This window comes from Streptomyces sp. NPDC048560, assembly GCF_040650955.1.
Lineage (GTDB): Bacteria > Actinomycetota > Actinomycetes > Streptomycetales > Streptomycetaceae > Streptomyces.
The window spans coordinates 115,343-225,273 of record NZ_JBEZIJ010000011.1; the positions used below are offsets into that span (position 1 = coordinate 115,343).

87 protein-coding genes, 2 tRNA genes and 1 riboswitch (1 of these 90 cut by a window edge) are annotated in these 109,931 nt (G+C 69.7%); of the genes, 52 read left to right on the forward strand and 37 right to left on the reverse strand.

The features are described from left to right. Both AB0C82_RS27545 and AB0C82_RS27550 read left to right on the forward strand, forming a co-directional pair. On the forward strand, window positions 1-660 hold the end of the coding sequence (locus AB0C82_RS27545) for an immune inhibitor A domain-containing protein (RefSeq protein WP_362846833.1). Its footprint begins 1,743 nt before the window's first position; the window shows 660 of its 2,403 coding nt (coding positions 1,744-2,403); its start codon lies beyond the left edge, outside the window; it ends in the stop codon at window positions 658-660. A gap of 123 nt (window positions 661-783) precedes the next feature. After that, window positions 784-1,131 carry a hypothetical protein gene (locus AB0C82_RS27550; protein ID WP_362846835.1) on the forward strand — a complete coding sequence of 116 codons (348 nt, stop codon included), beginning with the start codon at window positions 784-786 and terminating at the stop codon, window positions 1,129-1,131. A 17-nt stretch (window positions 1,132-1,148) separates the two neighbouring features. On the opposite strand, the gene AB0C82_RS27555 is transcribed toward AB0C82_RS27550, so the two are convergent. Then, window positions 1,149-1,745, reverse strand: a complete 597-nt coding sequence (locus AB0C82_RS27555; RefSeq protein WP_362846837.1) for an isochorismatase family protein — start codon at window positions 1,743-1,745, stop codon at window positions 1,149-1,151. Window positions 1,746-1,914: 169 nt separating this feature from the next. Then, window positions 1,915-3,243, reverse strand: coding sequence for a nicotinate phosphoribosyltransferase (locus AB0C82_RS27560; RefSeq protein ID WP_362846839.1), 1,329 nt, complete (start codon window positions 3,241-3,243; stop codon window positions 1,915-1,917). A gap of 89 nt (window positions 3,244-3,332) precedes the next feature. On the opposite strand from AB0C82_RS27560, the gene clpS reads away from it, so the two are divergent. The 7 genes from clpS to AB0C82_RS27595 all read left to right on the forward strand — a co-directional run bounded on the left by clpS (window position 3,333) and on the right by AB0C82_RS27595 (window position 8,166). Then, window positions 3,333-3,641: an ATP-dependent Clp protease adapter ClpS gene (gene clpS / locus AB0C82_RS27565; protein ID WP_185300569.1), complete on the forward strand. Its 309-nt coding sequence runs from the start codon at window positions 3,333-3,335 to the stop codon at window positions 3,639-3,641. Between the two features lie 48 nt (window positions 3,642-3,689). After that, window positions 3,690-4,274, forward strand: coding sequence for a DUF2017 domain-containing protein (locus tag AB0C82_RS27570; protein ID WP_362846841.1), 585 nt, complete (start codon window positions 3,690-3,692; stop codon window positions 4,272-4,274). Between the two features lie 320 nt (window positions 4,275-4,594). Next, window positions 4,595-6,025 carry an amino acid permease gene (locus AB0C82_RS27575; protein WP_362846843.1) on the forward strand — a complete coding sequence of 477 codons (1,431 nt, stop codon included), beginning with the start codon at window positions 4,595-4,597 and terminating at the stop codon, window positions 6,023-6,025. Between the two features lie 114 nt (window positions 6,026-6,139). Continuing rightward, a complete protein-coding gene (locus AB0C82_RS27580; protein WP_362846845.1) occupies window positions 6,140-6,562 on the forward strand; it encodes a M67 family metallopeptidase in 423 nt (140 codons plus the stop codon). A gap of 148 nt (window positions 6,563-6,710) precedes the next feature. Then, window positions 6,711-6,839: a putative leader peptide gene (locus tag AB0C82_RS27585; protein WP_362846847.1), complete on the forward strand. Its 129-nt coding sequence runs from the start codon at window positions 6,711-6,713 to the stop codon at window positions 6,837-6,839. 98 nt (window positions 6,840-6,937) lie between these two features. After that, window positions 6,938-7,216: a MoaD/ThiS family protein gene (locus tag AB0C82_RS27590; RefSeq protein ID WP_362846849.1), complete on the forward strand. Its 279-nt coding sequence runs from the start codon at window positions 6,938-6,940 to the stop codon at window positions 7,214-7,216. Further along, window positions 7,216-8,166, forward strand: coding sequence for a cysteine synthase (locus AB0C82_RS27595; RefSeq protein WP_362846851.1), 951 nt, complete (start codon window positions 7,216-7,218; stop codon window positions 8,164-8,166). Before AB0C82_RS27590 ends, AB0C82_RS27595 begins: the two co-directional genes overlap by 1 nt. Before the next feature lie 97 nt (window positions 8,167-8,263). Here the strand turns inward: AB0C82_RS27595 and AB0C82_RS27600 are convergent, their stop codons facing one another. Continuing rightward, window positions 8,264-8,716 (reverse strand): type II toxin-antitoxin system PemK/MazF family toxin, encoded by a 453-nt coding sequence (locus AB0C82_RS27600; RefSeq protein ID WP_362846853.1) that lies wholly within the window; start codon window positions 8,714-8,716, stop codon window positions 8,264-8,266. Window positions 8,717-8,907: 191 nt separating this feature from the next. Between AB0C82_RS27600 and AB0C82_RS27605 the strand changes: the two genes are divergently transcribed. Beyond that, complete coding sequence (locus AB0C82_RS27605; protein ID WP_362846855.1) at window positions 8,908-9,660, forward strand: MBL fold metallo-hydrolase; 753 nt, start codon at window positions 8,908-8,910, stop codon at window positions 9,658-9,660. 76 nt (window positions 9,661-9,736) lie between these two features. On the opposite strand, the gene AB0C82_RS27610 is transcribed toward AB0C82_RS27605, so the two are convergent. Both AB0C82_RS27610 and AB0C82_RS27615 read right to left on the reverse strand, forming a co-directional pair. Further along, window positions 9,737-10,999, reverse strand: coding sequence for a PTS transporter subunit EIIC (locus AB0C82_RS27610; protein WP_362846857.1), 1,263 nt, complete (start codon window positions 10,997-10,999; stop codon window positions 9,737-9,739). A gap of 257 nt (window positions 11,000-11,256) precedes the next feature. Continuing rightward, on the reverse strand, window positions 11,257-12,567 hold the full coding sequence (locus tag AB0C82_RS27615) for a PTS transporter subunit EIIC (RefSeq protein WP_362846859.1): 1,311 nt from the start codon (window positions 12,565-12,567) through the stop codon (window positions 11,257-11,259). Window positions 12,568-12,788: 221 nt separating this feature from the next. Here AB0C82_RS27615 and AB0C82_RS27620 point away from each other — a divergent pair, with 221 nt between their 5' ends. From AB0C82_RS27620 to rdgB, 4 genes are all read left to right on the forward strand, one after another. Next, window positions 12,789-13,022: a PTS glucose/sucrose transporter subunit IIB gene (locus AB0C82_RS27620; RefSeq protein ID WP_173313430.1), complete on the forward strand. Its 234-nt coding sequence runs from the start codon at window positions 12,789-12,791 to the stop codon at window positions 13,020-13,022. Between the two features lie 96 nt (window positions 13,023-13,118). Further along, window positions 13,119-13,856, forward strand: coding sequence for a ribonuclease PH (rph, locus tag AB0C82_RS27625; protein WP_362846860.1), 738 nt, complete (start codon window positions 13,119-13,121; stop codon window positions 13,854-13,856). A gap of 102 nt (window positions 13,857-13,958) precedes the next feature. After that, window positions 13,959-14,354, forward strand: a complete 396-nt coding sequence (locus AB0C82_RS27630; protein WP_362846862.1) for a hypothetical protein — start codon at window positions 13,959-13,961, stop codon at window positions 14,352-14,354. 31 nt (window positions 14,355-14,385) lie between these two features. Beyond that, window positions 14,386-14,988, forward strand: coding sequence for an RdgB/HAM1 family non-canonical purine NTP pyrophosphatase (gene rdgB, locus AB0C82_RS27635; protein WP_362846864.1), 603 nt, complete (start codon window positions 14,386-14,388; stop codon window positions 14,986-14,988). Between the two features lie 67 nt (window positions 14,989-15,055). On the opposite strand, the gene AB0C82_RS27640 is transcribed toward rdgB, so the two are convergent. From AB0C82_RS27640 to bcp, 3 genes are all read right to left on the reverse strand, one after another. Further along, a tRNA-Leu gene (locus AB0C82_RS27640) sits at window positions 15,056-15,137 on the reverse strand. Window positions 15,138-15,180: 43 nt separating this feature from the next. Continuing rightward, window positions 15,181-16,677: a glycine betaine/L-proline transporter ProP gene (gene proP, locus AB0C82_RS27645; protein ID WP_362846866.1), complete on the reverse strand. Its 1,497-nt coding sequence runs from the start codon at window positions 16,675-16,677 to the stop codon at window positions 15,181-15,183. A 145-nt stretch (window positions 16,678-16,822) separates the two neighbouring features. Continuing rightward, on the reverse strand, window positions 16,823-17,290 hold the full coding sequence (gene bcp, locus AB0C82_RS27650) for a thioredoxin-dependent thiol peroxidase (protein WP_362846868.1): 468 nt from the start codon (window positions 17,288-17,290) through the stop codon (window positions 16,823-16,825). Window positions 17,291-17,418: 128 nt separating this feature from the next. On the opposite strand from bcp, the gene AB0C82_RS27655 reads away from it, so the two are divergent. From AB0C82_RS27655 to AB0C82_RS27665, 3 genes are all read left to right on the forward strand, one after another. After that, complete coding sequence (locus AB0C82_RS27655; protein WP_362846870.1) at window positions 17,419-17,736, forward strand: DUF3618 domain-containing protein; 318 nt, start codon at window positions 17,419-17,421, stop codon at window positions 17,734-17,736. Between the two features lie 70 nt (window positions 17,737-17,806). Then, window positions 17,807-18,148, forward strand: coding sequence for a co-chaperone GroES (locus AB0C82_RS27660; RefSeq protein ID WP_362846872.1), 342 nt, complete (start codon window positions 17,807-17,809; stop codon window positions 18,146-18,148). Window positions 18,149-18,216: 68 nt separating this feature from the next. Beyond that, a riboswitch (guanidine-III (ykkC-III) riboswitch) is annotated at window positions 18,217-18,282 on the forward strand. 35 nt (window positions 18,283-18,317) lie between these two features. Further along, on the forward strand, window positions 18,318-18,638 hold the full coding sequence (locus AB0C82_RS27665; protein WP_362846874.1) for a multidrug efflux SMR transporter: 321 nt from the start codon (window positions 18,318-18,320) through the stop codon (window positions 18,636-18,638). 16 nt (window positions 18,639-18,654) lie between these two features. On the opposite strand, the gene AB0C82_RS27670 is transcribed toward AB0C82_RS27665, so the two are convergent. Further along, a complete protein-coding gene (locus AB0C82_RS27670; protein ID WP_362846876.1) occupies window positions 18,655-20,943 on the reverse strand; it encodes a transglycosylase domain-containing protein in 2,289 nt (762 codons plus the stop codon). 188 nt (window positions 20,944-21,131) lie between these two features. Here AB0C82_RS27670 and AB0C82_RS27675 point away from each other — a divergent pair, with 188 nt between their 5' ends. The 4 genes from AB0C82_RS27675 (at window position 21,132) to AB0C82_RS27690 (ending at window position 24,563) form a co-directional block, all read left to right on the forward strand. Next, the gene (locus AB0C82_RS27675; protein ID WP_362847223.1) at window positions 21,132-21,932 is read left to right on the forward strand and encodes an ABC-2 family transporter protein; all 801 of its coding nucleotides are present in this window, start codon (window positions 21,132-21,134) and stop codon (window positions 21,930-21,932) included. Continuing rightward, window positions 21,925-22,767, forward strand: coding sequence for an ABC transporter permease (locus AB0C82_RS27680; protein ID WP_362846878.1), 843 nt, complete (start codon window positions 21,925-21,927; stop codon window positions 22,765-22,767). The genes AB0C82_RS27675 and AB0C82_RS27680 overlap by 8 nt, the downstream gene beginning before the upstream one ends. Before the next feature lie 60 nt (window positions 22,768-22,827). Next, window positions 22,828-23,811, forward strand: coding sequence for an ATP-binding cassette domain-containing protein (locus AB0C82_RS27685; RefSeq protein ID WP_362846880.1), 984 nt, complete (start codon window positions 22,828-22,830; stop codon window positions 23,809-23,811). Window positions 23,812-23,918: 107 nt separating this feature from the next. After that, window positions 23,919-24,563, forward strand: coding sequence for a DUF1707 domain-containing protein (locus AB0C82_RS27690; RefSeq protein WP_362847226.1), 645 nt, complete (start codon window positions 23,919-23,921; stop codon window positions 24,561-24,563). A 52-nt stretch (window positions 24,564-24,615) separates the two neighbouring features. Here the strand turns inward: AB0C82_RS27690 and AB0C82_RS27695 are convergent, their stop codons facing one another. Further along, window positions 24,616-25,860 (reverse strand): SGNH/GDSL hydrolase family protein, encoded by a 1,245-nt coding sequence (locus AB0C82_RS27695; RefSeq protein WP_362846882.1) that lies wholly within the window; start codon window positions 25,858-25,860, stop codon window positions 24,616-24,618. A 97-nt stretch (window positions 25,861-25,957) separates the two neighbouring features. Here AB0C82_RS27695 and AB0C82_RS27700 point away from each other — a divergent pair, with 97 nt between their 5' ends. After that, a complete protein-coding gene (locus tag AB0C82_RS27700) occupies window positions 25,958-27,550 on the forward strand; it encodes a DUF445 domain-containing protein (protein WP_362846884.1) in 1,593 nt (530 codons plus the stop codon). Window positions 27,551-27,675: 125 nt separating this feature from the next. On the opposite strand, the gene AB0C82_RS27705 is transcribed toward AB0C82_RS27700, so the two are convergent. From AB0C82_RS27705 to AB0C82_RS27725, 5 genes are all read right to left on the reverse strand, one after another. Next, the gene (locus AB0C82_RS27705; RefSeq protein WP_362846886.1) at window positions 27,676-27,981 is read right to left on the reverse strand and encodes a hypothetical protein; all 306 of its coding nucleotides are present in this window, start codon (window positions 27,979-27,981) and stop codon (window positions 27,676-27,678) included. Window positions 27,982-28,229: 248 nt separating this feature from the next. Continuing rightward, window positions 28,230-31,250 (reverse strand): AAA family ATPase, encoded by a 3,021-nt coding sequence (locus tag AB0C82_RS27710; RefSeq protein WP_362846888.1) that lies wholly within the window; start codon window positions 31,248-31,250, stop codon window positions 28,230-28,232. Window positions 31,251-31,431: 181 nt separating this feature from the next. Further along, a complete protein-coding gene (locus AB0C82_RS27715; protein ID WP_362846890.1) occupies window positions 31,432-33,237 on the reverse strand; it encodes a S8 family serine peptidase in 1,806 nt (601 codons plus the stop codon). 723 nt (window positions 33,238-33,960) lie between these two features. Continuing rightward, window positions 33,961-34,992 (reverse strand): S66 peptidase family protein, encoded by a 1,032-nt coding sequence (locus AB0C82_RS27720; protein ID WP_362846892.1) that lies wholly within the window; start codon window positions 34,990-34,992, stop codon window positions 33,961-33,963. A gap of 189 nt (window positions 34,993-35,181) precedes the next feature. Further along, complete coding sequence (locus AB0C82_RS27725; RefSeq protein ID WP_362846894.1) at window positions 35,182-35,841, reverse strand: NAD(P)-binding domain-containing protein; 660 nt, start codon at window positions 35,839-35,841, stop codon at window positions 35,182-35,184. 80 nt (window positions 35,842-35,921) lie between these two features. Between AB0C82_RS27725 and AB0C82_RS27730 the strand changes: the two genes are divergently transcribed. The 3 genes from AB0C82_RS27730 (at window position 35,922) to AB0C82_RS27740 (ending at window position 38,830) form a co-directional block, all read left to right on the forward strand. Further along, window positions 35,922-36,299, forward strand: a complete 378-nt coding sequence (locus AB0C82_RS27730; RefSeq protein WP_362846896.1) for a helix-turn-helix domain-containing protein — start codon at window positions 35,922-35,924, stop codon at window positions 36,297-36,299. A gap of 192 nt (window positions 36,300-36,491) precedes the next feature. After that, entirely contained in the window at window positions 36,492-37,475 is a 984-nt protein-coding gene (locus tag AB0C82_RS27735; protein WP_362846898.1) for a hypothetical protein, read from the forward strand. Window positions 37,476-37,732: 257 nt separating this feature from the next. After that, window positions 37,733-38,830 carry a hypothetical protein gene (locus AB0C82_RS27740; RefSeq protein WP_362846900.1) on the forward strand — a complete coding sequence of 366 codons (1,098 nt, stop codon included), beginning with the start codon at window positions 37,733-37,735 and terminating at the stop codon, window positions 38,828-38,830. 139 nt (window positions 38,831-38,969) lie between these two features. Here the strand turns inward: AB0C82_RS27740 and AB0C82_RS27745 are convergent, their stop codons facing one another. Beyond that, the gene (locus AB0C82_RS27745) at window positions 38,970-39,182 is read right to left on the reverse strand and encodes a DUF397 domain-containing protein (RefSeq protein ID WP_362846902.1); all 213 of its coding nucleotides are present in this window, start codon (window positions 39,180-39,182) and stop codon (window positions 38,970-38,972) included. Continuing rightward, on the reverse strand, window positions 39,182-40,027 hold the full coding sequence (locus AB0C82_RS27750) for a helix-turn-helix transcriptional regulator (protein WP_362846904.1): 846 nt from the start codon (window positions 40,025-40,027) through the stop codon (window positions 39,182-39,184). The genes AB0C82_RS27745 and AB0C82_RS27750 overlap by 1 nt, the downstream gene beginning before the upstream one ends. 212 nt (window positions 40,028-40,239) lie before the next feature. Between AB0C82_RS27750 and AB0C82_RS27755 the strand changes: the two genes are divergently transcribed. Continuing rightward, entirely contained in the window at window positions 40,240-40,860 is a 621-nt protein-coding gene (locus AB0C82_RS27755; RefSeq protein WP_362846906.1) for an ATP-binding protein, read from the forward strand. 115 nt (window positions 40,861-40,975) lie between these two features. On the opposite strand, the gene AB0C82_RS27760 is transcribed toward AB0C82_RS27755, so the two are convergent. The 5 genes from AB0C82_RS27760 to AB0C82_RS27780 all read right to left on the reverse strand — a co-directional run bounded on the left by AB0C82_RS27760 (window position 40,976) and on the right by AB0C82_RS27780 (window position 53,283). Then, entirely contained in the window at window positions 40,976-42,832 is a 1,857-nt protein-coding gene (locus AB0C82_RS27760; RefSeq protein ID WP_362846908.1) for a DUF1998 domain-containing protein, read from the reverse strand. Between the two features lie 3 nt (window positions 42,833-42,835). Next, window positions 42,836-46,087, reverse strand: a complete 3,252-nt coding sequence (locus tag AB0C82_RS27765; RefSeq protein ID WP_362846910.1) for a helicase-related protein — start codon at window positions 46,085-46,087, stop codon at window positions 42,836-42,838. Then, a complete protein-coding gene (locus AB0C82_RS27770) occupies window positions 46,084-47,997 on the reverse strand; it encodes a UvrD-helicase domain-containing protein (RefSeq protein ID WP_362846912.1) in 1,914 nt (637 codons plus the stop codon). Before AB0C82_RS27770 ends, AB0C82_RS27765 begins: the two co-directional genes overlap by 4 nt. Next, on the reverse strand, window positions 47,994-52,793 hold the full coding sequence (locus AB0C82_RS27775) for a DEAD/DEAH box helicase (RefSeq protein ID WP_362846914.1): 4,800 nt from the start codon (window positions 52,791-52,793) through the stop codon (window positions 47,994-47,996). Before AB0C82_RS27775 ends, AB0C82_RS27770 begins: the two co-directional genes overlap by 4 nt. A gap of 118 nt (window positions 52,794-52,911) precedes the next feature. Further along, window positions 52,912-53,283, reverse strand: a complete 372-nt coding sequence (locus AB0C82_RS27780; RefSeq protein WP_362846916.1) for a hypothetical protein — start codon at window positions 53,281-53,283, stop codon at window positions 52,912-52,914. A gap of 316 nt (window positions 53,284-53,599) precedes the next feature. Here AB0C82_RS27780 and AB0C82_RS27785 point away from each other — a divergent pair, with 316 nt between their 5' ends. Genes AB0C82_RS27785 through AB0C82_RS27795 form a run of 3 tightly spaced genes read left to right on the forward strand, consistent with a single transcriptional unit; the run spans window position 53,600 to window position 57,563 of the window. Then, entirely contained in the window at window positions 53,600-55,687 is a 2,088-nt protein-coding gene (locus AB0C82_RS27785; protein ID WP_362846918.1) for a helix-turn-helix transcriptional regulator, read from the forward strand. Next, the gene (locus AB0C82_RS27790; RefSeq protein WP_362846920.1) at window positions 55,684-56,661 is read left to right on the forward strand and encodes a hypothetical protein; all 978 of its coding nucleotides are present in this window, start codon (window positions 55,684-55,686) and stop codon (window positions 56,659-56,661) included. The genes AB0C82_RS27785 and AB0C82_RS27790 overlap by 4 nt, the downstream gene beginning before the upstream one ends. Then, window positions 56,658-57,563 (forward strand): DUF6339 family protein, encoded by a 906-nt coding sequence (locus tag AB0C82_RS27795; RefSeq protein WP_362846922.1) that lies wholly within the window; start codon window positions 56,658-56,660, stop codon window positions 57,561-57,563. Before AB0C82_RS27790 ends, AB0C82_RS27795 begins: the two co-directional genes overlap by 4 nt. 88 nt (window positions 57,564-57,651) lie before the next feature. On the opposite strand, the gene AB0C82_RS27800 is transcribed toward AB0C82_RS27795, so the two are convergent. The 5 genes from AB0C82_RS27800 to AB0C82_RS27820 form a co-directional block, all read right to left on the reverse strand. Continuing rightward, window positions 57,652-58,845, reverse strand: a complete 1,194-nt coding sequence (locus AB0C82_RS27800; RefSeq protein ID WP_362846924.1) for a DNA cytosine methyltransferase — start codon at window positions 58,843-58,845, stop codon at window positions 57,652-57,654. An 88-nt stretch (window positions 58,846-58,933) separates the two neighbouring features. Then, window positions 58,934-59,890 (reverse strand): DNA (cytosine-5-)-methyltransferase, encoded by a 957-nt coding sequence (dcm, locus tag AB0C82_RS27805; protein ID WP_362846926.1) that lies wholly within the window; start codon window positions 59,888-59,890, stop codon window positions 58,934-58,936. After that, window positions 59,887-60,339, reverse strand: a complete 453-nt coding sequence (locus tag AB0C82_RS27810) for a very short patch repair endonuclease (RefSeq protein ID WP_362846928.1) — start codon at window positions 60,337-60,339, stop codon at window positions 59,887-59,889. Before AB0C82_RS27810 ends, dcm begins: the two co-directional genes overlap by 4 nt. Before the next feature lie 14 nt (window positions 60,340-60,353). Further along, window positions 60,354-63,278, reverse strand: coding sequence for a Z1 domain-containing protein (locus tag AB0C82_RS27815; RefSeq protein ID WP_362846930.1), 2,925 nt, complete (start codon window positions 63,276-63,278; stop codon window positions 60,354-60,356). Between the two features lie 49 nt (window positions 63,279-63,327). Then, window positions 63,328-64,857 carry an ATP-binding protein gene (locus AB0C82_RS27820; RefSeq protein ID WP_362846932.1) on the reverse strand — a complete coding sequence of 510 codons (1,530 nt, stop codon included), beginning with the start codon at window positions 64,855-64,857 and terminating at the stop codon, window positions 63,328-63,330. A 377-nt stretch (window positions 64,858-65,234) separates the two neighbouring features. Here AB0C82_RS27820 and AB0C82_RS27825 point away from each other — a divergent pair, with 377 nt between their 5' ends. The 3 genes from AB0C82_RS27825 (at window position 65,235) to AB0C82_RS27835 (ending at window position 70,149) form a co-directional block, all read left to right on the forward strand. Then, window positions 65,235-65,693 (forward strand): hypothetical protein, encoded by a 459-nt coding sequence (locus AB0C82_RS27825; RefSeq protein ID WP_362846934.1) that lies wholly within the window; start codon window positions 65,235-65,237, stop codon window positions 65,691-65,693. A gap of 5 nt (window positions 65,694-65,698) precedes the next feature. After that, window positions 65,699-68,536, forward strand: coding sequence for a substrate-binding domain-containing protein (locus AB0C82_RS27830; protein WP_362846936.1), 2,838 nt, complete (start codon window positions 65,699-65,701; stop codon window positions 68,534-68,536). Window positions 68,537-68,886: 350 nt separating this feature from the next. Then, window positions 68,887-70,149, forward strand: a complete 1,263-nt coding sequence (locus AB0C82_RS27835; protein ID WP_362846938.1) for an extracellular solute-binding protein — start codon at window positions 68,887-68,889, stop codon at window positions 70,147-70,149. 91 nt (window positions 70,150-70,240) lie between these two features. Here AB0C82_RS27835 and AB0C82_RS27840 read toward each other — a convergent pair whose 3' ends face one another. The 3 genes from AB0C82_RS27840 to AB0C82_RS27850 all read right to left on the reverse strand — a co-directional run bounded on the left by AB0C82_RS27840 (window position 70,241) and on the right by AB0C82_RS27850 (window position 76,432). Beyond that, window positions 70,241-73,993 carry a S8 family serine peptidase gene (locus AB0C82_RS27840; RefSeq protein ID WP_362846940.1) on the reverse strand — a complete coding sequence of 1,251 codons (3,753 nt, stop codon included), beginning with the start codon at window positions 73,991-73,993 and terminating at the stop codon, window positions 70,241-70,243. A 301-nt stretch (window positions 73,994-74,294) separates the two neighbouring features. Continuing rightward, a complete protein-coding gene (locus tag AB0C82_RS27845; RefSeq protein ID WP_362846942.1) occupies window positions 74,295-75,293 on the reverse strand; it encodes a helix-turn-helix domain-containing protein in 999 nt (332 codons plus the stop codon). A 131-nt stretch (window positions 75,294-75,424) separates the two neighbouring features. Continuing rightward, window positions 75,425-76,432, reverse strand: coding sequence for an SEC-C domain-containing protein (locus AB0C82_RS27850; RefSeq protein WP_362846944.1), 1,008 nt, complete (start codon window positions 76,430-76,432; stop codon window positions 75,425-75,427). A 98-nt stretch (window positions 76,433-76,530) separates the two neighbouring features. Here AB0C82_RS27850 and AB0C82_RS27855 point away from each other — a divergent pair, with 98 nt between their 5' ends. From AB0C82_RS27855 to AB0C82_RS27870, 4 genes are all read left to right on the forward strand, one after another. Further along, window positions 76,531-77,343: a class E sortase gene (locus AB0C82_RS27855; protein WP_362847228.1), complete on the forward strand. Its 813-nt coding sequence runs from the start codon at window positions 76,531-76,533 to the stop codon at window positions 77,341-77,343. Between the two features lie 276 nt (window positions 77,344-77,619). Continuing rightward, window positions 77,620-79,818, forward strand: a complete 2,199-nt coding sequence (locus AB0C82_RS27860; RefSeq protein WP_362846946.1) for a discoidin domain-containing protein — start codon at window positions 77,620-77,622, stop codon at window positions 79,816-79,818. A 171-nt stretch (window positions 79,819-79,989) separates the two neighbouring features. After that, a complete protein-coding gene (locus AB0C82_RS27865) occupies window positions 79,990-82,140 on the forward strand; it encodes a discoidin domain-containing protein (protein ID WP_362846948.1) in 2,151 nt (716 codons plus the stop codon). Window positions 82,141-82,195: 55 nt separating this feature from the next. Further along, on the forward strand, window positions 82,196-83,290 hold the full coding sequence (locus AB0C82_RS27870; RefSeq protein ID WP_362846950.1) for a DUF1996 domain-containing protein: 1,095 nt from the start codon (window positions 82,196-82,198) through the stop codon (window positions 83,288-83,290). A 56-nt stretch (window positions 83,291-83,346) separates the two neighbouring features. Here the strand turns inward: AB0C82_RS27870 and AB0C82_RS27875 are convergent, their stop codons facing one another. Beyond that, on the reverse strand, window positions 83,347-84,699 hold the full coding sequence (locus tag AB0C82_RS27875) for an ROK family transcriptional regulator (RefSeq protein WP_362846952.1): 1,353 nt from the start codon (window positions 84,697-84,699) through the stop codon (window positions 83,347-83,349). Window positions 84,700-84,885: 186 nt separating this feature from the next. Here AB0C82_RS27875 and AB0C82_RS27880 point away from each other — a divergent pair, with 186 nt between their 5' ends. The 4 genes from AB0C82_RS27880 to AB0C82_RS27895 all read left to right on the forward strand — a co-directional run bounded on the left by AB0C82_RS27880 (window position 84,886) and on the right by AB0C82_RS27895 (window position 89,503). Beyond that, complete coding sequence (locus AB0C82_RS27880; protein ID WP_362846954.1) at window positions 84,886-86,202, forward strand: sugar ABC transporter substrate-binding protein; 1,317 nt, start codon at window positions 84,886-84,888, stop codon at window positions 86,200-86,202. A gap of 14 nt (window positions 86,203-86,216) precedes the next feature. Beyond that, complete coding sequence (locus AB0C82_RS27885) at window positions 86,217-87,215, forward strand: sugar ABC transporter permease (RefSeq protein ID WP_362846956.1); 999 nt, start codon at window positions 86,217-86,219, stop codon at window positions 87,213-87,215. A gap of 28 nt (window positions 87,216-87,243) precedes the next feature. Then, window positions 87,244-88,083 carry a carbohydrate ABC transporter permease gene (locus AB0C82_RS27890; RefSeq protein ID WP_362847230.1) on the forward strand — a complete coding sequence of 280 codons (840 nt, stop codon included), beginning with the start codon at window positions 87,244-87,246 and terminating at the stop codon, window positions 88,081-88,083. 64 nt (window positions 88,084-88,147) lie between these two features. Then, window positions 88,148-89,503, forward strand: a complete 1,356-nt coding sequence (locus AB0C82_RS27895; protein WP_362846958.1) for a GH1 family beta-glucosidase — start codon at window positions 88,148-88,150, stop codon at window positions 89,501-89,503. A 30-nt stretch (window positions 89,504-89,533) separates the two neighbouring features. Here AB0C82_RS27895 and AB0C82_RS27900 read toward each other — a convergent pair whose 3' ends face one another. Further along, the gene (locus AB0C82_RS27900) at window positions 89,534-90,553 is read right to left on the reverse strand and encodes a LacI family DNA-binding transcriptional regulator (protein ID WP_362846960.1); all 1,020 of its coding nucleotides are present in this window, start codon (window positions 90,551-90,553) and stop codon (window positions 89,534-89,536) included. 134 nt (window positions 90,554-90,687) lie between these two features. Here AB0C82_RS27900 and AB0C82_RS27905 point away from each other — a divergent pair, with 134 nt between their 5' ends. The 3 genes from AB0C82_RS27905 to AB0C82_RS27915 all read left to right on the forward strand — a co-directional run bounded on the left by AB0C82_RS27905 (window position 90,688) and on the right by AB0C82_RS27915 (window position 92,908). Continuing rightward, the gene (locus AB0C82_RS27905) at window positions 90,688-91,017 is read left to right on the forward strand and encodes a DUF6412 domain-containing protein (RefSeq protein ID WP_362846962.1); all 330 of its coding nucleotides are present in this window, start codon (window positions 90,688-90,690) and stop codon (window positions 91,015-91,017) included. 128 nt (window positions 91,018-91,145) lie between these two features. Then, window positions 91,146-91,916: a YidC/Oxa1 family membrane protein insertase gene (locus AB0C82_RS27910; RefSeq protein WP_362846964.1), complete on the forward strand. Its 771-nt coding sequence runs from the start codon at window positions 91,146-91,148 to the stop codon at window positions 91,914-91,916. A 134-nt stretch (window positions 91,917-92,050) separates the two neighbouring features. Then, the gene (locus AB0C82_RS27915; RefSeq protein ID WP_362846966.1) at window positions 92,051-92,908 is read left to right on the forward strand and encodes a fumarylacetoacetate hydrolase family protein; all 858 of its coding nucleotides are present in this window, start codon (window positions 92,051-92,053) and stop codon (window positions 92,906-92,908) included. A gap of 402 nt (window positions 92,909-93,310) precedes the next feature. Here AB0C82_RS27915 and AB0C82_RS27920 read toward each other — a convergent pair whose 3' ends face one another. Both AB0C82_RS27920 and AB0C82_RS27925 read right to left on the reverse strand, forming a co-directional pair. Further along, entirely contained in the window at window positions 93,311-93,790 is a 480-nt protein-coding gene (locus AB0C82_RS27920) for a heme-degrading domain-containing protein (protein WP_362846968.1), read from the reverse strand. Then, window positions 93,787-94,899: a Gfo/Idh/MocA family oxidoreductase gene (locus AB0C82_RS27925; RefSeq protein ID WP_362846969.1), complete on the reverse strand. Its 1,113-nt coding sequence runs from the start codon at window positions 94,897-94,899 to the stop codon at window positions 93,787-93,789. Before AB0C82_RS27925 ends, AB0C82_RS27920 begins: the two co-directional genes overlap by 4 nt. Before the next feature lie 56 nt (window positions 94,900-94,955). Here AB0C82_RS27925 and AB0C82_RS27930 point away from each other — a divergent pair, with 56 nt between their 5' ends. The 6 genes from AB0C82_RS27930 to AB0C82_RS27955 all read left to right on the forward strand — a co-directional run bounded on the left by AB0C82_RS27930 (window position 94,956) and on the right by AB0C82_RS27955 (window position 101,309). Then, window positions 94,956-96,092, forward strand: a complete 1,137-nt coding sequence (locus AB0C82_RS27930; protein ID WP_362846971.1) for an ROK family transcriptional regulator — start codon at window positions 94,956-94,958, stop codon at window positions 96,090-96,092. A 427-nt stretch (window positions 96,093-96,519) separates the two neighbouring features. Beyond that, entirely contained in the window at window positions 96,520-97,590 is a 1,071-nt protein-coding gene (locus AB0C82_RS27935; RefSeq protein ID WP_362846973.1) for a peptidase, read from the forward strand. 242 nt (window positions 97,591-97,832) lie between these two features. Then, window positions 97,833-98,621, forward strand: a complete 789-nt coding sequence (locus tag AB0C82_RS27940) for an HAD-IIA family hydrolase (RefSeq protein ID WP_362846975.1) — start codon at window positions 97,833-97,835, stop codon at window positions 98,619-98,621. Between the two features lie 104 nt (window positions 98,622-98,725). After that, window positions 98,726-99,265 (forward strand): hypothetical protein, encoded by a 540-nt coding sequence (locus tag AB0C82_RS27945; protein WP_362846977.1) that lies wholly within the window; start codon window positions 98,726-98,728, stop codon window positions 99,263-99,265. Between the two features lie 3 nt (window positions 99,266-99,268). Beyond that, complete coding sequence (locus AB0C82_RS27950) at window positions 99,269-99,955, forward strand: class F sortase (RefSeq protein ID WP_362846979.1); 687 nt, start codon at window positions 99,269-99,271, stop codon at window positions 99,953-99,955. 313 nt (window positions 99,956-100,268) lie between these two features. Continuing rightward, on the forward strand, window positions 100,269-101,309 hold the full coding sequence (locus AB0C82_RS27955) for a glycoside hydrolase family 6 protein (RefSeq protein ID WP_362846981.1): 1,041 nt from the start codon (window positions 100,269-100,271) through the stop codon (window positions 101,307-101,309). 87 nt (window positions 101,310-101,396) lie between these two features. On the opposite strand, the gene AB0C82_RS27960 is transcribed toward AB0C82_RS27955, so the two are convergent. The 3 genes from AB0C82_RS27960 to AB0C82_RS27970 form a co-directional block, all read right to left on the reverse strand. After that, complete coding sequence (locus AB0C82_RS27960; protein ID WP_362846983.1) at window positions 101,397-103,331, reverse strand: kelch motif-containing protein; 1,935 nt, start codon at window positions 103,329-103,331, stop codon at window positions 101,397-101,399. Beyond that, complete coding sequence (locus AB0C82_RS27965) at window positions 103,328-105,238, reverse strand: glycosyltransferase family 2 protein (protein WP_362846985.1); 1,911 nt, start codon at window positions 105,236-105,238, stop codon at window positions 103,328-103,330. Before AB0C82_RS27965 ends, AB0C82_RS27960 begins: the two co-directional genes overlap by 4 nt. Window positions 105,239-105,687: 449 nt before the next feature. Then, window positions 105,688-105,761, reverse strand: a tRNA-Lys gene (locus tag AB0C82_RS27970). Window positions 105,762-105,946: 185 nt separating this feature from the next. Here AB0C82_RS27970 and AB0C82_RS27975 point away from each other — a divergent pair. The 3 genes from AB0C82_RS27975 (at window position 105,947) to AB0C82_RS27985 (ending at window position 109,777) form a co-directional block, all read left to right on the forward strand. Next, on the forward strand, window positions 105,947-107,236 hold the full coding sequence (locus tag AB0C82_RS27975) for a peptidoglycan-binding protein (protein ID WP_362846987.1): 1,290 nt from the start codon (window positions 105,947-105,949) through the stop codon (window positions 107,234-107,236). A 25-nt stretch (window positions 107,237-107,261) separates the two neighbouring features. Next, window positions 107,262-109,025, forward strand: coding sequence for an SPFH domain-containing protein (locus AB0C82_RS27980; protein ID WP_362846989.1), 1,764 nt, complete (start codon window positions 107,262-107,264; stop codon window positions 109,023-109,025). A gap of 161 nt (window positions 109,026-109,186) precedes the next feature. Further along, on the forward strand, window positions 109,187-109,777 hold the full coding sequence (locus tag AB0C82_RS27985) for a lytic polysaccharide monooxygenase (protein ID WP_362846991.1): 591 nt from the start codon (window positions 109,187-109,189) through the stop codon (window positions 109,775-109,777). The last annotated feature ends 154 nt before the right edge of the window (window positions 109,778-109,931 follow it).

Consider the following 109,931-nt stretch of genomic DNA (forward strand, 5'->3'; position numbering starts at 1 on the left):
GCGGGCGGCAAGGGCTTCACGGCCGACGCCATCACCGTGACCGCGGACGGCGCCGTGCTCTTCGCGGACAACGCCGAGGGCGACGACAACGGCTGGACCGCGAAGGGCTTCTCGCGGATCGGTGAGTCGTTCACCAACGACTACCCGCAGTACTACATCGCCGAGAACCGCCAGTACGTCTCGTACGACAAGACCCTCAAGGTCGGCCCGTACAACTTCGGTTTCTCGACGACCCGTCCCGACTGGGTCGAGCACTACCCGTACCAGAACGGTCTGATGGTGTGGCTCTGGGACAAGTCCCAGAAGGACAACAACACCTCCCAGCATCACGGCCAGGGTCTGATCCTTCCGGTCGACTCCCACGCCAAGCCGCTGAAGTGGGCCAACGGCTCGCTGCTGCGCAACAAGATCCAGCCGTTCGACGCTCCGTTCAGCTGGCAGCGCACGGACGGTTTCACGCTCCACAACGCCGATGTGCCGCTGCAGATCAAGCCGTCGAACGGCGTCCCGGTCTTCGACGACCGCAAGGGCACGTACTGGTACGCGGAGAACCCGACGGGAAGTGTCAAGGTTCCTGACACCAACACCCGGATCTCGATCGTCAGCGAGCCGCGCAGCGGCTCCACGATGACCGTCCTGGTTGGTCCGTCGACCAAGTAATTCGTATCACCGCAGGTCACAGCATGATCGGCCGTCGCCCTCTAGCGGGCGGCGGCCGATCGTGTTTAGGTGCCTCTTGTTCAGATCCTTATTGACACGACGTCTCACGGGGGAGCGCGGAACATGGCAGGCGGAGGATTCTGCAGATTGCCCAACGGCACGGTGGTGGTGGCACTCACCCTGATCCACACGGCCGAGGGGGCGGACCCGGCGGCGCCGGTACGGGTGCTGGTGCACGCGGCGAACCGGGCGCGCGCCCTGACCAGGCTGCGCAATCTGGGACTGCGCGCCGTCTACCTCCGCGGCAACGCCCAGCCGCCCACGCCGGACGAGATCACGGCCGTGCTGCACCACCCGGACGGGCTGCTGTGGAAGGCCCTGCCCCAGACGGGCCAGGAGCTCTGGCACCCGATCCGCGCCCTGCTCAGACCGGGCGGCGGTCACGCGGACCCGGTCCGCCCCGCCGCCTGACCCCTGCCGGGAGCGCCTTACGCGGCGGGATGGACCACCGGCTTGCCGGAGAGCTCCACGCCCGCCGTACGGAGCTCCGCCAGGGCCCGCTCGGTGGTCCCCGGGGCGACTCCGGCGGTGAGATCCAGCAGGACCTGCGTGGTGAAGCCCTCGCGGGCCGCGTCGAGCGCCGTCGCCCGGACGCAGTGGTCGGTCGCGATGCCGACGACGTCGACCTCGGTGACGGAGCGGTCCCGCAGCCACTGCGCCAGCCCGACGCCGTTCTCGTCCACGCCCTCGAAGCCGCTGTACGCCGCTGCGTACGCGCCCTTGTCGAAGACGGTGTCGATGGCGCCCGAGGCGACGGCCGGGGCGAAGTTGGGGTGGAAGCCGACACCCTCCGTGCCGGCGACGCAGTGCGCGGGCCAGGAGTGCTCGAAGTCGGGCCGGTCGGAGAAGTGCCCGCCCGGGTCGACGTGGTGGTCGCGGGTGGCGACCACATGGCGGTATCCGGGCTGGGCCTCACCGATCAGGTCGGTGATGGCGGCGGCGACATCGGCGCCTCCGGCCACCGCGAGGCTGCCACCCTCGCAGAAGTCGTTCTGAACGTCCACGACGATCAACGCGCGGTGCATGGCGGGTGTCCTTCGGTGGGAATCGGGGCGGGCCTGGCGGGGGGATGTCATCGGGCCGGGCCGGCCGGCCCGGGGACATCGAGCCTAGAGACTCCGGCCCCACAATCAAGCCCGTCGGGTGAACGGGGACAAAGGGGTGCCCGGGTGGCCCGGACACCCCCCGCAGCCCTCAGACGTACTCGGTGGGAATCACCGGTTCGCCCCGCGACAGCTGGCTCGCCGACATCGGCAGACCCTCGCGGGCGGCGATGTGCCGGATCCGGGCCGCCTCCAGCGGTTCGCGTGCGACGACCTCGCCGCCCCGCACCAGCTCCACCAGCAGCTGCCGGTCCGCCAGCTCCGCCGGAACCGGTCCGGTGCCGATCACCTCGGCCTCCGCCACCCCGTGCTCGTCCAGCCGGCGCGCGGCCCACTTGCGGCCGCCGACCGAGGACTTGCCGCTCGTCGACTTCTTCGCGACCGAACGCAGGGTGTCCGCCGGATCGGCGGAGCCCGCACGGGCGACCAGCTTGTAGACCATCGAGCAGGTCGGGTGACCGCTGCCCGTGACCAGCTGCGTGCCGACCCCGTACGCGTCGACCGGCGCCGCGGCGAGCGAGGCGATGGCGTACTCGTCCAGGTCGGACGTCACCACGATCCTGGTCCCCGTCGCGCCGAGCTCGTCCAGCTGCTGGCGCACCCGGTGGGCGACCAGGAGCAGGTCCCCCGAGTCGATCCGTACGGCCCCGAGCTCCGTGCCGGCGACCTCCACCGCCGTGCGCACCGCCTCCGTCACGTCGTACGTGTCGACGAGCAGGGTCGTGCTCCGGCCGAGGGAGTCGACCTGGGCCTGGAACGCGTCGCGCTCGGTGTCGTGGAGCAGGGTGAAGGCGTGGGCGCTCGTACCGACGGTCGGGATGCCGTAGCGGAAGCCCGCGGCCAGGTCGGACGTGGTGTCGAAGCCGCCCACGTACGCGGCGCGGGCCGAGGCCACGGCGGACAGCTCGTGCGTGCGCCGGGCACCCATCTCGATCAGTCCCCGGCCGCCGGCGGCGGCCGACATCCGGGAGGCCGCGGCGGCGATGGCCGAGTCGTGGTTGAGGATGGAGAGGATCACGGTCTCCAGCAGCACGCACTCGGCGAAGGATCCCTCGACCCGCAGGATCGGCGAGCCGGGGAAGTACACCTCGCCCTCGGGGTAACCCCAGATGTCGCCGCTGAAACGGAAGTCGGCCAGCCATTCGAGGGTCGGCGCGTCCACGACGCCCCGGTCGCGGAGGAAGGTCAGCATCTCGTCGTCGAAGTGGAAGTTCTCCACCGCGTCGAGCACCCGACCGGTCCCCCCGACCACGCCGTACCGCCGCCCCTCGGGCAGCCGCCGGGTGAATGCCTCGAACACCGAGTGCCGGTCCGCCGTGCCGGCCTTCAGTGCGGCCTGCACCATCGTGAGCTCGTACTGGTCGGTGAAGAGTGCGGTCGACGGCACACCGACCCGTCGCCCAAGGTCCGCTGAGTTCATGACATGGATGCTACCCCCTATTTCGTCAAAGTGACGAGATGTAGGGTCCGTTTGTGCGATGAGCCCTCCCGGGTGGCAGCATGGGGTAGGTGAGCGTTGCTGCCCCCGTAGAGATCGAACGTCCCGAATCGGCCGAGGAGACCTCCGTCGTCCCCGAGCCCGACGTCCCCTGGGTGACGCTGGTGCACAACGACCCGGTCAACCTCATGAGCTACGTGACCTATGTCTTCCAGGCGTACTTCGGCTACTCCAAGGACAAGGCCCACAAGCTGATGCTGGACGTCCACCAGAAGGGCCGCGCCGTCGTCTCCAGCGGAAGCCGTGAGGAGATGGAACGCGATGTCCAGGCCATGCACGGTTACGGCCTGTGGGCGACCCTGACCCAGGACCGCAACTAGCCCCCGCAGTCGCCCCGCCCCTCCTTCCGCCCCACCATCGGAGAACCCATGGCCGGCCATTTCGAGGCCACCCCCGGCGGCGGCGCGGCCGTCGCGCTCGACGAGGTCGAGATCGCCATCCTGCGCTCCCTCGCCGTCCAGCTGCTGGAGCTCATCGGTCCGGGCGACGAGCCCGCCGAGGGCGAGGACCCCCTCGCCGCGCTCTTCGCCGAAGGTCCCAGCGAACCGCCGTCCGATCCCGCACTGGCCCGGCTCTTCCCCGAGGCGTACGGGGACGAGGACAAGGAGCTGCGCGAGGCGTCCGCCGAATTCCGCCGCTTCACCGAGAACGACCTGCGCACCCGCAAGCGCGACGACGCCCTCACCGTCGTCAGGACGCTGGACTCGCTCTCGCCCGTAGGTGACGGCGGTGCGGTGCTCAGACTCACCCCCGAGGAGTGCCAGAACTGGCTGGGCTCCCTCAACGACCTCCGGCTGACCATCGGCACGCGCCTGGAGGTCTCCGACGAGGACGGCACCGAGGAGGGCTCCCTCTACCGCCTTCCCGACAGCGACCCGCGCAAGCCCATGGTGATGGCCTACCTCTGGCTCGGCGCCCTCCAGGAAACACTCGTCGAGACGCTGATGCCGTAAGGGCCGGCCGACGGATCGCGGGCCGGGTGTTCGCTCAACGGACGCTCAAATCCGAATAACGATCCCGTCACCTGAATGGCCTTGTTTGCCGCCCATGGAAACGCTTGTCCGCTTCTTCCTGTGGTGTGCGCCACAGAATGACTCCCTGGCTCCCCGGGCAAACGTGATAAATCTTCACGACGCCCGGGGACGCCACCCCTGTTCCCGGGGACGTCGCGACCGGCCGAACGCCGGCGGCACTCCATCCATATCCGGGGGGATCAGGACCTGATCCGTAGCCATCGAAGGCACGGATCGGCGTGGAGAAAGGCGCACCACCCATGACATCGGCGCAGGTCGACAAGGGGCACGCAGGGCAGGACCCCGCGAATGCCGAAGCAACGGGCGAGGGATACCAGCGCGGACTGGGAGCCCGCCAGATCCAGATGATCGCCATCGGCGGAGCCATCGGTACGGGGCTCTTCCTGGGCGCGGGCAAGGCCATCGACCGGGCAGGCCCCAGTCTCATCCTGGCGTACGCCATCGCGGGCCTGGTGATCTTCTTCATCATGCGGTCCCTGGGCGAACTCCTCATGTACCGCCCGGTGTCGGGCTCCTTCTCGGAGTACGCCCGCGAATTCATCGGCCCGTTCTTCGGGTTCGTGACCGGCTGGACGTACTGGCTCTTCTGGGTCGTCACCGGAATTACCGAAGTCACCGCCGCGGCCACCTATATGACGTACTGGTGGGACATTCCCCAGTGGCTCTCCGCACTCGTCTTCACGGTCATTCTCTACGGTGCCAACCTGATCTCCGTGAAGCTCTTCGGTGAGCTCGAATTCTGGTTCTCGATGGTCAAGGTCACCGCGATCATCGGCATGATCCTGATCTGCGCCGGAGTGCTCACGCTCGGCTTCTCCGACGCGGGGGACACGGCCACCGTCGCCAACCTCTGGAACGACGGCGGATTCTTCCCCGAAGGCATCGGCGGCACGCTGATGACCCTCCAGATCGTGATGTTCGCCTTCCTCGCCGTCGAACTCGTCGGCGTCACCGCGGGCGAGTCCAAGGACCCGAAGACCGTCCTGCCCAAGGCCATCAACACCGTGCCGTGGCGCATCGCCGTCTTCTACGTCGGCGCGCTGATCATGATTCTCTCCGTGGTGCCGTGGAGCACGTTCAAGCCGGGCGTCTCGCCGTTCGTCGAAGCGTTCGAGCAGATGGGCCTCGGCGTCGGCGCCGCCATCGTCAACTTCGTCGTCCTCACCGCGGCGCTCTCCTCCTGCAACTCCGGCATGTACTCCACCGGCCGGATGCTCCGCGACCTGGCGCTCAACGGCCAGGGCCCCAGGGCCTTCACCAAGCTGACGAGTAACGGCCTCCCGCTGGTGGGCACCACCTTCTCCGCCGCGCTGATGCTCGTCGGCGTCTGGATCAACTACCAGTGGCCCGGCGAGGCGTTCAACTACGTCGTCTCCTTCGCCACCATCTCCGGCATGTGGGCCTGGATCATGATCCTCGTCTGCCAGCTCCGCTTCCGGGCCAAGGCCGACCGCGGCGAACTGCCGCAGTCCACCTTCCGGGCCCCCGGCGCCCCCTTCACCACCTGGTTCGCACTCGCCTTCATCGGCCTCGTCATCGTCATGATGGCCGTCGACGAGGACACCCGGATCTCGCTGTACTGCGCCCCGGTGTGGGCCCTGATCCTCGGCGTCTCCTACCTGGTGCTCAAGGCCCGCGACCCCGAGAACACCGCCTTCGTCAAGCGCTGACCCCGCCCGAAGGCCTCCCCGGACGCCCGGCCGCCCCAACGGCCGCGTCCACCATGTGGGCCCGCCCGTACCACTCCCCGGTACGTGCGGGCCCTCATGCATATCCTGAGCGCCATGCTGACCCTTACCCAGGCGCTGTACGACCAGATCGTCGCGCACTCCCGAGCGGACCACCCCGACGAGGCGTGCGGCGTGGTCGCGGGCCCGGCCGGAACGGGCCGCGCCGAACGCTTCATCCCCATGCTCAACGCCGCTCGCTCGCCCACGTTCTACGAATTCGACTCGGGCGACCTGCTGAAGCTCTACCGCGAGATGGACGACCGGGACGAAGAGCCCGTGATCATCTACCACTCGCACACGGCGACCGAGGCCTACCCCTCGCGCACCGACCTCACGTACGCCAACGAGCCCGGGGCCCACTACGTCCTCGTCTCCACCGCGGACACCGACGAGGCGGGCCCCTTCCAGTTCCGGTCCTACCGCATCGTCGACGGCGAGATCACCGAAGAGGACGTCAAGGTCGTCGAGGCCTACTGAGTCCGCTCCTGACTCCCGGGCCCGCAACGGGAGTCAGGAGCTGCGCCGGACCTCGCCGACGCGACCGATGTCCATCCAGCGAACGCATATCGTCCACGATGCGAGATCACACTCGGGTTTCCCCGGAGGGAATCGATACGATGAGCCCATGGTTCTCCATGACGTGAGCGACAAGACGCCGGGCACGATGCTCGTCGCGCGGCTGCACGTCGACCTGTGCAGGCTCTCCAGCGCGATCTGTCCCGGCTGCGGCCTGCCCCCCGGCCGTACGGTCTGAGCCGCGGCCCCGAGCGCCACCCACACGTCCCACCCCCAGCGCGGGGGCAGAAACGCGCGCCCCACGTCACCTCTCAGCTTCCGACAGGAGCCCACGCCATGGCCATCGAGGTCCGCATCCCGACCATCCTCCGCACCTACACCGACGGCGCCAAGGCGGTCGAGGGCAGCGGGGCGACCGTCGCCGACCTGTTCACCGACCTGGAGAGCCGCCACACCGGCATCCGCGAGCGCATCGTCGACGGCGGCGAACTCCGCCGCTTCGTGAACGTGTACCTCAACGACGAGGACGTCCGCTTCCTCGACGGCATCGACACGAAGCTGGCCGACGGCGACAGCATCACCATCCTCCCGGCCGTCGCCGGCGGAATGCGCTGATGCGGTACGACTCCCCGCTGGCGGCCGTGGGCAACACGCCCCTCGTCCGCCTGCCCCGGCTCTCCCCGTCCGACGACGTACGCATCTGGGCCAAGCTGGAGGACCGCAACCCCACCGGCTCGATCAAGGACCGCCCCGCGCTCCACATGGTCGAGCAGGCGGAGAAGGACGGCCGCCTGACCCCCGGCTGCACGATCCTCGAACCCACCAGCGGCAACACCGGCATCTCGCTCGCCATGGCGGCCAAGCTCAAGGGCTACCGCATCGTCTGCGTCATGCCGGAGAACACCTCGCAGGAGCGCCGCGACCTGCTCACCATGTGGGGCGCCGAGATCATCCCGTCCCCGGCGGCGGGCGGCTCCAACACGGCCGTCCGCGTCGCCAAGGGACTCGCGGCCGAACACCCCGACTGGGTGATGCTCTACCAGTACGGCAACCCGGACAACGCGGGAGCCCACTACGCGACGACCGGCCCGGAGATCCTCGCGGACCTCCCGTCCATCACCCACTTCGTCGCGGGCCTCGGCACGACGGGCACGCTCATGGGCGTGGGCCGGTACCTGCGCGAGCAGGTCGAGGGCATCAAGATCGTCGCCGCCGAGCCGCGCTACGACGACCTCGTGTACGGCCTGCGCAACCTCGACGAGGGCTTCGTCCCCGAGCTGTACGACGCCTCGGTCCTCACCACCCGCTTCTCGGTCGGCTCCGCCGACGCGGTCACCCGCACCCGCGAACTCCTCCAGCAGGAGGGCATCTTCGCGGGTGTCTCGACGGGCGCCGCTCTGCACGCGGCGATCGGCGTCGGGAACAAGGCCGTGAAGGCCGGCGAATCGGCCGACATCGTCTTCGTCGTCGCGGACGGCGGCTGGAAGTACCTGTCGACGGGCGTCTACACGGCCCCCACGACAGAAGCGGCCATCGAAACGCTTCAGGGCCAGCTCTGGGCGTAGCCCACCCCGGACAAGCTGTCCTCAAGCGCCGGACGGGCTGACACACGAGCCCGTCCCGCGCTTGGGGGCACGCTTTTTTCACCCGCGCCCCGCACCCTCACCGGACCCGCGCCCACACCCCCGGATCCACGACGCCCACCTTCCGCCGGAACGCACGCACGGCCACCCTCCGCGTCTCGTCCGGCTCCAGATAGCTCGTGCGCCCCTGCGCGTCGCCCACCGACCCCGGCGGCAGCGCGATCACCCCGGGCCGCTCCGCATGGTGCTTGCTGGTGATCTTGGCGACGACGGCCGTGCCACGCCGCACCGACAGGACGAGACACGGCCGGTCCTTCGACCCGGGCCCGTCCTCGTACGGCACCTCCGCCCACCAGATCTCGCCCGCCCTGGGCAGCTGCCCGGTCCCGCGCCGCGGACCCCCGGGCCGGCCCGGCGGACGGGTCCGTCCACCCGGACGGCCCCGGCCACCGCGCCCCCGGCCGTCCACCACCGCGACGACCAGGGCGAGCAGTACGACCGCGACGAGCGCCACCCACCAGGACGTGTTCATACGAACGACCGTACCGGCGCCTTCCATCGAACCGGTGACAGAGCAGGTGAGTTCCCCCACAACGGCAGGCTGCGGAGGAGCGACCAGGTGTTTCGCGCCTTACGCTCGACGAACCGTTCAACGCACCGCTCACCGCACCGCAGGAACCGCACGAACCCTCCCCGTTCCCACGTCTCGGAGGTTCACGCTCCATGAAGCTCACCGTCGTCGGCTGCTCCGGCTCGTTCCCGTCCGCGGGTTCGGCTTGCTCGAGCTACCTCGTAGAGGCCGACGGCTTCCGGCTGCTCCTCGACATGGGTAACGGCGCCCTGGGCGAGCTGCAGCGCCACGTCGGTCTCTACGACCTCGACGCCATTTTCCTCAGCCACCTCCACGCCGATCACTGCATCGACATGTGCGCGTACTTCGTCGTGCGCTACTACCGGCACGACGGGGGACGCCCCGCCACGATCCCGGTCTACGGCCCCGACGGCACCGAACAACGGCTGACCACGGCCCACGCGGACACCCCTTCGGACCGGGCGATGAGCGAGGTCTTCGACTTCCACACGCTCAAGTCGGGATCGTTCGAGATCGGCCCCTTCTCCGTGCGTACGGAGCAGCTCTGCCACCCGGTGGAGACCTTCGGTATCCGGGTCGAGCACGGCGGGCGGACGCTCGCGTACTCCGGCGACACCGGCTCCTGCGACGCGCTGGTGGAACTTGCCGAGGGTGCGGACCTGTTCCTGTGCGAGGCGTCGTTCGTCGACGGCAAGGAAGACATTCCCGATCTTCACCTGAACGGCCGTGAGGCGGGTGAGCACGCCACGCGCGCCGGGGCCGGCCGCCTCGTCCTCACCCACATCCCCCCGTGGACGGACGCCGCCCGCAACGTGGCCGACGCCCGCAGGGCGTTCGCCGGCCCGGTCGAGCTGGCCGTCCCAGGCGCGGTGTACGAGGTCTAGGCGGTCCGCCGCACGCACGAGGCCCCCACCTTCCGACGGGAAGGTGGGGGCCTCGTCGCATCTGCCGGACCGGGGCTTACGCCTTGGTCAGGTCCTCGACCTCTTCCTCGGGCTCGCGGCCCGGGGTGGTCAGGTTGAACTTGGTGATGGCGAAGCGGAAGACCACGTAGTAGATCACCGCGAAGACCAGACCGATCGGGATGATCATCCAGGGCTTGGTCGCCAGGTTCCAGTTCAGGAAGTAGTCGATCGCACCGGCCGAGAAGCTGAAGCCGTGGTGCACGCCCAGGCCCCAGGTGACGGCCATGGAGACGGCGGTCAGCACCGCGTGGATCACGTAGAGCAGCGGCGCGATGAACATGAACGCGAACTCGATCGGCTCCGTGATGCCGGTGACGAACGAGGTGAGTGCGAGGGACATCATCATGCCGCCGACGGCCTTGCGGCGCTCGGGGCGTGCGCAGTGCGTGATCGCCAGGGCGGCGGCCGGCAGGGCGAACATCATGATCGGGAAGAAGCCGGACATGAACTGACCGGCGGTGGGGTCGTTGTGGAAGAAGCGCGGCAGGTCGCCGTGCCACACGGCACCCGCGGAGTCCTTGAACGAACCGATCTCCTGCCAGGCCACCGTGTTGACGAACTGGTGCATGCCGACCGGCAGCAGGGCGCGGTTGACGACACCGAAGATGCCGGCGCCGACGGCTCCCAGACCGGTCATCCACTCACCGAAGTTGGTGATCAGGTCACCGATCGGCTCCCAGACCAGGCCGAAGAGCACACCCATGGCCGTGCCCACGAAGGCCATGATGATCGGGACCAGGCGGCGGCCGTTGAAGAAGCCGAGCCAGTCCACCAGCTGCTTGCGGTGGTAGCGCTGCCATATGACGGCGGCCAGGAGGCCCATGATGATGCCGCCGAAGACCTTGGGGTCGTTGTACGTCGCGGCGACGTCGACACCCTTGTTCGCCGTGGTGTTGACGACGGCGTCCGAGGTCGGGAACGCGGTCAGCACGCTCTTGTAGACGAGGAAGCCGACCAGAGCGGCCAGCGCGGTGGAGCCGTCGGCCTTCTTCGCGAAGCCGATCGCGATACCGACGCAGAACAGCAGCGGCAGGTTGGCGAAGACCGCGTCACCGGCGCTCGCGAAGACCGTGGCGACCTTGCCCCAGCCGAGGCCGTCGGCCCCGAAGACATCGGGCTGGCCGAGGCGGAGCAGAATACCTGCCGCGGGCAGCACGGCGATCGGCAGCTGGAGGCTGCGTCCCACCTTCTGCAGGCCCTGGAACAGGCCGGAGCCCCGCTTCTTCGCGGGGGCCGCCGAAGCGGTGGCCGTACTCATCAACTTCCTCCATTGGCAAGGCGCCGCCAGGGACAGGTTCCGGGGGGCGACGACTCAAGGAACGCGGCAGGTCGGCCGCGTGGTCTGGACCACTCAGTGGTGTAGACCAGTTTTAGCACGGTGAAGGTTAGATAAGGAACCTTCAAATTCCCCCTAATTCGCAGTAGTGCATCCAGCACCCTCCGTGACATGACGAAGGCCCCCGGACCAAGCGGTCCGGGGGCCTTCGGGGGGCCGGGCGGGAAGCCCGGCACGTCCTACTTCGTGAGATTCTTCTCGATCTCCTCCTCGATCTCGTCGGGCTCCCGCCCGGGGGTCTGGAGGTCGAACTTGGTGATTGCGAACCGGAAGATCGCGTAGTACACGACGGCGAAGCCCAGGCCGATCGGAATAATGAGCCATGGTTTGGTCGCCAGGCTCCAGTTGATGACGTAGTCGATCAGCCCCGCCGAGAAGCTGAAGCCGTCCTTCACCCCGAGCGCCCACGTCACCGCCATCGAGACACCGGTGAGCACCGCGTGGATCGCGTACAGCAACGGCGCGACGAAGAGGAACGAGTACTCGATCGGCTCGGTGATGCCCGTCACGAACGACGTCAGGGCGACCGAGACCATCAGTCCGCCGACCGCCTTGCGCCGGTGCGGCTTCGCGCAGTGGTAGATCGCCAGCGCCGCGGCAGGCAGCGCGAACATCATGATCGGGAAGAACCCCGTGGTGAACTGGCCGGCCGTCGGGTCACCCGCCAGGAACCGGTTGATGTCACCGTGCACGACGGTGCCGTCGGGCTTGGTGTAGTCGCCGAACTGGAACCAGACGAAGGTGTTCAGGAACTGGTGGAGGCCGAAGACGAGCAGTGCGCGGTTGGCGATGCCGAAGATGCCCGACCCCACCCAGTCCAGGTCGACCAGCCATTCGGAGAAGTTGACCAGGCCGTCACCGATCGGCTGCCACACCCAGGCGCAGAGGGACGCGACGGCCAGGCCGACGAACGCCATGATGATCGGGACGAGCCGGCGTCCGTTGAAGAAGCCCAGCCAGTCGACCAGCTTGACCCGGTGGTACCGCTGCCAGAACCAGGCCGACAGCAGGCCCATGACGATGCCGCCGAACACGCCCGGGTTCTGGTACTCGGCCGCCGTCACCGTCGCGTCCCCGTCGACGCACGTGCCGAACCACGTGCCGCCCGAGGTGAACGTCGAACCCGGGGCGCAGTCCACCGGGAACGCATGCAGCACCGCGTAGTAGACGAGGAAGCCCGTCACCGCCGCGAGGGCCGTCGAGCCGTCCGACTTCTTCGCCATGCCGATGGCGACACCCACGCAGAACAGCAGCGGCAGGCCCAGTCCGGAGTCGAGCAGCGCGCCGCCCGCCGCCGCGAAGACCTTGGCGACGTTCGTCCAGCCCAGACCGTCGGCGCCGAAGACGTCCGGCTGGCCGAGCCGGTTGAGGATGCCCGCGGCCGGCAGGACGGCGATCGGCAGCTGGAGGCTGCGGCCCATCTTCTGCAGTCCTTGGAAGAGGCCGCTCCACCACTTCCGTGTCGGAACTGCTGCGCTGCTGGAGCTCATCGGCATCCTCCCGGAACACGCCTGGTTTGGCGGTCGTTGCAAACTGGTGTAGACCAGTTGCGATACGGTGCGGAGCCCGCTCGGCAGGCAGGGCGCCGGTGATCGTCATCTTTCGCGATCGGCCGGATACCCGCCTGCGAAGTTGGGCCAACCGTGCGTTAACGTGACGAAACGGACCCATGGTGGGCCGCTCACAGCACGCAAAGACCAGGGAGTAGGACATGGCCAGCAAGGCTGAGAAGATCGTCGCCGGGCTCGGCGGCATCGAGAACATCGACGAGATCGAAGGCTGCATCACCCGCCTCCGCACCGAAGTCCACGACGCCAGCAAGGTCGACGAAGCCGCTCTCAAGGCCGCCGGAGCCCACGGCGTCGTGAAGATGGGCACCGCCATCCAGGTCGTCATCGGCACCGACGCCGACCCCATCGCCGCGGACATCGAAGACATGATGTGAGCCGCTGACACCGGCTCACCCCACCGGCCGCCGCTCCCTGCCCCAGGGAACGGCGGCCGGTCCCGTACCCCCACGCACGCCCATTAGGCTGCCCCCATGTCTCGCATCGACGGCCGCACCCCCGAACAGCTCCGCCCCGTCACCATCGAACGCGGATGGAGCAAGCACGCCGAAGGATCCGTACTCATCTCCTTCGGCGACACCAAAGTCTTCTGCACCGCCTCCGTCACCGAAGGCGTACCGCGCTGGCGCAAGGGCAGCGGCGAAGGCTGGGTCACCGCCGAGTACTCGATGCTGCCCCGCTCCACCAACACGCGCGGCGACCGTGAGTCCGTGCGCGGCAAGATCGGCGGCCGCACCCACGAGATCAGCCGGCTCATCGGCCGTTCCCTGCGCGCGGTCATCGACTACAAGGCACTCGGTGAGAACACCATCGTCCTGGACTGCGACGTCCTCCAGGCCGACGGCGGCACCCGCACGGCCGCCATCACCGGCGCCTACGTCGCCCTCGCCGACGCCATCGCCTGGGCCCAGACGAAGAAGATCATCAAGGCCGGCCGCAAGCCGCTGACGGGCACCGTCTCCGCCATCAGCGTCGGCATCGTCGACGGCACCCCCCTCCTCGACCTCTGCTACGAGGAGGACGTCCGCGCCGACACCGACATGAACGTCGTCTGCACCGGTGACGGCCGCTTCGTCGAGGTCCAGGGCACCGCCGAGGCCGAGCCCTTCGACCGCAAGGAGCTCAACGCGCTCCTCGATCTCGCCACCGCGGGCTGCGACAGCCTCACCGCACTCCAGCTCGAAGCCCTCGCCCGCACCCTCGGCGAGTAAAGAAGCAACCAAGAACACACCGCACAGCGTCGGTACGGGTACGGGCGCACGGGTCGAACCGTGCGCCCGTCCACGTACCAACTCCCGGGGAGGGACCGCACCATGGCCACGCGCCACCACCGTCACCACCGCATCGCACTCGCCGTCACGGCTACCCTGCTGACCCTCACCACGGCCGTCGGCTGCAGCGCCCTCGACAAGGCACTCGACTGCGTCCAGACCGCGGACGCGATAGCCACCAGCGTCGGCAAGCTCGAACAGGCCGTCTCCACCGCCGCCGACGACCCGACGCAGGCATCCGAAGCCCTGAACGAGATCGACAAGGAGCTGAAGGAGCTCGGCGACAAGACGGACAACGCCGACCTCAGCAAGGCCGTCGAGGACCTCAAGACCGGCGTCACCAACGTCCGCGGTTCCATCGAATCCGGCGACGCCACCCCCGACATCAGCCCGGTCACCGACGCCGCCACCGAGATCGGCAAGGTCTGCACTCCGTAGGGTCCCCGCACCATCCGGCGATAATCGACGCATGACGCGCCTCATCCTCGCCACCCGCAACGCCGGGAAGATCACCGAGCTCCACGCGATCCTCGCCGACGCAGGTCTCACCCACGACCTCGTCGGCGCGGACGCGTACCCCGACATCCCCGACGTCAAGGAAACCGGCGTCACCTTCGCGGAGAACGCCCTCCTCAAGGCCCACGCCCTCGCCCGCGCCACCGGCCACCCGGCCATCGCGGACGACTCGGGCCTCTGCGTCGACGTCCTCGGGGGCGCCCCCGGCATCTTCTCCGCCCGCTGGGCCGGCACCCACGGCGACGACAAGGCCAACCTGGACCTGCTCCTGGCCCAACTCGGGGACATCGACGCCCCGCACCGCACCGCCTACTTCGCCTGCGCGGCAGCCCTGGCGCTCCCCGACGGCACGGAACGCGTGGTCGAAGGCCGTCTCCTGGGCACCCTGCGCCACACCCCGTCCGGCACGAACGGCTTCGGCTACGACCCGATCCTCCAGCCGGACGGCGAAGCGCGGACCTGCGCGGAACTGGCTCCGGCGGAGAAGAACGCGATCAGCCACCGCGGCAAGGCGTTCCGGGCACTGGTGCCGGTGGTGCGGGAACTGGTGGGCTGACGCCTTCCGCCATGCCACAGGCCCGGTTCACAACGGCATGAGCCGTGAACCGGGCCTGTTGGTCAAGTGCGCGAGGAGGGGCTCGAACCCTCACGCCACTAGGGCACTGGTACCTAAAACCAGCCTGTCTACCATTCCAGCACTCGCGCGCGCGTCGAGCAGTCTACAAGGCGAGGGCGCGAGGGGAACGGGTCAGAACTTCGGGTCCGGGCTCTGGGCGTGGACCAGTTCCGCCGCCTCCTCGTCCGTTTCCACCGACGGCGGGGAACCCGCGAGGGGCTGGTTCGCCGTCTCCTTCATGCAGGCCACCGCGATCACGCCGACCAGGGCCGCCGCCATCGCGTAGTACGCCGGCATCAGGTTCGAGCCGCTCCAGCTGATCAGGGCCGTGATCACGAGGGGTGTCGTACCGCCGAAGACCGACGCGGAGATGTTGTACCCCACCGACAGGGAGCCGTAGCGGACGTTCGTCGGGAACAGGGCCGGGAGCGCCGCCGACATCGTGCCCAGCATGCAGACCAGGGAGAGGCCGAGCATCAGCATCCCGATGGTGATCGCGGGGACGCTGCCCTGGCGGATCAGCAGGAAGGACGGCAGGGACAGGAACAGGAAGCCGAGCATGCCCGCCATCAGCAGGGGCTTGCGGCCGTAGCGGTCGGAGAGCTTGCCGAAACTGCTGATGACGACCATCAGGAAGATCATGACGGCGAGCAGGATGAGCAGACCGTGGGTCTCGCTGTAGCCGAGCTCGTCGGAGAGGTACGTCGGCATGTACGACAGCAGCATGTAGTCGGTGATGTTGTACGCGCCGACGAGGCAGACGCACAGGATCAGCGTCCGCCAGTACTGGCGGAAGATCTTGGTGAGATCGCCCTTGGCGGTGGTCTCGACGTGGTCGGCGGCCTCCGTGGCGTGGGCGGTGCCGCCCTCCAGCTTCTGGAAGGCGGGGGTCTCGTCGAGGCGCAGTCGCAGGTAGAGGCCGACGAGGCCGAGGGGGCCCGCGACGAGGAAGGGGACGCGCCAGCCCCAGGACTCCATCTGGGCCGTGTCGAGGAGCGCGTACAGAGCGGTGACGAGACCGGCCGCGCCGATGTATCCGGCGAGGGTGCCGAATTCGAGGAAGCTGCCGTAGAAGCCGCGGCGCTTGTCGGGGGCGTACTCGGCGATGAAGGTGGACGCGCCGCCGTACTCGCCGCCGGTGGAGAAGCCCTGGAGCATCCGGAAGAGGATCAGCAGGGCGGGGGCCCAGAGGCCGATCGCGTCGTGGGAGGGGATGAGGCCGATGGCGAAGGTGCCGATCGCCATCAGGATCATCGTCAGGGCGAGGACCTTCTTGCGGCCGATCTTGTCGCCCATGGGTCCGAAGAACATTCCCCCCAGCGGCCGTACGAGGAAGGCCACGGCGAAGGTCGCGAAGGAGGAGAGGAGCTGGGTGGTGTCGTTCCCGGAAGGGAAGAACACGTGCCCGATGGTCACGGCCAGGTAGGAGTAGATACCGAAGTCGAACCATTCCATGGCGTTGCCGAGTGACGCCGCCTTCACCGCCCGCTTCACCGCCTTGTCGTCGGTGACGGTGATGTCGGTCCGGCGCAGCTTGGGGTTCTGGCGCTTCCTGATGGCGCGGAAGAGGGTGGGGTGGCGCTTGACCGCTTCTCGGTCGGCCCCCAGCTGGGGGTCGGAGGCCGCCATGGCCGGTTCCTTTCCTCGGAGGACGATTCCAGGAAGGGCTTCTGTTCGGCCATGGCAGCCGCAAACCGGCTCACGGTCAGATTGGGACGTGGGTCACAGACTCGCGACCTGCGGGGGAACCGGCGGAGCGGGTTCGGTGGATGCGTCAGACACCGAGGTCCTTGATGATCTTCGCCACGTGGCCGGTCGCCTTCACGTTGTAGAAGGCGTGCTCCACCTTGCCCTCTTCGTCGACCACGATCGTGGACCGGATGACGCCCGTCACCACTTTGCCGTAGAGCTTCTTCTCGCCGAAGGCGCCGTACGCCTCCAGGGTCTCCTTGGCGGGGTCGGCGACCAGGGTGACCTTGAGGTTCTCCTTCTCGCGGAACTTGGCGAGCTTCTCCGGCTTGTCGGGGGAGACCCCGATGACGTCGTATCCGGCGCCGGTCAGGAGGTCCAGGTTGTCGGTGAAGTCGCAGGCCTGCTTGGTGCAGCCGGGGGTGAGCGCGGCCGGGTAGAAGTAGACGATGACCTTGCGCCCCTTGTGGTCCGCGAGCGAGATCTCGTTGCCGTCGGCGTCGGGCAGGGTGAAGGCCGGGGCGGTGTCGCCGGGCTGGAGTCGCTCGCTCATGGTTCTCCTCAAGTGGCACATCGGGTGTTTGGGACCGAGCGTAATAGGGGTGCCGCCGGGTGTCCGGGCGGTGGAGCTGACAGACTGTCGATGAAGGATTACCGGACGACGACCACGGAGGCGGCGCAGTGTCGGATGCCAGGAGCCCTGCGCAGATCGAGGCGGACATCATCACCAGGCGCGATCAGCTCGCCGTGGTGCTCGATGAGATCGGGGTGCGTATGCACCCGAAGACGATCATCGGTGACGCGAAGGCCAAGGTGGCCGGGACGGTGGACCGGACGGCCGGGCGCGCGTTCGTCGCGGTGAACCGTTCGGTGTCGGACGTGAAGGCGCGGTTCGTCACGCAGGACGGTTCGCCGCGTCTGGACCGGGTGATTCCGGCCGCCCTGCTCATGGTCGGTGTGGTGAGTCTGCTGACCGTGTCGGTGCGCCGCAGGAAGTAGGAGGCGACGGGTCGCCCCGCGCCGGGCCCCTGCGGCGTGTGGCGCCGGTCCGAGCAGGTAGGTTCGGCTCGTGAGCGACAAAACCCACGACGACAAGCTGCCCATCCGTATGCTGCACGACCGCGTGCTGGTGCGGTCCGATTCGCCCGAGGGCGAGCGGCGTTCGGGCGGCGGCATCCTGATTCCGGCGACGGCCGCGGTCGGCCGGCGGCTGGCGTGGGCCGCGGTGGTCGCGGTCGGCCAGAACGTGCGCACGGTGGAGCCGGGGGACCGGGTGCTGTACGACCCCGAGGACCGTGCCGAGGTGGAGGTGCGGGGCGTGGCGTACGTACTGATGCGGGAGCGCGATCTCCACGCGGTCGCCGCGGACCGTTTCGAGGGCTCGGTGGATTCGACCGGCCTGTATCTGTAGGTCGTGTGCCGGAGGCCGTAGGGCCGGCAGCGAGTGCCCGGTGACTGGTGTCACCGGGCACTTTGTCATTTTTTGCTACGGTGGTGTGACCCCGACGAGACGCGCCGTACCGGGCCCTGCAAAGACGACGCACCGTGTTTGTCCGCGTTTTCTCGTCGGAGGTGCCGTCATGGCCTGGGTTCTGCTGCTTGTCGCCGGTCTGCTGGAAGTGGGCTGGTCGATCGGGATGAAGTTCACCGAGGGGTTCACCCGGCTGTGGCCGAGCGTGTTCACGGGTCTCGGAATCGTCGCGAGCATGGTGTTGCTCTCCCATGCGGCGAGGACGCTGCCGATCGGTACGGCGTACGGCGTGTGGGTGGGCATCGGCGCGGCCGGTGCGGCGGTGGTCGGCATGGTGGCGCTGGGTGAGCCCGCGACGGCGGCCCGGATCTTCTTCGTGTGCCTGCTGCTGGTGGCCGTGGTGGGCCTGAAGGCGACCTCGGGTCACTGATCCCCGGCCTGGCCGGTCATTCGTCCTGCGGGCGTGCGCCTTCGAAGGAGCCTCCGGTGTCGCCGGGGGCTTCCTCGGTGTCCGAGGTCTCCCCGGTTCCGCCGGTGTCCGTGCCGTCGTCGGTGTCGTCCTGGGTGGGGGCGGAACTGGCAGCGGGGCGGCTTGAGGACGGGTCGGGGGAGGAGTCCTCGGAGCTGGATTCCGTGTCCTCCGTGGAGGTGTCCTCCGACTCCTCGGATTCCTCTTCCGATTCTTCCTCGCCGGGTGGCGGCTCGTCGGCGCCTTCCTGGAGTTCGAGGTCGAATTCCACGGGTTCGGTGGAGTCGAGGGCTGCGGCCGTGTAGTCGGCCCAGGTGGCGGCGGGCGGCCCGCCGCCGTTCATGCGGGTCAGCCCGAGTGCTCCGTACAGCGGTGTCTGTGCGCCGGTTTCGGGGTCCTGGCCCATGACGGCGACGACGGTCGCGAGGTCGGGGGTGTAGCCGGCGAACCAGGCGGCCTTGTCCTCCTCGGCGGTTCCGGTCTTGCCGGCGGCGGGGCGGTCGGCCGCGAGCGCGGCGGTTCCGGTGCCGTCCTCGACGACGGTCCGGAGGATCGACGTGGTGGTGTCGGCCGCTGTCCGGCTGACGGCCTGTCGGGTGCTCCTGGCGGGGAGGGCGATGGTCTCGCCGTCCTTGGTGACCTTGTGGACGAGGATGTAGGTGCCGTGTCTGCCGTGGTTGGCGAGGGTGGCGTACGCCTCGGCCATGTCGAGGACGCTGGCGGTGGCGGGACCCAGCGCGATGGACGGCGACGCGGTGAGGTCGGGGGTGTTCGCGGGGACGCCGAGGCTGACCGCGGTGTTCCTGACCTTCTGCGGGCCCACGTCCTGGGCCATCTGGGCGTAGACGGCGTTGACCGACCGGTCGGTGGCGGTGCGGACGGGGACGGTTCCGTAGTCGACGTCGTCCTCGTTGGCGGGGGCGTATCCGGTGGGTCCTTCGGCGCCTTCGACCATGCGTTTGTTGGTGCCGTCGTACAAGGTGTTCGGGGTGATGGTGCGGCCGTCCTGGGTGGTGGAGTCGTGGGTGACGGCGGAGGTGAAGACGAAGGGCTTGAAGGTGGAGCCGACCTGGTAGTCGCGGCGGGTGGCGTTGTTGACGTACTGCTTGGTGTAGTCGACGCCCCCGTACATCGCGACGACCTCGCCGGTCTTGGGGTCGATGGAGGCGCCGCCGACGCGGACGTTGCGGTCGATGGCCCGGCTGTCGCTCGTCCGCGACATGATGTTCTGCTCGACGGCGTCGACGAAGGCGTCCTGCTTCGCCCTCTCCAGGGTGGTGGTGATGCGGTAGCCGCCGGTGGCGAGGGTCTCCTCGTCGATGATCTTGTTGCTGGTGAGGTAGTCCTCGGCGGCCTGGACGAGGTATCCGCGCTGGCCGGAGAGGCCGGTGGAGGGCTTGGCCTCGCCGGGGACGGGGAACCTGGTGGCGGCGCGCCCGGTGGCGGTGAGCCACTTCTCCTTGACCATGCCGTCAAGGACGTAGTTCCAGCGGGCGAGGACGTCCGCCTTGTTCTCGGGGTGGGCGACGACGTCGTACGCGCTGGGGGCGTTGAGGAGGGAGGCGAGGTACGCGCCTTCGGCGGTCGTGAGGTCCTCGACGTTCTTGCCGTAGTACGCGTGGGCGGCGGCCTGGATGCCGTAGGCGTTGCGGCCGAAGTAACTGGTGTTGAGGTAGCCCTCGAAGATCTGGTCCTTGCTCTCCTCGCGGTTGAGTTTGACCGCGATGAAGAACTCCTTGGTCTTGCGGACGACGGTCTGTTCCTGGCCGAGGTAGTAGTTCTTGACGTACTGCTGGGTGATGGTCGAGCCGCCCTGCCTGCCCTTGCCGGTGACGGTGTTCCAGGCGGCGCGGCCCATGGCCTTGACGTCGACGGCGCGGTCGGAGTAGAAGTCGCGGTCCTCGGCGGCGAGCACGGCGCGCCGGACGGTGAGGGGGACCTGGCTGAGCCGGATGTTCTCGCGGTTGACCTCGCCGTCGCGGGCGATGACCGTGCCGTCCTTGTAGAAGTAGGTGTTGGACTGCGCGGTGGCGCTGGCGTTGGCCGCCGGGATGTCGACGAGCCGGTAGCCGGCGAAGAGCCCGCCGATGACGAGGAGCGCGACGCCGAGGACGGTGCCCAGGAGCAGGCGCCAGGTGGGGAAGGCGCGGCGCCAACCGGTGCGCCTGGGGCGCTTCTTGCGCCTCTTCTTCTCTTTTCCGGGCAAGCCGGCGGGGAGTGGCAGGCCGTCGTGGTCGCGCGGGGCCCAGTGCTGCTCGTCGCTCATGTCGGTGGGGACTCCTCGGCTGCGGTCAGTCACCCCATAGTGCACTTTTTGTGCTGATAACCAACGGATTCTCCCGTGGTGGATGGTCGCGGCGGTGATAACCGGTCGCGCCGCCCGCGAGGCGTGGACTAGGGTCGGGCGCTTTGGTGCCGCGGGCAGGATCGAGGCTGAGGCGGGGGGTGGCTGCGGTGCGGCTGTACGGGGTGGTGGCGGCAGGCGGATTCCGGCGCCATGCCACGTACCGGATCGCGACCGCGGCGGGTGTCTTCACCAACACCGTCTTCGGTTTCATCATGGCGTACACCTACATCGCCCTCTGGGACGAGCGTCCGCAGCTCGGCGGCTACGACATGTCCGAGGCGCTGACCTACGTGTGGCTCGGCCAGGCGCTGCTGATGACCTGCGCCATGATGGGCGGCGGCTTCGAGGACGAGCTGATGGAGCGCATCCGTACCGGCGACATCGCGGTCGACCTGTACCGGCCGGCGGACCTTCAGCTGTGGTGGCTGGCGGGGGATCTGGGGCGGGCGGCGTTCCACCTGCTGGGGCGGGGCGTCGTGCCGATGGTGCTGGGTTCCCTGGCGTTCGACCTGGCGCTGCCCGGCTCGCTCTGGACCTGGCCGGCCTTCCTGGTCTCCGTGCTGCTCGGAGTCGTGGTGAGCTTCGCGGTGCGCTACCTGGTGGCGCTGTCGGCGTTCTGGCTGATGGACGGCGCGGGCGCGACGCAGATCGCGTGGCTGGCCGGGCTGTTCTTCTCCGGGATGCTGCTGCCGCTGAACCTGTTCCCCGGGCTGCTGGGCGAGGTGGCACGGATGCTGCCGTGGTCCTCGCTGCTCCAGGTCCCGGCCGATGTCTTCCTCGGCAAGCGCACGGGCTGGGGGCTGGTGGAGGCGTACGCCTTCCAGGCCGGCTGGGCGCTGGTGCTGCTGACGGCGGGTCGGTTCGTGCAGGTGCTGGCGACCCGGAGGGTGGTGATTCAGGGTGGCTGAGACCGAGGTCGCGTTCGAGGACCGTTCCCGGCTGGTCGAGGGGGTCAGGGCCTACGGGCTGATCGTCGCGATGTGGCTGCGCTCCACGATGGCGTACCGCGCGTCGTTCGCGATGACGGCGCTGGGGAACTTCGTGGTGACCGCGTTCGACTTCGTCACGATCATGCTGATGTTCTCGCACGTGGACGCCTTGGGCGGGTACACCCTGCCGGAGATCGCCCTGCTGTACGGGATGTCGGCGACCGCGTTCGGGCTGGCCGATCTGCTGCTGGGGTCGATGGACAGGCTGGGGCGGCGGGTGCGTGACGGCACGCTGGACACCTTGCTGGTGCGGCCCGTACCGGTGCTGGCGCAGGTGGCGGCGGACCGATTCGCGCTGCGCAGGCTGGGCCGGATCACGCAGGGCCTGCTGGTGCTGGGGTACGCGCTGGTGTCGCTGGACATCGCGTGGACACCGGTGAAGGTGCTGATGATCCCGCTGATGGTGCTGAGCGGGGCGGCGATCTTCGGGGCGGTGTTCGTGGCGGGCGCGGCGTTCCAGTTCGTCGCACAGGACGCCTCGGAGGTGCAGAACGCCTTCACGTACGGGGGGACGACTCTGCTCCAGTACCCGCCGACGATCTTCGCGAAGGACCTGGTGCGCGGGGTGACGTTCGTGGTGCCGCTGGCCTTCGTGAGCTGGCTGCCCGCGCTGTACGTGCTGGACCGGGAGTACCCGCTGGCACTGCCGCAGTGGGCGGCCTTCCTGCCGCCGGTGGTGGCGGCGGCGTGCTGGGCACTGGCGGGCCTGGCGTGGAGGGCGGGCCTGCGCGCGTACCGGAGTACGGGCAGTTAGCCGGGCCGTCAGGGCACGGCGGGGCTGTCCGGCAGGTGACGACGAGAAGAGGGGCAGGGCATGGACGCGGACTTCATCGAACTCGACGGGGTCGAGAAGGTCTTCGACGTACGCCGCAGGGCCGGCTTCATGCGCCGGGAGCGTCACCAGGTGCGCGCCGTCGACGGCATCAGTTTCCGCGTGCCGCGCGGCGAGATGGTCGGCTACATCGGCCCCAACGGCGCGGGCAAGTCCACCACGATCAAGATGCTCACCGGCATCCTCACCCCGAGCGGTGGCCGGCTGCGGGTCGCGGGCATCGACCCGTCCCGTGAGCGTACGAGGCTGGCGCACCGGATCGGCGTGGTGTTCGGGCAGCGGACGACGCTCTGGTGGGACCTGCCGCTCAAGGACTCGTACCGGCTGATGCACCGGATGTACCGCATCCCCGACAGCCGCTTCCGCGAGAACCTCGACCGGTGTGTGGAACTCCTCGACCTGGCCGAGCTGCTGGACGTGCCCGTGCGGCAGCTGTCGCTCGGGCAGCGGATGCGCGGGGACATCGCGGCCGCGCTGCTGCACGATCCGGAGGTGCTGTACCTGGACGAGCCGACGATCGGGCTCGATGTGGTCTCCAAGGCGAAGGTCCGGCAGTTCCTGCGTGACCTGAACGCCGAGCGGGCCACGACCGTGCTCCTGACCACGCACGATCTGACCGACATCGAGCAGCTGTGCAAGCGGGTGATGGTGATCGACCACGGCCGGCTGATGTATGACGGGGAGCTCGCAGGGCTGCACGAGGTGGGGGAGAGCGAGCGCACCCTGGTGGTCGATCTGGAGCGTGAACTCCCGCCCATCGAACTGGAGCCGGAGCTCGCCGTACGGGTGGTGAAGGTGGCGGGGCCCCGGCAGTGGCTGGCGTTCCCGGCGTCCGCTTCCGCGGCGCCGCTGGTGGCGAGGATCGCGGCGGGCTACCCGATGGTGGACCTCTCGGTCCGGGAGCCGGACATCGAGGCCGTGATCGCGAAGATGTACGAGACGGGCGTGGCGGTTCCGGGGCGCTGAGGCGTGTCCCCGGCCTCGGGGGCTCGGCGGATGCGCGCCCCGGCCGGTCGGTGACGTGAGCGGGTGTGTTCAATAGGCTGCCCGGTATGACAAGTGAATTTCCGGAGATGCGTGCCTCCGACAGCGAGCGCGACCGGGTCGCCGAGCGGCTGCGCGACGCGGTGGCCGAGGGCCGGCTGGAGATGGACGAGTTCGAGCAGCGGCTCGACGCCGCGTTCAAGGCTCGTACGCACGGCGAACTGGCGCCCCTCGTCCGGGACCTCCCGGCTCCGGGATCGACTGTGGAACCCGCCGGTGCGACGTCACCGGCCACGACCGGGCGCGGCACCGGCTGGGTGGAGCGCATCGGCGGGCCCGCCACCTCGCGGGGCGGCTTCGCCTTCTGGGGCGGGTTCAACCGCAACGGCCGGTGGACGGTGGGCCGTGTGTTCACCGCTTTCACGATGTGGGGCGGCGGTCATATCGACCTGCGGCAGGCCCGTTTCGAGGACCGTGAGGTCGTCATCCGCTGTTTCACCGTCATGGGCGGGATCCAGGTCACCGTCGAGCCCGATGTGAACCTGGAGGTCGGGGGCATCGGCATCATGGGCGGTTTCGGCGAGCACTCCCCGAAGAGCGAGGAGGCCGAGCCGGTACCGGGCGCCCCGCGGGTGCGGATCGTGGGGTTCGCGCTGATGGGCGGGGTCGACGTGCAGCGCAAGTGGACCAAGGCCAAGGGCCGGAAGCCGGCCAAGGGGCTGGAGGGGTCCTGACCCCGCCCGGGGGTCCGGGCGGGGTCAGGACGCGGTGACGGGTGGGCGCCCGTCAGAGCGCGTCGGACTTCGGGGCGTTCAGCAGCTTTCCGGTGTCGATCAGGTCGGCCAGCGCCTGGTAGCCGGCGTCGGTGAGGTGGAGCCGGTCGCCGGAGTCGTACGCGGACAGGAGCCGGTTCGGCAGGTAGGGGTCGCGCACCGCCAGGTCGAAGTCCACGTACGCGTCGAAGACACCGCCCGCCCGGATCTGCTCGTTGACGGCCAGCCGTACGGCGTTGCGTTCGGGCGTCCACGTCGGGTAGCCCTCGTACGGGGTCAGGGTCGCGCCGATGACCCGCAGTCCCCGGGCGTGCGCCTGGGCTGTCAGGGAGCGGTAGCCGGCGAGGATGCGCTGCGGGTCCGGCTCCTGGGGGGCCTGCTGCACGTCGTTGATGCCGAGCGCGATGATCACGGTCTTCGCGCCGGCCACCGACAGCACGTCACGCTCGAAGCGGCTCGTGCCGCTCGGCCCGCCGAGCGGGCTGGGACCGTCGGTCAGGAGCCTGTTGCCCGCTATGCCCTGGTTGGCGACGCCGTAACGTCCGCGCAGCCGGTCGGAGAGCAGGTCGGGCCAGCGGTTGTTCGCGTCGGTGGTGGAGCCGCTGCCGGCGGCGAGCGAGTCGCCGATCACGACGATCGCTCCGGGCGTCGTCTTGTTGCGTACGTCGACTGCCGTCAGGTAGCGCCAGTTGGTGGTCCGCCAGGTACCGCGGCCGTCCGCCAGGTAGGACGTCTGGTGGGTGTTCGGGTGGAAGGTCACCGGCCCGGAGGCGCGCGGGGTGCGGAAGCTGACGACCAGGTCGGCGTCCGCGGCCACGGGCACCACGACCGCGTCGCTGACCACCTGCTTCCCTGCCGGGACGGTGACGACGGGGGCGCCCCGGAAGGTCACCGGACGGGTGTTCACGGTGACTTGGTCCACGACGAGCGGGGCCGTACCGAAAACGTTCGAAAGAGTGATGCGCGCCGCGTCGCCTCCGACACTCGTGTGCACGGTGTTGCGGATGGTGCGTCCTGGAAGGCCGCGCGCGGTGTCCGGTTCGGCGCTGACGGCTGCCGCGGTCCAGGTCGCGACCCAGGTCCCGGCGGAGTTGGCCGGCGCCGCGGGGGTACGGGCCGCCGCGTGCGGGTCGGGCTCGGGGCGGGGCCCCGGCCGGGAGCCGGCCAGGAGCGCCGTACCGAAGGCGATGGCGGCGGCGAGTGCTGCTGTGCCTGTCACAAGGGCGATGAGCAGGGCATAGCTGTGGCGCCTCGGCATGTGCGGTGTGTCTCCTCGTGAAGATCGAACTGGTCCCATGATGCGACAGGCCGACGGGAACTCGACATGCGGCCCGGGAGTAGGTGAGGTAAGGACAATGCGTACGGCACGGGGGCGACTCGTACGCGGACGGGTGGAACGCATGGACGGACGGACCGGATCCGGAGCGCACGACGCCGGGCGGGACCCAGAGGCGGACGCCGGCGGGCAGGACTCGGCGGCACACGTGGAGCAGGGAGCGGGGCAGGTGGCGAAGGCCGGTAAGCAGGCAGGGGAGTCCGGGCAGGCTGAGCCCGGTCCGGCGGTCGGCCCCGAGGCCGTCGTGGAGGCTGTTCCCGAGCCTGTTCCCGAGGCCGGGCAGGGTCCGGGCGCGGGGGCCGCAGGCGGTCCCGGTGGCACCGGGCGGCGGCGCTCCACACCGCTCGCCGCGTTCGCGTACACGGCGGCGGACGAGGAGAAGCGCCGCGGAGTACGCCGCATGAAGACCACCGCCACCGGTCTCCTCCTGCTTGTCGCGCTCGTGTACGTCCTGGCCACCTGGGCGAAGAGCGCAGGTGTGGGTGGCTGGCCGGGCTACGTCGCGGCGGCCGCCGAGGCGGGCATGGTGGGCGCGATAGCGGACTGGTTCGCCGTCACGGCGCTCTTCAGGCGCCCGCTAGGTCTGCCCATCCCCCACACCGCCATCATTCCCACGAAGAAGGATCAACTCGGGACGTCACTTGGTTCCTTCGTGGGGGAGAACTTTCTCTCCGGAGAGGTCGTTCGTGACCGAATTCACGCTCTCGGGGTCGGTGCGAGGCTCGGTGCGTGGCTGGCGGATCCGGATCACGCCGACCGGGTCACCGCCGAACTGGCCACGGCGCTGCGCGGCGCGCTGACCGTGCTGCGGGATTCCGACGTCCAGGCGGTCGTCGGCGAGGCGATCACACGGCGGGCGAACACGGCGGAGGTCGGGCCGGGGCTCGGCAAGATGCTGGAGAAGATCGTCTCCGACGGAGGTCACCGCAAGGTCGTCGATCTGGTCTGCGTGCGCGCACACGACTGGCTGGTCCTGCACGGCGATTCGGTGATGGACGCGGTGCAGGGCGGGGCGCCGGGCTGGACGCCGCGATTCGTCGACAAGCGGGTGGGGGAGCGGGTCTACAAGGAGCTGCTGCGCTTCGTGACGGAGATGCGGGACATGCCGGGGCATCCCGCGCGCGGTTCGATCGACACGTTCCTGACGGACTTCGCCGCCGACCTCCAGACGGACTCGGACACCCGGGCACGGGTGGAGCGGCTGAAGTCGGAGATCCTGGGGCGCGGCGAGGTCCAGGACGTCATCGCCTCGGCCTGGGCGTCCGTGCGCACGATGATCATCGCGGCCGCGGAGGACGAGCGGAGCGAGCTGCGGCTGCGTGCGAGGGCCTCGCTGATGTCGTTCGGCGCCCGGCTCGCGACGGACGACCGGCTGCAGGCGAAGCTGGAGGGCTGGCTGGAGGACGCGGCGGTGTATGTCGTCACGACGTACCGCTCGGAGATCACGTCGCTGATCAGCGACACCGTGGCCGGCTGGGACGCGGATCAGACGTCGAAGAAGATCGAGGCGAACATCGGCCGGGACCTGCAGTTCATCAGGATCAACGGCACGGTGGTGGGTGCGCTGGTGGGCCTGCTGATCTACACGGTGTCGCACGGACTGGGGGCCTGAGGACCGGGCCCGTACGGGGTGAGGGCCCGGAACCACGGGGCGGCGGGTGGCCCTGGGACTTCGCCTGCCCGGCAATCAGCCGCCGCCGAGCTGCGCGACCACCGCCGGGCGGGCCCGGGGAACGCTCAGACCGACGCGCGGCGCGTGACCGCCCAGGACGCGGCGGCGACGCCGCCCGCGACCGTGAACACGGCGGGCCAGGCGCCGACCTTCTTGGCGAGCGGGTGCGAACCCGCGAACGCGGCGACGTACGCGACGGTCAGACCCGCGGCGGCCCGAGGTCCGGCCTGCCGGTTCCACCCGTACGCGGCGAGCGTCCCGGCGGCGGCCAGCGCGACCCCGCCGAGCTGACGCTTCCTGGTCCACCGGGCGACCCCGTAACCCCCGACGAGCCCGCTCGCCGCCACTGCCGCTGCCGGAACCTTCACCATGGCCGTCACCTTCGCCTCTGTGTCGTCGAGCCCGCGAGCGCACTGCCCGGTCAGGCCCCGTGCCCGGGGCCGACGCGCCGCCTCGCGCATACGTATGGTCCGGTCCCATCGTACGAGGGGGGTCTCACGCGCATCCGAACCGGCTGCCGTGCTGCCGGTGGGGACGCGCGACCGCGACGACACCTGGATGCGGGACCCCACGACCACCCCCGGCGCGTCCTCCGGGATCACGAGGCGATCCGCTGAGGTCAGCCGGCCGCCGGGTACTCCGTAGCGGACACCGCGGACCGGCCCGGCCAGGCGTTCAGAGCGGTCGCCAGCTGGGCGCGTGAACGGACATCCAGCTTCTGGTAGATGCGGGTCAGGCGGGCCTCGACCGTCTTCACGCTCAGATACAGCTTGGCCGCCGCCTCCTGGTTGCTGGCTCCCTGGCCGACCAGCTGGGCCAGGCGCAGCTCCGCTTCCGTGAGGGAGGACAGGGAGTTCCCGCGCGCCGGGGACGGTTCGGCCGTACGGGACGGAGTCTCCGTGGTCAGTCCCAGCCACGGCGTCGCACCCGCCCGTTCGAAGCCGGCGGCCGCGGCCTGCAACGCGCTCTGGGCGGCCGACCGCCTGCGACGGCGGCGCTCCACCCGGGCGAGCGCGATCAGGGCCCGGCCGCGCTCCAGCGGCAGACCCGCCGCGGCGAACCGCTCGGCGGTCCTGGACAGCAGACCCGCCGCCTCGTCCGGCTTTCCGCTCGCCGCCAGGTACAGCGCGTACGCCCGGTCGCAGCCGAGCAGTACCGTCGTGAGACCGAGGCGTTCCGCGACCGGGCGGACGTCGGCGATCAGGGCCGCGGCCTCCTCCGGGGCGTCGTTCGCCAGCAGGGCCTCGGCCAGCTCCTCGTGCCAGCGCAGCATGGAGGGATCGACGGTCGACTGCGCGCGTTCGTCGGCCTGCACCCGGCGCAGGGTCTCCAGGGCGCTGGCCACGTCCCCGTTGATCAGTTGGACGCGGCCGAGCGCGTACAGGCTCCGGGGGAGGAAGACGCGGTCGCCCTCCTCGCCGGATGCCTGGACACTTCGGCGGGCGTAGCTCGCGGCGCGTTCGAAACTTCCGCCCGCCGTCTCCGCCAGCGCCAGCGCGTACCAGGCGGGCCCGGGCGAGAGCCCGGCCTCCAGGGTCAGGGCGAGGGACTGGCCGGCGTGTGCGAGGGCCGCCGCGCACCGACCCCGCCGGGCCTCGACCTCGGCGAGCGTACGGAACAGCTCGATGGCGTCCTCCACCGGGCCGCGGCGCTCGACCAGGGGGAGGAGGGCATGGGCCTGATCACGGGCGTCGTCGAGCCGGTCGTCGAACAGGGCGTGACGGATCGTCAGGATCTGTGCGGCGTTACGGATGCCGAGCGGGCGCTCGGACAGTTCCAGGGCCCGCGCCTCGGTCAGTACCGGTTCCGCGTCGGGTGAGCCGAGGACGCGCTCCATGCGCGCCTGCACGGTCAGGGCCCTGGACGCGGTCCTGCGGTCACCCACGGAACCGGCGAGCGCGGCGGACTCGACGGCCACGGCCCGGGAGCGCTGGGGATCGCCGTCGGCCAGGACGTACTTCACCGCCAGCCGGAGCTGCACCGCCGCCCGCAGCGCCGTATCGCCTTCGGAGTCCTCCATGGCGTGGACGTAGAGCTCGTCGAGGTTGCTCAGCCCCTGGCCCGCGGTGTCCAGCACCGCGAGCCGTACGCGGACGCGGTCGGCGGGAGCGGCGTCCCGGGCGAGGAGGTCGGTGGCCGCGCGCATGGCCAGGTCGGCGCGGGCCGCTCGGGCGGCCTCCTGGGAGGCGTCGACGAGCCGGGCGATCCGTCGCGCACCGTGCTGGACGGGCGTGGAGTCGGCCGCGAGGAGGGCGAGTTCGGCGGCCAGCGCGCTGTTCCCCCGGAGCCGGGCGGTGTCGGCGGCCGCCGCGACCTCCGTGGCCAGCTCCTCGTCGGGAGTGTCCGAGGCCAGGGCCCGGTGCCGTACCTCCTCGACGGGATCGTCCACGACCCGCGCCAGCGCCGCGTGACCGGCGCTGCGCTCGCTCCAGCAGGTGTCGTGCACGAGCGTCGAGGGCAGCACACCGGCGGTGAAGCCGACCGTCCCGTCCTCCTTGACGGAGACCAGGTTCGCCCGCTCGGCGGCGGCGAGGTCGGCCGAGGCGGTGGGGCGGCCGGCCCGGCGTATCAGCGTCACCGTCGGGCGCAGCGCCAGCGCGGCCAGCAGGAGTGTGGAGCGGACGGTGGGCGGAACGACGCCGAGCAGCTGCCGCGCGATCTCGCGGGCCCGCCCGGACAGCGACAGCTCCTCGGCGTGGTGCACCGGAGTGCGTGCGTCGGCGAGGGACCGGCCGACGGCGAGCGCGAGGCGGGGATTGCCGCCGCTGGCCCGGTGGATGCGGCCGGCCATCCGGGACGGCAGCCGGTGGTGGATGAGGAGCTCGGCGATCTGGTCGGCGTGCAGCGGCGGGACGAACAGGACGTCGGCCTCGGACGGCACCCACAGGGGCTCCGGGCCGGCCGCGTCCGGCTGTCGCACTCCTGGCCCCGGCGCCTCCGTCCGCGGCGCACCGGACTGCGACCAACCGGGTCCCGGGCCCGGCCCGTGGTCGGGGCTGTAGGCCTCCGGTGTCTCGACCGCGATCACCCGCAGCGCGTCCGGGGCCAGGTGGAGCGCGAAGCGCAGGAGGTCGGCACTGGCGGTGTCGATGCGCTGTACGCCGTCCACGACCAGCAGGGCGGGGCCGCGCGCGGCCAGGGTCCGCAGGATCTGGGCGAGGGCCAGCCGCAGGGCGATGGGGTCCCAGCCGCCGTCGGGGATGGGAGCCTCGCGGCACAGCATGGCGACGGCGGTCCGCTGCGGTCCCGGGAGCGCGTCGAGGATGCCTTGTGCGCCGGTCGCGACCGGCCCACCTTGTCCGGATGTGCCGCCCGGTGCGCCCGGTCCGCGTGCTCCGCCCGCTTCGGCCGGCCCGTTGGGTGTCCTCGGCGGCGGCCACGACACGCATGCCGATACGGAGGCGACGAGGGCGGCGGCGGCCGCACCCGGTATGCCGCGGTCGGTGGGGAGGGTGGGGAGCCACAGCACGGTCTCGCCGCGCGACTCGGCGCGCGCGGCGGTGGCCAGTGCGAGCTCGGTCTTGCCCACGCCGGCGGGTCCGGTGAGCAGGGCGCGCCCGCGGGTGTGAAGCACCCGTTCGAGCCGCGCGAGGAGTTCGGTCCGCCCGACCGGCGCAGGGCGGTAGGTCGCCGACGTCACGTACCCACCACCACCTTCCGGCGTGCGCGAGCCCGCTGCCCGTGCGAGAGCAGAGAATACGAAGTCGGCCTCCGCCGTCCAGGCCCGATGTCGGCATACGGACCGACCGACTGCGGGGCGCGCCCGCGGAATTATCCGCGAACACGCCCCTGACCTGCGATTATGCAGCCTGGCAGGCGTCTCAGAAGGTGAGACTCCAGGTGTCGATGTAGCCGGTGTCACCCGAGGCCACGTCGCGGACCTGCAGCTTCCAGGTGCCGTTGGCGACCTCGCTCGCCGCGTCGACCGTGTACGTCGTGATGACGTTGTCGGCGCTGTCCGAGGACGACGAGGCCTTCAGGTTGCGCACGGTGCCGTCCGGGGCGACCAGGTCGACGACCAGGTCACCGCGCCAGGTGTGCTTGATGTCCACGTCGACCTTGAGGGCGGCGGGAGCGTTGCCCGTACGACCGGTGACCGGGATCGACGAGGTGACGGTCGCGTTGTCGGAGATCGTCACGTTCGTCGCGTTGCTGAACGTCGTGCCGCCGGGGACCGGGCCGGTGCCGGTGACGGCGTTCACGGTCTTGGTCGCGTCGGCGATACCGGAGCCGCAGCCGCCGGTGCAGGTGCCGGGCAGCGGACGGGCGTTGCTCTTGATCGCGCCCTCGATCTCGGCCGGGGTCAGGGTGCTCTTGGCCGACTTGAGCAGCGCGGCGAGGCCGGCGATGTGCGGGGCGGCCATCGAAGTGCCCTGGTAGGGCTTGTAGTTCTCCGCCGACTGCGTGGTGGTACCGGAGTTCAGCGTGGAGAGGATGCCGTTCTCGGGGGTGGTGATGGTGCCCGGTGTGTCAGTGGCGCGGCGGGTCTCGCCACCGGGGGCGGAGACGTCGATGATGCTGCCGTAGTTCGAGTAGAACGAACGGTTGCCCTCACGGCTGGTGGACGCCACGTTGATGACACCGGCGCAGTTGGCGGGTGTGAAGCCGGAGGCGTTGGCGTTGCTGTTGCCGGCCGCGACGACCACGGTGGTGCCGCGCGACACGGCGCCGTTGATGGCGGTCTGGTAGACGCTGGGGCAGGTGGAGCTGGCGCCGCCGAGGCTCAGGTTGATGACCTTGGACGGGGTCGCGTTCGCCGCGACGCCCGGGACGGTGCCGCCGGACGCCCAGGTGATGGCGTCGGCGATGTCCGAGGAGGAGCCGCCGCACTTGCCGAGCACACGCACGGGCTGGATCTTCGCGCTGTACGCGATACCGGCGATGCCCTTGCTGTTGTTGGCGGTCGCGCCGATCGTGCCTGCGACGTGCGTGCCGTGCCAGGAGGAGTTGCTCGCCGTGGAACCGGTGCCGCACTCGCCCGCGGTGGCGTTCCAGTCGCCCTCGTCCTTGGCGTCGCTGTCGCGGCCGTTGCCGTCACGGGCGTCGGCGGAGGAGGAGATGAAGTCGTATCCGGAGACGACGTTGGCGGCCAGGTCCGTGTGGGCGGCGTAGCCGGTGTCGATGACGGCCACGGTGACACCGGTGCCGGTGCCCTTGTCCCAGGCGCCGGGGACGTTCATGCCACCGGTGGCCTCGAACAGGTCCCACTGCTTGGCGTAGTCGGTGTCGTTGGGGGTGACAGCCATCGCGTAGGCGCGGATGTCGGGCTCCACGGACGCGACCGACGGGTCGGCGCGGAAGGCGGCCATGACGTCGGCGACGTCCTTCTTGGACGTCTCGCCACCGAGGTCGACCAGGGCGGCGCCGCCCGCGAGGCGGCGCTCGAACGACAGGCTCTCGCCGGTCTCCTCGGCCTTGGCGGCCGCGTCGCTCCTGGCGGCGGCGTTCGAACCGGCCTCGGCCGCCTTGGACTTGTAGGTGACGATGACGTCCTCGACCGGCGCGGTCGGCAGCGCGGTCATGGCCTGCGAAGCCGGGACCGGCTTCGGCGAGGGGCCCGCCGGGGCGGCGGCGAGCGCCACGGAGGAGGTGGCAACGACACCGGCGATCGTGGCGGTCGCGGCCACGAGGGATATGAGTCTCCGCCTGGAACCGTTCAAGGTGTGCCCTTTCAATGACTACTCGTGCGGAGCGCGGCGGTCGGCGCGGGAGCCGCGGTGCAGCGTGGGGGCTGCGGGTCCGCGGTTCCTGGGAGGGGTCGCCCGTGCGCCGCCGTCGACGCCACGGCCCTGGGTCAAGGCCGCCACCGGCGTAACCCACGCTTTACATGCACCTGACAGTTAAGAGTCAGGGATGTTCAGCGGATGGGATCCACCGGTGCGGCAGACAGTAGGGAAAGGCGAGATGAACCCGATACGGGGAAAACCCTTGTCCCCCGCGCGGGGGTCGGGAGGGGGCCCTCGCGGGGCCGGGTCCGGGCGGGCGGAACGAACGTCCGGTGGCGCGCACGCAGGTCAGCGAGGCGGGGCGGCCCGGGCGGCCCCGTGGGCTCGGCGGCCGGCGGGCCGCTTGCCCACCGGGCGCGGTGCGTGACCCGGCTGACCGGGGCGTGGCGGGTGTGGCGCGGCCCCTGCCGGGCGCACTGGGCAAGCGGGCGCCCGGGTATGCGTAACTCCCGCCGGACGCCGGACGCCGGACGCCGGACGCCGGACGCCGAGTGCTGGGCGCCGGGCGCTGGACGCGGGACGCGGGACGCCGGACGCCGGACGCCGAGTGCTGGGCGCCGGACGCGGGATGCCGGATGCCGGGCGCCGGATGCCGGGCGGCCCCACCCCGGGGCGTCCCCGCCGTCAGTCGACGAGCGTCTGTGTCAGCTCACTGCGCGACGAGTTGTGGACGACGCGGGCGAGTGCCCCGTTGACGAGCGGCAGGTACGGCGGGACGTGACCGCACTCGACGTCGGCGATGATGGGCACACCCAGGGATCCGAGGGCGTCCATTACGGCCTCGTGCTGGGTGAGCGAGGGCGCGTCCGGCGCCGAAGTCCGTCCCACGAGAACCGCGTTGGCGCCTGAGAAGAACCCGGCCAGCTTCATCCCGTGGAGTGTCCGGCAGATCGTGAGGGCATCGTGCTCCACCGCCTCGACGTACACGAGTGTCCCCTCGGGGGCGTGGTCGCGGGCGAACGACGCGACGTCGCCGTACGGCGTGCCCGCCACGTGCGACACGATCTCGGTACAACCGCCGATGAGCCGCCCGGAGACGTCCACCTCGCCGTCCGCGTCCAGCCTGGTCCACGTTCCCGGGGTGTCGAGCGTGTACTCGCTGACCTCAGGATCCGCCTGGAAGTCGTCCCAGCCCGCGGTCCAGTGGCGCCCAGGCGGTATCTGCGCGAACCGGCTCCCCGCGGGCAGGGCGACGATGTCCAGCCAGGACGACAGCCCTTCGGGCACCCGGTAGGGCGTGTCCATGAGGTTGTTGCCGTGCACGGTCGCGACCCCGGTGAGCAGGGTGAGCGGTGTGATGAGGGTCGACATGTCCGAGTACCCGACGACCCAGGTGGGCTCGGCGTTCCGCAGCCGCTCCCAGTCGAGCAGCGGCAGCAGGTCGATCGCGGTCTCGCCGCCCCACGGTGGTACGACGGCCCTGATCCCGGGATCGGTCAGCATCCCCGTCAACTCCCGCGCACGCTCCGCGGCAGGAGCGCTGACATGCCCGGCACCGTCCATGCACCGGCCGACGACGACCTCGTACCCGCGCGCCTCCACTTCCCGTACGGCGACGTCGAGACGCCCGCGCAATTCCTTCGGCACACCGCTGGAGGGCGAGGTGACGCCGATGCGGTCACCGGGGCGGAGGGGGCGCGGGTATCGAATAGACATGCGGGGATTCTGGCAGGGCGCACGTGGGGACGGCACCGATTTTCCGCGTGCGCCGGCCCGCACCACATGTGCGGGCCGCGCAACGCGGTCGGCAAGGTACTGAGGGCGCCCGGATGCACACCTGACTCCGGCAGCGGTGTGCGAGGAGGAGGGCGCCCAGCACGCTGAACGGGCTTGGTAGACACCCTGTCACCGCACCTGGCCGCCCTGCAGCCCCGTCGCGTATGCCAGCGGGGGTGCGATCGACTGGGCGTCGGCTCCCTCGGCCACCCAGAGTCCGATCAGCAGCGCGGCCGTGGCCTCGACCAGCCCGGCCCGTTCGAGACCACCGGCGGCGAACGGTTCGCATCCGACGTCCTTCACCAGCTCCCTCACGCGTACGAGTGCCTCCTCCTCGTCGCCGCAGAGCGGCACCGCGAGCGGGCGGCCGTCGAAGACCGGCGGGTCCATGCGCCACACGTCCTCGTGGCACAGGTTGAATGCCTTCACCACGTGAGCCCCGGGCGCCGCGGCGGCCAGCCGCTGGGCAGCCGAGGGGCCACCGTCCGTGAGCAGCGTGAACCCCGGGCCGACCGGGTTGCCGCAGTCGATCAACACCCGCCCGTCCAGGACGTCCCGCACCTCACGGACGACCTCGGCCCCGGCTCCGTACGGCAGGGCGGCCAGTGCCACGTCTCCGTATGCGGCGGCCGTTCTCAAACTGCCGTGCCCCGCCGCACCGATCCGCTCGGCGAGCGCCGCCGCCTTCGCCGCGTCCCGCCCTCCGACCACTACCTCATGCCCTGCCCGCACCCAGTGCGTGGCGAGCGCGTCCGCCATGTTTCCCGTGCCGAGTACGCCGATCCTCATCGTCGAGCTCCCCTGCGTTCCGTCGGTCCATGTGACCTGTCGGAGAGACATTAGGAGGGGCCTCAGGCACCATTCGGTAAGTGACGACCGACCACTTCCTCGCGGATTGCCGCGCCCGACTCGCCTTCGATCTGCTCTCCAACACGTGGAACGCGGTGCTGCTGTGGGCATTGCGAGAGGGGCCGCGCCGCCCTGGTGAGCTGCGGGAGCGGATCGGCGGCATCAGCCCCAAGGTCCTCACCGAGACGCTGCGGCGCCTGGAGTTCAACGGCCTCGTCGTACGACAGTCGTACGACGAATCGCCGCCCCGCGTCGAGTACGGACTGACCGCCTTGGGGGAGACCTTGCTGACCCCGATCGACGCGTTCGGTATGTGGGCCTTCGAGCACGGCGATGAGGTCATGGCGGCCCGGGACACGAACGCGGACGCATCGCGTCCCCAGGCCCGGGGAGCCTGATCCGGGGCACACCCTGTGGCGGCCTCGGTTCGCGTGGATCCAGCGGCGGAGGAAGGCTGACTGGGCGGGCACGGAGGCCAGTGCTTACGGCCTTGCGGATGCAGCGTTGCGTACAACGCGCTGGACGCTCCACAAGGGAGCCCGCAACGGCAGTTGGGGGTGGGAGGGGACAGGGATGGGGAGGAGTGGATCATGCCTGCCCCGACGAATGCCGATGTCAGGAAGATCGACCACATCAAGCGCCGCCAGCGGAGCCTGGCCACCCACCGGCAGCTCCAGGCCGCCGGCCTGCACAGAAGCACGATCAGACGCCGCTGCGAACCGGGCGGCCCCTGGCAACGGCTGCTGCCCCGGGTGACGTTGATACAGGCGGGCGACCCCGACCCGTACCAGCGCGTTCTGGCGGCGGTCCTCTACGCGGCGGACCCGGACTCCGACCCACTGTCCGGAGCGACGGCCGCGGTGACGGGCGAGGCCGCGCTGTCCCTCTACGGGGTACGCGGCACGGGCAGCGGGACGGTGGATGTGCTGCTCGGCGAGGCACGCAGGGTGCGGGACGTGGCGTACGTGCGCGTCCGCCGCACCCGGCGCCGGCCGCCCACCCTGCTCCTGGAGGGAGTGCCGTGCGTCCGCAGACCGCGCGCGGCGGCGGACTTCGTCGCCCGCGAGGCGTCCCCCGAGCGCGTACGAGCGGTCCTGGCGAACGCCGTCCAGGCAGGCCGCTGCGACCCGCGGGACCTCCTCGCGGAACTCCGCGCGGGCCATGTCCTGCGCGGTGAACCGGTACGCGCGGCAGCGGAGGAACTCCTCGTGGGCGTCCGCTCGATCGAGGAGGGCCGCGCCCGCGACGTACTGCGCGCGGCCGGAGTCCCGGACGCCCTGTGGAATCCCACGCTCCTCACCAAGGACGGCATCTTCCTGGCGGTCCCGGACGCGTACTGGCCGCGCGAGGGCGTCGCCCTGGAGGTCGACTCCGAGGAATTCCACCTGGGCGTGAACGAATACCGCGCCACCCTCCTCCGCCGCCTGAAACTGGAGGCCCACGGAGTCGAGGTGGTGAGCGTGGCCCCCGCACTGGTACGGGACCACCCGTCGGAGGTGGTGGCCGCGATCCTCGCCAAGCTACGACTGGGCGCTGGCCGCAGGGAACCGATTTCGGTGGTGGTACGGGGTTAGGGGAGGTCGGGCCCTACGCCCGCAGGCCGGACACGAACTCCGCCCAGGCGCCGGACTGTACGGAGATATGGGCCCCTTCGGGGCGCCGAGACCAGGAGTACGCCTCGAAGTCCCGTTCGCATGGCGGGAGATGGAAACGGTGCTGTACGGTGACGAGACGTTACGCTCTGTGTGCACATGCGCACATGGTGCGGCCCCCGGCGGTGCTGTAACACCATCCGAGGGCCTTCATCACCAGTGGAAGAGACCCACCGGAAATGCTCCGTCATGTTATCGCTCCGTCTGCGTTCTACACGAAGGCGTCGAACGAGGTCGTCCGTCACAAGCGTCTGAACAGCGACGCGAAAATCCTCGTGCTGTACGTCCAGGGTCTCCCTGGGGAGTGCGCCTGTAAGCCCCTGGGCGAGCTGGCCGAGAAGCTGGAGATCAAGGGGCGCGCCTACCAGAAGGCCAAGCGGCAGCTGATCGCCAACGGGTACGTGCACGAGTGGCGGAGTCAGGGTGACGGGGGCCGCTGGGTCACTCATCAGCTGATCTCGAACGAGCCGCTCACGACCGCACAGGCAAGGTCCTTGCGGGAGGATCCGCCCGCACCTCCGCCGCCGGGTGCACGGTTTCCGGCGGTCGGTGTGCCGACCGGCCGGAGGGCCGGTGGTTATAAACCTGTAGAAGACCACAGTGATAAGACCACTCCCCACCCACCCTCCGAAGCGGAGCCGAAGGCGTCGCCGGAGCCGACTGATCTGCGCTCGGCGTCGACGCAGTCCCCCATCTCGGCTGATCCGGCTCCGGCACCAGCTCCAGCTCCGGCCCCGACACCGCCCTCGACCCCGGCCGACCCGGTTCGAACCCTCCAACTGGCCCGAGCCGAACGGGTTCTGCTCTCCCTGCGCCACTCGCGCCGCGAACTGCATCTGGGTGTCGGCGAGGCCCGGGCTCTGGCCGTCGAGGCGGTCAAGTGGCTGGAGCGTGGCCTGAGTGCGTCCGACTTACGGCAGGCGATGCTCGCCGAACGCCCTGAGAACGGTGTGCACTCGGCGGTCGGCTTCCTGCGCTACCGCCTCATCCACAAACTTCCCGAGGACCCGGCACCGCCTGCGCCGCAGCTCGCGCTGCCGGCGCCGCTCGCCCGCGAGCTGATCATGTGCAAGGGGGCGGGCGACGAGCACCTCTTCCGACCACTGGGCGACGAGCACCTCTTCCGACCACTGGGCGACGAGACGGAATGCGCGGAGTGCCGCCGGGCCTCTGCCTACGCGGCTTGGCATCCCATCCCCCGGCCGCCCGAGGAGCCTGATCCGGGGCACATCCCGTGGCGGGACCGGTTCGCGCGGATTCAGACGGCAGAAGCCTGACCGAGGGAGCGGCGAGGCCAAGTCCGCTCAGCCTTGCGGATGCTGCGTTGCGTCGAGCGCGCCACGGGATCCGTAAGGGAGTCTGCACCGGCTGATGGGGGTGGCCGGCTTCAGGGGGCCTCGTCTGCCACCCCGGGGATTACCGACCGAGCTGCTGGTGCCGTACTGCGGAGAGGAACCCTGCCCACGACGGCCGGCGGAACATCAGCATCGGCCCGTCAGGGACCTTCGAGTCCCGGACGGCGGTGGCCCGGGGGAGATGGGCGGCCTCAAGGCACTCAGTCGTGTTCGCGCCGCTGTACGACGACTTGAACCAGTTGAGAGACCTGTGGGAGGGAAGAACCGAAGGCATTACATCTCCTTGCGAACGCGCTCGATCAAGGCCGACGATGTGGCCATGTCCAACGCTTGTGCACGCAGGTAGTCGAACGCAAGTCTGTATCGGGCGAGCTCTTCGTCCTTCTCCATGAAGAGTGATCCGACATGTAGGTCGACGTACACGACATCCAGGCTCGCCTCGACTCCGCCCAGAATCACGAAACTTCCCAACGCCGCACCGTGAGCACCCTTGGAGAACGGCAGGACCTGCAAGGTGATGTGCGGCGAGTTGTTGGCTGCCAGCAGGTGGTCCAGCTGATCGCGCATGACGTCGGGTGATCCGACGACGCGCCGGATCACCGACTCGTCGAGGATCGCCCACAGGTGGGGCGGCTCGGGCCGGCTCAGGATCGCCTGGCGCTTCATGCGGATATCCACGAGACGCTGGATCTCCTCCGGCGCCAGGCGCATCTCGCTGGCTCCTTGAATCGCCGTGCTGTAGTTCCGGGTCTGGAGCAGGCCGGGCACATAGGTGCAGGAGAAGTGGTCCTCGCGCACGGCTTCGTCCTCAAGCGTCAGCAGGAGACTCATGTCGGCGGGGATGGAGTCGGTGTACGGGCCCCACCAGCCCTGCTGCTTGGCGTCCTTCGCCAGGGCGACCACGGCGGACAGTTCGGCTTCGCTGGCGTCGTACTGCCGGCAGAGCGCGTCGGCGATGGGCCACTTCACCGGCCCTTCCTGGGTCTCGTAACGGCTGACGGTGGCCTTGGAGATCCCGACGAGCCGCCCGGCCTCTTCCAGCGTCATGCCCTTCCGTGCGCGCAACTTGCGCATCATCGCGCCTAGCTGACGGCGTCGTGTCGTGGTCCTGACGGACATGAACGGGAGCCTTTCGTTCCGTGCCATACGTCGCGGCCGGGTCAACAAGGCTATGCATGAGGCGAGTTAAGGGTGCCCGGATTCACCCGATCGATTCTGGTGAGAAGTTCCACGGTGAGACTTCTTGCTGCCATACTCGCAAATATGGCCACTCAGCGCAGCCGTATCGACACGGCGTGTGCATGGCTGATGTGGCGCCGGAAGGAGAGTGCATGTCCGGACACGACACCAGTTCGCAACTCCGCAGTGTGTTGCCGTTCGAGGCCGAGCCGGCAGCGGTTCGGGACCTGCGGAGAGCCGTCAGAGGGCAGCTCACGGCGTGGTCCTTGCCGGCCTTCGCCGACGAAGCCGAGCTTGCTGTGAGTGAGCTGGCGGCCAACGTCATCAAGCATGTGGGAAGAGGTTCCGCGGCCACGCTGGTGCTGGAAGCAGCTGGGGGCCGTCTCCGCGTCGAGCTCCACGACAGGAGCTTCCGCGTGCCTGTCCTCAGCTCGGCGGCCTGCGACGAAGAGTGCGGCCGGGGTCTTCACCTGCTTGCCGGCATGGCCCTCGACTGGGGCACGCTGCTGACCGCCACGGGCAAAGCGGTGTGGTGCGAGCTGTCGGCAGACCCGGAGCTGCGGTGCAGGCGGGTGCAACGGGCCGAAGCGGCGCTCGCGAACTACCGACGAGAGCTCGGAGCTCCCCTCCTGCAAAGCCGCTCGGCCCAGATCCTCGAGGAGTCCGCGACCGACCTCATTGCGGATCTCCTTCACTGGGTCTCCGCCAAGGGCGGCGACCCGGACGGCCTGCTGGACCGGGCACAGATGCACTACGAGGCCGAGACGGCCTGAGCTGGGAATAGCGCTCGGGTCTGGACCCGCCCGTTTCGGGCGTCATCGACTCCTCTTGCCGGGGTGGATCCCGCACCCTGGGATGCCAGATCCCGAGCGCCCTGAGCGTTGGGCGTCAGCGGGTGAAGAAGCCCGGCATCCGTCCGTCCGGTGTCCCGACCAGAGCTGACCGGTCGAGCAAGATGTTGTTGTTCTCGCAGCTGGTCTCGGGAAGGAGGAGGCAGGCGTGGCAGGCGGCGATGTTAAGGCTGTCCGCGCCGCTCGCCTCGGACTCCATACACAGGGGGTCGTTCGAGCACCAGCTCGCTCGGTGCAGGGCGGTTCGAAGGGAGACGGCGAGACGGTCAGGTTCCGCCTGAGCGACGACGCCTCCGAGGCTCCCGGCAGAGTCACTGGTGGCCGTGTAGATCAGTATCCCCGCCATATCCTGCTCGCCGTAGAGCCGCTCGCGCAGAGATGCGGCCGGGTAGCCACCGTCCAAGCTCCATTCGTTGATCAGTATGTGTGCCAGGGCATGCAGAAGGAGGAAGCGAGGAGTGGCGGGCGAGGGCGGAACCGATTTGTCCGAGTCGCCTGCCCGTGCGGACAGCAGCTTCTCGTGGTTCCCACGGATCAGGGCAGCGCGAGCGACCTGCTCCGGCTGCTCCTCCCACGCTCGCAGGCGCTCCTCGTCGAGTCGCACGAACACACCCTCACCGCTCACTTCGAAGGCCGGAAGCCAACTCGGCTCGGCCAGGGAGACAGCGGCCTCGCGTAGGGGAGTGTCCGCCGCACTCGGTTCCTCCACGCGCCGGAACGACTGCAGTGCCCGCACTTCGCGCAGGCGCTTGACCAACATCACCTGGGTCAGCCCGTGGGATGAGCGCAGTGGGTCGATCGAGGTGGTCGGCGGCTCGCAGACGAACTCCTGGTCCTCCTCCGCGATCTCGCGGTGCGGCTTGGACAGGCTTCGGTACTCACCCGCGTACAGCTCCCGCCGGTAGTCGATGGCACGCCTTGTGGCCTCCGCGCCATCGACCGGTTCCAGCGTTGGGGATTCGGCCGCACGTCTCCGTGCGACCTCGGCGACCACGTCGTCCTCGGTGTAGCTCGGATGGTGTCGCAGCAGCTTTCCGATGCGCACGTACGACTTGATAGAGGTGGCGTCCTCGTCCTTGAGGGAGTCGTAGAACGGCGCGACGAGTTTGGCGATGCCCTGACTCCACGGGGGGATGGACAGGGCCGAAAACATGACCGGGAACCAGACCGACGAGGAACCTCGCTGGAGTGTCCGCGGCGCTTCCTGGCAGCTCTCCGCCGGAGCGTCCTTGAGCCAGGGACGACGCCCACCGCACCGGATACCCAGGTCCCGGAGGGCCTGGCGTCGGAACGACCCCTCCATGGACACCGTCTCCACCCCGCAGGTGCAACCGATCAACACGGCACGGAGCGAGGCGGTGGAGCCGTCGGACCGGAACGTCAGTTGGCCCCCGCAAGACCCGGAACCCACTCGGTTACCCCGGTGCACCCACTTCCAGTAGGGGAAGTCCTCCAGATGTCCGTTTGTGCAAGCGATCACGAAGCGGGACGGGACCAGGCTCTCCTGGCAGGTGGAGCATTCGGCTCGTCCGGCGGGCGAGTTGAACTTACGGAAGGGCTGCAACTGGTGGCAGTGAGGGCATGAATACATCTCCGGGAAGCGCACCGCTCGTACGCCGTCCCGTGCCGAGTCGGGATCGGGTGCCGGTGGCATCCGGAACCCGGAGACACCCAGCTGCCGGGCCAGCCTGGGCTCCGAGATGAAGGGCGCCTCGGAGATGTCCCACGAGTCGATGCCGCGGATGAGGAAGGATTCGTTCTCCACCGCGATCATGGCTCCGACGCCGTAGGTCGTGATGAGCTGAGCGCGTCGGATCTCGCCGAGCTTGCGGGCGGTACGTGCCGGGGCGGACGGGAGGCCGCGACGACGGGTGCGGGGCGGGACGGGACCCATGGTTCAGCGCTCCTCGAAGAAGGTGGACGAGGCGTCTACGTCGCGCAGACTCCACAGTGTCTTCCACGGCGACACGTCGGCCGACTCGTCGTCGTAGTTGGCGAGCAGGGCGGGCCCCCGGGAGCCACGTGGAGCCTCGTACACGAGGTTCGGGCGGGCCAGTGCCTCGTCCCGCCACCAGTCGACGAACTCTTCGAAGGCTGCTGTGGTGGCTTCGAGCTCGGCCGGCTCGACCGCCGAGACCCTGTCGAGCAGGGCCTTGCCGACCTGCCGGCGGAGGTCGGTATGAAAGTCCTCCACCTGTGCTGCCGCTTCGTTGTCCCGTGCGGCAGGCAGCATCAACCGGGCCAGAGCCACCACCACCGAGTGCAGCCCTCGATCACGGGCCCGGGCGGAGAAGGGGGTGACGCTCGTGGACTCCACTTCCCGGTACAGGGCGGAGTGGAAACTCTGGAAGTCCTCGTAGTGCGAACGGTCCCGGGAACGCGTGGAGTTGAGCATCACGGCAACAAGGCCGGGGTGCTGTCGACCGACACGGCTCGTTGCCTGGATGTACTCGGCGGTGGTCTGTGGTTGCCCCATCACGGCCATCAGCCCGAGCCGGTCCACGTCGACACCCACAGAGATCATGTTGGTGGCGAGCAACACGTCCAGCACGTCCGGGCTCGGGAGCCGGCGTTCCACGTCCTTGAGCCGGCGAGAGATGTCACTGGCGTTCGCCCGGCTGCTCAGTTCCGTGAGAGCGTCCGCCCGACGTGCCTTGAGCCCGTCCCGCACGGCGAGGTGCCCCAGCCGCTCCTGGACGTCGTCGAGAACCTGGAGCTCCGCCGCCGAAAGCAGTCGCAAGCTGTTGAAGTAGCCGACCAGGGTCCAGTAGGCGTCTTTCACCTCAGGAGGGGCATCGTGGGTGTGCGCCCGATGGAGCAGGGCCGCATAGACCCGGATCAGCAAGGTGGCCTGGCTGGTGCTGGAGGTCAGCAGGCCGACGTAGCAGCGGGCCGCCTTTCGCTCGCGCGGCGTCTCGACGGCGAACCAGGAATCCCGTGCGTCGAGGCCGCCGGGAGGGAACTGCTTCACCGAACGGGCGAACAGCCGGGTACCCTGCACGTCGGCGCGACGGATGGTCGCGGTCGAGGCGATGACCTTGGGGCGTTGCGCCAGGGCGTCCACGGCCGTCTCGTACAAGCCGGTGAGGGTGCCGAGCGGGCCCGAGATCAGGTGGAGCTCATCCTGGACGATGAGTTCGGGCGGCCGTACCCCGTCCACATCCCGATTGAACAGAGCCGCCGACGCGGGCCGCCAGGGCATCGAGGCGAACTTGTCGACCGTCGCGATGACCAAGGTCGGGCGGTGAGCGTAGACAGCCTCGTCAATGAGGTGCACCGGAAGTCCCCGGTGGAAGTCGCAACTCCCGTTGGGGCAGCTCACCGTCATGCGTCTGGCATCTTTGTCGACCGCGTAGTCCCGAGGACGCAGTGGTTCGCCGCACCAGGGGCAGTTGCGTAGTTGGACAGGGTTCTCGGTCTGCAACTGGAGGTTCTCGTTGCGCATGAGGTCGGCCAGTTTGCCTTCGGTGACCGCCAGAGTATTGGGGGTGGCCGAGCGGCCCACCCACATACCGATGGAGATCTCCTCGTGCCCGAGCGCCGCGGGGTCGGCGGCCCGTAGCCGGTCCATGGCGCAGATCAGCGCTGCGGCACGCTCGAACTGCTGGAGGGTGAGGAGCCGGAGCGTGTATCGCATGAGAACGGTGACGCCTGCCCCGGCCTCCCCGTCCCGCAAGCGTCGCAGGAAGGTGGTGAAGGCGATCAGTCCGAGATATGCCTCGGTCTTGCCGCCGCCTGTGGGGAACCACAGCAGGTCGGAGACTTCTCGGTCCTCATGGGTCGGATCGACGATTCCGGCCAGGCAGAGAAGGACGAAGGAGATCTGGAAGGGCCTCCACCGTCCGGCCTGTTCGTCCGGTCGGCCTGACCTACCGCGCTTGATCCACACGGTGCGTGCCCGCTGGTCCGCCATCGCGAGGTTCGCCAGCTGGAACGCCCGCAGAATGTCCGGACGACCGGTGTCCGCCAGCAGTTCCACACCTTCGCGCATCCGACGCAGTGCGCGTCTGCAGAGCAGAACCTGATCGGCCGCGGCCTTGCCGTCTTCCGTGTCACGCAGCAGACGAGCCTGACGCTCCTGGGTCTCGATCCACTGTTCGTATCCTGCCAGCATGCTGCGAAGCGCCGCCACGACCTCATGGGACGGGTCGGTTCCCAGTCGGTACATGGCCAGTGGGCCGTCGTCGATCCCGGGATTGGAATCGGTCAGCAACACTTCGTGGGAGGGGACGAATTCGGTCCGTAGGGCGGTGACCGTCGGAGGATCGATCGATACGGATCCCACCGCAGGTGGCGTCCAATCCCAATGCGCCGCGCAGCCGTGCCCAGTGGCGAAGTTCGGCGCGTGACGGTGCAGGAGCCGGCTCAGCGCCTGCTCCGAGTCGACCGCGCCCAGAGTGGCCGGCCGCACCACGAACACGGGGCTGTTGCCGTCCTTCGCCGTGACAGTCAGTTCTGGTTGGTAGAAGCAGTGCGCGTCGCGAAGGTCGTACTGGCCGACCTCGAGACTGTTGACGACGGTGGCCGTCAGCGTCACCGGCCCGTTCGTCCCGGACCGGGGGCGGACCAGCACACGTAGTTCCAGCCCAGGGTGAAGCACGAAGGGCTCGAGCAGACCCGGCTGAGTGACATCCACATCAACCGGTTCGATCCGCAGGGTGGAGCGTCGCCAATGCTCCCGCTGGCCCTTCGTGCTCCGTGCCTCGGTCCGCTTCGCGGCCACCGGCTTTCCCTCGGCGTCCTCGGGGAGGTAGACGGCGGTGCGTACGGTCAACCGGATCCAGGCGGACTCGGTCGGGTCCACGGCGAATGTCAGGCCGATGGACGAGGGCATCCGGACGTTCGCCAGCGAGACACCCAGATCGCCGGGGCCTTCCTCGCTGTCCCGCCGGACGCCGAGCGGTACTGCGTCGAGCCCGTCCCGCTCGGCCTCCATTTCACCCTGTTCGATGGTGCCGGTCCGGGACGATCCGACGGGCGGTTCCACCCGTGAGCGCGGAAACAGCACACCGACCGGGTACATAGTGATCGGCGCATCATCCGTGAGCACCTCGTCCACGCCACCCACAGGACCCAGCAGGTCCTTTCGCAGGGCGTCGATGAGCGCATCGCGCACCTCGTAGTGCGCTTGGTGAGTCGATTCGCTCATTCGTCCCCCTCGGATCCGTTCGCGTACCAGTGAAAGCGCCCCAGACCGCACAACCGGGGCGCGACCCACGCGCCGTGCGTCCCCAGCCCTGCGGCTTCGGTGACGGCGGGGCTGCCCGCCACACTCTCCACGCAGTCGACCCTGAGGCCGGTAATCAGGGGTGGCCATCGATCGACCTCTGAGTGTGAGGTGCGGCGCAGCATCCGGTGCAGGTCTGTTCGGAAACGCTCGGACACCACCGCGACCTGTCGCCCACCGACCACTACCGCGTACGGGGGCGACTGGTCGGAGGCGACCGGGATGCCGTGCAACAGGACGAGCTCCGCCTCGGCCCCGGTGGCGATGTCGGTCACGAGGTGACGCCAGAGCTCCTCGGCGTCCTCCCGGAACTCCTCCGTGCCGGGAGGCTGCTCGTGGGACACGTCCGAACCGGTCAACTCGATGCCGTTACGGGCCCAGGCGCTGCGCCCACCCAGGTACCAGCGGTCGATCCGCTTGTCCTTCCGGAGCATCCACGAGTTGGGCGCGTCCAGGACGTAGAGATCGTCCCGGGCACGTGTCATGGCCACGTACAGCAGTCGGGCCTCCGCGGCAGGGTCGTAGTCGAACTTCTTCTTCTTGACCGGGACGGGCTCCTTCAGTACACGTGGTTCGACGATCAGGACCCGGTCGAACTCCAAGCCCTTGGCCCGGTGCACGGTCGAGATCACGAGCGAGGACGGCTGTGCCGTCGTGAGCTCGTCGGGCAGCCTGCCCTCGGCGAGCGCACGGTGCAGGGCGACGACATCGAGGGTTCCGCGACCACGACCCCGTGCCACTTTGCGTACCGACCGCCACAGGGCTTCGGGCACGGCGCCGGCCGGGATCCGCAGATCGGCCAACAGTTCCTCGAAGCGCTCACGGGTGAGAGCGGTCGTTCCCGTCGAGGCGAGCAGTTCCGCGATCCAGACAGGGGCGGAGCGCTCGCGAGTCGAACGCTGCAGAGTGTGTCCGACATCGGCAGTGGACAGAATGCCGGACAGGGCCAGGGCCTGGCCGTTGTCGCGACACAGGATCGAGGTGGTGTCGGGATAATCGCGCAGCGCCGCAAGCACGAACTCGTCGTCCAGGCTGCCGAAATTCGGCGTCGACAGGAGCAACGCACGTAGGTCACCGTGGATACGCTCCGCCTCGCCGGCGGCAGCGGCACGAGAGCGGGGCAGCCGTTGCAACTGGGGGCCGAAGGGCAGGGCCATCCGAGCCGTCTCACTACGGGCCCGGAAGTTGTCGCCCAGGTGGAGTTCCACCAGGTCCTCGCCGAAGGTGGCACGTACCCACTCCAGGAAACGGTCCGTCTCCTCCGCCCGCTGATCCGGATCGGACACCTGGAACCCGTACACGGCCTGGGCCGAATCACCCACCACGGTGAACCCGCTGTTCTCCTGGAACCGATCGAGCAGCGCCTCGACCATCTCCCGTCGGACACCGACGAGGTCCTGGACCTCGTCGATCACCACATGGGCCGGCGTGTATTCGCCACCTTCGATCGCTCCTTTGTCGATCGCCTCGGTGGCGGCCTCGATGCGGCCGTCGAACGTGTACGTCCCCCAATCCACGTCCGGGTACGCGCGATTGAGCAGGGCCGCCGCCCAGCCGTCGAAGGTATGGACACGAATCCGCTGGGCGGCGGCGGCATGTCGCTCGATCCGCTCCGTGAGCTCACGCACGGCGGCGCGGGAGAAGCTGAGCACCAGGATCTCCCCGGCCTCCAGCTCCTCGCGCTCCACCAGCACGTCGAGCCGCCGCACAAGGGTGTGCGTCTTGCCGGCACCTGCTCCCGCCGTGACCAGGACCCGGGCGTCCCAGGGCTGGTCCACCACGGCTTTTTGCGCGGGGGTGAGCCGATGTTCGATGACGGAGGGGACTGTCACTGGTTCCCGTCCCACAGGTACTCGAACTCGGTGAAAGCGAGCGACTCACCGTAGTTGGTGATGTTGTCCCGCACGTTCAGGATCAGGCAGCTCTCCTTGCCACCGTTCTTCGGCCCACGCAGACCACGTCCGATCATCTGCTGGTAGATGTTCGGGCTGTACGTCGGGCGGGCGACGACCACGGCACGGGTGGCCGGCGCGTCGAAGCCCTGGGTGAGCACGCCGTAGTTCGTCAGGACCTGGATCCTGCCCTGGCGGAAATCGCTGATCTGCTTACGGCGTTCGTTGACGGGCGTGGTCGCGTCGACGGCGGCGGCCTTGATGTCCCGGTCGCCGAGCTTGGCTGCGAGCAGCTTGGCGTGGGCCACGGAGGTGGCGAACACCAGAACCGGCCAGTCGGACGGCATGGCGGCGATCTCGTCGACGATGCGCTGGTTGCGTCCGTGATCCTCGGCCAACCGCTGCTCGGCACCCTTGGGGAGAGTGGCGAACTTCTCCGACTGGGCCCGTTCGTCGGCCGTGAGCGCGATGGCGGCACCCGGCAGCTCCCTGTGCTTCACCTGGGCCAGGACACCGATGCGTTGCAGACCCTTGATCGCGACGGAGAGATCGCCGTCGAAGACCCCCGTGTCGAGGCGACTGCCGAATCGCTGCACCAGGAGGCGGGTGAGTTCCGCGTTGTTCTTGTACGGGGTCGCCGTGAGACCGACCAGGTGGCGACTTGTCCGGTGGTGCGTGAGGTCGAGCTGGTCCAGCAGACCCGTGTAGCGCTTGGACATCGCGGTGTGTGCTTCGTCGATGATGACGAGCGAGGCGGTTTCTCTCAGCCAGGTGTAGTTCTCCGCCTCCAAGCAGCTGGCCAGCTTCGCGTCGGTGGCCACGACCAGGTGCGGGCGCCCGGCGACCGGAGTGGCTTCGTTCGAGGACCAGAGCCGGCTGATGACCAGAGGCTGCTCGGGGCCGACCTTGGACCAGACGAACTTCCAGCTCTGCACGGCCTGCTCACACAGCTCTTCGGTCTGGGCGATCCACAGGATCGGGCCGGGAAGATTCGTCCGGTCACGGATCCAGCGGATCACACCCTCCGCCGTGACACGGGTCTTCCCCGCTCCGGTCGGCAGACTGAGCATGCCGCGCTGAGGCATCGGGTTCTTCAACAGGCCGAGCAGTGCTTGCGCGAGCTCCTCCTGGTACGGGTGCAGGGCCGGGAACTCAGAAGGGCCGTCGATCTCCAGGCGGGGTTCAAGCGAGGGCACCTGGGCGCCCGCGAAGGAGTCAGGGAACCCGAGGTCGGTGACGAAGAGCAGGGCCTTCGGACTTCCGGTGAAGGAGCTGGGGGCGCGGGTGGGAAAGTCCAGCGCGAGGTCGCGTGAGTGCACGCGAAGGATCGCCTCACCGTGGGCGTTGAAGGCCATCTCCGCGATGCGCCGCGAACTCGGCTCGCTGCCGTGCTCCTGGATCTCGCTCTCCATGAGCCCGGGAGGAAGCTCGCCACGCAGAGCCGTCTCACCGATCAGCAGATCGATCTTGTCGATGACACTTTCGGCTTCTCGTACCTCCCGCAGACGCTTCAGGAGGGTTTGGTCATGCTCTTGCTTGTCCTGGAGGGCGAGAGCCTGGCGGCAGCCTCCCGGGCCCCAGCCCCACTTGAACTCCTTGTCCGCGGCCTCCAGCACTTGCTGCCGATCGAGAGAGTCCAGCACGAAGAGGGTCTGCCCCTTCCGAGCGAACGGGATCTGCTTCCGGTCGCTGCCCATGGGCGTGCGCATGACCTCGTCGAGCTCCGAGCAGCGCTGGATCTTCAGGCTGCCGGCGGCTTGGCCGAGGCGTGCCTTGACCGTCGGGAATTCCTCGAACAAGGATGAAGCCCGCCCGATCTTGACGGGCTCGATCTCCCTGCTGATGACGTCGGAGACTTTGAGCATCCCCCAGTCCTCGATCATCTCCTTCGCTGTGGCGACGTCCGCCTTGTCGGTGACCAGGAGGGCGGGGAGTCGTTCACGCACGAGTTCCTGGAACTCCTGTGCGTTCGTCGCAACAGCGATCTCACTGTCGCGACGCCCCTCCCACGACGATCCGACCCTACAGCGGGTGAGCAGGCCCTCCGGGAACTCGAAGCCGACCCGGTGCAGCAGCGCGTACGCACGCCCGATGAAGGCGTCGTCCTCGCTCGCCAGCAGGAGGTCCAACAACTTGCTCCAGCGCCGCAGGGGCACTTCGTCGGAGGAAGTAGGCATCTTGAGCCTTCGCGCCGCTTCCTCCGAGATCTCGGCGACAGGAAGCACGGCTCGGAAACTCTTGAGTTGGGGGCCGACAGCCTCGGAGACTCGGGTCAGGCCCATGGAGGTCCTGACGAGCCCGTGCTTCTTGATCATCCAGCGCAGCGGGGACATGACTGCCTTGCGCGTGCCGGCGGTGGAGCCGTACTGCATCTGCCAGTGCTGTGAGATGTCGGATGCGGGCAGCGCGGACACGAATGCAGCGCGTCCCTCTTCGGACAGAACGGGCAGCAGGTGCAGTGGTCCCAGCGTCGGAGCACCTTCGACGGCGAGGCGAGTGATGCTGGGACGGGGAGCGGTGCTGGGCAGATCACGAAGGTGCGTGTCGTGAAGGACCTGCTTGTATTCCTGGAACCACGGCTCGTCATGGGGGCGATAGCCGCCGGTGGGGCGGTCGAACAGTCCGAGGTCGCGGAAGACCGGCTTGTCGCTCTCGTGGAAAGTCATATCGACGGTGACGGCGTTGTCACGACTCCCGTCGGCAGGCACCACGGGGCCCGGCAGCAGGCAGTCGCGCATCGGTCGGTAGCGACCGTCCAGGGTGCGGACACGCAGCGTCTCGAGCGGCTTGGGCACCTTGATGCGCATCCGGTCGACCTGCAGGCTGCCGCCGGCGCTGCGCAGCAGTATCCAGAAGTTCCCCCACGCATTGTTGTCGTAGTTGTCGAATCCCTGATCAAGGACGCCCTCGAACCGTCCTTGCGCGTCGGCGACCCTGATACCGATGGTGTGCAGGTGGCGCGCCATTTCGGGGCGTTCGGAGATCGACGGGTGGACGTAGACCATGTCGTCGCGGAGCGTGTCGGCAGAGGTGCGGTGGAAGATCTCACCGGCAACGGGTGCGACCAGCCCGTGCTTCTCGGTGAGGATGATCCGTGCTTTGCGGGCTTCGGCGGTCAGCGCGGAGTCGTCGCGCAGCCGTGCGGCCTGATCCTTGAGCACCATGAGGGACAAGATCTCGATGGCGTGGGAGGAGGCCTCCGCGGATCCGTCGGAGACGAGAGCCTCGAGCCAGTCCTTGACGCTCTCGGGAGTCTTCCCTGCGGCTTCCAGGATGTGCATCACTTTGCCACGCCGAGTGGCGCTGTCGGATGCGTCGACGGATGGGTGCAGCCAGTTGGAGGGCCGGCCGCCGTACTCCGACCAGATCTGCACCCATTCCTTCTCCAGATTGGTCGGCGTGATGAACAGGTCGCGCGGGACCCGGAGTCGGCCGTTCTGGTCGGGGAGAGAGGGATGCTCGGCGGTCATCTCCCACACTCGACGGAGGAAGTAGTCGTCCGCCCAGTTGAGCTTCTCCTTGGTGCGGCCCGGCAGCAGGGGTAGGTATGCGGCAGGGTCCTCGTCGGGCATGAGCGCGGGCAGAGTATCGATCACCAGCCGGGCGGCCACCTGGAGCAATTCCCTGTTGAAGGGGCTGCCGTCGAGAAGGTGCTGGCGGTCCTCGTTGGTCTTCCACGGGGCGTTCAGGATGCCGGTCAGCGAAACTTCGTACTTGGTCGGGAAGAACGCCCAGAACGTGCCTCTTCCGACGGGCACGGTGTAAAGGCCGTTACGCACTGTGTACTCGGGCACTGCCCAGGAGACCTCGAGCACCGGTCGGCCGTGCAGCTCGCCCGCACTGTCCGCGGCCTCACCGGCAGGCGAGTAGGAAGCCGAGAACACCTTCCACTGCTCGGTCGTCTGCTTGGCGCCGCGTGCCACCTCCCTGAGTGTGCGGTGGTTGCCCTTGCGCTCGATCGAGATCTCTCTGCGTGCCGGGGGCATGGTGCGCTCGTCGTGCAGCAGCACCTGCCCGACATGGGAGGAGAACAGCTGGAAATGAGAAGGGAAGGCATCCGTCTCCCGACCGTCGCGACTCTTGTAACCGCTGATGTCGCGTCCGAGTCGCTCGGCGGCACCCTTCTTCAGAGGTAGACGGACAACGGTGGTTGCCCAGTTCAGGAGCTTGTCCAGTACGCGGTCGTCGGCGCGTTCCTGATCGACATCGAGGGGGCGGGCCATACGAAGGACCGGAGTGTCCATGTCAATATCGCCCTGTCGACCGAGCGCTCGCGCGATCTCGGCGGCGGACCACTCCCGATCGAAGCCGAAACCGAATGCGCCGTTCCCGCTGAAGAACTGGGGGGAGTCGCAGACGGACAGTACGGACTTGACGCCGACACCGAATCGTCCGATCTGCCCACCGCGCTTGCGGGAGACGCTCATGCGCAGGATCGTCTCCGCCCCCTCCGGCGTGACCGGGGTGCCTTGGTTCGCGCAGTAGAGGTGGGTGTCGGTCAGTACGACATGCAGCTTGCCGCCAGGCTCGGCCGCGATCTCATCGGCCGCGTTCTGGACGAGCTCGAGCAACTGGCGTTCGCCGTAGCCCCCCTGTGTGATGCGACGCTCGCCGTTGGCATGCTCCTGCACCAGTCCCGGGTCGACCTCGTAGGTCCTCAGGACGGTCGAGGACTGTCGGATGACGGTGGCGATCACGGGCGGGAGCGAAGGGTCGGCGACCTGCGGGTCGGTCATGAGGCACCTGTCTCGAATGAGAGAAAACGAACCGAGGATGCGCGGGGGGATACGGGGTGCCGGCGCATCGGGCCGGCACCCCGGGTAATAGCAGGTGGCACAGCTGATCAGCGGGGGGTCAGCTGTTGGTGGTGACCGTGATGACGGTGGTGACGGTAGTCGTGGTGATCGTCACCGTCCGCCCGGTCGTGCGGATCCTCCGGGTGCGAGTGACCTGGTAGGTGCGAGGGCGACCTGCGTGCCGAGGAGTGGTGGGACGACGGCGGGTGGCCCGAGAGGTTCGCGACGCGGGAGCGGGAGACACGGGAGGGGTGGGGGTCTGCTCCGTGTGCGTGGTCTGCGTGAGGCGGGCGAGGCGCCGCCGTTCCGAGGCCAGGACCTGGGGGTGGATGCCGTGGTGCAGCAGGAGTTCGGCACGGAGGTCGGGGTCCTCCAGGTTGTCGTACTCCGTGATGAACCACGCCATCCAGGCATCATCGTCTTTGATCATGTGGGTCCCCTCCCGTTGGGCGCACCGACGTGTGTGCCCGTGACTGGATGACGCATGAGAACGCAGCAAGCAGACCCTCAGGGGCAGAGCTCCGCCCCTGAGGAGTCGGCATTCGTCAACAACCCTGGTTGGGTTGGGAGTTGCCAAGAAAGACAGTAGGGCATGTTGTGAAGGAGTGTCGATCAGAAGGTGAAGAAAAATAGACGAACCTTGCTGGCGCTTGGATCGATCACGTTCGTCAAGCAACATTTGACGCCATGCTGATGTCAAATGAAGTGCTACGGTGAACCGCTCGGAACCGAGGGGGAGTGGGTCGGTGGAGGACATCGAGGATTTCGGCGTCTGGCTCGGACGCCAACTGCGTCGCAACGGCATGTCGCAGGCGGATCTCGCCCAGGAGTTGAAGCTGACGCGTGCGGCCGTCTCGGCATGGGTCACCGGTAGGGCGCGTCCCAGGGCGGAGGTGCTGGTCAAGATCGCCGAGATCCTGGAGACAAACGTTGCCACCCTGATCACCAGGGATGCCGATGCCGGATCGGATCGGCCGATCGACTGGTACCACCGGGCCGCCCACCAGGACGGCGGTCGGGAATACGGCAACGCGGCCGTCTTCGCCTTCGACGCGAACCTGGCGGTGTTGGCCAGGGAAGTCACCCAGAACGCCCTTGACGAACGACTGGATCCGGAGCGCCCGGTGCGGGTGCGATTCACCCTGCACGAACTGACCGGTGAACACCTGCACTCCTTCCTCTCCGCGCTGAAGTGGGATCAGCTCGAGCCCCACTACGCGGCGGCCGCGCAGTCCCGGCACAAGGTCGGCCGAGCTCTAGCCGAAGGGCTGCGGGCGTTGCGTGAAGACTCCTCCCTCCTGCTTCTCCGGGTTGACGATTACAACGCTTCGGGTCTGACCGGACCCGAGTACGGAGACGGACGATATGCCGCTGTGGTCCGTCGGCAGCTGGACAGTCACAAGAGCAACGACCGAGCCGGTGGATCGTACGGATTGGGCAAGGCCACACTGTGGGCGGCCAGCCGGCTCGGCCTGGTGCTGATCAACAGCACTCTGTCCGAGGCACATGAGGGGCGGACGGCCCGCCGGGTGGTCGGCCGTCTCGATCTTCCCTGGCGTGAGGTCGATGGAGTCGCCTACGCCGGACCCGCCTGGCTCGGTGAGTCGGACACAGAGAAGGAACACGAAGGTGTGTCCCGCTCCTGGTGGGCCGATGAGCGAGTGGTCGCCGACCTGTGTCTCGACCGGGACAGCGATGACCCGGGGACTTCCTTCCTCGTCGTGGGTGCCCACGACGCGGCCGGGGGCAACAACGCCCTGGAGGATCTGCACGCAGTTCTCGGCCGGGCGTTGTCCGACAACTTCTGGGCGGCGATGACCTCGGGCCGTTCGACGCCGGCACTGCTCGAAGCGTCGGTCCGTGCCCTTCGCAACGGTGAATTCGTGGTCCCGGAACAGCGGGTTGATCCACTCGGCCGGCACCCGGCACTGGTCCACGCGCTGCGGGCGTACCTCGACGGCGAGACGGTCGAGGAACTCACGGAGTCCGGACAGGTCGCAGCCAGGGACGTGGCCTTCGCCGTGCCGCCACTACGGGCTGCCGGACGCGGAGCCGAGGGGTACAACCACCGTGCCGTACTCCTTGTCACTCCCGCTGCGGACAAGGACGAGAAGCACAGCCGCATCATCTGTATGCGCGGCACCCGCATGTCTGTCACGGCCCGCACCCCTCGGGGTCTGGGCGCGGGAGTGGACCCCTTCCAAGCCGTCCTGCTCGCCGGTTTCGCCACAGGCGATGACGGCTCGGCGACGCATGCCGCCGAGGCATTCCTACGGGCCGCCGAGCCGCCTGAGCACGACAGGTGGGGGACGACCGAGGAGCTCACCGCCGCCTACGCCAACGCTCCCCGCCGATTGACGGAGTTCAACGCTGCAATGGATGCGGCGCTGCGCGGCGTGGTCGGTCGGCGGGCCGTCGGCCAGGACTCGGCCGGCCCGGAGATCCTTCGAAAGCTTCTGCGTATCGATGCGCCTGTGGCAGCGAGCGGTCGACGTGGCCTTGGGCACCCTCTCGTGGACCGGGTCGTCGGGAAGGTGGACGGGGACGGGGCCTGGACCTTGGACGTGACGCTGACTGTCCCGCAGCGCGACGACCGCTGGGAACTGCTGCCGGTGGTCAAGTTCGATGTGCGGTCAGGAGGGCGTCCCTCATTGGAGTGGGCCGAGCTGTTCCCGAGAGAGAACTGTCAGGTCGTCGAGGGCCGATTGCTGATCGACCCGGATGTACGGTCGGCGCGCTTCGGGGGTGTCACGGCTGTCCGCAGCCACCCCGTGGCCGCCGCCATGGCCGGTGTGATCGTGGACATCCAGCAGGCACGGGAGACTTCGGCGTGAGCACTGTGTACGCGTACCCGACCTTGGTGGGGAAGATCGAGGTCACCGTTCGAGGGGCGAGCATGGACGGGAAGCCTCTGCAACTGTCGCTGATCTCCCAACGCGATCAGGTCGTCGCCCTTCATCAGATCGAGCGGGACGACTGGACCGAGGGAGTCCTCGACCTGGAAGTCTCCCTCCCCACCGATGAACTGGACGAGGGCCCGTGGTCGGGAGTCAGTTGCGTCGCCGTGCTGACCGAGGGAGCCACCAACACCCGCGTGGTGAGTCGATTGGAACGTCGTCGTGGCGACACGCACTGGCGCGGGGAGGTCCGGGTACGCCGCTCCACGCACGCGGCACGCGCGCTCCTCGACGTGAGCGTCGTCGGTACTCACGGTGGAGTCGACGGGCGTGTCATCGGCAGGACGGATACGCCCTGGGTCGTGGACCTGCTCGCCCGTACACCGACCAGGCAGCGCGATCTGGAGATCCTGGAGAAGGATTTCCGGGACGGCCCGCAGGAGTGGCTGCGCCGGTTCGCGGACGCGCCTTGGTTGATCGACACCACCGGGGACCTGCCGACGGTCCTGATCAACACGTCCTTCGAAGGGCTTCCCGAGCTGCTGTCCGGTGCTCGAGGTCCGCTGGAGAAGGCGACTGCCGGAATGGTGGCCGCGCAGATCGCGGGTGAGGCCTGGGCGACCATGTTCCACTCGGCGCTGAGTGACCTCGAATTCGATGAGGACGGCACCCCGCACCTTCCCGGAGGATGGCGGGAGTCGGTGCTGCGATCCATGCTTCCTGAGGTGTTCCCCGGGTTGCCGCTCCCCGAAGCCTTGGCGGAGGCGCACAGTCGTCGAGGCGATGGCCGCGGGTGGGCGGAGATCCAGGCGCGGATCCACTACACAGCAGGAAAACGAGGACAGGTGCCCAAGAATCTGACGGCCACCATCCGCGCCGTGAGTCGTGCCCAGGAAGGTCCGCGTCGATGAGCCCACACCAGATCGAGCCCCCCGAACGGCTCGCCTCGCTGCCGGGCAATGTCGCCACAGGGATCCTCACTCACGGGGTGCGCGAGGGCCGGGACGGCCTGCCACAAGTGGCGATTCTTCGGGCGAGCACGCCCATAGAGAGCGACTCCGCCCGTTGGAACGTCGAACCGGTGCGCGAGCTTGTCGAAGAAGCGATGAGCCGGTTCGACGCGGCGAGGACCGATGCCGATGCCTGGCTGGCACCCAGGCTGCACGCGACCCTGCGGATGACCCGCGCCGAGGCGGCGAACGCCGGTCTGTGGAACTTCCTGGCCCTGGCTGTGGCGCCGGACTACGTTCTGTGGCGACACCTGCCGCTCGGAGGGTCCCCCGACGGCGACCCCAGGAAGGTCACCGGCGTCAGGTTCGTGGGTCCTCACTACAGCCAGGCATTTGCCCGATTGTGGTGGGCCGCCGAGATGTTCCGCGACGGTGCCGACTACACCCCTGCGGAGATCGCCTGCGGGAATCAGGACATGATCAACACGGCTCTCAGGCTCTCCACCATCGATCACAAGCCCACCGCACTGGCCCTGGTGCGGGTTCTCGAAAGCCTGTCCCGACAGGGGGCAACGCGGCTCGGGGACCGGGTCAACGCTCTTTGCACGGCGGTCAACGTGGCCGGGAGCACGCTTATGTACGAGGTGATCGCTCCGGATGACGTCCCCGATCACTACGCGCTCTCCGAGTGGATCGAAGAGGTGGAATCAGCTGCGGCCGTCCCGTGGGACCGTCTCCCCGAAGGGCCGGTCGACGGCACGGCACGGCGCTCGTCATGCGAGGTCCTGACCCAGATGTTCGAGCGGTTCGCCGCAGAGGCACCGTTGCGTGACCGGGCTCGGTCCATGACCGCACAGGGCTGAGCCTGGTCGACGCCCCCGGAACACATGGGCGCCCACCAGGTGCATCCGTCCGAGCTTGTCGCGGCAAGCCGTGGACGGCTCACAGGTCCTAGGCGAGGACCTCATTCGTCGGAGTGTCCGTGTCCTTCGGTGTCCACGTCGCCAGCTTGGTGATCAAGTCGTCGTCCGGCGGCCCGAGTCGGAGTGCACTGCTGAGGATGTGCAGGGAAAGGAGCGGCGGAATGGCGTTCCCGATCTGCTGGGCCACATCGGTGGACCGCCAGGGGTATTCCCTCGGGAACGACTGAAGCAGGCCGGCTTCCTCGAATGTGAGGCGCTCCAGCTCCTCGCCGATTTCTTTCGCCCCGGACCTGGTCTCCTTCAGGAGGAAGACGCGGTTACGCCGGACCTTCCCCGTGATGGTCGCCGCGGGTTGGTCGGAAGTCCGGCGGCCTCGGTTCTTGGGGTCGCCCCCTGATCCGTAATTGGAGACCACCTCGAAGTCGTGCGGACGCTCGGTGAGTACGTCCTGCATCGCGACCCAGGGCTTGACCGGCTTCTTACCCTTCTGTTGTGCGGCGAACAGCAGCCCCTGCTCTTCGGGCGCGGGAGCGTCCCGCCCAGGAAGGCGAGTGATTCCCTTGCGGTAGCGCTGGTGTGTCGCGGCGGGAAATTGGACGGGCCTGTCCACGTTCTCCGGGTCCCACTGAGCGATCAACACTGCACGCCGGCGTGTCTGCGGAACACCGAAGTCCTCGGAGTGCAGGACGTGGGCTTCGGCGGCGTAGCCGACTCGCCTCAGGAGTTGGGCGTAGTGCTTCCAGACCGGCAGGACGGTGGGCACCTGTTCGAGGACAACCACGTCGTACGGCTTGCCTCGCTTGAGCTTGGCCTCCATGATCCAGCGCAGTGGCTGAAGTACGAAGCCGGTGCGGTCATCGGACATCTTGTCCGTCTTGCCCTTGACCTCTTTCCACGCAGCCTCGAACTTCTCGGGATCGTCATGGCCTGCCAATTGCGTGGCGAGCGCCTTGACCTGTTCCAGAGCCTTGTGGCCCTTCCGGCTGCCCGCGACCGAGAAAGACTGGCACGGGGGCCCGCCGGTGAGAACGTTCGCTTCGATGACCTCGTCATCACATGGATCGAGCGCGGCGACGTCTTTCACCGTGGTGGTCAGAAGGCCGGCCGCCCGACGGGTCGCGCGGGTCGCGTCGTCCCACTCGACGCCGATGCTCTCGACTTCGTCCATGATCGTGGCGGCGATGTCGAGACCGCCGGGACCTGCGAAAAGATCGACGATCATGAATTTCGCATGAGGGAGCGACGGAGGAACTGGGCGGGTCATGATGAGCCAGTGTAGCCGGCAGGCGTGCCCGCCGTTCCCGGAAGGATCAGGCATTCAGGGCGGCTGAGACGGCTCGGCCCAGGGCGGCCCCGACCGGCGGTGGTGAGGCATGACCGATCTGCCGGTACCGCGCGGTCTTTCTGCCTGCGAATTGCCACTCGCGCGGAAACCCCTGCAGGAGCGCAGCCTGCGAGTCCGTGAGTTTGATCATGTCGGATGAGCCGTCGTGATCCGGCCCCGGCACCTCATCGGCGAGCGCGCCTCCATTGACCCTCATCCGCGCCCAGGCCTTCTTCGTCCCTGTCGGTCCCAGATCGGCTCCGCCGCGGTTGTCGGAGCCGCCAACGAGCGTGGGTGCCACGCCGACAGCCTGATCTGCCCATGCGTCGGCACCGAGCCATCCGCGGGCTGCCATGGAGTGGTGGAGCGCCTTGCCTACCGACACGTGCTCCTCGATCGTCGGCAGCGGCGGCCGGAAGAGGCGGGAATACCGCTCCTTCAGTGCGACCAACACGCCCTGCCTACGGTCCTGCGGTACGCCGAAGTCGGCCGCATTCAGGACGAACCAGTGCAGCCGATATCCGAGGTGCTCCAACTCTTCGTGAATGAATGAGCGCAAGGGCTCGAATTCCGGCGCCGACACCAGCCCCGGCACGTTCTCGACGAGGAGAGCGCGCGGTTGGATGGAGTGGGTGAGGAGGACCGCCGCTTCCATAAGGCGCTGTTCCTCCTTGGTCTCCGCCCTCGCGCCCGTCGCGCTCGACTTCACCCGAGGCAGGCCCGCCGAGAGCAGGTCGACGTCGTAGGTCTGCGGGTGCTCGTCCGGAACGAAGTCCAGGAGGTCCATCTGCCTGACGTCCCATGCCGGTCGGTTCAGACGCAGCGTTTCGCAGGCCACGGCCTTGTTGTCCACCAGAAGCACCGGATCGAAGCCCGCCTGTTCCAGGCCGAGCGTCAACCCGCCCGCGCCCGCACACACGTCCACGAACAGGAATCCGCTCACAGGTCTCCACCCCCTGATGCCGGCCGCCTGGCGGACCTCGCGCGATCGACGGCTTCTGTGACCACCGCGACGACCTGTGCCGGGGACTGGTGTTCCCAGAAGCGCAGGACCGTCCACCCCTCGGCGACCAGGTGCGCCGTCGTCTCCGAGTCCCGAGCCATGTTCTTGGCCAGCTTCTCCTGCCACCACTCCGCGTTCGACTTCGGTTGCGTGGCGTGGTCGGGACAGCCGTGCCAGAAACACCCGTCCAGGAACACCGCCACCTTGGCCCTCGTGAATGCGATGTCGATCGTGCGCCGGGACATGTGCGGCACGCGCTCGTTGACGCGGTAGCGGTAGCCGGACGCATACAGCAGCTTTCTGACGGCCACCTCGGGGGCGGTGTCACGGCGTGCTTGGCGGCTCATGCGGGCGGATACGCCGGGGGAGGAGGGCTTGGCGGTGCTCATCACTGCCAAGTCTCCTACGCTCCGGCCCCTGCGCGATCGATGACGGCGAAATCGCTCCTGCTCGAGTCGATGGCGCGGAAGCGCACCAGATTCCCCTGTCCGGCATTGTGTGAGGCCGGGGCGACAAGCGAGAAGGCCATGACGACGTGCCCCGGATCGATGGTGCCGTTTGCGGTGAGCCGGGGCTCCCCCTCGACCAGCGGGTACAGGACCAGCACGCCGCGCCGTTCCCGTACGAGTGATTCGACCAGAGGATCACCGGAGTCCTTGAGGGCACCGGCCACCCGTAGGGCCGCCCCTCGGTGCTTGGGCTCGCTGATCGCGCCGAAGAGATCGCCGCGACGCCGCGTACGACGTGCCAACGAAAGCGGGCGGGACCCGAGGATGCCGGCTTCGACCTTGCGTACCGACGTCTGGTGCGGGGCGATCACCAACCAGTCGTCGATGGCGTCGCCGTTGTCTCCCGCCGAGATGAGGGACTGCAGATGCGGGGAGAACTGGGCGGGAGTGGACCACTTCAGATCGCACAGGATGCCGATCAACGCGCTGTGGTCGAGCGTGCCCAACACGGCCTCGAAGCTGTCGCTCCTGCCGTACTCGGCGGAGGTGCAACTCAGAGTGACAGGAGTAGGGGCCAGCGCTTCCAGGACGGGACGCCATGCCTCGGTGTTGTACCGCAGATCCGCCGCGCCCGTCGGGTACGCCGTGGGCTCCACCCACTGACCGGGCGACCGGATCTCCACCAGCTCCGCGTTGAACATCTTGTTGCGGGCCGCCGGCTTGAGCCAGGACAGGTGTTGCGAGACCAGCGGCGGGATCTGGGCCGGGGTGACCTGCGGCTTGCCGTCGATCAGGGTGGCGTAGCGGGTGAGCTGTACGCGGAAGGTTTCCTCGTCGCGGCAGATGGCCTCGAACGCCTCGTACAGGTCGACCGTCCTCGACTTGCCCATCGGTTCCTCGCGGCCGATGTACAGGCGGACCAGGTCGCGATAGCCGGGGCGGAAGCCGAACCAGCGGCCCATCTGCATCAGGGTGTCGGCCTGCTGGGTCTTGCGGCGGTAGTACGTCACCGTCAGGCCCTCGACCGTGAAGCCGCGGGAGAGCTTTGTGCCGCCGACCAGGATCTTCCAGACGTTCGGTGTGCGGTCGAAGTCCAGCTCGGGCTGCTCGTAGTCCCGGTCCGTGTCGCCGTTGACGATGATCACGGGTTCGCCACCCGAGTTGATGAGCTGGCGCGCCCGGGAGACGTACGGCTTGAGGTCGGCGTACGACGTGGGCGTGGGCAAATCGTCGTCCGCGAAGCGCTGGAAGTCGTCGGCGAGGAGGGCCGAGAGGCGGGCATGACCCTCCTGACCGGTGTAGGCCGACCGGTGCCACATCGAGTTGATGCGCAGGGCGAGAATCGCGTGTTCACGCTGCCGTACGGACTCGTGGACGAGCATCGTGTGGTGGCGGAACGGGCCTTCGGGAATACCATGCGCTGCTCGGTACAGCTTCAGTGCGCCGGTGAGGACGAAGGCATCCAGGGCTTCCTGGAGACGGTCGACGGTGCCGTCGTAGATCCCGCGGACGTGTGTCTCCTCGGCTGTTCCCTCGGACTCCAGGTCGTGGAAGTCCTGCACGCCCATGTAACCGGTCGGGCGAGGCAGTGAGATCAGGAAGTCCCGCGGGAAGATGTCCTGCTCGTCGCCCGGATCCACGAAGACGTTGGCGAAGGGCGTCGCCGTGTAGCCGACGTACTGGGCGCGCGGAAGCAGGCTGAGGAGCTGCGTGATCTGGCCGTTGATGGCCTTGCGGGTGACCTTGCCGTCCTCCCACTTCTTCGGGTCCGTCGTGTTCACCGATGCCTGGTCGGACTCGTCGTCGATGATCAGAGCGGGGATCTCGGAGAGGATCGGACCGATCTTCTTCAGGTCCGTGATCAGCTTCCCCAGGACCGACGAGTTCTTCTTCACCACCATCACGCGCGCGGCCGCGCGGTGCAGGTTGTCCGGGACATAGAGGGGCTGAGTGCGGTCCTGCTTGTCGAATTCAAGGGCCCGGATGCCGGTTTCCAGGCTCTGGTAGTCGTTGTCCCGGGTCGTGAGGCGCTCGATGTCGAAGGAGCCCTGCGTCGACGGACGGCCGCCGTGGCTGACGAACTTCGCGGGCCAGTCCTCGTCATCCTGGTAGTCCACACCGACGAGCGCGTCCGTGTCCGCAGGGTCGGCGCCGCGCAGGATGTTCTCCTGGCCGATCAGCTCCATGTCGAGACGGCGCTGGGTCTGGCCGCGGAGGAGATTCAGGGTGCCGCCGAGGATGATGACCAGGCGGTATCCCGCGTCGATGGCCTTGGCCGTAACACCCGTGAAGTTGGCGGTCTTGCCCGACTGGACGTAGCCGACGACCAGACCGCGGGCGCCGTACGCCTCGGTTCGGGTGGGGTCGGAGAGGCGCTCGACCACGGCGTGGCTCGCCTCGTCCAGGCTCGATACGGCCGCGTCCGACCAGCCCTTGCGGCGCAGTGTCTGCTCGTAGGAGTTCCAGTAGAACGCACGCGCTGCCGCCGTGTCCCTCGAGTACCAGGACGTGAACTCCTTGCTGATCACCGTCGCGCCCGGTTCCTTGAAGACCGGGACCGCGTGGTCGAGTGCTTTGCGCAGATCGACGCCGAAGCCGAGACGGTCGAACGTGTCCACGCGCCGGGCGTCCGTGCGCGCCGGTGCGGCTGACCAGTCGGCCTTTTCCGCGAGATCCCAGCTGGTCAGGGTCCGGTGCCAGAGCGCGGTGAGTTCGTCGCCAGGGCCTGCGGCAACTATCCGGTCGCGGAAGTGGCGGAGGTGGGTGTCTGCGGGTTCGTCCGCATCGGAGAGCGCGAACGCCAGTTTGGCGAATGGTTTGGGGCCCCGGCGCATGGCAGCCAGAACGTCGCCGTGGAGGTTGAACAAGTGATCGGTCATGGCGGGTTCGACTTCCTGCGAGGAGCGGAGGGGACGGGCGTGGTGCCGGTCAGCGGGCCAGTTCGCAGCGTGCGGCGGTCACCAGGACGTTGTTCCACAGCGCGACGTTGTCGGTGTGGACGGCCCGGACCCGCTCCTTCTGGAAGATCTCGTTGACCATCAGGTAGAGCATGCTCTTCACGACCGGGGCGTCGTTGAGGCCACCTCGGCGACCCCCGTTGAAGACCTGCCGGTACTCCTTGTTGAGCTTGATCACCCGTTCGTCGCGGTCGAGTTCGAAGAACACATCCGAAGGCAGAGCGTCCCAGCGGAAGGTGATCGGATCCTCGCCCTCCAGCTCCGGCAGCTCGTCGCGCAGGGTTCGCTTCAGCCTCGGGTCGAGACCCTTTCCGGCAGGGAGAACCGCCTTGCGCTGGGGTTCGGTGGCGCGCTTGGCCGCTTCGCGGTACGTCGTCAGCGCCTCCTGTACGTACGAGGCGAAGCTGCCCCCCGTCGCGTCAGTGGCCTGTTCGAGGCCGCGGGCGAAGGCCGGGGTGACCGTCACGCCGTCCTTCTTGACCGTGAGGCTGAACACGTCGTTCGCCTCGGCGGGCAGATCGATGGTGATACGGGCCAGAGCGAGGTGACTCTCGCTGCTCCGGGTGCCGTTCCAGCCGCCGGCCTGGACGAGCCGGTTGTTGCGGTAGATGTAGAAGCCCTGCCGCTCGGCGAGCGGACCGATGCCCCGGAAGCTGACCAGCGGAGACTTGGGCGGCCAGATGTGGGCGGTCAGTGAGACATCGCCGACGCCTTCGACCGGTGCCGTGTAGGTACGGGGGTAGCCGGGCCGGCCCGGGACGCGGTAGCCGAACGGGTCGATCGGCTCGACGCCGCGGTGGTCCAGCTCCTCCTTGGTCGTCACGTCCTCGACCACGATGTCGATGTTGAAGTCGTCCGCGGACAGGAACCGGTGCAGATGGAGCCCGAGATGGGTCTCCAGCTTCTCGATCGCGTCGTTCAGGAAGCGGTCCGCCTGGCCGGTCGTCACCGTCTCGAAGGCGCGGACGCGGTCCCAGCGGACGATGGTGCCGTGCCACTCGACGACACCGTCGTAACGGTCCACGAGTTCCTGGCAGTAACGGGGATCGACGATGTCGCACGTGAAGTCGGCCTGCGCGCGTGCGGTCAGCCAGCGGCGTCCGGTGGAGGGGCTGCGTTTGGTGCGGCTGATCACCGTGAGGGAATCGGCGTGGGAGAGGGAGGCGGCCTTCAGGCCCGCTCCGAAGTGACCCAGGGCGTTCTCGTCGTACTCCTGGCGGCCGCCCACCGTCATGGCCGTGTCGAGCGTCTCGTCGTTCATACCGCAGCCGTCGTCCACGACCAGGAGGCTGACCAGGCGCTCTTCGTCCCGGAGGAAGCTGATGACGACGTTGCGTGCTCCCGCGTCGATGGAGTTGTCGACGAGGTCGGCTATGGCCGCCTCGAAGCCGTACCCCTGGTGAGCCAGGGATTCGACGTACCGGGCGGCGGGCGGGAGCCGCTTGCTGCCGGTTGTCGGGATCTCGTACTGCCAGTCAGCGGACGGCTGGTAGGGCGGCATGAAGCTTCCTCGCGCACACAGAGCAGGGCCTGCGTGGGGGACGGCGGCCCGGGACGATTGGTGAATGTGATCGTATTGCAAAGAAGGGACATAGGGGAATCCTCAGGGCCTGCCCGGCGATGAAGGGACCTTGGCGGACGTGGGCGGGTGCCAGTGATGTGAACGCGCGGTCCGTGCGGAGTGCCCCGCACCCCCTCGACAGTGCGGTCAAAGACGTGTCGGATGTCAACTCGCGTGAAATAATCGAGAGTTCAGGGGCGGGACGTCCCTGGTCGCTTCAGGGCGGGACGGCAATGGCGCCGATGGGGGCAAGCGGGATGACGGACGGGGCGAGTGTGGGCGGGCCGGGGGCCGGGACCGTTGAGGTGCGGATCGGGGTGAGCGGGACGCACACCCGGCGGGATGACCTCGAAGCGCTGCACACCTGGCTGCGGAGTGCGCCCGATCTCGAAGAGGTGCGGGAAGCCGATCAGTTGGCCGTCGGTCGGCAGGTCTCCGACCACCAGACCGAGGGCATGAGCGGTGAGCTGATCCAGGACATCGTGCTCGTGGTGTCCGTCGAGGTGGCTCGTAACGTCATCGACAAGGTGTGGCGGTCCGTGGAGACCTGGGTGCGTAACCGGCGCAGGTTCGCCGATCCCGAGGAGACGCCGCGCGTCACCCTCGACGCGCCCGACAGCGGGCCGGGTGCCGGGCTGGGGCGTGACACCGACCGTGACACCGACCGCGACAGCGGACACGAGCCCGACCGTGAAGGGGAGAGCGGGAGCCGGCGGGGCGACGGGGGCGGTGGCGGGGGTCAGGCGCGCGGTGGCGACGAGGCCGGGGAGGTCTAGGCGCCGTGCCGCCGTACAGTGCGCGCGGCGAGGAGGGCAGGGGCAAGCGGCATCGTGCGGTCGTCGTCGGTGTCGAGCCCTACAGCGGTGACCGGAACGACCTGCCCGCCGTCCGGCACAACCTCCGGCTGGTCGCCGAGGCGCTGACCGCCGAAGGCACCGGGGTGCTCGATCCCGCGGATGTTCTCGTGATTCCGGGCGAAGGCGACGGCCGGGCCGTCGACCCGCTCCAGGTGCGGGCCGCGCTGCGTGCCGCCCGCGACGAGGTCGACGGGCTGCTGATCGTCTACTTCGCGGGACACGGCATCGTGCGCCCCGACGGAAGCGATCTGCACCTGCTGTTCACCGCCTCGCGGGTGACGCGGGACAGGCGGCATCCCTTCGTGGACGCGCTGTCCTGGCGGGACGATGTGATGCCGGAGCTCTCCAAGGCCCGCGCGGACTGGGTCGTGGCGATTCTCGACTGCTGCTTCGCAGGCAACGCGCTGCACTCGTTCACCCCCGCCGTCGGCCAGAACTTCGCCCTGCTCACCGCGGCGGAGCCGGGCGTGGAGATCCCGCCCGGCGACCCTTCGGGCGGAACGGAGTTCACGGTCCGGCTGCACCGGCTGCTGACCGGGCGTGCGGCCGTCGACGAGCCGGCCACGTTCACGCGGCTCGTCACCGAGATACGGGCGGCGATGGCGCCCCTCAAAGCCGTCGACGGGCACCGGTGGATTCCGGACGAGCGGCGGCACGGGGACGACGTGCTGCTCGCCGTCCCGGGACGCCAGGGTGGAGAGGGCGGACCGCCCCCGCCGAAGAGGGAGGAGGAGACGGGGGAGCGCGAGCCGGTGACGGTGCCGCCCCCCGCCGTCCGGCGGCGGTGGTTACGTCTGTCGCTCCCCGGCCTCGTACGACGGCCGTTACGGTCGCCGCGTGCCGCTTTCCTGGGCGTACGCGAGGGACTGCGGTCGCCGCGTCGCCGCATGACCGCACTCGCACTCGCCTTCACCCTGGTCCTCGTCGGCGTCGGCACGTGGATGTTCGGGGATCTGCCCGGTGGCGCGCCCCGGGACTGCCCGCCCGCCATGGAGCTCCGCGTCCTGACCGACCCCGACCTCCGGCCCACCGTCAAGAAGGCCGCCGACGCCTACATGGAGGATCCCGACGGCTGCCGTTCCGTCGGGATCACCACGTACGACGCCAAGGCCACCGACGCCGTGGCCGCCTTCCGCGCCTCGTCCCTCTGGCAGGACCCGCCCGCCACCTGCCCCGCGACCGGTGAGTGCCTGCGGCCCCAGCGCGATGTGGGCGCACAGCCGGACATCTGGATCCCGGCGGCGGGGAGTGCCTGGCGCCGGGTGATGGACAGCGGGCAGGCAGAGGCCGGGGGGACCGCCGCTGCCACGGCCACCGGAGCCGGGTCTCCGGGAGACAACGGGACAGCAGGGACCGAGGGGGCCGACGGGGCCGACGGTGAGCGGGTCGTGGCCCTGGACGCCCTGGGTTCCGTCGCCTTCACGCCGATGGTCCTGGCCGTTCCCATCAGCATGGCCCTGGCGCCGGCGACGCAGACCGGTCAGCCGCTCGGATCGATCATCTCCGAGCTGCGCGACGCGCAGCGGCCCGACCGGCCCGTCTCCGTGCTCAGGCCCGACCCCGAGGGCACCGACGGGGCGCTGCTGGCCACCGAAGCGCTGTACGCGTCGTCCGAGCCTGGGTCCGGACCCGGTTCGGAGTCATCCCTGGAGCAGGGCATGGCGCAGGCGCTGCGTCCGATGCCCGCGACCGCCGGGGAGCTGATGTGCGCGCTGGCAGACGGCTCCCGCAACTCCCTGGAGGACAGTGCGGCGGTCCTCGTACCGGAACAGACCATGGCCCAGTTCAACCTGCCGTCCGGTCACCCGGGCCGTCCACGCTGCGCGACGGAGATCCTGGACAACCGCACCGCCCAGTACCCCTCCGACATCCCGGTGCTCGATCTGCCGTTCCTCCAGGTCACCTGGGAGGACGCGGGGCGTGACGCCGACGCGCGCGACAAGGAGGTGAGGCGCTTCTACGAATGGCTGGTCACGGACCCGACGGCGCAGAAGTTCTTCACCGACGACGGTTTCCGCGGGGTCCGTAACGGAAAGCCCGCGCCCCCCGACGCGTCCTCGCCGCTGCGGGCGGACCTCCACGAGACAGGGAAGGATGCCGTACGCCAGTCGATTCCGCCGACCACGACGAGCACCGTCACGGCCGCCTCGCTCGGGGCCACGCTGCGTCGCTACCGGCAGGCGCTGGGGCCCGGACGGGTGCTGTACCTCCTGGACAACTCCACGTCGATGGTGGACAAGCGGGTCTGGGACGGCTCCGGGCGGGCCAAGGATCTGGTGGCCCGCTCGATGACCTCGCTGGGCACCGGTGACATGTACGGGGTGTGGTCGATCGCTTCCAAGAAGGATCCGGACGTCGTGCCCTTCGGACCGCACGGACGTGCCGCCGCGCAGAAGGCCGTCGCCGCTGCCCGGACCGCCGATGTCGACGCACGCGTGGTGGGCGGGCTCCGCGAGGGGTTCGCCACCCTGCGCGACGGACCGACCGAGGACGATCCGCCCCGGCTCCTCGTCCTGGTCACCGACGACGAGGACTCGAAGGACGTGACGAAGAAGGAGCTGGCGGACCTCGTCGCCGATGCCGGACGGGCGCCGCTGGTACGGGTCGTCGTGGTGTCGATGCGCGGGGGCGGCTGTGCGGCGGGCCGGCTCAACACGGCGATCACGGAGGCGACCGGGGGGCGCTGTCTCGACCTGGCGGACGACATTCCGACCGAGCTGGCCGCCGAGGTCGCCAAGACGGGTACGGGGGACGCGGAATGACCTGGCCGGATGTGAGCGGCAGCGGCAGTGCAAGCGGGAGTACGCGCCTGAGCACCAGTAGAAGTACGCGCCTGAGCAGAAGTGAAAGCGCAAGCGGAAGTGCGCGCACGAGCACAAGGAGAAGTGCCGGCAGAAGCACGACCGGAAGCGCCGGCGGAGGTGCGAGCGGAAGGCGGAACGGAGGCCGGCGCCTCCTCCTGGCCGCCGCGCTCGGCTGTCTGCTCGCCCTGTCCTCGGCCGCCTGTACGGGTGGTCCCGACGGTGCGCCGCAGCAGGGCCAGGACTCCGGGGCCGCCGACCAGGGGCCGATCGTCGTAGCCAGCGGGCTCGACGTCACCGGGTCCGGCGGAGTGCGGCAGCAGCTCATAGAGGAGTGGAACCGGAGACACGCCTCGTCGAAGGCCGAGCAGGCCAAACTCGTCGAACTGCCGGGCGACGCCGACCAGCAGCGCAGCCAGCTGCTCGGCGCGCTGCAGTCCGGGAGCGCCGGGTACGACGTGGTCAACCTCGACATCACCTGGATTCCCGAGTTCGCCGAATCCGGTCTGATCCGCCCGATGCCCGAGGACGAGACCGTCGACCGCGACTTCATCAACCGCGTCCTGCGCACCACCGTGTGGAAGGGCCGTGCCTACGGGCGGCCGTTCAACACCGATGTGGGCTTGCTCTACTACCGTCCCGACCTGCTGAAGGCCGCCGGAATCCAGCCGAGCCGCCAGCCCACCCGCAACTGGGACTGGGGTCACCTCAACGCCTCCATCAAGACCCTCGCCCTCAGCCCCGGCCGGAGCGACGACCAGGCGGGCTGGACCACGCAGCTCAAGCTGTACGAGGGGCTCACGGCCAACACCGTCGAGGCGTTCGCCAGCGTGGGCGTCCAGCTCGCCGACGAGGACGGCACGTACACGGCGAGCGAGGCGGACCTCAAGAAGGGCCTGGACGAACTCCTCGAACGGGCCCACCACGAACGGATACTGGCGAGCGCCGTCTCCTCGGACGAGACGTCGTCCCTGGCGGACTTCGCGGCAGGGCGTGTCGCCTTCCTGCGCCACTGGCCGTACGTCTACGGGGCACTGCGGACCCTGCTGCCGCCCGACGCGTACTCCGTCAACCGGTTGCCCGGCAGCTCCGTGCTCGGCGGGCAGAATCTCGCCGTCACCACCGACTCGCCCCGCGCCGGGAACGCCCGCGACCTCATCGAGTTCCTGACCTCGCAGGAGAGCGAACAGTGCCTGCTCGACGCGGGCTTCGCCGCGACGCGGGCCTCCGCCTACAACGGGAAGTCCAGGCCCTGCTGGCCCCGCGTCGCCGCCGCCCTGCGCCCTGGCGGCGGGACGCCACCGGCCACCGGCGCCCCGTCGTCCGCGCCGCCCGCCCAGGCGGGGGAGGGCGGTGCGAGGGACCAGGGGGCGGAGGCGCGTGCCGCCTTCACCTGGACGCTGAGCGCGGCACTGAAGGAGGCGGTCCAGCGCCCCCGTACGCCCTACTACGGGGCCTTCACCCAGGTGCTGCAGTCGCACGTGCACGAGCTGCTGACCGCCGAGTCGCCGGACAGCGACAAGGCCGCCGCCAGGCTCCACCCCGCCCTGCGGGACGCCTTCCAAGGGAAGTGAGCGAAAGACGCCCAGCGGGCGCGGGTGTCGCCACCCCCGCTGCTGGGCGTCTCGTCGGCACCTGTGGCCGGCCGATCCGTGGTTCAGGACCTCACTTGAGGGCGTAGGCCCGGGTGATGGTCTGGACGGTACGGCTGCCCGCGGAGTCCCAGGCCTCGGTCCTGAGGGTCACGAAACCGTTGGTGTCCGCCAGCTTGGGGTGCACCAGCAGCGCCTGGAAGGAGTTGTCGTCCTTGCGCAGCATCGTGGCGGACTTCCAGGTGGCGCCGTCGTCGTAGGAGACGGACACCTTGGCGCCGGCGATCGCCATGGAGCCGGCCCAGCCCTTGGGGCGTCCCGCGTCCACGGTGAAGGCGTACGGCAGCCCGGCCCGTGCCTGGTTGAGCACGTTCAGCGGCAGGTCGTAGTCGAGCAGGACCACGGGCATGGACTCACAGAGCTTGGGCGTGGGAATGAACAGCGTGTCGCAGCCCTTGATGGCCATGGTGGTCGGTGCCGCCTGGCTGAAGTTCCACTCGGTCCGTATCTGACGGCCAAGGGTGACGCCCGGGACGTCGGTGGCCGGCTTCTGGTCGAGGACGTACCGGTAGTCCGCCTTCTCCTGCGCCAGCTCGCCGAAGCCGGTGATCGGCTGCCCGTCGCGGTAGAAGCTCCACGTGGCCGCCAGGCCCGACAGGGTGTGGGTGGGATCGTTGTCGGCGCCGCTGTTGCCGGGCAGCTTCTGCCAGATGTCGCTGCGGCAGAACGCACACGGGCCGAACTCGTACTGGGACAGGCGCACCGGCCCGGCGAACCAGCTCCGGGTGTAGGACTTGCCCGGGGTGCTGAAGGTGGTGCGCAGTTCGCTCATCCGCCAGGCGCTGGACTGGAAGTCGGCCGCTGCCACCGACTGGTACGACACCCCGGTGCCCGCGAGGAAGTAGTCGTCGCGGGTGGTGCCCTGGTTGAGCGGCTGGCCGACGGAGCCCGTGCTCACCTGCAGGGGGCCCCAGACGTTCATGTTCTCGGCGCCCAGGCGCCGGGCGCCGTCGGAGTGGAACGTGTTGGTGACCTTGGCGAAGTCCTTGACGTCGACGGACTTGGCCAGGTCGGCGGGGATCCGGTCGTCGGTGAAGTGCGGGTTGTAGGTGTAGCCCGACTCCAGGACGCCCTTCAGAGCGATCCGGACCTTGTCCTCGGCCAGCAGAGCCTTGAGGGTTGCCGCGTTGTCGTACGTGGCGTGGGCGACCGGGATGCTCTGTCCGGCCGGGACGCCACTTCCGCTCGGCCCGGGGTTCGCAGGGGCCACGATCATCGCGACGGCTCCGGCAGTCGCGGCCATGGTGGCCTGGCCGTCGGCCTTGGTGACGTCGGCCACGGAGACCAGAACGGTCTTGCCCTTGACGTCGGCACCGGCGAAGTCCTGCTCGGTACCGGCGCCCAGGTCGACCAGTTCGGCGCGCTTGGTGCCCTCGAAGCGCTTCGCGTTCACCGGGGACTTCAGCGGAATGGCCGCGCGCCCGGGGGCGGTCACCTCCAGCTGGACCAGCGGTTCGCGCCGGGCCAGGCCGGTCTCCAGGCGCAGCGCGCCGGTGGTGGCGGCGGCACTGGGGATGGCGCCCTGCCTGAGGTCGGTGAGGTTGAGCAGGTTGCCGATGCCGGAGAAGTTCGGGTAACCGCCCGCGGTGCCGGGGTCACGGACGATGAACGTGGTCACCTGACCGTTCTCCAGCGGCCGCTTCTCACCCTTGATGTTCACGCTGAGGTCGGTGGCGGTGGTGCCGTCGACGGTGAGGGTCTGGTCCCGGTCACTCACCTCGATGTTCGGCACGGAGAACAGGTCGGCCGCGTAGGAGATCGCGCCGCCGGTGGGCGCCGCCGAGTAGACCGAGCCCTCGATGGAGTACTTGCCGAGCGGCACCGACAGGGTGGCGGTGCCGTTGGCGTACAGGGTCTGGCTCTCCCAGACGGTGTTGTCCACGCCGTGCAGGGTGAACCTGAGCGCGGTGGGCGTCTTGCCGAAGCGGTCGGTGACCTTCAGCGTGACCTCGTGCTGCTCGACGGCGGTGACGAAGCCGAGTGCGGCGTGCACCGACTCACTGCTCGCGGCGGTGGCGGTGATCGATCCGCTGTACCGGCTGGTCTTCAGTCCGTTGGGGTCGAGAGTGACCGTGACCTCGGCGGTGGAGCCGGCGGGCACGGTGACCCGGCCGTCGGCCAGGCCCGCTCCCGTCAGGGCCAGCGTGCCGGCGGGGACCTCGGCGCCGCTCGCGTCCTTGACCGTTGCGGCCAGGGTGACGACGGTGTCGCTCGTGGCGTTGTTGCGGAGCGTGAGGGTACGGGTGCGCTTCTCGTACGTGCCCTTCTGCCACGGGATCACGCGGAAGTCGGCCGTGCCGGACAGCTCCAGCGACGGGTCGAGCGCGGCGGGTATGTCGACCCGCCCGTAGCCCTGCTGGTAGACGGTCTGCCCGGCGGCCGACCTGGCGTGCGCGGTCAGGGCCTCCTTGATGCGCTGCCCGGTCCAGTCGGGGTGGTGCTGCTTGAGGATCGCGGCGGCACCGGCCACGTGCGGGGTGGCCATCGAGGTGCCGTTGGCGGAGGTGTAGTTGGCGTCCACGGGGGTGCCCATGGTGGTGCCGGCCGCACGGGCGGCGACGATGGCCACACCCGGGGCGGTGATCTCGGGCTTCATCGCCATGTCGCCGAGCCGCGGGCCGCGGCTGGAGAAGTCGGCGAGCGCGTCGGACTTGTCGACGGCGCCGACCGTGAGGGCCGCGTCGGCGGCACCGGGGGTGCCGAGGGTGCTGTCGTCGGGTCCGTCGTTGCCTGCCGCGATGACGAACAGGGCGTTCGAGGAGGCGCTGAGCGAGTTGACCGCTTCGGTCATGACGTCCTCGCCGGGGGTGTCGGCGCCGCCGAGGCTCATGCTGACGACGTCGGCGCCCTGCGCGACCGCCCACTCCATGCCGGCCAGAATGCTGGAGGTCGGGCCCTGGCCGGTGTTGCTGAGCACCTTGCCGATCAGCAGGTCGGCGCCCGGGGCGACGCCCTTGTACGCGCCGCCGGCGTTGGCGCCGCTGCCCCCGACGGTGGCCGCGACGTGGGTGCCGTGGCCGTGGCCGTCCTGGACCGTCTGGCCATTGATGAAGCTCTGGCTGGCAACGATGTCGGACTTGATGTCGGCGTTGTTCAGGTCGGCACCGGTGTCCAGGACGGCGACCTTCACGCCCTTGCCGTCGTACCCCTTGGCCCATGCCTCCGGGGCACCGATCTGCGGCACGCTCTTGTCCAGCAGGACCTTCGCCCGGCCGTCGTACCAGACCTTGGCCACTCCGGCGGTGCCGGGTACGACGCTGCTGTCGCCACTACGCGTCAGCGAGGTGGTGGGCCTGACCGCCCGCCAGAAGCCCTTCGCGCCGTCCTTGTCGACCTGGACGGCGGACAGGCCCAGCTTCGGCAGGACGCGCTGGGTGTCACTGCCCGGCAGGTCTTCCGCCTTCTGCTTCAGGGCGGCGGCGGCAGGCGTGCCCTTGAAGTCGACGATGGCCGGGACCTCGTCGGTCTTCGCGTCCCCGTAGCCGTCCCTGATCATCCGGCTGATGTTGAACAGCTCGCGGTCCACCGTGCCCGAGGCGATCGCGGCCGTCGTGTCGTCCGGATACACGTACAGGTCGCCGTTCCGCCCGCTCGTGGTCTCGAACGTCTTGGACGTCCCGGCCCCGGACAGGATGTTGACCGACTGCCGGCCGTCCGTCCCGGTGGTCAGCGCCACGGTGTCCCCGGTGATCAGGGTCAGCGTCGTCGTGGTCGCAGTCTTCTTCTCGGTCGTGGGCTGCACGAGGGCGCCGCTCTGCGGGGTCACCGCAGCAGCCGCTACCGGTAGCTGACTCGTGAGTGACAGGGCGACCGCCACTGCCACTCCGCCGACGGCCGCGGTTCGCAGCCGTCTTTCGCGGAATACGTACATCGGGTTCCTTTCGCACGCTCAACAGGCAGGCGCGCCAAAGAAAGTGATGCGTGGACCGGCTTGGTGGTGACCAGCCGAAACGTCCCTGCGATGCCGCGCCGCCCGGAACCTAACCGGCGGGCCGACGCGGGATCCAGAGGCGTCGTGGCGCACTTGCGCCACATGGCGCTTTGTTGCCACGGGCCGATGGGGCGGCTCAGACCGCCGGGGGCCGGGCGGCCGGTACGGGATCGTCCGTGATCCAGCCCAGCCGGGCCGTCTGCCATCCCAGCTGCATCCGGCTGGAGACGCCGGCCTGGGCCATGAGGCTGTGCACCCGCCGGTTCACCGTCCGCTTGCTCATGCCGAGCTGGCGGGCGATCGCGTCATCGGTGAGGCCCGAGAGCAGGAGCGTCAGCAGTTGGGCGTCCGACTGCGTGAGAGGTCCCTGGTCGGAGACGGGGTCCAGCGGCAGCGCGGACGCCCACACCATCTCGAAGAGGGTGACCAGGGCGTCCAGGAGGGGTCCGGGGTGGATCAGGAGGGTCACCCCCGGCAGTTCCGCCCCTTCGGCCAGCAGGAACAGCAGCGCCGTCGACCGGTCGACGATGACCAGTTTGACCGGGACCTGGTTGAGCACACGGGCCCGTTCGCCGGCGTCGACGTACTGCTGGATCTCCTTCAGCGCACCGGTTTCCGTCACCGCCGAGCGGTCGTACACCGTCCGGTACGTGATCCCGGCCGTCAGCTGGTCGAGTTCGGCGGTGTTGAGAACGCGGGACAGGAGGTACGGCGGTGAGTCGAACCTCAGGACCTGCTGACGGGCGTTGCGCTGGATCTGCTCGTACCGCTGCGCCAGGGCCTCGTCGGGAACGACCTCGGCGAACGCCTCCAGGCCGACCGGGCCCGACGTGGCCGCCCGCCGGTACTCCTTGGTGAGACGGTTCAGGACGCCCCGGGCGGTCCGCAGCTGGTTCATCCGCAACATCAGCAGCTCTTCACCGGCGATGTCGGGCGGAGAGGGGATCAGCTGCGCGGGCCGTTCGTCGGTGAGGGTCACCAGCCCCTTGGCCACGAGCCCCTGCGCCGCTTCGGCCGTCTGCGCATCACTCAGGTTGAGCCGCTGCCGCACCTGGTCGGTACGGACGCGCCCCGACCTGACCAGCAATTGGTACATCTGCGACTCGGCCGTGCTCAGCCCCAGCGTCTCCAGCATGTAAGCCCTTCCCCTCGCGGACCAGAGGAGGGTACCGGGGTGCCGGACGGGCGGCCGACGGAGACGAAGGGTGAGAAGGCGCGTGGGTCACGACAGGTCGTGACCCACGCGCCTTCCCCCGTGCGCGCCTCTCAGGCGACGCCGTGGCACGCCCGGTACGCCAGGTCCGAGCCGCACCAGCACGCCGCGCTGCGCGCCGGCGGCCACGGGATCGCGCGGCCCCGGGCGGCGAGCGTGGTGGCGTACTGCGGCAGCAGGTTCGGGTCGGCCGGGGACGCGGCCTCCGATGCGGCGAACGCCTCGTACGAGGGGACCGTGCCCGCGACGATGCCGAGGTTCGGCGTGCCCCCCGCGTGCAGGTCGCGCAGCGCCGCCTCCAGGCGGGCCAGGTGCTCGGTGTGGGTGGGGTACTCGTCGGCCAGGTCCGGGTAGGCGCCGAGCAGTTCGGTCAGTTCCGCTTCCGGCCAGTGCAGGACCGCCACCGGGAACGGACGCGACAAGGCCGCCCGGTAGGTGCCCAGTTCGGCACGGAGCCGGGTGATCTCGGCCTTCAGCTCGCCCGGGTCCGAGGAGCCGAGGGACCACAGGCGCTTCGGGTCGTGGAGCTCGTCGAGCGAGACGTTCGCCGTGCTGAGGGCGTCGGCGAGCTCGTCCCAGGCGTCGTGTCCGTGACCCATCAGTCTGCGGACGCGGTGCCGTCCGGTCAGCAGGGACTGGGTGGCGTACGGGACCTCCTCGCCCGGCGCCAGGAGCAGTGTCAGCGCGGTCTGGAGGAAGTCGTGCGCCGCCTCCAGCTCGTCATGGGCTTCGAGGGTCCCGGCGACGATCTCCCACGGGGCCGCCTGGAGCGGGCCCGCGACGCGGATTCCGTCGATGATCGCGCGGGCCTCCGCCTCGTGCCCGTACTCCCACAGATTGGCCGCCTTGAGGGCTTTGACCAGGTGCGGGTTGCCGGCGTCGGTGGGGGGCGCGCTGAGCAGGTCGTCGTAGAGGCCGGTGGCGCGGGCGCGGTCACCGGCCAGTTCCAGATGGGCCGCGGCCTGGAGGACCAGCGGTTCGTGGTCCTCGGGGTACTGCGCCGCGGTGCGCAGCAGGCGCTCGGCTTCGGTGATGTGGTCGGCAGGCGTGTCGGGGCGCATGGACCACACGGTACTGCCGTACGGGTGCTTGGGGAGGGAGCCGGCGGGCGGCGTGGGTGACGACACATCTCTGGTGGCTTACGGGAATTCCCCTTATGGTGCGGGCCGTGCGGGAGCGGATACCTGTGGTGGTGCAGCGGAACTCGCCGGGCCGGCGGGCCGCTGTGCGCGGCCTGTGGACGGGTGCCGAACTGGCCGTGACGCTCGGCGTCGTCCTCCTGCTCCTCGTCGCGCATCAGCTGTGGTGGACCAACCGGCAGGCCCGCGAGGGCGCGGAGCGCCAGGTCCGGGCCCTTCAGGAGGACTGGGGGCGGGATCGCGGGGCGGGTGTGCCGGGGGAGGAACCGCCGCAGGACGGCCAGGACGACGAGGCCGGAGCGGACGGGCGGAACGGTCCGGAGCCGGGGTCTGAGGCTCCTACCACCGCTCCCGAGGCCACCGCTCCGGATCCTCCCCGCTGGGACCAGGCGTACGCCGTCCTCCGCATCCCGCGCCTGGGCCTCACCGCACCCGTCGCGCAGGGCGTCGGCAAGCGGGGCGTCCTCGACAAGGGGTACGTCGGCCACTACCCGCGCACCGCGCAGCCCGGGGAGCCGGGCAACTTCGCGGTCGCCGGGCACCGCAACACCCACGGGGAGCCCTTCCGGCGTCTCGACCTGCTGCGGCGGGGTGACCGGATCACCGTGGAGACCCGGGACGCCGTCCACACGTACACGGTCGACAAGAGCCTCGCGCGGACGTCGCCCTCCGACAGCGGGGTGATCGCCGCGGTGCCGCGCAGCAACGTGGCGACGGCCGTCGGATACAGCGCGCCGGGTCACTACCTGACGCTGACGACCTGCACGCCCGAGTTCACCTCCCGGTACCGGCTGATCGTCTGGGGCAAGCTCACCGCCGTGCGGCCCAGGTAGCCGCGCGGGGCGTCGCAGGTAACCGTACGGGGCGTCATCTCGCTTCCGTCTTCCCCGAACACCCCTGTGGACGTCGGCTGTTGCGGCGTGGGCCGGGTGACCAGGGGCGTCCCCGCAGGGTGCCCGCCCCGTGTCCCGCACGGGCGTACCGGTGACGTGTTGCGTCTTAATGAAAGACGAAAGAAAAGTCCTGTCGGAGTTATTGACCGTGCGAACCGGGGCGGGCAAGGTTCCGGAGAGCGCTCTCCCATCCAGTCTTGTTCAAGGAGACCCCCCATGCCCGCACCTGGCACACGTGTGCCCGCACCACCCCGCGCAACATCCCCGAGAACTGCTCGCCGAGGCATCGCGGGCACCGTCATCGGCGCACTCGTCGGCACCCTTCTCGCGCTGCTCCCCGCCTCCGCCGCCCAGGCGGCGCCCGTCCTCCTGTCGCAGGGCAAGCCGGTGACGGTGTCCAGTGAGGAGAACGGCGGCACCCTCGCGGCCTCCGCCGTGGACGGCAACGGCGCCACCCGCTGGTCCAGCGCCCACTCGGACCCGCAGTGGATCCGCGTCGACCTCGGCGCGACCACGCAGGTCAGTCAGGTCGTCCTGGACTGGGAGGCGGCGTACGGCAAGAGCTACCGCATCGAGCTCTCGACGAACGGCACCGACTGGTCGACCGCCTACCAGACCACGACCGGCGACGGAGGCACGGACACCGTCGCCGTCACGGGCGAGGCCCGCTACATCCGGATGTACGGCACCACGCGCGGCACCCAGTACGGCTACTCACTCTGGGAGTTCAAGGTGTACGGCGAGAGCGGCACCGGCGGCCCGCAGCTGCCCGGCGGCGGCGACCTCGGCCCCAACGTGCACGTCTTCGACCCGTCGACACCCGGCATCCAGACCAAGCTGGACCAGGTGTTCCAGCAGCAGGAGTCGGCGCAGTTCGGCGGCGGAAGGCACCAGTTCTTCTTCAAGCCCGGCACCTACAACAACCTCAACGCCCAGATCGGGTTCTACACCTCGATCTCCGGCCTCGGTCTCAAGCCCGACGACACCACCATCAACGGTGACGTGACCGTCGACGCCGGCTGGTTCAACGGCAACGCCACCCAGAACTTCTGGCGTTCGGCGGAGAACCTGGCACTCAACCCGGTCAACGGCACCAACCGCTGGGCCGTCTCGCAGGCCTCGTCCTTCCGTCGCATGCACGTCAAGGGCGGGCTCAACCTCGCGCCGAACGGCTACGGCTGGGCCTCGGGCGGCTACATCGCCGACTCCAAGATCGACGGCCAGATCGGCAACTACTCGCAGCAGCAGTGGTACACCCGCGACAGCGCGATCGGCGGCTGGTCCAACGGCGTCTGGAACCAGACCTTCTCCGGTGTCGAGGGCGCCCCGGCGACCGGCTTCCCGAACCCGACGTACACCACGCTCCAGAACACCCCGATCTCGCGTGAGAAGCCGTTCCTCTACCTGGACGGCAACACCTACAAGGTCTTCGTCCCGGCGAAGCGCGACAACGCCCGAGGCGTCTCCTGGAACGGCACCCCGCAGGGCGAGTCGATCGGCCTGGACAAGTTCTACCTGGTCAAGCCCGGCGCGACCGCGGCCACCATCAACCAGGCGCTGTCGCAGGGCCTGCACCTGCTCTTCACCCCCGGCGTCTACCACGTCGACCAGACGATCAACGTCAACCGCGCCAACACCGTCGTCCTCGGCCTCGGCCTGGCGACGGTCATCCCCGACAACGGCGTCACCGCGATGAAGGTCGCCGACGTCGACGGCGTCAAGCTGGCCGGCTTCCTGATCGACGCCGGCACGGTCAACTCCCCGACCCTGCTGGAGCTCGGCGCGCAGAACTCCTCCGCGGACCACGCCGCCAACCCCACCACGGTCCAGGACGTCTACGTCCGCATCGGCGGGGCGCACGCCGGCAAGGCGACCACCTCCATCGCCGTGTACAGCGATGACGTGATCATCGACCACACCTGGGTGTGGCGTGCCGACCACGGCGACGGCGTCGGCTGGGAGACCAACCGCGCCGACTACGGAGTCCGGGTGTACGGCGACGACGTGCTGGCCACCGGCCTGTTCGTCGAGCACTTCAACAAGTACGACGTCGAGTGGTACGGCGAGCGCGGCCGGACGATCTTCTACCAGAACGAGAAGGCGTACGACGCGCCCAACCAGGCCGCCATCCAGAACGGCGACACCAAGGGGTACGCGGCCTACCGCGTCGACGACTCGGTGAACGTCCACGAGGGCTGGGGCATGGGCAGCTACTGCAACTTCACCTCCGACCCCAGCATCCGCCAGGACCACGGCTTCAAGGCCCCGGTCAAGCCGGGCGTGAAGTTCCACAGCCTGCTCGTGGTGTCCCTCGGCGGGATGGGCCACTACAACCACGTGATCAACAACACCGGTGCCTCCACGGTCCCGGCCGGCACCACGACCGTCCCGTCCAACCTCGTCTCCTTCCCCTGACGGTGAGGGCCCCGCGCCCGCGCTGATCGCTCTTCCCGGTGGCCGCCCCCCCCCCCCGGGGCGGGGGCCCCCCCCCCCCCCCCCCCCCCCCCCCCCCCCCCCCCCCCCCCCCGCGCCCGCCCCCCCCCCCCCGCCCCCACCCCCGCCCCCCCCACCCCCACTGGAGCCGCCATGCTCTCCCTGCGCAGACCCGCGCTCACCCTCACCCTCGCCGCCCTGCTCGCCACCTCCCTCACCGTCGTCGCCCAGCCGACCGAGGCGCGCGCCGCCGACGCCCTGCTCTCCCAGGGCAAGGCCGTCACCGCCTCCTCCTCGGAGGGCGACGGGTACTCCGCCGCTCTCGCCGTGGACGGCAACCTCACCGGCACCCGCTGGGCCAGCCAGTGGTCCGACGCCCAGTGGATCCGGATCGACCTGGGCAGGACGTACAACCTCAGCCGTGCCGTCCTCAGTTGGGAGGGTGCCTACGGCAAGGCGTACGAGATCCAGGTCTCGGACAACGGCACCGACTGGACCACCGCCAAGAAGGTCACCGACTCCGACGGCGGCACCGACGACCTGGCCCTCACCGGCTCAGGCCGCTACGTCCGGATGCTTGGCACCACCCGCTCCAGCGGCTACGGCTACTCCCTGTGGGAGTTCCAGGTCTACGGCAGCGAGGGCACCACCCAGCCCCCCGCCGGCGGCGCCGTGCGCGTGGCGGGTTCCCAGGGGAACTGGCAGCTCACCGTCGGCGGCGCGCCCTACACCGTCAAGGGCCTGACCTGGGGCCCGGCCATCGCCGACGCGCCCAAGTACCTCCCCGACGTACGGTCGATGGGCGTCAACACCATCCGTACCTGGGGCACGGACGCCGGGACCAAGCCGCTCCTCGACTCGGCGGCCGCGAACGGCCTGCGCGTCGTCAACGGCTTCTGGCTCCAGCCCGGCGGCGGCCCCGGCAGCGGTGGCTGCGCGAACTACGTCACCGACACGGCGTACAAGAGCACCATGCTCACCGAGATCGCGAAGTGGGTCGAGACCTACCGGAGCCACCCCGCGACCCTCATGTGGAACGTCGGCAACGAGTCGGTCCTCGGGCTCCAGAACTGCTACGGCGGTACGGAACTCGAAGCGCAGCGCAACGCGTACACGACGTTCGTCAACGACGTCGCGAAGAAGATCCACACGATCGACCCCGACCACCCGGTCACCTCGACCGACGCCTGGACGGGTGCGTGGCCGTACTACAAGCGCAACGCCCCGGACCTCGACCTGTACTCCATGAACGCCTACGGCGACATCTGCGGAGTGCGCCAGGACTGGATCGACGGCGGTTACAACAAGCCCTACCTGATCACCGAGGCGGGCCCGGCCGGTGAGTGGGAGGTGCCCGACGACGCCAACGGCGTGCCCGACGAGCCGACCGACGTCCAGAAGGCCGCCGGATACGCCAAGACGTGGGAGTGCGTCACCGGCCACCAGGGCGTCGCCCTGGGCGCCACGCTCTTCCACTACGGCACCGAGCACGACTTCGGCGGGGTCTGGTTCAACCTCGTGCCCGACGGGCTCAAGCGGCTCTCGTACTACGCGGTGAAGAAGGCGTACACGGGCTCCACGGCCGGCGACAACACCCCGCCGGTGATCAGCGGCATGACGGTCACGCCCGCCGGGTCCGCCCCGGCGGGCAAGGAGTTCACGGTCCGCGCCAACGTCGCCGACCCGGACAACGACCAGATCACGTACAAGATCTTCCTCAGCGGGAACTACGCCAGTGGCGACAAGCGGCTCGTCGAGGCGCAGTGGAGGTCCACCGGCAACGGCACCTTCGCGGTCACCGCGCCCGAGAAGCTCGGCGTGTGGAAGGTCTACATCCAGGCCGAGGACGGCCGCGGCAACGCGGGCATCGAGACGAAGTCGGTGAAGGTCGTCGCCCCGCCGATGACCGGCACGAACGTGGCCCTGAACAAGCCCACCACCGCCTCCAGCGCGCAGGCGTCGTACGGCGACTGCCCGTGCCCCGCCTCGAAGGCCACCGACGGCGACACCGGCACCAGGTGGGCCAGCGACTGGAGCGATCCGCAGTGGATCTCGGTCGACCTGGGCGCACGCGTCCCGGTGCGCACCCTCCAGCTCGTCTGGGACCCGGCGTACGCGAAGGCGTACGAGGTCCGGGTCTCGGACGACGGCACCACCTGGCGGACGGTCCACACCACGGCGGCCGGCAACGGCGACGTGGACACGATCGCGCTCGACGAGACGGCCCGCCACGTACGGCTCCAGCTCACCGCGCGCGGCACCGGCTGGGGCTACTCGCTCCACGAGTTCGGCGTCTACAGCTGACCGCGCCGGCCGCACCGCACCGGCCCGGCCCGACCGAAAGGCAGGAGAAACACCCATGAGGTTACGTACGCAACGGCTCCCCGCACTCCTTCTCGGCACCGCACTCGTCGCGAGCGTCCTGGGCATCGGCACGATCGCCGCCGCCGCGGGCCCGGACGACGCGACGAGCACCCGTACGACAGCGACGTCAGCGGTCCACACGGGGCACACCATGGCGCTGTCCACCCAGGCATCGGGTGACGACGCCGACGGGGACGGCTACATACCGGCCGTGCCCCCTGTCACCGGCGTGACACCGTCCTCGGCGACACCGCCGCCCGCCTACTTCCACGAGTTCCAGGCCAACTGCTCCGTCACGCACACGGCGCAGGACGACCCGATCGTCTACCCGGGCCAGTTCGGCAAGTCCCATGACCACACGTTCATGGGCAACACCTCCACCAACGCCGCCAGCACCACCGGATCGCTCTACGGAGGGAACACCACCTGCAAGGCGCCCGCGGACGCCTCGGCGTACTGGATGCCCTCGCTGTACAAGGGTGACCAGAAGATCCTGCCGGTGGGCCCGCAGGTCATCTACTACAAGGCGGGCGTGACCGACTACCGGAGCGTGCGGCCCTTCCCCAAGGGGCTGCGGTTCGTCGTCGGCAACCCGATGCAGAGCGCCCAGGAGTTCCGCGGCCACAAGGGCTTCGTCGAGGGCTGGGAATGCGGTGACAGCTTCTTCAACGTCGACATCCCGGCGAGCTGTCCGAGCCGGCCCGACGTACAGCTCAACCTGCGTATGCAGGCCCCCAGTTGCTGGAACGGCCTGCACCTGGACACCCCCGACCACCAGAGCCACATGTCCTATCCGGTGGTCAAGCCCGGCACCAACGACAACATGTGCCCGGCCTCCCACCCGGTCGCCCTGCCGATGGTCGAGTTCAAGATGGCGTGGCCGGTCAACGGCGACATGAGCCAGGTCCGCCTGGCCAGTGGCCGCGGCTACTCCTTCCACTACGACTTCTTCAACGCGTGGGAGGAGCGCACCCTCAAGGCCATGGTCGACCACTGCATCGTGGGCGGCCTCCAGTGCGACCCGCGCGGCTACGACCAGTCGCGTCCGGAGAGGGGCGCGGTACTGAACGCTGAGTACCGGCTGCCCTGATCCACCAGCAGTCCGGCCGCCCCCTCACCCTCGCCGGGGGAGGGGGCGGCCGTGTGTCAGTGGGCCGCGCGCTGCTGGAGGGTCGCCCGCCAGGCGGGGGCGGGCTCCTCCGGGCCGGTCTCCTGCGCGCGGCCGCCGCGTGCGAAGAAGTCGGCGAGCGGCAGGATCGCCGCCCCCACCGTGACGGCGTCGGGTCCCAGGGTGCCGAGATCGATGCGCACGTGGGAGGCCGGGTAGGACAGGGCGTAGGAGGTCGCGTAGGTGCGTACGGATTCCAGGAAGCGCGCGCCGAGCTGGAGCCCCGCCCAGCCGCCGACGAGGATCCGCTCGGGCTGGAAGAGGTTGATGAGGTCGGAGAAGCCCGCGCCGAGGTACTCCGCGGTCTCCTCCAGGACGGCCAGCGCGGTGGCATCGGCCTCGCGCGCCGCCCCCCTGCCGCCGGAGCCCGCACCGTCCGCGCCGGTTTCGCTCTCCCCGGGGTAGGCGGCGGCGAGCATCGCGGTCAGTGCCGTCTCCTCGTCCGCGCCCTCGGGCGGGCGTCCACCCGCCTCCGCCCAGCGCTGCAGGAGCGCCTCGGCTCCCGCGTACGCCTCCAGGCAGCCCTGGGCCCCGCAGCGGCAGCGGCGCCCGCGCACCCGTACCGTCAGGTGCCCCCACTCCACCGCCCGGCCCGGGCGCATCGAGTCGGAGACCACGCACGCGCCGACGCCGGAACCGAAGAGCACGACCACCGCGCTCTGCGCGCCGCGGCCGGCCCCGAACCACATCTCGGCCTGGCCGAGCGTCTTTGCGCCGTTGTCGATGTAGTACGGCACGGTCTCGGGCAGCAGCCCGGACTCACGCAGCAGCCGCTCCAGCGGCACCGCGTCCCAGCCGATGGTCTGGCCGTGCACCACGGCACCGTCCTCGGGGGTCCGCGCGACGATGCCCGGCACCCCGATGCCGACCCCGAGGAGCCGGTCCGTGGGGATGTCCGCCCGCTCCAGGACCTCCGCGATGCCGTCGAGGAGGTGGCCGACGACTACGCCGACGTCGTACCGGGTGTTACGGCCGACGCGGTCGCCCGTGAGCGGCTTCTCGACCCGGGCGAGCTCGGTGAGGGCGAGGTCGAAGAGTTCGATCCGTACGCGGGTCTCCCCGACGTCGACGCCGATCATGTAGCCGCACCGGGGGCTGATGCGCACCAGGATGCGCGGGCGTCCGCCGCCGGAGTCGACGCTGCCCGCTTCCTCCACGAGCCCTTCCGAGACGAGCTCCGCCACCACGTTGCTGACCGAGCCGGAGCTGAGGCCGGTCGCGGGACCGAGCGAGAAGCGGCTCAGTGGCCCGTCGAAATACAACCGTTGTAGAACGGCGGTGCGGTTTTCCCGCCGCAGGTCACGCACCGTACGGCCACTGCGCACTTTCACCCTGCCCCCTCTTCCTGAAGTTCCTACCCGCAACCTACAGGTGCCAAGACCCTTGACGCGACCTTCGCTTGAGGTTTAACTCACATCCTAAATTAAGTCGTGGGGGCCTTCAGGGTCCGAACGCGGGACGTTGCTCCGGCCCATCTCCCCTCCGACACCCGCCCTTCATGAAAGGCCCCTGTCGTCATGCGCAGAAGCCGAGCCGCGGCCGTCGGTGCCGTCACCCTCTCGCTCGTTCTCACCGCGGCTGCCTGTGGCGGCGGATCGTCCGGTGCGGACGGGTCGAACGAGCAGCCCAAGACCCTCACGTACTGGGCCTCCAACCAGGGTGCCAGCCTCGAGGTCGACAAGAAGGTCCTCCAGCCGGAGCTCGACAAGTTCGAGAAGGAGACCGGCATCAAGGTGAAGCTGGAGGTGGTGCCCTGGGGTGACCTGCTCAACCGGATCCTCACGGCGACCACCTCGGGCCAGGGCCCGGACGTCCTCAACATCGGCAACACCTGGAGCGCCTCGCTCCAGGCCAGCGGCGCGCTGCTGCCCTGGGACTCCGGCAACTTCGCCAAGATCGGCGGCAAGGACCGCTTCGTCGAGTCGGCACTCGGCTCGACCGGCGTCGAGGGCCAGGACCCCGCGGCCGTACCGCTCTACTCCATGGCGTACGCCCTCTACTACAACAAGAAGATGTTCGCGGACGCGGGCATCACCAAGCCCCCCGTCACCTGGGACGACGTCGCCGCCGCCGGCAAGAAGCTGTCCAAGGACGGCAAGTGGGGCCTCGGCGCCGAAGGTTCGAACCTCTCCAACAACATCCACCAGGTCTTCGTACTCGGCAAGCAGCACGGCGCGGACTTCTTCACCCCCGACGGCAAGGCCGACTTCACCTCCGAGGGAGCCGTCGCCGCCGTCAAGCAGTACGTCGACCTGATGGCCAAGGACAAGATCGTCGCGCCCGGCAACGCCGAGTACGCGCAGAACCAGTCCCTCAGCGACTTCGCCACCGACAAGACCGCGATGGTCCTGTGGCAGACCGCGTCCGCCACCTTCAAGTCCCAGGGCATGAGCGAGGACGAGTGGGGCGTCGCCCCCGCGCCGGTCCAGTTCGGCACGCCCGGCGAGGGCGCCGGCACCAACTCCATGGTGGCCGGCATCAACATGGCCGTCTTCAAGAACACCAAGAACATCGACGGCGCCACGAAGTTCGTGAAGTTCATGACCAGCGACGAGGAGCAGACGGTCCTCAACAAGGCGTACGGCTCCATCCCGCCGGTCAAGGCGGCCCAGGAGGACCCGGCGTTCAACGGCCCGGCCCTCACCGTCCTCAGGGAGACCCTCGCCACCAGCGCCGCCGCGCTGCCGCAGGTCCCCGAGGAGTCCCAGTTCGAGACCGTCGTCGGGACCGCGGTCAAGGAGCTCTTCGCCGACGCCGCCGCCGGACGCCCGGTGACCGAGGCGTCGGTCAAGGCGAAGCTCGAAAAGGCCCAGCAGCAGATGCCCAAGAAGTGAGTGCGGACACCCCCATGACCACCACCGCAGCCCCCGAACGTGCGGGCGCGCGGACAGCACCGAAGGACAACCCCGGAGCGGCGCCCCGCAGGCGCCGCTCCGGGCGGCTGCGCCGTATCAGCCTGCCCTACCTGCTGCTGCTCCCCGCCGTCCTGCTGGAACTCCTCGTCCACCTGGTGCCGATGATCATCGGCATCGTGGTCAGCTTCAGGGAACTCACCCAGTTCTACCTCCGCGACTGGACCACCGCGCCCTGGGCCGGCCTGGACAACTACGCCCTCGCGGTCGACTTCGACGCCCCCGTGGGCGAGGCGCTCCTCAAGTCCTTCGTCACCACGTGCGTCTTCACCGTCGCCTCGGTCGCCCTGTGCTGGCTCCTCGGTACGGCCGCCGCGATCTTCATGCAGGAGAGCTTCCGCGGCCGGGGCTTCCTGCGCACCCTGTTCCTCGTCCCGTACGCGCTGCCCGTCTACGCGGCCGTCATCACCTGGGCGTTCATGTTCCAGCGGGACAACGGCCTCATCAACCACGTGATCCACGACCAACTGGGGCTCACCGACAGTCCGCCGTTCTGGCTGATCGGCGAGAACAGCTTCGTCACCCTGCTCGTCGTGGCGGTGTGGAAGGGCTGGCCCTTCGCCTTCCTCATCATGATGGCCGGGCTCCAGAACATCCCCCGGGAGATCTACGAGGCCGCCGCACTCGACGGCGCCGGAGTCTGGCAGCAGATCCGCCGCATCACGCTGCCCTCTCTGCGCCCGGTCAACCAGGTCCTGGTCCTCGTCCTGTTCCTGTGGACCTTCAACGACTTCAACACGCCGTTCGTGCTCTTCGGCAAGTCGGCGCCCGAGTCGGCGGACCTGATCTCGATCCACATCTACCAGTCCTCGTTCCAGACCTGGAACTTCGGTACGGGCTCCGCCATGTCGGTCCTGCTGCTCCTGTTCCTGCTGGTCGTCACGGGGCTCTACCTCCTCCTCACCTCACGGGGAAGGAAGGCCACCGATGTCTAGCCACTCCCGGCAGCGGACCCGCTCACCCATGGCTCCGCCGCAGTCGTTCCTGTGGAGCCGGCGGATCTTCCTGTCGCTCCTCACGCTGTTCGTGGTCCTGCCGGTCTTCGTGATGGTGTCGAGCTCGCTCAAGCCGCTCCAGGACGTCTCGGGGAAGTTCCAGTGGATCCCCTCGGGGCTCACCGTGCGCCCGTACTTCGACATCTGGGAGACCGTCCCGCTCGCCGACTACTTCATGAACTCGCTGATCGTGGCCGGCTCCGCGACCGTCCTGTCCGTCGTCATCGCCGTCTTCGCGGCCTACGCCGTCAGCCGGTACAGCTTCCGCGGCAAGCGCGTCTTCACCGTGACCGTCCTGTCGACGCAGATGTTCCCCGGCATCCTCTTCCTGCTGCCGCTCTTCCTCATCTACGTCAACATCGGCAACGCCACCGGCATCGCGCTCTTCGGCTCCCGGGCCGGGCTCATCCTCACCTACCTGACGTTCTCGCTGCCGTTCTCCATCTGGATGCTGATCGGGTACTTCGACTCCGTACCCCGGGATCTCGACGAGGCGGCCAAGGTCGACGGGTGCGGACCGCTCGGGGCGCTGTTCCGCGTCATCGTGCCCGCCGCGATCCCCGGCATCGTCGCCGTCGCCGTGTACGCGTTCATGACCGCGTGGGGCGAAGTGCTCTTCGCCTCCGTCATGACCAACGACGCCACCCGGACGCTCGCCGTCGGCCTCCAGGGCTACTCCACCCAGAACGACGTGTACTGGAACCAGATCATGGCCGCCTCGCTCGTCGTGAGCGTGCCCGTCGTCGCCGGATTCCTCCTCCTCCAGCGCTACCTCGTCACCGGCCTCACCGCCGGCGCCGTCAAGTAGCCGCAGCACTCACATGACTCCCGAGACGCTGCCCTCCCCCTCGCACACCCCTGAGAGGTCCTCTGTGTCCGCACCCATCGACCTTGCCGCCTTTCCCCGGGACTTCACCTGGGGCACCGCCACCTCCGCCTACCAGATCGAGGGCGCCGTCACCGCGGACGGCCGGGGCCCCTCCATCTGGGACACGTTCTCCCACACGCCGGGGAAGGTCGACAACGGCGACCACGGCGACGAGGCCTGCGACCACTACCACCGCTGGCCCGAGGACATCGCCCTCATGAAGCGGCTCGGCGCCGACACCTACCGCCTCTCCGTCGCCTGGCCCCGGGTCTTCCCCGGCGGCGACGGACCGGTCAACGACGCCGGACTCGACTTCTACGACCGGCTCGTCGACGGACTCCTCGACGCCGGCATCACCCCGTCGGTCACCGTCTACCACTGGGACCTTCCGCAGGCGCTCCAGGACCGGGGAGGCTGGGCGGAACGCGACACGGCCGAACACCTCGCCGCGTACGCCTCAGCCGTCGCCGGACGCCTCGGTGACCGGGTCACCCAGTGGGCCACCCTGAACGAGCCGCTCTGCTCCGCCTGGATCGGCCACCTCGAAGGCCGCATGGCCCCGGGCGTCAGCGACCTCACGACCGCCGTCCGCGCCTCGTACCACCTGCTGCTCGCCCACGGCCTCGCCACCCAGGCGATCCGCGCGGCGGCCCCCGGCGCGCAGATCGGTCTCGTCACCAACCACTCGACGGTGGCGGCGGCCTCCACCCGCTCCGAGGACATCGCGGCGGCCGTCCGCATGGACGGACACAGCAACCGCTGGTGGCTCGACCCCGTCTACGGCAGGGGCTTCCCGGCCGACATGCGTGAGCTGTACGGGGTCGAGCTGCCCGAACGCCCCGGCGACCTCGACACGATCGCCGCGCCCCTCGACTGGCACGGCCTCAACTACTACTTCCCCACGACCGTCACCGACGACCCCGGGGGCCCCGCCCCCTACGCCCGGGAGATCCGCCTGCCGGACGTACCGCGCACCGGACTCGACTGGCAGATCGACGCCGACGGCCTGGAGGCACTGCTGATGCGCCTCACGGACGACTACGGGGTCGGACGGATCTACGTCACCGAGAACGGCTCCGCCTTCCCGGACAGCAGGAGCCCCGACGGCGCCGTCCACGACCCGGAGAGGACCCGCTACCTGGAGCAGCACGTGGCCGCCTGCGCCCGCGCGGTCCGCAAGGGCGCGCCACTGGCCGGGTACTACGCCTGGTCCCTGCTCGACAACTTCGAGTGGGCCTACGGCTACGAGCCGCGCTTCGGTCTCGTCCACGTCGACTACCCGACGCAGACCCGCACCATCAAGAGCAGCGGCCACCGGTACGCCGAGATCATCCGCGCCCACCGGCAGGAGCACGCCTGACGGACAGCCCCGGAGGTCCACGCGCACATCTCAGGCGGACTCCCGGACGACGAGTTCCGGGGCGAAGAGCATGGACGCGGGCTCGGTACGCACGCCCCGTACCTGCTCCTCCAGCAGCTCGGCCATCGTCGCGGCCATCCGCTCGACCGGCTGGCGCACCGTGGTCAGCGGAGGCCGGCACGTCGCGGCGACGGCCGAGTCGTCGAAGCCGACGACCGCCACGTCCTGCGGGATGCGCCTGCCCTGTTCGCGCAGGACCTGGCAGGCGCCCTGGGCCATCAGATCGTTCGCCGCGAACACCCCGTCGATGCCGGGGTGGTCCGCCAGCAGCCTGGTCATCGCCTCCGCGCCGCTGGCGAGGGTGAACGTGCCCTCCTCGACCGGCGGGTGGTGCTGTCCGGCGCCTGCCAGGGTGTCGCGGAAGCCGCCGAGCCGGTCGAGGGCGGCCGGGATGTCCAGCGGCGCGCGGATCGTGGCGATGGAACGGCAGCCCCTGGCCAGCAGGTGCTCGGCGGCCAGCCGGGCTCCCGCGTAGTGGTCCAGGTCGACATGGCTGACCGGCTGCGGCCGGTCCGGACGGGCGAAGAGGACGGTGGGCACCCCGGCGTCCGCGAGCAGCTGCGGCAACGGATCGGCGCCATGGATCGAGACGACCAGCGCGCCGTCCGCGCCGCCCTGCCGCAGATAGTCCACCGCCTGCTCCCGCGCCTGCTCCGACTCGGCGAACATCAGGACCGGGTGCGTGCCGCGTGCCCGCAGATACCCCAGGACCCCGCTGACGACCCGGCCGAAGAACGGGTCGGCGAACACCCGGGCGGCGACCGCGTCGCCCACGCCCGACACGATGAGCGCCACACTCCCCGCGCGCCGGGTGACCAGGGCCCTGGCCGCCCGGTTGGGGGCGTATCCGGTCCGGTCGATCGCGTGGCGGACCAGATCCTGGATACCGGGATCGACGTTGCGCACCCCGTTCACGACCCGCGACACCGTCGCCCGGGACACCCCCGCCTCCCGCGCGACGTCTTCGAGCGTCGGGCCCCGTCTGCTCATGGCTTGAACCTTAAGGCGCTCGCGGGAGCGCCCGGGTCCGGCTGAGGCATCATGTATAACGACGTGAGGGGCGAACGCGTGTGCGCGCGCCCCCTGGGACCGTGACCGTGGTGACTGTGGTGAAGGAGGGGCCGATGGGTGACGCGAACCGTCTCCGTGGCGCCTTCGCCCGGCTGCTCCGGCCCCTCGGTCTGATCGTCCTCTTCCTCACCGAGGTCCTCCTCGCCGAAGGCGGCAGCCTCTCCGCCGCGGTCGCGCTCGCCGCCACCGCCGCAGCCGGTTCCGCCCTCCTCGCCTCCGCCGTCATCAGCGCGCGCTGCGCCGCCCCGGTGCCCCGCACCCGGGTCCGCACAGCCATCCGCGACCGGGAGAAACGCACCGCGTTCCTGCCCCAGCGGGACCCCGACGCCCGGGGCCGCACGAGGCCCCGCGCACCCGGGCGCGCCCTCCTGACGGCCGCGTAGGGGCTTCAACCGCACCCGGGAACCACAGGTGCGTGTGCACCCACGTGGGCCGTCCTGCCGAGTCCGTACGCACGTCCGCGTACCGCTGACGTACTCCTGGCACGACGAGACCCCCGGAGGGCTCACCCATGTCCGCCTTCATGTCCGCCTTCGCGAGCCTGGTCGGCTCGCTCGCCGACCTGCTCCAGCCGTTCTTCCAGACGGCGTCCACCGCCGCCGCGATCGTCCTGTTCACCGCACTCGTACGGCTCGCCGTGCACCCGTTGTCCCGGGCTGCGGCCCGGGGCCAGAAGGCCCGGATCAGGCTCCAGCCGCAGATCTCCGCACTCCGCGAGAAGCACGGCAAGAACCCGGAGCGGATGCAGAAGGCGCTCATGGAACTGCACGCGTCCGAGAAGGTCTCCCCGCTCTCCGGGTGCCTGCCGAGCCTGCTCCAGATGCCCGCGTTCTTCCTGCTGTACCACCTCTTCTCCAGCGCCCGGATCGGCGGCGAGCCCAACGCCCTCCTCAGCCACCGCCTCTTCGAGGCCCCGCTCGGCGCCCGCTGGCACGACGCCCTCGGCGAGGGCGGGGTGTTCGGCGCTCAGGGGCTCGTCTACCTGGCTCTCTTCGTGATCGTCGCGGCCGTCGCCACGTTCAACTACGGCCGCACGAAGCGACAGATGGCCGCCAGTCCGATGACTCCCGCCACGGGCCCCGACGGGCAGCCCGTGCCCGGCATGGGAGCGATGACGAAGCTGATGCCGCTGATGTCCTTCATGACGCTGTTCACCGTGGCGTTCGTACCGCTCGCCGCCGCCCTCTACGTGGTCACGAGCACCACCTGGACCGCCATCGAGCGCGCCTTCCTGTACCGCGACATGACCGCTCCGGACACCGCCATGGCCACCGCGGCGTAAGCGGACGGGCGGAGCGCCGGTCCAGTGTGTGAACAGGGTCTTGCCAGGTGATCCGATGTCTTGGAGGATCGGCCAAGCCTCTCGATGGCCGCAACCACCGACGGGCTCGATCTCGACCAAGGGGAGATGAACCGTTGAAGCTGCTTCGAGTCGGTACGGCGGGCGCGGAACGCCCTGCGTTGCTCGACCGGGACGGGACCCTGCGAGACCTGTCGGGGCTCGTCGGTGACATCGACGGCGCGCTGCTCGCCGACGCGCCGGCGCTCGCCCGGATCGGCGCCGCGGCCCGGTCGGGTGAGCTGCCCGAGCTGGACGCGGACGGGCTGCGGGTCGGGCCGCCGCTCACCCGGATCGGCAAGATCGTGTGCATCGGGCTGAACTACCACGACCACGCCACGGAGACCGGCGCCGCGATCCCGACGGAGCCGATCCTGTTCTTCAAGGCACCCGACACCGTCGTGGGTCCCGAGGACACGGTGCTGGTACCGCGCGCCTCCCGCAAGACCGACTGGGAGGTGGAGCTGGCCGTCGTCATCGGGCGTACGGCTCGCTACCTGGAGTCGGCGGAGGAGGGGCTGGCGCACGTGGCCGGCTACGCGACGGCGCACGACGTCTCGGAGCGCGAGTTCCAGATCGAGCGCGGCGGTACCTGGGACAAGGGCAAGAACTGCGAGACGTTCAACCCGCTGGGTCCCTGGCTGGTGACGGCCGACGAGGTGCCCGACCCGCAGGCGCTGTCGCTGAGGCTCTGGGTCAACGGCGAGCTGAAGCAGGACGGCAGCACGGCCGACCAGATCTTCCCGGTGGGTGAGGTGGTCCGCTATCTCAGCCACTTCATGACCCTGTACCCGGGCGATGTCATCAACACCGGTACGCCGGCCGGTGTCGCCATGGGGCAGCCCGAGCCCAAGCCGTATCTGAAGGCGGGCGACGTCGTCGAGCTGGAGGTCGCGGGGCTCGGGCGGCAGCGCCAGGAGCTGAAGGACGCCTGACCGCTGCACTGCGGGGCGCCTGACAGCTCCTGCCGAGCACGGAAAGGTCGGAGGGCTCAGTCTCTCCGTAGGCCGGCGGGTGGGCGGGGAAGCGTAGAGGTCTCCCGGCCCGCCCGTCGCCCGCTGCACGGCTGCCCGCTGCACGCGGGTGATCTTCGAAGGCCCCTGACGGCGCTCTATTGCGAAGAGCTTGCAACAACCAGACCCGTGCAACATCATGGTTCCGGCGGGGCCGGCCCGTCAGCCTTCGCGAGGCCGCACCTCGGCGTGCTGCCCCTCCGACAGGTGATCGTCTTCCACCGGCGCCCGCCGGCCCGGCCGGCCCCGCCCGCGACTGTCCCGTTCCGCGCGAGCTTCGCCGTCCGGCCGGTCAGCGGGCCGGTCAGTCAGCCGGTCGGCCGGTCAGCCGCCGAGCTTCGTGGCGAACTGTTCGAGCGCCTCGACGACCAGCGCGTGATCCTCCGCCTGCGGCAGACCGGAGACCGTGACGGAGCCGATCACGCCCGCGCCCTCGACCGCGATCGGGAACGAGCCGCCGTGCGCGGCGTAGACGTCGGGGTCCAGCCGTGAGGACTCCTCGAACGTGGTGCCCTTCGCCCGGAAACGGGTCCCCACCAGGTACGAGCTCTCCGCGTACCGCTCGACGACCCGCCGCTTGCGGTCGATCCAGGCGTCGTTGTCCGCGGTCGAACCGGGCAGAGCGGCATGGAACAGCTGCTGGGCGCCGCGTCGGATGTCGATCGCGACCGGCGCGTGCCGGGCGCGCGCCAGGGCGACCAGCAGACCGCCGAGCGTGTAGGCGTCGTCGTAACTGAAGTGCGGCAGCGTCAGGCTGCGCTCCTGGGCGATGAGCTCGGAAATGGTCGGAGCGGTGGGGCTCATGCGGAGTGCTCCTCGGTGGGGTGGGGGAGAAGGGTCACGGAGGTGCCCTCGCGCGCGGAGCGGCGGGCGGCCTCCAGCACGTCCAGTGTGGCCGCGGCCTGGAGGGCGGTCACCGGGTTCTCTCCGGTTCCGCGCAGGGCGGCTGCCACCGCCGCGTAGTACGCGGGGTAGTCGCCGGGGAGCGAGGGGACCGGGATGCCGCCGCCGGTCAGCGGCGACTCGCCCGAGCCGAGCCGGCCCCACAGCTCCCGCGGCTCCTCGCCCCAGGGCTCGCCCGCGGCGGGACGCAGGCCCTCGCGGAGGGCGCCCTCCTGCGGGTCCAGGCCGTACTTCACATATCCGGCAGCGGAGCCGAGCACACGGAAGCGCGGGCCGAGCTGGGCCGTGGTCGCGCTGACGTAGAGGTGCGAGCGCACCCCGTTCACGTGCGTGATCGCGAGGAAGGTGTCGTCGTCGGCCACAGCACCCGGACGGCGTACGTCGCACTCCGCGTACACCTGCACCGCCGGGCCGAAGAGGGTGAGCGCCTGGTCGACGACGTGGCTGCCCAGGTCGAAGAGCAGCCCGCCGATCTCCAGCGGGTCGGCGGACTCGCGCCAGCCGCCCTTGGTCTGCGGACGCCACCGCTCGAACCGTGACTCGAAGCGCTGTACGTCGCCGAGCTCGCCGTCGTCGATCAGCCGGGCGAGGGTGCGGAAGTCGTTGTCCCAGCGGCGGTTCTGGAAGACGGAGAGCAGCAGGCCGCGCTCGTCGGCGAGCGCGGCGAGCTCCCGCGCCTCCGCGGCGGTGCCCGCGACCGGCTTGTCCACGACCACCGGCAGACCGGCGCGGAGCGCGGCGGTCGCGAGCGCGACGTGGGTCTTGTTGGGCGAGGCGATCACGACCAGATCGAGCTCGTCCGCGCGCGGCCAGAGCTCGTCGGGCGAGGCCGCGATCCGTACGTCAGGGAACTCGGCGAGGGCCTGCGCCCGCCGCTCCTCGTTCGACGTGACGACCGTGTCCAGGACGAGGCCCTCGGTCGTGGCGATCAGCGGGGCGTGGAAGACGGAGCCGGCCAGGCCGTATCCGACGAGTGCCACGCGGAGCGGGGCAGTGGGGTTCCCAGTCATGCCTGCCACTTAAGCAACGCTGTTGCCAAAGTGCAAGCGGCGGGGACAATGGGGTCGTGAACAGAAGCAATACCAGGAGCGGCAGCGGAGCCAACCTCCCGACACTGCGCCACCACAACGCCGCGCTCGTGCTGGATCTGCTGCGGGTGGCGGGCGAGCGCGGGATCAGCCGGCTGGAGCTCGCCGAGCGGACGGGGCTCACCCCCCAGGCCGTCAGCAAGATCACCACCAGGCTGCGGGCCGAGGGGCTGGCGGCGGAGGCGGGCCACCGCGCGTCGACCGGTGGCAAGCCGCGCACGGTGCTGCGACTGGTCCCGGACGCGGGATTCGCGGTGGGGCTCCACCTGGACCGGGACGAGCTGACGGCCGTCCTGGTGGACCTGGCAGGCACGCCGGTCGCGGCCCGGACGTCACCCCTCGACCTCGGCGCCCCTGCGCACGAGGTGGTCGCGGTCGCGGCGGAGGCGGCCGAAGGAGTACGGGGCATGGGGGCGGGTGCGGCGGGCGGGCGGCCGGTGTTCGGTCTCGGCGTCGCCATGCCGGGGCCCCTGGACCACCGGGGCGGGGTACTGCACCGGGTGACGGGTTTCCCGCAGTGGGACGGCTTCCCGCTGCGGGACGCGCTGGCCGCGCGGACGGGTCTGCCGGTGGTCGTCGACAAGGACACCAACGCGGCGGCCCTCGGCCTGGCCCTGCGGGAGCCGGGCGGGAGCGACTTCGCGTACCTCCACCTGGGGACCGGCCTGGGCGCGGGCCTGGTGCTCGGGGGCGAGGTGCACCGGGGGGTGCGGACGGGGGCGGGGGAGTTCGGCCACCAGACGCTGCAGCTTGACGGCCCGCCGTGCGGGTGCGGCGGGCGCGGCTGCATCGAGGCCCTGTGCCTGGCCGCGGTGGCGCGGGGCGATGTCGCGGAGGCGGTACGGGTGCTGGGGGCGGGCGCGGCGAATCTGGTCGGCCTGCTCGACATCGACCGGGTGGTGCTGGGGGGACGGCTCGTCGCGGCGGACGAGGAGGCGTACGTACGGGGTGTCCGGGCGGTCATCGAGGACCGGGCCCGCCGCGACGGTTCGGGCCGGCGCCCGACCCCGGTCACGGTCGCCGGCGGAGGCGACCGCCCGGTCGCGGAGGGAGCGGCCCAACTGGTCCTGGCTCCCGTATTCGGCCGCGTAACGGACCCGCCCCCTGGGGCCTGACAGCGGACGGGACCGTGCCCCCAAGCTCGAAGGGGCAGTAATTCAGCCCGCCCGGCGCTTGAGGGCGAAGGGGGTGCTGCGGATGTGCGGCGCCTCTTTCTCAGCCCGTCCGGCGTTGAGGACGGAACCGGTGCCCGCGTGGGGCGGTGAGCGCCACCATGAGCCCGTCCGGCGATCGCGGACGAAACGGTGCGTACGCAGGCGGTGCGCCACACGCAGCCCGTCCGGCGCTTGAGGACAAGGCGGTGCCCGCAGGACCGCGCGGGGAGGGCAGCCCGTCCGGCGCTTGAGGACAAAGGGACACGGCCGGACGACGGGCACAAGGGCTCCGTACGGGCGACCCCACCCGCATGTCGGCCCCCTCCACCCGCGCGCGCGTGGCAACGTCGCCGACCACCGCCCCGCCAGCAGTGAAGGGTGACCCGCTATGCCACCCAAACCCCCCGCCCGGCTGCGCGACGGCCGCGCACTCATCACGCTCGGCACCCTCGGCCCCGCCGCCGGTATCGCCGCAGCAGCCGTCCTCCTCGTCGGAGCCGCCCCCGCCGGAGCCGCCGCGTCCTCCGTCAGCGCCGGCCGGCAACCCCCTTGCGGTGACCCGAACTCCGACGAGTTCCCCATCGAGACCCGCATCCACGGCGGCCCGGACACGTACGCCTCAGGCGGCGGCTACGGGACCTGGTTCCTCGACCTGACCAACACCACCTCCGAGCCGTGCCGCGCCGTCCACCCGGTCCTCGTGCTGACCGATCACGACCGGAAGCTCGCCGCCGACCAGATCCAGCTGGAGTTCTCCGAGCGGAACAAGCGCGCCGACCCCGACGCCGAGTACCGCGTCACCTGGGAGACCACGGACCGGGACGAGCAGATCGGAGTCTTCGGAGGGGGCGAGGAGGACGAGGACTTCCCGGGGTTCACGGTGCCCGCCGGACGTACCGTCACCGTCCAGGTCCGCATGGCCTTCACCTCCGACACCGAGCCCGGCAAGGTCACCCTCAACGCCGCCGTCGTCCATCGGAGCAAGGCACGCGACGGCGAATGGGTCGGGGAATCGGGCGGCTACCCCTTCGTCATCGTCGAGGGCGCCCCGGGCGCGCGAAAGGAATTAGACCCCCGCGCCGACCCCCGCGCCGACCCCGGCACTGATCCCGGCACTGATCCCAGCACCGATCCCGGCACCGACGCGGACCGTCCCGCCGCCTCCGACCAGGACACCGGTACGGCCACGGACCCGGACGACACCACAGGCACCACAGGCACCACAGGCACCACCGGTACCGGCACCGACCCGGACCGCCCCGCCGCCTCCGACTCGCCGGACAAGGCCCCCGCCCCCGACCCGGCCCCCCGCCGCGACGCCGCGGGCAACCCCCTTCCCGAGCTCGCCGGGACCGGACAGGACCCGGCGATCCCGCTCGGATTCGCCACCGGAGTCCTGATCATCGGCGGGGCGGCCCTCATGGCCCGCGCCGGACGCGCCCGCCGCGAGCAGGAGTAGACGCCGCCACCGCACCCGGCCCGCCACCGCACCCGCCCGGCACCGTGAGCCTCCGGTTCCACCGCACCGGCAGCAACAACTGGTACTGGGTGGTGGACGACGCCAAGATCAGCTCGTGGTGACCCGAGAGTTCCGCCCGGTCGGACGGCACGCCTAAAATCGGGGACGTCGGCGCTGCACAGCGCGGTGCCGCCGGCGTCCCGCACCTCGCGTGCACCGTACGTACGGCAGGAGCCCGTCCCATGGCAGAGCGCAAGCCGATCGAATCCTGGCTGACCGACATGGACGGCGTCCTCATCCACGAGGGCACCCCGATCCCCGGTGCCGACGCCTTCATCAAGCGGCTGCGTGACTCCGGGCTGCCCTTCCTGGTGCTCACCAACAACTCCATCTACACGGCGCGCGACCTGCACGCCCGCCTCAAGCGCATGGGCCTCGACGTGCCCGTGGAGAACATCTGGACCTCGGCGCTGGCCACGGCACAGTTCCTGGACGACCAGCGGCCGGGCGGCACGGCCTACGTCATCGGCGAGGCGGGACTCACCACCGCGCTGCACGACATCGGGTACATCCTCACGGACCACGCACCCGACTACGTGGTGCTGGGAGAGACCCGGACCTACAGCTTCGAGGCGCTCACCAAGGCGATCCGGCTGATCAACGGCGGTGCCCGCTTCATCTGCACCAACCCGGACGAGACCGGCCCCTCCGCCGAGGGCCCGCTGCCCGCCACCGGTTCCGTCGCCGCGCTGATCACCAAGGCCACCGGCAAGGACCCCTACTTCGCGGGCAAGCCCAACCCGCTGATGATGCGGACCGGGCTCAACGCCATCGGTGCCCACTCCGAGACCAGCGCCATGATCGGCGACCGGATGGACACCGACGTCCTGGCGGGTCTGGAGGCGGGGATGCAGACCTTCCTGGTCCTCACCGGGCTCACCTCCCTGGCCGACATCGACCGGTACCCCTTCCGGCCGTCCACCGTCGTCGACTCCATCGCCGACCTGGTGGACCTCGTCGACCTGCCCTGACACGGGTTCTCGGGGGCCGGTGCGGCACGCGTCGCGACCGGCTCCCGCGTCCTGCGGATGCGAAATGCCGACGCGCGGGTGAACCTGCCAGAAGGAGGTTCACCATGCGTTCACTGCCCCTCACGTTCTGTGCCGCAGCGGCGGTCGCGGCGACTCTGCTGCCCACGACCGCCGCACTGGCCGACTCCGAGCCCCAGGGAAGGGTCTCGGTGACTCCCTCTGCCATAGCCCCCGGCGGGGAGGTGGAGCTCTGGGTCGACATCTGTGGCAAAGGCAAGGAAGCCAAAGGCAACTCCGACGCCTTCGTCTCGGAGGCCCACTTCGCTCCCGCCGACGACAAAGGCCTGTTCGCCGAAGCCAGGATCCGCTCCGACGCCGAACCCGGCGACTACGACGTCTGGGTGAACTGCAAGGGCGGCAAGGGCAAGGCCACCGGCAAGCTCACCGTCGTCCACCACAGGCAGCCCACACCCATCGCACCCGTCAGGGCCGGTGGCGGTGGCACCGCCACTCTCGCCGACCAGGCAGCCGAGCAGGACGGTCCCGGCACACGGCACGCCGTGACCGGGCTGGTCCTCGGGGCCGTCGCGGCCGTCGCCGTCGCCTTCCGCAGCGCGCGGCGCCGTCGCTCGGCCACGGACTGACGCGTGTCCGCCTCGAACCGCCCGGCAGGCACCGGGCGGTTGCTCACCGGAGTCGCCTGGGCCGTGCTCCTGCTCGGCCTGTGGCTCTGGGGCCGTGAGATCACCGACGGTCCGGGCGGCAGCTCCGCCCCCACCACCGGTGACGTCGCGGCGGTCGGGCGCCCTCTGGGCGCGCCGCTCCCGCCGGCGCACAAGCCGCTCGACGGAGCGGCGCCCGAGCGGGTCGAGATCCCGTCGATAGGCGTCGAGGCCCCCGTCGTCCGGCGCGGCCTGGACAAGGGCGGGGCCATCGACCCGCCGCCGTACGCGAAGCCGCAGACCGTCGGCTGGTACGGCAGCGGCACCGAACCGGGTACCGAGGGCGCCGCGCTCTTCGTCGGCCATGTCGACACGGAGACGAAGCCCGCCGTGTTCTACGGGCTCAGCGCCGTCCGCCCGGGCGAGAAGGTCCGCGTGACCAGGTCCGACGGCACGGTCGCGGTGTTCACCATCGACGACGTGCAGGTCTTCACCCGGGAGCGCTTCGACGCCCGGAAGGCGTACGGCCCCCGCGAGGACGGCCGGGCGGAGCTCCGGCTGATCACCTGCGGCGGCACCTACGACAGGGAGTCGCATTCCTACACGGCCAACGTCGTCGTCTCGGCCTATCTGACGGGCCAGGACAGCGCGGGAGCGAAGCGTCCCGCCTGACGCACGGTCCAGCGTGGACACCTGGCCCGGCCGACAGCCCCGCTCCCCCTCGGAGCCGTCGGCCGGGCCGGTCCTCGACCGCTGGTGACCCGGCTGCGGGAGTGGCCGGGCACGGTGCGGGAGGTCGGGAGCCTGTCCGACACTGTAGGCACGCGGATGCCCGCGGATCCCAGCAGTTTTGACGGGATGTCCGGATATCGAGGTACCGGCTGAAGGCCGGGCCCGCTGTGTCAGGATGGACGGGACCGGGAGTACATCGGCGCGGCCGGCAACGGATGCGACCAGTGCGACCAGTGCACCCGAGGGGGAGTGGATGTACGGCAGTTACACCGGCCGGTCCGGCGCGCGCATGCGCCCGGGAGCCGGTCTGCGGACCGGAACGGCGGCCGCGATCGGCGCCGTCCTGCTCCTGGCGGGATGTTCCTCGTCCGACGACGAGAAGAAGGCAGGCGCGCCTGCCGCGATCGGTCAGCAGCCCAAGGACAGTGCCCCGTTCTGGGTCGATCCCGACGGCACCGCGGCCCGGCAGGTCGCCGGCTACGCCGATGACGGCGAGGGCAGGAGCGCCGAGCTGATCAGGAAGATCGCGCGGCAGCCGGTCGGTGAGTGGATCGGCCCTGACAATCCCGAGGGCGAGGTGAAGGGCGTCACCGAGGCGGCCGAGAAGGCCGACCGGGAGGCCCTCCTGGTGCTCTACAACATCCCGCACCGCGACTGCGGGCAGTTCTCCAAGGGCGGCGCGTCCGACGGGGACACGTACCGGGCCTGGGTGGAGAACGTCGCCAAGGGCGTCGGCGACCGCCGGGCCACGGTGATCCTGGAGCCCGACGCGCTGCTGCACCTGGTGGACGGCTGCACCCCGCAGGAGTTCCACGAGGAGCGCTACGACCTGCTCAAGGGTGCGGTGCAGCGGTTGAAGCGGCAGCCCGGCACGACGGTGTACGTGGACGCGGGCAACGCGGGCTGGCAGAGCCCCGACGCGCTGTTCGAGCCGCTTCAGCGGGCGGGGGTGGGGGACGCGGACGGCTTCGCCGTCAACGTGTCCAACTTCCAGACCACGGCGGCCAGTACGGACTTCGGCAAGCGGCTCTCGGCGAAGGTCGGCGACAAGCCGTTCGTGATCGACACCAGCCGCAACGGGAACGGCCCGTACGACGGCGGCGACCCCGCGGAGAACTGGTGCAACCCGCCGGGCCGCGCGCTGGGCGAGGCCCCGACGACGAAGACCGGTGACGAACTGGTCGACGCCTACCTGTGGATCAAGCGCCCCGGCGAGTCGGACGGCAACTGCAAGGGCGGTCCGAACGCGGGCGAGTGGTGGCCCGAGTACGCGTTGGACCTGGCCGGACAGTAGGACGAACCGGGCGGCGTCGAGCCCGGAGGCGATCGGGGGGCGGCCACCGGGTTCGGCGGCCGCCCCCGGTCGCGGGCGCTCCGATGCCTACGGCACCTCCACCCACGTCCCCTCCGACGGCGTCCCCCGGTCGTCCGTGACGAACAGCATGTACCAGCCCGAGGGGACCAGCGCCCGGTTCTTCGGCACCTTCACCGTGACCCCGTCCGCCGACGCCTTCATCTCCAGCGCGACCGTCCGCTGATCCGTGTCCGTGACGTGCGTGACGGCACTCGGCCGCATCAGCTTCGCCGACTTCAGGGACGCCGCCTGCCGCGTCGTGAACGTGCCCGTACCGCCGCGCCTGATCCGCTTCGGCCCGTCCGTCAGCTCCGGCCGGCTCGCGCGGTACAGGTAGGGCGGTGTGTAGATCTCGATGCGCTGCTCGAACGTGCCCGGCCGCGTGTTGTCCCGGTCCGAGTACAGCGAGTCCGATCCGAAGATCATGACGCGGCCGTCGGGCAGCAGCACCGACCCCGAGTGGTAGTTGCGGCCCACGGCGGGGTCCGCCACCCGCTTGTACGTGTCCGACCCGGCGTCGTACAGCCGCGCCTGGAGTACGTCGGAGCCGCCGCGCCCCCGGTAGTCCTCGGAGCCGCCGGTGACGAGCAGGGAGTCGTCGGGCAGCAGTGACGCGCTCGGGTAGCGGGTGCCGTCCGACAAGGACGCGCCGTCGACGAACCGCGGCTTCCCGGCCCCGAGGTCCACCAGTCGTGACTTCTCGCTGGACTTCTCGGACTCGCCGACCCCGCCCCCGCCGATGACCATGAACTTCTCGTCCTGGGCGGGAGGCAGCCGTACGGTCGCCGAGGTCTCCATCTTGTCCGGGTCGCTGAGGCCGGGAATCTTCTTGAACTTGTTCGTCTTCAGGTCCCAGACGCCGGGGGCCCGGCCCACGTTCGCGGGCCCGTACCCGGCGTTGGAGCCGGAGTAGAAGAGCTTGCCGTCGTTGAGGAGGAAGACCGCGGGATAGGTGGGGAACTTCCGGATGACGCCGGTGTACTCCCACTCCTTCGTCTCGGGGTCGTAGATCTCGTCCTTGCCGGGCACGATCTGCCCGATCTCGTCCAGACCGGAGAGCGCGAGGACCTTGCCGTCCTTCAGCGTCGTCAGGGTGGGGTACCAGCGGGCCTCGTTCATCGGGTCGACGGTGATGTACTTCTCCGCGACCGGGTCGAACTCGTACGCTTCCTTGATGCCCTGGAAGTCCTTCTTGTCCAGGGCGAGTTTCTGTGCGATCCCGTAGACGTTGCGGGTGTCGGAGCCGGAGAGGCCGGCGATCCGGTAGTTGTCCTCGGTGCCCGTCTCGTACTTCATGCCGGACTTCCGGGCCTCGACGTAGATCCGCCCGCGACCGGGCTCGTTGCGCACGAAGGCCCCGGTCCGCTTGTCGAAGACCTTTGTGGCCTTCTCGACCAGCACCGGGTCCTTGGAGACGAACGTCTTCCCGTTCTCCTTGCCCGTGAACCGTGTGCCGGCCGGCAGGGTGATGGGCTTGTCCGGGTCCTCGTTCTGGACGATCATCAGGCCGCCGGCCTTGGTGACGTCGCCCTCCAGCTTCTCGTACCGCTTGGTGCCGCCGGCTATCAGGAGCTTGCCGTCGGGCAGTTGGGTGTGGCCGGAGCAGAACATGTCCTTGGGCGTGGGTATGTTCTTGAACCCGTTGGTCTTCGGGTCCCACAGCACCGACCGGAAGCTCTTCGCGTCGAAGTTCTTCTGGTTGTTGCCCGAGCCCGCGACGAGCAGCACCTTGCCGGTGTGCAGCAGTGCCGCGTGGATCGTGTTGATCCGGAACTCGGCGGGGACGTCGAGGTAGTCCCAGTGGCCGTTCGCGGCCTTGTACTCCGCGGTGTTGATCTCGTACGTGTGGTAGCGCTCGGTGCCGAAGCGGTACAGCCAGGGTCCGTTCGCCCCCGCCAACGCGAGAACCACCGCCGTACTGATCGCCAGTCGGCGGGTACGGCGGCTCGGGCGGTACTTCATTTCTTACGTCCCCCAAGGGCGATCTGCATGGTCTGTTCGTTGTCCGCCGGACCGCCGGCCGGTCCGGGGCGCTCCGGCGGCTGCGGCTGCGGCGGGGGCCCCGCGCGTCGCTTCTTCTTCTCGGCGCGGACGGTGTGCCGCCAGCCGAAGATCGGGGCCGCCGTGATCAGCAGGGCGAGGCAGGCCCAGGTCAGCATCGCGGGGTGGCTGTGGCCCAGGAAGAAGGACGCGGCGATGGAGCCACCGAAGACGAGAAGGAAGAAGAGGTGGATGCGGAAGGTGCCGAAGAGGGTGTCCGGGCTGGACGAGTCGCCCTTGGGCGTCACCACGAAGGAGCTCTTGCGCCGCAGTACGGCGTCCATGAGGGAGCGTGCGTAGATCGGCGCGGACAGTGCCGACATCATCATCCCGGCGAGTCCGCCGGAGCCCTCGGGCTCGTGCGGCGAGACGTTGTGGCGCCGGTTCCAGATGTAGAGACCGATCTGGAGCGCGGAGGCGTTGCCGTAGAGCATCATCCAGATCGTGGGGTCGATCTGCACACCGGAGGCGCCCATGCCGAGGAACAGCGCGCAGCTCAACGCGGCGAGAATCCAGTTCATCGCCGACATCGGATAGAAGATGATCATCATCGTGTAGTTGAAGAGCTTGCCCGCCGGGAGCGAGAACCAGCCCTTCCAGTACTGCTTGAGGATCGTCTCGTACGTCCCGCGCGACCAGCGCAGCTGCTGCGTGAAGAAGTCGGTCCAGGCGGTGGGGCCCTCGCCGACGGCCAGCACGTCCGGGGTGTAGACCGAGCGCCACTTCTTGCCGGTCAGGGGGTTGCGGGCGCGGTGGATCTCGAAGCCGGTCGCCATGTCCTCGGTGATCGAGTCGTAGAGCCCGCCGATCTGCTTGAGGGCCGAGATCCGCACCGCGTTGCTCGTGCCGACGAACATCGGGGCGCCGTAGCGGTTGCCCGCGCGCTGGATCAGCGCGTGGAAGAGGAACTGCTGCGACTCGGCGGCCTTGGTGACGAACGTGTCGTAGTTCCCGTAGACCTGCGGGCCGATGACGAAACCGATGTCCGGGTCGCGGAAGTAGCCGAGCATCCGCTCCAGGTAGTTGGCCATCGGTACGTGGTCGGTGTCGACGGAGGCGAAGAAGTCGTAGTCGTCGCCGTGCGCGTCGAGCCAGGCGTTGTAGTTGCCGTGCTTCGTCTTCGCGCGGTGCGGACCCTTGGCCTGGTTCCAGCGCGCGACGCCCTTGCGGGAGAAGTGGTGGACACCGAGCTTGGCGCACACCTCCTTGACCGCGGGGTCGTCGCCCTCGTCGAGCAGCCAGACGTGCATGAGCCCGCGGTGCCGGATGCGTACGGCCGCCTCCAGCGTCTTCGTCACCATCTCCAGGGGCTCCTTGCCCGGCACGAAGGAGGTGAGGAAGGCGACCTTGGTGCCCGTCTCCGGCACCACGGGGACCGGGTCACGGGCGACGAGCGTGGCGTGGGCGTTGGAGAGGACGTTCATCGTGCGGAAGAGCTCGATCAGACCGATCGAGACCAGCATGACGATGTCGAGGATCAGCAGCGTGTCGTTCTTGAGGTTCGGGTCGCGTTCCGTCCAGTGCGCCGGCTGCATCAGCCAGGCGAAGAGGCCGAGCGAGACCAGAGGAGCGGCGCCGAGGAGCAGCGCGGCCCGGACGCGGTGCGGTTCCTGCGAGAGCAGGGACCGGTAGCGGACCGTGTAGGGCCGGCCGGGGTCCGGCTGGGTCAGGGGCCCGGCGAGCCGGCTGTAGTGCTCGTAGTCGTACCGCGGCAGCGCCTTGTTCGTCTGGCGCCGTCGCTGTCCGGTCCGCAGCTGCTGAGGTATCCGTAGCTGAGTGGTCCGCGACGGATCGTTGTCCTGCCGGGCGCCTGGCGGCGTCGACGTCATGGGTCATCCCCCCCGCACGCAGGGTCAGTGCGCGATTGGTCGGTCAGTCGTGTGCGGTGAAGCCCCCGGATCGCCGCGCACGCACACAGTGGCGGGTCACCTTTCCACAGACATGGAAAGGAGGCCTTCCGGTTGCATGATGCCCCCTCGGCATTCCTTCGTGAGCGGGACCCCCGTCCCGCGGCGCCCCCGGCCGGCGTCCCGGGCCCCGCGGCCCAACTGCCCGGGCCCGGTGGCTGCCTTGGAGCCCGGCGGCTCCAGGACAGGTTGTCCGACATGTCGGGAGACCGCAACGGTGGAACACGGGGTTTACCGGGCATATGTGTGCGATGGCCGGGTGTGGGGGGTCAAGAGGGGAGGGGCGCGCGGATGCACTCGTGGGCGCCCGCACGTGCCCTCGCGCACGAACAAGGCCCCCTCACGCTCGGTGAGGGGGCCTTGTCTTTGCGTGCGCCGTCAGGGACTCGAACCCCGGACCCGCTGATTAAGAGTCAGCTGCTCTAACCAACTGAGCTAACGGCGCCTGCTGACCTGGAGAACTCTACCCGATGGCGGACCGTGCCTCTGACCAATTCCGCCGCGCCACGCCCTGTGGGATGGTCGTTTTTTCTCTTTGATCCGTCAAAATGCGATATGTCAGGAGAGTTGAGACACTGACGCCCGTTGCAGATGCGCCCAAAGATCTTGACGAGTGCGGAGGGGAATCGCATGACTGTGCCGGTCTTCGAGGAGTACGAACCCGCTGTCGACTGCACCTGCGCGGGGTGTGCCGCGCAGCGGCGTACCGCGGCCAGGGCCCTGCCGGCACGGCAGGGCGGGTATCCGGCGGCGCACGGGGCGCGCCGGGCGCTGGTGCTGGTGACGGCGGCCGGAGTGGTCCTGTCCAGCGGGGCCGCCGATGCCGCGACCGCTGCGGGACACGCCACGGGGCCTGCCCGGACGGACGCGCAGACCGACCCCGAACCGGCCACTCCGCAGGGTGAGAAGGGTCCGCTCAAGGGGGCGGGCGCCTCGGGGCCGCCCTCGGCGCCGACGCTCCGGGCGACGACTCGGGCCGACATCATCAACCGGGCCAAGGTCTGGGTCTCCGCCCAGGTCCCGTACAGCATGGAGAAGTACTGGTCGGACGGCTACCGCCAGGACTGCTCGGGCTTCGTCTCGATGGCGTGGAACCTGGGCGGCAACGAGTGGACGGGCAGCCTCGGCCAGTACGGGACACGGATCTCCCGCGAGGACCTGCAGCCCGGCGACATCCTGCTCTTCCACAACCCGGCGGACCCGAACAAGGGCTCGCACGTCACGATCTTCGGCGGCTGGACCGACTACCGGCACAGCCACTACACCGCCTACGAGCAGGCGCGCCCGCGCACGCGCAAGCAGGCGACGCCCATGGCGTACTGGAACAACTCCGACCGTTACGTGGCGTACCGCTACCGGGGCCTCACGGGCGGGGCGGCGGGCAGCGCCTCCTCGACGGCCTTCCCGGGGGCCGGGAAGTTCGGGCCCGGAGCCGACAACAAGTACGTCACCCAGCTCGGCAAGCTGCTCGTGGCGCGGGGCGGCAAGCGGTTCTACACGGAGGGGCCCGGCCCGCACTGGGGCGAGACGGACCGGCGGGCGACCCAGGCCTTCCAGCTGGCCCAGGGCTGGAGGGGCAAGGAGGCCGACGGCATTCCCGGACCGCAGACCTGGCGCCATCTGGTCACCGGCACCGGGCGCGGCATCCCGGCCGCCGGTGCGGGCGGCAGTCCGAACACGGCCACGGCCTTCCCCGGCCGTGGCTATTTCAAGCCGGGCCGGTCCAACGGTCATGTCGCACGGCTCGGCACCCAACTGGTGAAGAGGGGATTCGGCAGGCACTACCTGTCGGGTCCCGGCCCCCGGTGGACCGAGGCCGACCGCCGCAACGTCGAGGCGTTCCAGCGGTCCCTGGGCTGGCGCGGCAGCGCGGCCGACGGCTATCCGGGCCCGGATACCTGGCGGCGACTCTTCGCGTGACGGCACGGACATGACGGAGGCGGCAATGCGACCCATGGTGTCGGACAGCTCCGGATCCCCGGAGAACGGAAAGGCAGGGCAACCGGTGAACGGACACGAGGACTCGACCGAGATCCCCGCCACGAGAACCACGCCCGGGGCCGCCGAGGCCCCGGACCTGTGGCAGGGAGGCGAGGCGGAGAGCCCGGAGGCAGGGACGGCCACGCTCCTGGGCGGGCCCGGGCGGGAGCCGGCCCCGGGCCCGCCCTTGCCGGAGCAGGGAGCGACGGTCACCGCGGACGGGGGTGAGGGCCCGGCGCCGGCCGGGCGGGACGCCGACACCGTGGTGGATCTCGTGCTCGACCTGGCCCCGGCACACGCGGTCGTCGGGGCCCCGGTCCCGGTGCCGGTCGGGGGGACCGAATCCGTGGCAGGTGGCCGGCCTCTGCCCTCCGGCGCGTCCGACTCCGAGCAGGCCGCCGGGCTGCTCAGCGTCCCGGGACGCTGGCAGGCCGGCAAGGGCGGGGCCGCCGATGCCGACAGCCGGCGGGACACCGGGCGGCGGCACTCCGTCATCGCCAACGAGTCCACGGCCTCCATCCCCGTACACCTGCTCTTCCGTGACGACCGCGACGCACAGGCCGCACGTGACGCGCAGGCCGCACGGGATGTGGATGCGGCACGCGACGTACTCGACGCACTCGACGCGGGGGAGGCACGCGACGCGCGGGACGGACACGAAGTCCACGAGGGCCGTGACGCACGTGATCCGGGTGCGGGTCACGGTGATCCGGGGGCGGCGCTGCCCGCCTTCGTGACCCGGAGTCCCGGACCGGTGCGGCGGCCACCCCTGCCGCGCTCGCCGCAGCCCCAGGTGCGGCCGTCGACCAGGCCCGCCCCGCTCGGCGACCCCCGGCTGTCCGAGCGGCCGGGCCCCGCCCTGCCCGGCTGGGCCGCGCTGCTCACCGGAGCGGCCGGGACCCTGGCCGCTCTCGCCACCCTCTGGTGGTCAGGGGCGCTGCCCGCCGTCGCTCTCGAACGCGTAGGGATCGGCTCCCGCCCGTACGACGGTCTGGGGATCGGGACCTGGGCGCTCCTCGCCTTCCTGGTGACCGTGGTCCTCTTCGCCCTGGGCGGTCTCGGCCGGGGCCGGGTCGGGTACGCCTGGGTGCTGACCCTGTTCGGCGACTACCGGGGCAGTGTCCGCCGCACGGGCCTGGTCTGGGTCTCCCCGCTCCTGCTGCGCCGCCGCGTCGACGTACGGCTGCGGCACTGGCGCAGCGAACCCCTGCCGTCCGTCGACGCGAACGGCACCGCGCTGCGCGTGGTCGTCCTCGTCGTCTGGCGGATCAAGGACACCGTGCGGGCCACCCTCGGCGTCGCCGACCACGAGGAGTACCTGCGCGAGCAGGTCGAGGCCGCGATGGCGCGGGTGCTCTCACAGCTGCCCGCCGACGCCTTCAACGAGGACGCGCACACCCTCCGCAACGCCGAGGCCGTCGGTGACGCCCTGACCCGGATGCTGAAGGCGGACTGCGAACCCGTGGGCATCGAGGTGTACTCGGCGCAGCCGACCGGAATCGAGTACGCCCCCGAGGTCGCCGCCGCGATGCAGCGGCGCCGGATCGCCGCGATCGACGCCCGGCACCGGGACAGTGTGCTGACGTCCGTGGTCGACGCCGTCGACGACACGGTGCACCGGCTCACCTCGCGCGGCATCGTGGAGCTCGACGACTACGAGCGAAAGGCCCTGGTCAAGGACCTGACGGTGGCCTTCTACACCGGTCGCAGCGGCTCGGAAGGCTCCTGAGGGCCGCCCCGCCGCTCCCGTCGGGGAACCGGAATCGGACGCTCATTGGTCTGGACATGTTCATGTCGCGTCAATAACCTAGGACTTGGTCTAGACCGCACAGCACGCGCGCAGAAGCAGAGCTCATGGAACCTCCCCCACGTTCTTGAGGAGCGAAAAGCATGCGGAAAAGGGCAAGCGCGGCCGTGATCGGCCTGGCGATAGCCGGTGCGTCGATGTTCGCGACCAGCAGCGCCAGCAGTCACGGCTACACCGACTCCCCGATCAGCCGTCAGAAGCTCTGTGCCAACGGCACGGTGACCGGCTGCGGCGCCATCCAGTGGGAGCCGCAGAGCGTCGAGGGCCCCAAGGGCTTCCCGGCGGCAGGTCCGGCGGACGGCAAGATCTGCTCGGCCGGTAACGCCGGCTTCGCGGCGCTCGACGACCCGCGCGGCGGCAGCTGGCCGGCGACGAGGGTCACCGGCGGGCAGGGCTACAGCTTCCGCTGGCAGTTCACGGCCCGGCACTCCACCAGCGACTTCCGGTACTACATCACCAAGAACGGCTGGAACACCACGCAGCCGCTCACCCGGGCCGCCCTGGAGTCCCAGCCGTTCATGACGGTGCCGTACGGGAACCAGCAGCCCCCGTCGACGCTGACGCATCAGGGCACCATCCCCACCCAGAAGACCGGTAAGCACATCATCCTCGCCGTCTGGAACGTCGCGGACACCGGCAACGCCTTCTATGCCTGCTCGGACGTGCAGTTCTGACGTCCGAACGGCCCAGTGGTACGGCGGCGGCCCGGGCGGGGGCCGCCGTTTTCGCGTGGTGCGGCACGCGCTCGCCCCTGCGTGGGCGCGTGTACGGACGCGCGGAGCGGCAAAAGCACAGTGGGCGGTTTCCGGTGTTCCGGAAACCGCCCAC

Bases quoted from the DNA above. Each gene is read 5' to 3' on its own strand.
- AB0C82_RS27550 (WP_362846835.1), top strand. From the start codon at position 784: ATGGCAGGCGGAGGATTCTGCAGATTGCCCAACGGCACGGTGGTGGTG.
- AB0C82_RS27555 (WP_362846837.1), bottom strand. From the start codon at position 1,745: ATGCACCGCGCGTTGATCGTCGTGGACGTTCAGAACGACTTCTGCGAG.
- AB0C82_RS27560 (WP_362846839.1), bottom strand. From the start codon at position 3,243: ATGAACTCAGCGGACCTTGGGCGACGGGTCGGTGTGCCGTCGACCGCA.
- AB0C82_RS27570 (WP_362846841.1), top strand. From the start codon at position 3,690: ATGGCCGGCCATTTCGAGGCCACCCCCGGCGGCGGCGCGGCCGTCGCG.
- AB0C82_RS27575 (WP_362846843.1), top strand. From the start codon at position 4,595: ATGACATCGGCGCAGGTCGACAAGGGGCACGCAGGGCAGGACCCCGCG.
- AB0C82_RS27580 (WP_362846845.1), top strand. From the start codon at position 6,140: ATGCTGACCCTTACCCAGGCGCTGTACGACCAGATCGTCGCGCACTCC.
- AB0C82_RS27585 (WP_362846847.1), top strand. From the start codon at position 6,711: ATGGTTCTCCATGACGTGAGCGACAAGACGCCGGGCACGATGCTCGTC.
- AB0C82_RS27590 (WP_362846849.1), top strand. From the start codon at position 6,938: ATGGCCATCGAGGTCCGCATCCCGACCATCCTCCGCACCTACACCGAC.
- AB0C82_RS27595 (WP_362846851.1), top strand. From the start codon at position 7,216: ATGCGGTACGACTCCCCGCTGGCGGCCGTGGGCAACACGCCCCTCGTC.
- AB0C82_RS27600 (WP_362846853.1), bottom strand. From the start codon at position 8,716: ATGAACACGTCCTGGTGGGTGGCGCTCGTCGCGGTCGTACTGCTCGCC.
- AB0C82_RS27605 (WP_362846855.1), top strand. From the start codon at position 8,908: ATGAAGCTCACCGTCGTCGGCTGCTCCGGCTCGTTCCCGTCCGCGGGT.
- AB0C82_RS27610 (WP_362846857.1), bottom strand. From the start codon at position 10,999: ATGAGTACGGCCACCGCTTCGGCGGCCCCCGCGAAGAAGCGGGGCTCC.
- AB0C82_RS27615 (WP_362846859.1), bottom strand. From the start codon at position 12,567: ATGAGCTCCAGCAGCGCAGCAGTTCCGACACGGAAGTGGTGGAGCGGC.
- AB0C82_RS27620 (WP_173313430.1), top strand. From the start codon at position 12,789: ATGGCCAGCAAGGCTGAGAAGATCGTCGCCGGGCTCGGCGGCATCGAG.
- rph (WP_362846860.1), top strand. From the start codon at position 13,119: ATGTCTCGCATCGACGGCCGCACCCCCGAACAGCTCCGCCCCGTCACC.
- AB0C82_RS27630 (WP_362846862.1), top strand. From the start codon at position 13,959: ATGGCCACGCGCCACCACCGTCACCACCGCATCGCACTCGCCGTCACG.
- rdgB (WP_362846864.1), top strand. From the start codon at position 14,386: ATGACGCGCCTCATCCTCGCCACCCGCAACGCCGGGAAGATCACCGAG.
- proP (WP_362846866.1), bottom strand. From the start codon at position 16,677: ATGGCGGCCTCCGACCCCCAGCTGGGGGCCGACCGAGAAGCGGTCAAG.
- bcp (WP_362846868.1), bottom strand. From the start codon at position 17,290: ATGAGCGAGCGACTCCAGCCCGGCGACACCGCCCCGGCCTTCACCCTG.
- AB0C82_RS27665 (WP_362846874.1), top strand. From the start codon at position 18,318: ATGGCCTGGGTTCTGCTGCTTGTCGCCGGTCTGCTGGAAGTGGGCTGG.
- AB0C82_RS27670 (WP_362846876.1), bottom strand. From the start codon at position 20,943: ATGAGCGACGAGCAGCACTGGGCCCCGCGCGACCACGACGGCCTGCCA.
- AB0C82_RS27685 (WP_362846880.1), top strand. From the start codon at position 22,828: ATGGACGCGGACTTCATCGAACTCGACGGGGTCGAGAAGGTCTTCGAC.
- AB0C82_RS27690 (WP_362847226.1), top strand. From the start codon at position 23,919: ATGCGTGCCTCCGACAGCGAGCGCGACCGGGTCGCCGAGCGGCTGCGC.
- AB0C82_RS27695 (WP_362846882.1), bottom strand. From the start codon at position 25,860: ATGCCGAGGCGCCACAGCTATGCCCTGCTCATCGCCCTTGTGACAGGC.
- AB0C82_RS27700 (WP_362846884.1), top strand. From the start codon at position 25,958: ATGCGTACGGCACGGGGGCGACTCGTACGCGGACGGGTGGAACGCATG.
- AB0C82_RS27705 (WP_362846886.1), bottom strand. From the start codon at position 27,981: ATGGTGAAGGTTCCGGCAGCGGCAGTGGCGGCGAGCGGGCTCGTCGGG.
- AB0C82_RS27720 (WP_362846892.1), bottom strand. From the start codon at position 34,992: ATGTCTATTCGATACCCGCGCCCCCTCCGCCCCGGTGACCGCATCGGC.
- AB0C82_RS27725 (WP_362846894.1), bottom strand. From the start codon at position 35,841: ATGAGGATCGGCGTACTCGGCACGGGAAACATGGCGGACGCGCTCGCC.
- AB0C82_RS27735 (WP_362846898.1), top strand. From the start codon at position 36,492: ATGCCTGCCCCGACGAATGCCGATGTCAGGAAGATCGACCACATCAAG.
- AB0C82_RS27740 (WP_362846900.1), top strand. From the start codon at position 37,733: ATGCTCCGTCATGTTATCGCTCCGTCTGCGTTCTACACGAAGGCGTCG.
- AB0C82_RS27745 (WP_362846902.1), bottom strand. From the start codon at position 39,182: ATGCCTTCGGTTCTTCCCTCCCACAGGTCTCTCAACTGGTTCAAGTCG.
- AB0C82_RS27750 (WP_362846904.1), bottom strand. From the start codon at position 40,027: ATGTCCGTCAGGACCACGACACGACGCCGTCAGCTAGGCGCGATGATG.
- AB0C82_RS27755 (WP_362846906.1), top strand. From the start codon at position 40,240: ATGTCCGGACACGACACCAGTTCGCAACTCCGCAGTGTGTTGCCGTTC.
- AB0C82_RS27760 (WP_362846908.1), bottom strand. From the start codon at position 42,832: ATGGGTCCCGTCCCGCCCCGCACCCGTCGTCGCGGCCTCCCGTCCGCC.
- AB0C82_RS27765 (WP_362846910.1), bottom strand. From the start codon at position 46,087: ATGAGCGAATCGACTCACCAAGCGCACTACGAGGTGCGCGATGCGCTC.
- AB0C82_RS27775 (WP_362846914.1), bottom strand. From the start codon at position 52,793: ATGACCGACCCGCAGGTCGCCGACCCTTCGCTCCCGCCCGTGATCGCC.
- AB0C82_RS27780 (WP_362846916.1), bottom strand. From the start codon at position 53,283: ATGATCAAAGACGATGATGCCTGGATGGCGTGGTTCATCACGGAGTAC.
- AB0C82_RS27795 (WP_362846922.1), top strand. From the start codon at position 56,658: ATGAGCCCACACCAGATCGAGCCCCCCGAACGGCTCGCCTCGCTGCCG.
- AB0C82_RS27800 (WP_362846924.1), bottom strand. From the start codon at position 58,845: ATGATCGTCGATCTTTTCGCAGGTCCCGGCGGTCTCGACATCGCCGCC.
- AB0C82_RS27810 (WP_362846928.1), bottom strand. From the start codon at position 60,339: ATGAGCACCGCCAAGCCCTCCTCCCCCGGCGTATCCGCCCGCATGAGC.
- AB0C82_RS27815 (WP_362846930.1), bottom strand. From the start codon at position 63,278: ATGACCGATCACTTGTTCAACCTCCACGGCGACGTTCTGGCTGCCATG.
- AB0C82_RS27820 (WP_362846932.1), bottom strand. From the start codon at position 64,857: ATGCCGCCCTACCAGCCGTCCGCTGACTGGCAGTACGAGATCCCGACA.
- AB0C82_RS27845 (WP_362846942.1), bottom strand. From the start codon at position 75,293: ATGCTGGAGACGCTGGGGCTGAGCACGGCCGAGTCGCAGATGTACCAA.
- AB0C82_RS27850 (WP_362846944.1), bottom strand. From the start codon at position 76,432: ATGCGCCCCGACACGCCTGCCGACCACATCACCGAAGCCGAGCGCCTG.
- AB0C82_RS27860 (WP_362846946.1), top strand. From the start codon at position 77,620: ATGCCCGCACCTGGCACACGTGTGCCCGCACCACCCCGCGCAACATCC.
- AB0C82_RS27865 (WP_362846948.1), top strand. From the start codon at position 79,990: ATGCTCTCCCTGCGCAGACCCGCGCTCACCCTCACCCTCGCCGCCCTG.
- AB0C82_RS27870 (WP_362846950.1), top strand. From the start codon at position 82,196: ATGAGGTTACGTACGCAACGGCTCCCCGCACTCCTTCTCGGCACCGCA.
- AB0C82_RS27880 (WP_362846954.1), top strand. From the start codon at position 84,886: ATGCGCAGAAGCCGAGCCGCGGCCGTCGGTGCCGTCACCCTCTCGCTC.
- AB0C82_RS27885 (WP_362846956.1), top strand. From the start codon at position 86,217: ATGACCACCACCGCAGCCCCCGAACGTGCGGGCGCGCGGACAGCACCG.
- AB0C82_RS27890 (WP_362847230.1), top strand. From the start codon at position 87,244: ATGGCTCCGCCGCAGTCGTTCCTGTGGAGCCGGCGGATCTTCCTGTCG.
- AB0C82_RS27900 (WP_362846960.1), bottom strand. From the start codon at position 90,553: ATGAGCAGACGGGGCCCGACGCTCGAAGACGTCGCGCGGGAGGCGGGG.
- AB0C82_RS27905 (WP_362846962.1), top strand. From the start codon at position 90,688: ATGGGTGACGCGAACCGTCTCCGTGGCGCCTTCGCCCGGCTGCTCCGG.
- AB0C82_RS27910 (WP_362846964.1), top strand. From the start codon at position 91,146: ATGTCCGCCTTCATGTCCGCCTTCGCGAGCCTGGTCGGCTCGCTCGCC.
- AB0C82_RS27920 (WP_362846968.1), bottom strand. From the start codon at position 93,790: ATGAGCCCCACCGCTCCGACCATTTCCGAGCTCATCGCCCAGGAGCGC.
- AB0C82_RS27925 (WP_362846969.1), bottom strand. From the start codon at position 94,899: ATGACTGGGAACCCCACTGCCCCGCTCCGCGTGGCACTCGTCGGATAC.
- AB0C82_RS27935 (WP_362846973.1), top strand. From the start codon at position 96,520: ATGCCACCCAAACCCCCCGCCCGGCTGCGCGACGGCCGCGCACTCATC.
- AB0C82_RS27940 (WP_362846975.1), top strand. From the start codon at position 97,833: ATGGCAGAGCGCAAGCCGATCGAATCCTGGCTGACCGACATGGACGGC.
- AB0C82_RS27945 (WP_362846977.1), top strand. From the start codon at position 98,726: ATGCGTTCACTGCCCCTCACGTTCTGTGCCGCAGCGGCGGTCGCGGCG.
- AB0C82_RS27955 (WP_362846981.1), top strand. From the start codon at position 100,269: ATGTACGGCAGTTACACCGGCCGGTCCGGCGCGCGCATGCGCCCGGGA.
- AB0C82_RS27960 (WP_362846983.1), bottom strand. From the start codon at position 103,331: ATGAAGTACCGCCCGAGCCGCCGTACCCGCCGACTGGCGATCAGTACG.
- AB0C82_RS27965 (WP_362846985.1), bottom strand. From the start codon at position 105,238: ATGACGTCGACGCCGCCAGGCGCCCGGCAGGACAACGATCCGTCGCGG.
- AB0C82_RS27975 (WP_362846987.1), top strand. From the start codon at position 105,947: ATGACTGTGCCGGTCTTCGAGGAGTACGAACCCGCTGTCGACTGCACC.
- AB0C82_RS27980 (WP_362846989.1), top strand. From the start codon at position 107,262: ATGCGACCCATGGTGTCGGACAGCTCCGGATCCCCGGAGAACGGAAAG.
- AB0C82_RS27985 (WP_362846991.1), top strand. From the start codon at position 109,187: ATGCGGAAAAGGGCAAGCGCGGCCGTGATCGGCCTGGCGATAGCCGGT.